The following is a 110,752-nucleotide window of genomic DNA, read 5'->3' as shown; positions in this document are numbered from 1 at the left end:
ATCCTTCTGAATTACCCTTTCCTCGTCGTAAAGGAACGGCCAGGGCGCGCCGGTCTGCTGGCGGTAGTTGTTGGTGATGTGCCAGTCGTCGGTGGTGATGGTGACCACCTGGGTATACCCGACCACCAGTTGCGGGTGAAAGCGCACCAGTTCGTGCATCTGGGCACGGTCCTTGGGGCAGAAGAAACCGCGGGTCAGGAAGATGACCATCAGCTGGTCGCCTTGCAGGTCCGACAGGCGACGCTGGGTCTTGGTGTGATCGGGCAGCACGAAGTCAGGAAACCGCGCGCCGGGGGTCAGGTCGTCTCGCATGGCAGGCCTCCGGTCAAAGGGACCAAACCGGAGGCTCGGCGAATTTGTTCCCCTACTTCTTCGCCCGCCAGGTGTTCAGCCAGGCCCCGATCCGCCCAAAGAACCCGCGCGCGCCCTTGCGGGCGGTCTCGGCGCGGGCCTCGACCGAATCCCAGGCCTCGCCCGCATCCGCCAGCGCAGGGTCGATCATCCGTTCGCGGAATTGCAGCCACATCTTGCGGATCAGCACGGCCAGGATCAGCAGGAAGCCGAAGAAGAAGATGTTGAACCAAGGGATGATGGTGACATCCGGCCCCTCGACAGAGCGGATCCCAACGGCGTTGGGGAAGCTTGAGATCAACTCGTTCCGCCAGCCGTAATGCGTGACCACGGCCCATTTGGGGGCCTCGGCGGTCGAGCGGAGGTCGTCCGCCTCGGTCTGCAGGCTGGCCGTGTCGAACTTGAAATAGGGCGGCCAGCTCCAGCCCGTGTCCTCGTTCCGGTAGACCATCACCCCGCCACTGGCCAGCACGGTCTGGATGAACTGCACGTCCCGGTTGGTCAGGGCCGTGGACTGGTCGTCCGGCGAGGACCAGAAGATCCGCGTCCAGTCGTTCAGGTCCTGGCGTTCCTGATAGGTGCCGACGACCCGCACCACGTCATGCTGCGGCAGCGTATAGTGCAGGAACAGCCCGATGATCAGGGCAAGCGTGCCCCAGAAAGCCCATTTCACGTATCGCATCGCGGCCTCATGCGTAATTGACCAGATATAGGAGCACCGCGATCGCGATGAAAGGCAGGACGAAGATAATGACCAGCAGCCGGTTTCGCAGGCTGCCCTCATATTCGGCCATGCCCTTGTCGATGAACGCCTCCCGCGCCACGGCATCGCCCTTGGGGGCGGCGTCCCATTCCCTCTCCAGCGCCTCGCGGCGCAGCGAGCGGGCATAGATCCGCAGCACGAAATAGGCCACGGCACCCACCACGGCCCAGATCACGATGGCGCGCAGAAATCCGATCATCGCCGCCCTCCAGTTGCGCCCCAGGGGCCGACCACCGTTCGGCGCGCCGGTTTGGGGCCTTCCGCCATCTGCGGCCGATGGAGTTCGTCCATCGACGGTTCCGGCCCGAACAGCGCTGTCCGCGCGCCCTCACGGTCCACCTGATACTCCCGCGCCAGGAAGTCCGCCACATAGGTTTTCTTGCGGTCGGACCACGTGGCGTACTGGGCGTAGAACAGCTCCTTGTGGGTGATGAACATCTGCCGCACGTCCATCGGAGAGAGTTCGGACAGAAGCATGTTCACCAGGTCGCGGTCCGGCCCCTTGCCGCGGAGCGTGTAGAAATAGGCCGGATGCTCCGAGGTGATCTTCGGCCAGGCCCCCCCGGCCTCGACCCAGCGGAGGAGGGCGGCTAGCCCCAGAAACTCCTCGGGCAACGAGGTGCCCAGCTTGTAGGCCACCTTCCGCAGTTCCGTCCGTCGCGCATCCCCGACCTCGATCCCCAGCCGGTCCGCCGCATCGACCAGGATGAAATCCATCTTCTGCCGCAGGATGGCCGAGGCATCCGTCCCCCGCGCCTGCACGATGGGTTCCACCAGCCCGTTCCGCTCCAGCCAGTCGGCGATCTGGTTGCGGTGGTCCAGGTCCATCACCTGCGCCACCGGCACCTCGCCCAGGCTTTTCCAGTCCAGCGTCGAGATCGCCGCCGGATAGCGCACGCCCTGAAAGATGTAGACCCCGCCGAAATGGCTGGTCCAGAAGTTCTGCTGCTGGAACGTCATCGCCGGAAGGCTGATCGGCACCCGCGTCACGTCGCCCGTCTTCTTGGCAAGGCCAATCATCTCCGCTACCAGCACATCATCGCGCCAGCCGTCCGGCTCAACCCGGAACCGCTCGATCAGCTTCGCCAGCTTCCCCGCATCCGCCACATGCCCGCCGATCGTATCCGCCTCGACCGTCACCTGCCGGATGTCGAACAGCTTGGCCGGCGTGTCGAACGCGTAGACCGAGTTCTGCAACTCCCCCGCCACCGCATCCCGCGCGGTCAGGGCAAACAACTGCGCCTCGTTCTTCTCGATGAACTGCGTCAGGATCCCCCGGCTGGTGGAGAACTTGATGTTCAGCAAAGGCGCATCCTTCTGCGCCGTTGTCAGCAAGATGAACTGCCGGTTCGCCCCGTTGGGGTTGAGGTAGAGGTCGTCGTTTAATTCGTCGCCAATCTCGGGCGAATAGCCGGACAGGTCGATGTGGAAATCGTCAAGCTTCGTGGTCTTGCTGGTAAGATGCTTGAGCGCCCGGTTGTAGCGCTCGACAAGGGCGGGAGAGGAAACCTCGATCAGGTTCCCGAACATGAGACCGCGTTGGATGAGGCGTTTCACTTACTTCTCACTGCGAAGTTCAATTCGGGTAGTCAGTGCCACAAACACGACAACACTCTTGAAAAGTGTCAAATCGGTTGGCGTATTTGCACCCATTAAAGAGAGATCTCCAAGATCGTAGAACGTAGTCTTGAGCATTCGTTGTCCAGGATTCAGATAGCTTCCTTCGATAAACTGAAAACAACGGGCGGTTTGAAGCGTTGGAACGCCAAATCCCGATTCTTCTTTCGATGGGCCGCCAAAAGAACAGAATACATTTCGGCTGTCATCAGAGTAAGACCATGTCTCCTTTACATCGAAGTTCCAATCAAGGAATTTAAGTGGAAGCATATCAGTTTGATCGCTCTCCACAGCGGTCCAAATTGCATCCATGGATACCTCTCCGAATATCTCTCCCAAATTCACTCCGTTTACTACGTTGTTTTCCAAGTGAATTTCTATGCCGCCGACTCGGCACCAAATTGGCAGCGCCGGTGCTTCCAAGCTAACCGCGGAACAGTTTATCAGCTCAGGAAGAGACACTCCGTCGTCCATGTAAACTAGCTCATGGAACTTCTCGGCCGACAAAGGTTCGGCCGTCGCCGCAAGATTGGTAAACAGAATTAAGAAACTGGTAAGCCAGAACTCTGTTGCGCTCTCGGTAAAATCTTTGTTTCGTTTAATCACCCCTTCCCCCCTTCACCATCCACCATCCGCATCCCCAACCGCCGGTTCAGCTCCTGCGCTTTCACCAGCCAGACGAACCCCAGCACCGGACCCCACAGCAGCGCAAACAACGCCGAACGGCCCAGGAAGAACCCCGCCCGCTCCAGCGGAGCCGCCAGAACCCCTGCCCAGACCCCCTCGTTGATCGCCGCATAAAGCCCCGCCGTCAGCACGGCCCCCACGCCCAGCGCCACCACCGCCGTCACCCCCACCGCCCGCGAAAGCCTCGCCTGCGACAGGTTCCCCCGCCCCGCGACCCACCCCGGCAGCCAGGCCACCAGCGCGCACAACCCCGCCAGGGGCAGGATCGAATTCCACAGGGTCAGTGGCTCGTTCATTCGCTCTTCCGTCTGGCGCGCCGCCGGATGACCATGGTGAGCAGCACAGAAATGAAAAGACCAGCAACCGACATATACCACAGGCTGGCGATCAGGTCGGACCACGCGCATTCCGGAGTTCCGCTTCGTGCCGAACGCGCGGCCAGCACCCCAAGCACCGCAAGGACGACAACACCGGAAGCGAGCCCCCACCCCAGCACCAGCGCCAAGACAAACCGCCAACCGCCAGACGCGGCAAGCTTGACCAACAGCCAGGGCCCCACGACGATTGCCAGACCGCTGCCCGCCAAGAGGCCGACATGCTGAAACAACGCCGAGGCGCAGGTCATCGAAGCCTTCCTTGAGCGGGCCTCACCCCTTCCCCTCCAGATATCGCCGCTTCGCCTCTTCCGTCCGGCCAAAGTCGCGCACCATCGCCTCGATGGCCACCTCGTCCGACTTGTCGGCATAGCGGAACTCGCTGTCGGCGTAGCGGTTGATTTCCTGGATCACCATCTCCACCGAGATCGGCGTCATCAGCCCCCGGATCATCGCCAGCTTCTCGTCATAGGGCTTGAAGAGGAAGAGGTCCGGCTGATCCATCCACTCATCCGGCAGTTCAAAGTCCATCGCCCGGACCTTCACCGCATCGGTGATGTTCTTGATCGCCCGGCCCGTGAACCGCTCATCCGCCTCTTGGATCGCTTTCAGGTAGGCCCCCATCTTGGCGAGGGTATCCAGCTTCCCAATCTTACCCGACACCCGGTCCCAGACCTTCAGCAACCCCTCCTCATGCGGCTTCGAATGCCCCTCAAAGGACGCGGCCACAGCCTTCTTGATCTCCTGCGCCGCGAACAGATCATGCTCCCCCACCGGGATCGCATGGTTCTTCCCCAAGAGAAGCGAGAGGATATCAATGTAATCCTCCTTCGACTGCGGCCCGTCGACCAGAAACCGCGCCCCGGCCCGCTGGCGCAGGGCGTCGTCCACGTTCTCCGGATAGTTCGAGAACATGCCAAACGTGCAGTTCCCCCGCACCACCGTCCCCGCCCCTGCAAAGGCCTGCATGAAGACCGCCGTCACCTCTTGCTGGCCAGCCGAGGACTGCCGGTCCCCCCGCTTCCCCGCCACCTGGTCGATATCGTCGATGGTCCCGAACCCGATGACCGAGGGGTCCAGTACCGCGTCGATGAACGCCTTCGCGTTCTGCCCCGACTTGCCCTGATAGCTGTCGATCTGGTCGATCGAGAAGTTCTGATACCGGAACGGATACCCCGCCACCTTGCAGTAATCGTTCAGCAACCCCGCCATCATCTGGATCAGCGTGGTCTTCCCCGTCCCCGGCTTCCCATCCCCCATAAAGGTGAAGATGAACCCGCCCAATTCCGCGAACGGGTTCAGGCGGCGTTCGAAGTCATAGGCCATCAGCATCTTCGACAGCCGCAGCGACTGGTACTTGGCGATGTGGTTCCCCACCACCTCATGCGGCTTCTTGAAGGCCATGGCGATCATGCCACCCTTCGCAGCCTTGGCCGGCTTGAACCCCGACAGCGTCAGCCCATCCGCCTCCACCTTCCAGCTTCCACCCGTAAAGACAGAAGTCCGCGCCCCATTCTCCGCCCGGATCTGCACCTTCTTCATCAGCGCCTCGGCAAAGGCCGACACCACTGCCACCAGCTTCACATCGTCGGTCGCCAGCGCCCCGATGTCCTGATCCAGCTCCCACAAGGCCCCCTGCAAGGCCAGCGGAGCATTGTCGGTCAGAACCTCCTCCACCTCGCCCAACTCGACCGTCGTGGTCCCCACATGCGGCGCGATCAGATAGGCCAGCGCATTGCCGAAGGTGAACAAGACCACCAGCGCCTCACCCGCCAGCAACTCCCCAAATTCGGCGCGCCGGGGTTCCGGCACCCGCCCCTCCAGGTTCGCCCGCTTTAACTCCGCCAGCCCCGATTGCGCCGAGAACGTCTCCCCCATCGCCAGCGCAATCGCCAAGGATCGCCGCAGCGCGTTCAGCACCGCCGCCTGTACCGGCGAGACCAGCCCATCCCCCAACCCCTCGACCCGCTCTGCCAGCCGCACCCCGCCGGGCCGCGCGGTCGTCCGCGTCGCCATCCCCGGCACCGTCGACCGGAACGTCGGCCGCGTCCCCACGCCGGGCGACCGCTCCGCCACTGCAGCCACCACCAAGGGCTTCGCCAACCGCGGCGCGTGATCGAAGCCAAAGACCATCCCCAAGGCCGCCTCATATTGCGCCCGGATCGTCTCTTCCTTCAGCTCCATCGTGTCGCGCGTGTTCATGAAACCCTCATTTTCTGTCTGAGAATATCCCGGGGGTCCGGGGGCTGGCCCCCGGCTACAACGTCGGAATAAGCCGCCCCCCGGCCCCCACGACGAACTTCCGCAGCCCCTGCAGCCCGCGCGGGTTCTGTTCGACCAACACCTGATAGGGCTTCTCCGGCAGGATGATCATCCGGTCCTGCCGCGTCGCCCCCAACTCAACACCCGCCACCGGGTCCAGCTTGTAGACCTGCCGCTGGACCGACGAGAACCAGCCGTCCTTCACCTCTTCCTCGCGGTCCGAGATCAGGTCCTCGACCGTCCAGACCAGCGCCCAATCCTGCCCTTCGGGTGCCTTCGCGCCCTCCAGCACCTTGGAAATCGGCCCCGACTGCAACGTGAAACTGGACGAATACATCGGCCCCAGGATCACCCGCCGCAGCCGTTTCGGATGCAGGTCCGCGAAATCCTTGTCGAACCCCGTCGCAATCGTCAGCAGCTTCAACCCACCCACCGACTGCGCCATCAGCGCAGCCTGAGCCTGCGGCCAGCGGTAGGCGTCGTTCAGGATCGGCCGTTTGCCACTGTCCTCCAGGTCCATCAGGTAGACCACCGGCAGGTTGACCTGCGTGTCCCAGACCGCCCAATGCACCAGGAAATGCCGCCGCGAACCCAGATCCTCGATCCACTGCGCATCCGGATCATTCCGCGCCCAGAACATGCCCCCCGCCGCCAGCGCCTCATAGTAATACCGCTGCGACAGCGCGAATTGCAGCGCGGTCGGGATCACCTGATCCCCCACGATCTGCCGCACCATCCGGTCCTTCAGTTCCGTCTCGGACGGCATCCCGGCCAGATGCTTCTCGGCCTGCTGGGCATCGACGGCCATCGTCATGAGTTCCTGAGCCACCGGAAACCCGCTCTCATGCCGGTCGATGGTCAGGCGCGGGGCCGTCTCCCCCCGCCCCGTCATCAGGTACTTGTGGTTCAACGCCCGGAACGTCGTCGCCACCGCCTTGAGGTAGACCCCGAGCAGCCGAGCCTCGGTCCGCGTCAGCTTTCCCTCATTCTCCATCTCCGCCGCCACCCGGCCCAGATGCCCGGTGATCCGGTCGAACTTGGCAAAGTAGCGCCTCGCGACGAGTGTGTCGTAAAGCTCGTGATGGTCCGAGGTAAGCTGGTCCTTGACGGTTCTGTCAGTCATCTACCGCCTGCCCATCGCAATCGACCCCATACCACCACCGCAAAACCGGATGGCGCAGCACTAAGCTGCGAAGCCGCCCGGCAGGCATCCCGCGCAAAAACATCCAATGCTGTCCCATCCGCGCCGCCCCGCCAAGCAAAGCCATCAGTGCCCCGCCCGAGATCAAGGCGACAGTCATGATCCCGCTAACCTGTTGCGCAATCCGGTGACCATACAGCTCGAAGATTACGGTCACAAAGGCAAGGCAAACTCCCAGCAATATCGCCGCGATCCCGCGCGTCAGGGCCCAGCGCACCTGACGCCTAAACCTCATTCCCCGTACGCGTTCTTGTCGTGCTTCTCGACAATCGAGGCAAAGCGCCGGGCAAAGCGTTCATCCGCCTTCGCCTTCTGCTCCAGGATCTGCCGCGCGAACACCATATGCCCCTCATGCGCTTCCAGCATGTCGGCCATCTTGTCGTTGGTCGCAGCGCCAATCGCCGCCATCGCGGTCTGGGCTTCCTGGTCGGTTTTGACACCGATCTCGTTGATCCGGTGCGCCACGTCCTGCTGCTGGGCGGTCTTGAGGCTGGAGGTCAGCGCATCATACAGCACCACCCGCTGCTTGGTGTCCGTCTGCAGCTTGTTGATCAGCACCAGCTGCGTCGCCGCCTGGTTCTGAAGGCTGTCGACCCAAGTCTTCCCCTTCTCGATATAGCGCTCCAGCGTCTGGGACTTCGCCAGTTTCACCTGCTCGTCCTGCACCAGCGCGTTGTATTGCGCGTTCAGGTTGGCAAGCTCCGTCTCCAGCTTGGTCCGCGCCGCCGCGTCCTGCTCGACGCTGATCTTGTTCTCCAGCTCGATGATCTTTGGATCTAGGCTGGCGACTTCCCGGCGCACCGCCTCCAGTGCCGCGACGGTCTCTTCCCGCTCGGTCAGGGTGCCGGCAAGGTTCCCTTCGACCCGCGTCTTTTGCGTGTTCAGAAGGTCGAGCTGCCCTTGCAGCAGCTTCACGATCACGTCCGATTTCGAGATCAGGTCCTGCAGCTTGTCATCGATCGTGGCCGCACGCATCCGCTCTTGCCGCATCGACTCGGCCTTCGCGGACGAGAAGATGCCGATGAAGGTCTCCATTCCCGTCTTTGACCGCATCTCGGCAAATTCGGTCGAGAAACCCGCGGTCACGTCGTCCAGGCCCATGATCAGCTCGGCGATGTTCGCGTTCATCAGGTCGGTGTGCTTCGACACATCATCCAGCGTGGCGTTTTCCACGTCCAGCTGCACGCCCTGGTCCAGCTTGGTCCGCGCGGCCTCGATCCGGCTAGTGATCGCGCTGATCTTCGCCTGCGCCTCGGCGACCTGAGCCTGGCTCTCCTTGATCTGCGTCTCGAAATCGGCCATCGCGCCCTCCTGTGACCATTTGTCCCTGCACATAGTAATGTGACGGGGAATTACATCATCTTGCCGCAGGATTTTTCGCCGGCAGCCAACGGCACAAGTCTTGCCGCAACTGCCCACGCTCGCCAAGCAGAGAATGCCCGACCCCACACCGACCGGCTGCGGCCCGCACGCGTGCGGCAAGCGCGGCCAAAAAGTGGAAAGAATGTGGCGGGCCGCGCCGGCGGGATGGCTGCCCCGTGCGACTGGCCGGTTGATTCGTGACAGATTGAAGCCTTAGATGGTGGGGAATGAATACCGCGCAACCGCTAATTGTGGGCCAATTCCCGGATTGGGTGCCGTTTGGACCAGATTTCGCGGAACGACCCCGGAATATGGCTAAAACAAGACCAATTGTGGCTTAACATTGACAAATTCGAGAAATGGTAAATGATTGTATAAGGTTGTCGGCCCCCCCTCGTGTCGCTGCTTGCAAGGTTTTTAAGGGGGCCATGATCGGACACGGCACCTCAACGGGCACTTGAAGGCCCGTCACAAGAAGGTGCGACGCGCAGGCAGTTTTGCCCGCGTGCAACGATTGAAGGGTGGGGTTTGAAATGCGCGACTTGGTGGATGAGCCAGGCCACGTCAGACGTGGACTGCCTGGACATAAGGTTGTTGTGGTGGCCGGCGGCGCCGGATTTCTGGGTTCGGCGCTGTGCGCCAGGCTGATCGCTTCGGGGCAGACCGTGATCTGCATCGACAACTTGCTTACCGGCTCTGCCGACAATATCGCCACGCTGCTGCGGCATCCCCGCTTCCGCTTCATCCAGCATGACATCATCACCCCCTTCACCATTCCCGGGCGGGTGGATGAGATCTACAATCTGGCTTGCCCGGCCTCGCCGCCGCGCTATCAGGCGGACCCGATCCACACGTTCCGCACCAGCATCGACGGCTCGCTGAATCTGCTGGCCCTGGCCGAGCGCAAGGAGGCCCGGGTTCTGCTGACCTCGACCTCCGAGGTCTATGGCGACCCCGAGATCCCGCTTCAGTCCGAAAGCTATCGCGGTTGCGTCAATACGGTTGGCCCCCGGGCCTGCTATGACGAAGGCAAGCGGGCGGCCGAGACGCTGTTCTGGGAGTATGGCGCGCATCGCGGCCTGGAAACCCGCATCGCCCGCATCTTCAACACCTACGGGCCGCAGATGGACCCCGCCGATGGGCGCGTGGTGTCGAACTTCATCGTGCAGGCGCTGTCGGGCAAGGCGCTGACCATTTACGGCGACGGCTCGCAGACCCGGAGCTTCTGCTATGTCAGCGATCTGGTGGACGGGCTGATCCGCCTGATGGCCAGCGACGAGAAGATGCCGGTCAACCTTGGCAATCCGGGCGAGTTCACCATGCTGGAACTGGCCGAAAAGGTGCAGGCGAAGCTTGGCCGCAGGTCTGCCATCGTGTTCCGCCCTTTGCCGCAGGATGATCCCCGCCAGCGGCGGCCCGACATCACGCGTGCCCGCCTGCTTCTGGGCTGGGCGCCGACCGTGCCGCTGGACCGCGGGCTGGAGTTGACCATCCCCTGGTTTGCCCAGCGTCTGGGCGTCGACCTGCAGCACGAGACGGCCCTGGTGTCATGACGACCGCGCCTGCCATACTGGTTACGGGCGGGGCTGGCTTCATCGGCTCGCACACCTGCAAGGCGCTGGCGCGCGCCGGCTTCCTGCCCGTGGCCTTTGACAACCTGTCCACCGGGCATCGTGACGCCGTGCGCTTTGGCCCGCTGGTTCCCGGCGATGTCCGCGACAGCGCCGCGGTGGAACGCGCGATCAAGGCGCATTCGGCCGAAGCGGTGATCCACTTCGCCGCCTCGGCCTATGTCGGGGAAAGCATGGCGAACCCCGGACTTTACTACGACAACAACCTGGGCGGGATGATCGGTCTGATTGCCGGGTGTCATTCGGCCGGGGTGGACCGGATCGTCTTTTCCTCCAGCTGCGCGACCTATGGCATCCCCGACCGGCTGCCGATTGCCGAGACGACTCCGCAGGCCCCGATCAATCCCTATGGCCGGACCAAGCTGATCTGCGAGGCGATGCTGGCCGACCACGCCGCGGCACATGGTCTGCGTTATGCCGCGCTGCGCTACTTCAACGCCGCCGGTGCCGACCCCGAGGGCGAGTTGTTCGAGCGGCATGAGCCGGAAACCCACCTGATCCCGCTGGCGCTGCGGGCGGCAACCGGGCAGGGGCCGGCGCTGCAGGTTTACGGCACCGATTATCCGACCCCCGATGGCACCTGCATCCGTGACTATATTCACGTCAGCGACCTTGCCCGCGCGCATGTCCTGGCGTTGCAACACCTGCTGCGGGGGGGCGAAACCCTGCGCCTGAACCTGGGCACAGGGCAGGGTCTGTCGGTCCGCCAGATCATCGCCGGGATTGAGGAGATGACCGGCCGGCAGATGCCGGTGATCTGGGGCCCCCGCCGGCCCGGAGACCCCCCGGCCCTGGTCGCCGACGCACGCGAGGCGCGGGTCAAGTTGGGCTTCGTGGCGGCAAGGTCGGCCTTGCCCACGCTGCTGGCGGACGCCGCCCTGGCCTATGGGGTGCGCGATGCAGCCTAAGCCACGGTCGCCCTATCTGACCCCTCTGCTATCCCCGGCCGAGTATTACTGGCAGCTCTTGCTCTCCGTCATCTGGGCCGCCGCTGCGCTGTGGTTCTGGATCTGGTGGCTGGACCCTGCCCATATCGACGTCGAGGCCGGCTGGGTTGGCTGGCTGAAGTTCGGCGTGGTCTCGGTGCTGATCGCCTGGATCACCTTCCTGCAGGCCTTCTTCCTGGTGTTCAGCCTGCGCGCCGTGCGCTCGGCCGCGCCGGACCCGGCGCGCCTGCGGCTGCGGGTGGCGATGATCGTCACCAAGACCCCGTCCGAACCCTTCGATGTCCTGCGCCGCACGTTGGAGGCGATGCTGGCCCAGGACCTGCCGCATGACACCTGGCTTGCGGACGAGGACCCCTCGCCCGAAACGCTGGCCTGGTGTCACGCTCATGGGGTGCATGTGTCGTCGCGCAAGGGGGTGGCAGAGTATCACCAGAAAACCTGGCCGCGCCGCACGCGCTGCAAGGAAGGGAACCTGGCCTATTTCTACGACCACTGGGGTTATGACCTCTACGATGTGGTTTGCCAGCTGGACGCCGACCACGTCCCCCAGCCCGGCTATCTGCGTGAGATGTTGCGCCCCTTCGCCGATCCCGAGGTCGGCTATGTCTCGGCCCCCTCGATCTGCTCGTCCAACGCGCCGCTGAACTGGGCCGCGCGCACCCGGCTGCACACCGAGGGCGGCTTCCACGGCATCCTGCAGGCGGGATATTCCAACGGGTTCGCCCCGATGTGCATCGGTTCGCACTACGCGGTGCGGACCCGCGCCCTGCGCGCGGTGGGCGGGCTGGGCCCGGAACTGGCCGAGGACCACTCGACCACGATGCTGCTGAACGCGGGTGGCTGGAAAGGTGTGCATGCGATCGACGCCATTGCCATCGGCGACGGGCCGACCACGGTGGCCGACATGGTCACCCAGGAGTTCCAGTGGTCGCGAAGTCTGGTCACGCTGCTTTTGCAGCACACGCCGCGCTATCTGCCGCAGCTTTCCCCGCGCCTCAGGGCGCAATTCCTGTTCTGCCAGACGCTGTATCCGCTGCTCGCGCTGACCTTCTGCGCCATGTATCTGCTGCCGGTCGTCGCGGTGCTGTTCGACGTGCGCTATTCGCTGGTGACCTATCCGGCCTATATCACCCACGTCCTGCCGATGATCCTGGTCATGCTGGCGATTGCCTGGTGCTTCCATGGCATGGGTCATTTCCGCCCGGTGGACGCCTCGGTCATCAGTTGGGAGCGGATCCTGTTCCTTGGCCTGCAATGGCCCTGGGTGCTGTGGGGCTGCGTCATGGCGGTGCGCGACACGCTGACCGGCAAGTTCGTAGACTTCCGCATCACCCCAAAGGGCGAGGCGTCCCGCGGCCGCCTGCCCGGTCGGGTGCTGCTGGTCTATACCGCCCTGGCGCTGGGCTGCTTCCTGCCCGTCCTCTTTGGCCCGACGCTGGCCGAGGCGAAGGGGTTCTACCTCTTGACCCTGCTGTCGGGCTCGCTTTACGCCGCCGTGGTGCTGGTGACGGTCTGGCATCACCTGTCGGAAAACGGGTGGTCCTACCTGGGCACCTGGCGCGATGCGACCGTGCAGCTTGGCTGTGTCGCGCTGCTTGTTGGACTAAGCTGGAACGCCTTTGCCACCCGCTCGGCCGAGGGGGCCTTCGGGATGACCCAGGGGCTGGACCGGGTCAAGCTTGTCCAGATGCAGACCCGCGTCGCCGGGGCGGGCTCGGGCCGCGCCGGTCTGACCGACTATCAGTTTACATTTGAGTGGGTCCGGCAGCCGTCGGACTTCAACTAAGGAGGGATTTGCGATGAATGGTATGTACAAGGCTGGCCTGGCTTCGGGCCTTTGTCTGCTGCTCGCGCTGCCCGGCGGGGCGGCCCCGCCCGGCGACCTGCCGTTCGGTGTCTATGACCCCGAAGCGCAGTTCCAGGCCGACGATCAGGTGGTGATCGAGCACGTCTTTCTCCCATGGGAGGACGTCAATCTGGAAACGCTGCTGGACGCCGACCAATACGCCCTGGCCCGCAACCGCGCCCTGATGATCACGGTCGAACCCTGGACCTGGACCCGAAGCGAGCGCAACACCGCCGAGTTCCTGCGTGAGGGCATCCGGGCCGGCTATTACGACGCCAACATGCAGGGCATCTGTTCGGTCATCGGCACGCTGCAAAGCCCGGTCTCGGTCCGCTGGGGCCACGAGATGGACTTTGACGAAGGCCATTTCATCTGGGCCGGCTGGGAACCCGACGACTATATCGAAGCCTACCGCCGCATGATCGACATCTGCCGGGACGCGGCACCGAACATCAACGTGGTCTGGTCACCGCTGGGACTGGAGAACGCGGCCGAGTTCTATCCGGGCGACGATTATGTCGACATTGTGGGCATGTCGATCTTCGGGTTCGAGCCGTGGGAGGCCGAAATCCTGGGCGGCGCGAAGGATTTCGAGGACTGGCTGACCGAACGCTATGCCCGGCTTCAGGGCTTTGGCAAGCCGGTCCTGGTGGCCGAGGTCGGATACTCGGGCAGCGAAGCCTATGTGAATCTTTGGGAAAATCAGGTGCGGCAGACCCGGCCCGACATGCCTTTGCTGGTCGGTTCGGTCTACTTCAACCAGCCCGAGGTCTATCCCTGGCCGGATAATTTCGGCCTGCCGGACTGGCGGATCAATAATCGGGTTTTGCCGGATAATTCTTGAAATCGCCCAGTTCGAGGCCGATTTGGGCCTGAAACACCGGGTCTAATCCCCTTTGGCGCATGGTCTTCGGCCATGCCGAAACGGGGATTGACCTATGGCAAGCAGTGTTTTCCGCACCCTTCGGGTGGCGGCCATGATGGTTTTGTGCGCGGTGCCGGCATTGGCGACCGACGACCGCGACCAGCGTCCCGCACAGACGGCAAGCGCCGGCTTCGACTGGTTCGCAAACGCCGCCAAACCCGTTTCCAAGGCGCAGGCCCTGGCCCGCACCAAGGCCGCCATCCAGAAGGCCAGCGGCCTGTCCAAAGGCGCAAGCTGGGTCTGCTCTCCGGCCGGGTCGGGCCAGAAAGCCTCCTGCTACAAGGGCTAGGCCCTAGACCGGGATATTGTCGATCAGGCGCACGCCGTCCAGCCAGGCGGCTGCCAGCATCCGGCGCGGGCGACGCGGATCGTCCGAAGGCATCAACGTCTCGGCATCGCGCAATTCGATGTATTCCACCCGCTCGAACCCGACCTCGCGCATCGCTTCGGCCGCCTCGCGGATCGCCATGCGGTCAGCGTGTCCGGCGCGGATATCCTCGGCCGCGCGACTGATCGCGGCGTAAAGGACCGGCGCTTTCGCGCGCCCCTCGGCCGTCAGCCGCACATTGCGCGAGGACATGGCCAACCCGTCGGCTTCGCGGATCGTCTCGCAGCCCACGACCTCGACCGGCACGTTCAGGTCGCGCACCAGCCGCAGAACGACCTGCAACTGCTGCCAGTCTTTCTGGCCGAAGTACCCCTTGTCAGCCAGGGTCATCCCGAACAGCTTGGTTACCACCGTGGCCACGCCGTCGAAATGGCCGGGGCGCATGTAACCTTCCAGCGGCTGCGCCACGCCCTGCATCGAAACCGTGGTGATAAAGCCGTCGGGGTAAACCTCCTCGACCGGCGGGGCAAAGATCGCGTCCACTGGGACTGTGGCCAGAAGCGCCGCGTCCGCCTCTTCGCTGCGGGGATATTTCTTCAGATCCTCGGGGTTGTTGAACTGCTTGGGGTTAACGAAGATCGTGGTGATCACCCGGTCGCATTCGGCCCGCGCTCGGTGCGCAAGCGACAGGTGGCCGTCATGCAGCGCGCCCATGGTCGGGACCACGCCCACGGTTTCGCCCCGTGCCTTCCACCCGCGCGCAAGGGCCCGCAGGTCCGCAACGGTCCGCACAATTGGGGTCATTTCTTCACCGGCACCGCATCGGGGAACGAATGCTCGGCCGCAGGGAAGCTTCGCGCGCGCACCTCGGCCGCATAGGCGGCAATCGCCTCGTCCGCCGTCTTGCCCAGCTCGGCATAGCGTTTCACGAACTTGGGCCGGAAGTCGGTGAACAGGCCCAGCATGTCATCCACCACCAGCACCTGCCCGTCGCAATCCACGCCCGCCCCGATGCCGATGGTCGGGATCGCCAGCGCAGCCGTGATCCTCCCGGCCAGCCCTTCCGGCACCTTCTCCAGCACGACCGAGAAGGCGCCCGCCGCCTCGACCGCCTTGGCGTCGGCCATCACCTTGTCCGCCTCTTCCGCGCGGCCCACCACTTTGTAGCCGCCCAGGGTGTTCACCGCCTGCGGCGTCAGGCCCACATGCGCCATGACCGGCACGCCGCGCGCAGTCAGGAAGGCAATCGTCTCGGCCATGTGCAGCCCACCCTCCAGCTTGACCGCAGGGGCGCCCGTCTCGGCCATCAACCGGCTTGCATTGCGGAACGCCTGCTGCGGGCTTTCCTCATAGCTGCCGAAGGGCATGTCGATCACCGGCATCGCCTTTTGCGACCCCCGGACCACGGCGCGGCCATGCAGGATCATCATCTCCAGCGTCACGCCCAGGGTCGAGGGCAGGCCGTGGATCACCATCCCCACGCTGTCGCCCACCAGCACGATATCGCAATGCGCATCGACCAGCCGGGCCACCGGGGTCGAATAGGCGGTCAGCACCACCAGGGGCGCACCGCCCTTGCGGGCCCGGATGTCGGGGGGAAGCACGGGCCGGACAGGGGACGTCGCACTCATGGGGGCCTCCGGTGCGGTTCGCATTCTGCTTGCCATATGGGCACAAGCGGAAAGCCACCGCAACAAATTTGCGCCGCAGCGCAGCACCGCCGACGTCGGGTCGCGGGGTTGACCGCCCCGACAATCCCGGCCCCAATGCCGCGAAAGGAGAGTTCCAATGACCCTGATCCAGCGCGTCACCCGCATCGGCTCGGTGCCCGAAACTGGCGGACCGGCCCCGGACCGGCTGATCTCGGGAAACCCGGTGCATACCACCTGGAACCTGGAAGAGACGGACGGCCTGTACTGCGGCCTGTGGCAGTCGACCCCCGGCAAATGGCGGGTCGTCTATGCCGAGTGGGAATATTTCCACATCATCAGCGGCTATTCGATCCTGACCAGCGCCGACGGGACGGTGACGCAGCTGCACGCGGGTGACAGCCTGATCATCCGTCCCGGTTTTGAGGGCACCTGGGAGGTGGTCGAGACCACTCTCAAGGATTACGTCATCAGAACCTGGTAGTGTCCGAGGTCCCCGCGACCACCACCGCATCGGCGGGGGCAGGGCGCGGGCAATCCGCCGGCTCGATCCCGCGGCGGGCGCAGGCAGCCAAACGCTTCTTGTCGGCCTTCTCGGCGGCGGCCTTGTCCTTCGCCTCTTGCTTGGCGATGGCGGCCATGTCCTTTTCCTTCTGCGCGATGTTCTCGGGCGTCTCGGGCACCAGACGACCGTAGGCGTCGCTCATCTGCGGGCCTTCCAGCGCCAGGCTTTCGCCTTCTGTCCGAACCTTCACGCGCGCCCCGTTCGGGACCTTGGTATACAGGTCGATGATATCCTGGTTGAACAGCCGGATGCAGCCCGCGCTGGTCGCATAGCCGATCGACGCCGAATCCGAGGTGCCGTGGATGCGGAACATCGTGTCGCGTCCGCCGCGATACAGATACAGCGCCCGCGCCCCCAGGGGGTTCGTCAGCCCGCCCGGCAGGCCGCCGGCATAGGCGGCGTACAGGTCGGGCCGGGTGCGAACCATGTTGGCGGTCGGCGTCCACGACGGCCATTCCGCCTTGCGGCCGATCACGCCGGTGCCGCGGAACGACAGCCCCTCGCGGCCGACGGCGATGGGATAGCGCGTCGCGGTTCCGCCTTCGCCCACCAGATACAGCTTGCGCGCATAGGTATCGACCACGATGGTCCCCGGCGCCTCGTCCCCGGTATAGGCCACCTCCACGCGGCGGTTGCCTTCGTACAGGTATTTCTCGGGAACCGGCTCGATGAAGAACTCGCCATCCTGGATGCCTTCATAACCCGGAACGACCGGAGGCTCCTTGGACGTGGGCGCGCCGGCGCAGGCGGCAAGCAAAGGCAGGGCAAGGATCGCGAAGATCCGGGCAAGGGCGTGGGACACGTTCAGACTCGATTTATGGCAGCTTTGGCCCACCTTGCGCCACGCGCGCGGTCCTACGTCAAGCCTGAATCTTAATATCTTTCCGAATCTTCCCCGCCAAAGCGGCCCGGACCCGGTAATCCCCGGATCCGGGCCAGTCCTTCAGCCCACGACGTTGAACGCCGGGCCATAGGGGTAATGCGTGATATCCTCGGCCCCGTCCTCGGTGACGACCAGGATGTCATGCTCGCGGTAGCCACCCGCGCCGGGCTGGCCGTCGGCGATGGTCAGCATCGGCTCCATGCTGATGACCATGCCGGGCTCCAGCACCGTGTCGATATCCTCGCGCAGCTCCAATCCGGCCTCGCGGCCATAGTAGTGCGACAGCACCCCGAAGCTGTGGCCATAGCCGAAGGTCCGGTATTGCAGCATGTCGCGTTCCGCGAGGAACTCGTTGATCTTGGCCGTGACACCCGAGCAGCTTGCCCCCGGCACCAGCAGGCTCATCCCGTACTCATGCGCGGCGATGTTCGCCTCCCAGATCTTCAGGCTGGCATCGTCCACCTCGCCCACGAACATGGTCCGCTCCAGCGCGGTGTAATAGCCGCTGATCATCGGGAAGCAGTTCAGGGACAGGATATCCCTGCGCTGCAACTTGCGGTTGGTCACCGGGTTGTGCGCGCCATCGGTGTTCAGGCCCGACTGGAACCAGACCCAGGTGTCGCGGTATTCCGCATCGGGGAAGCGCCTGGCAATCTCGCGCTCCATCGCGTCGCGGCCGGCCATCGTGACCTCCAGCTCGGTCGCGCCGACCTTGACCGCATCGCGGATCGCATAGCCGCCCACATCGGCCACGTTCGCCCCGTGCTTGATCAAGGCGATCTCGGCCGGCGACTTGCGCATCCGCTGCTCCATCGTCGCCGCCGCGATATCGACCCCGCGCGAGGGCTTGAGGAACGCGTTCAGCTTCTCGGCCCGCTCCATCGTCAGATGGTCCGCCTCGCAGCCGATCACCTTGCCCTCGCCGGTGATGCTGGCAACCACGCGCCAGAAATTGTCGCGCTTCCAGTCGGTATAGGTGATGTTGTCCCCGATCGACCGCCGCCATGGCTGGCCCGCGTCGATCCCGGCGCTGACCGTGACGCAATCGGTTTTGGTGACAACGCAGGCATAGGGCCGGCCAAAGCTGCAATACAGAAAGCCCGAGTAATAGGCGACGTTGTGCATGCTGGTCAGCACCACCGCGTCCAGCCCGTGCATGTCCATGATGTCATGCAGGCCGGCCAGGCGGTCGTGGTATTCGGCATCGGCGAAGGGCAGGGCGTCCTTCTTGCCGCCGTTGTGATAGCGATACTGCTCGGGACGGATAAGTTCCATGTCAGACCCCATTGATACGGGGCCGCTGGATGGGACCCCGAAAGGTCCCGGCGTACAGGACGGAAGCGGAGATATCCGCAAGCGTCGGGGCATCTGCCCCTGTGGCGACGCCATCGCCACGGCTCCCGCTCGTTTTGCGCTGTCCCGGCCCGCCGCGCAAGTGCGTTTCCGACCCTTGCGGGCGGCGATTGCGACCCCATGTAACTGCGTGACACATGGAAGAGGTGAAAGATGCGCTGCCCGGTTGACGGTGAAACCCTGGTGATGGCCGATCGTGGCGGGGTCGAGATCGACTATTGCCCGAAATGCCGTGGCGTCTGGCTGGACCGGGGCGAGTTGGACAAGATCATCGAGCGTTCGATGGGGGGGGCCGCCGTTGCCCCTGCGCCGGCCGCCGCGCCGATGGCTCCACCGCCGCCCACCCAGCAGCACGCCGCCCCCGTCTATCAGCCCGAACCGCGCGCGCCGCAGTACCGTGACGACGACCGTCGCCGGCACAAGGACTATGACGACGACGACGACCATCGCTACGGCTACAAGAAGAAGCGGAGGGAAAGCTTCCTCTCCGACCTGTTCGATTTCTGAGTCCGGGTGACAAAGCGGCCTGGCGGGCAGGTTAACTATCCCCTTCCCCCGCCACGCCGCTTGGTCTACCACTTCGCCATGACCTGGACGATCCCGAACACCCTGACGGTCCTCCGGCTGCTGGCCGCTCCCGGCGTGGCGCTCATGTTCCTGTATTTCCATCGCCCCTGGGCGGACTGGTTTGCGCTGGCGCTGTTCGTCAGCGCGGCGCTGACCGACTGGTTCGACGGCTACCTCGCCCGGCTGTGGAAGCAGGAGTCGAAGTTCGGCGCGATGATGGACCCGATTGCCGACAAGGCGATGGTGGTCATCGCGATCATGGTCATCACCGGCTACAACGGGATGAACCCCTGGCTGATCCTGCCCGCCACCATCATCCTGTTCCGCGAGGTTTTCGTCTCGGGCCTGCGTGAGTTTCTGGGGGCGAAGGCCGGGCTGCTGAAGGTTACCAAGCTGGCCAAGTGGAAAACCACCGCGCAGATGGTCGCCATTGCGGTCCTGTTCCTGGGCACCGGGCTGGATTATCTGAACGTCCTTGCTCTGGAAGGGATGACCCCCGAACAGCATGTCGCCGCCGTCGCCGCCGGCGAGGCCGAGGCGATCCGCACCTGCGGCACCCGCGACTGCGCCTCCTATGCGAACACGGTTGGCATCGGGCTACTGTGGATTGCGGCCCTTCTGACCGCGATTACGGGCGTGGAGTATTTCACCAAGTCGCTGCCCTACCTGCGGGACGGGAAATGATCGACGTCCTCTATTTTGCCTGGGTCCGGGAACGGATCGGGCTTCCCCGTGAGCAGGTCGAGACCCGGGCCGCCACCGTGGCGGGTCTGGTCGACGAACTCCGCGCCCGGGAAGAGCGGTATGCGGCGGCCTTTGCCGACACCTCGGCCCTGCGGGTCGCGCTGGACCAGGAACTTGCAGATTTCGACGCGCCCCTTGCCGGGGTGCGCGAGGTGGCCTTCTTCCCGCCGATGACGGGCGGCTGAGATGGGCGTCCGCGTCCAGGCCGCCCCGTTCGACCAGGGCGCCGAGATCGCGGCCTTCACCGCCGCCGCTGCCGGTGCCGGGGCGGTGGTCAGCTTCACCGGGATCGTCCGACCGGACCACGGACTGACCGGGATGGAGATCGAGCATTACCCGGGCATGACCGAAAAGGCGATTCGGTCGATCCTGGATCAGGCCGTCCGGCGGTGGTCGCTGGTGGACGGGCTGGTGGTCCACCGCTACGGGCTGCTGGCCCCGGGCGAGGCGATCATGATGGTCGCCACCGCAGCCCCGCACCGGGGCGACGCCTTCGCGGCGGCAGAGTTCCTGATGGACTACCTGAAATCCCGCGCGCCGTTCTGGAAGAAGGAAAGCCGGGACGGCGGGGCGACCTGGGTGGCGGCCAGGGAGGCCGACGAGGACGCGCTGAAACGCTGGTAGTGTCCACAGTGGACAGATTGGTGTTATTCAAGAATTACAAAGGCTTGTCCGTGGGTGTTCAGGGTTTCTTAACCTGTGGCCCAAAGCGGCTGCGCCATGCTGGTTGCAGGTCGCTGGGCATCGGTTCCGCCAGATACACCGCCCTTGCGATGGCGCGGGCCAGGCAGGTGGCGGCGGCGTGGCCCAGCTGGAACAGGTCCACCACCGGGTCAGCCAGCGACCGCGCGCCGGTGGCGGCGGCAAAGACCAGATCGCCGTCCAGCGGCGAATGCGAGGGCACCAGCGCCCGGGCCATCCCGTCATGCGCGGCCACCGCCATGCGCTGCGCCTGCGCCTTGGACAGGCGCGCATCGGTCGCGACGATCGCGATGGTCGTCGCCTCGCCCATCCGCTTGCGGGGCAAGGGCGCGTCGTGCGGGATCAGGGGCGCGGGGCCGAGGCTGCCGAACTCCCCCGCCTCCTCCCAGGGGGCGGCCCAGAAATGCGGGGTCTCGCCCACGGTGGCCTGCCCCAGCGCATTGACCGCCACCAGCGCGCCGACGGTCAGGCCCGAGGGCAGCACCAGAGAGGCCGAGCCGAGCCCGCCCTTCAGGTTGCCCGTCATCGCGCCATAGCCCGCCCCTGCGGTGCCAAGGCCAAAGTCGCGCCCCGCGGCGTCCAGCGCCGCGCGACCCAGGGCGGGATAGGGGCTGTCCCCCCAACCATTGTCGCCGCCGTTCAAAAGGTCGAACAGGATCGCCCCCGGCACGATCGGCACCCGGACCGGCCCGACCGGGAACCCCCGGCCGATGGCCCGCAGGCCCGCCATGATCCCGGTGCCGGCGTCCAGCCCGAAGGCCGACCCGCCGGACAGGAACAAGGCATCCACCTGTTCCACCAGCTTGTCCGGGGCCAGAAGATCCGTCTCGCGTGTGCCGGGCGCGCCGCCCATGACATGGACGGCGGCGGTGAAGGGGCGGTCGGCGGTCAGGACGGTGACGCCCGAGCGCAGGGTGGCGTCCTGCGCATTGCCGACGACAAGGCCGGGCACATCGGTGATCAGGTTCAGGGGGCCGGGACGCATGGGGTGAAGCCTAGCCCGGACGTCGGCGCGCGGGAAGTCCTGCGCCGCGCTGAGGGTAGGGTGGGGTTCAACCCCACCCTACGCCTTGGCCGAGAAGTAGTCTGCAATGGTCCGGGCCATCGCTTCCGAAATCCCGTCCACTGCCTGCAAATCCGCCACCCCGGCCCGCGCGACGGCCTTGGCAGACCCGAAGTGCTGCAGGAGGGCGCGTTTGCGGGTGGCCCCGACGCCGGGGATGTCGTCCAGCGGCGTCAGGCTGACGGCCTTGGCCCGCTTGGCGCGGTGGGCGCCGATGGCCCAGCGGTGGGCCTCGTCCCGCAGGCGCTGGATGAAATAGAGGACGGGGTCGTTCCTCTGCAGGGCGAAGGGGCGCTCACCCGGGCGGTGGAATTCCTCTTTCCCGGCGTCGCGGTCGATGCCCTTGGCGACGCCGACCATCGGGATATCCTCGACCCCAAGCTCGGACATGATCTCGGCCACGGCCGACACCTGCCCCGCGCCACCGTCGATCAGCAGGAGGTCGGGCCACATGTCGGTCTTGCGCTGGGGGTCTTCCTTCAGCAGACGCTCAAACCGGCGGGTCAGGACTTCCTTCATCATCCCGAAGTCGTCGGAGTTCGCCCCGGCTTCGGACTTGATGTTGAACTTGCGGTATTGCGATTTCAGGAAGCCCTCGGCCCCGGCGACGATCATCCCGCCCACGGCATTGGTGCCCTGGATGTGGGAGTTGTCGTAGACCTCGATCCGCTGCGGTGGGGCGTCAAGGTCGAAGGCTTCGGCCAGGCCCTGAAGCAGCCTGTTCTGGGTGGAGGACTCGGCCATCCGGCGGGCCAGGCTTTCGCGCGCGTTGCGGGCGGCGTTCTCCACCAGTTCCGCCTTTTCGCCGCGCTGGGGAACCGTCAGTTCGACCTTGCGGCCGGCGCGGGCGGACAGGGCCTCGGTCACCAGGTCGGAGTTGTCGACGGGGTGGGAGAGAAGGATCAGCCGGGGCGGGTCTTTGTCGTCGTAGAACTGGGTGAGAAAGGCCTCCATGATCTCGGGCGCTTCGGCCCCGGCGCCGGTCTTGGGGTAGAAGTCGCGGTTGCCCCAGGACTGGTTGGCGCGGATGAAGAACACCTGCACACAGGCCTGGCCGTGTTCGAGGTGGAGGGCGACGACGTCGGCCTCGGCCACGCCTTGCGGGTTGATGCCTTGCGTCTGCTGGACCTGGGTCAGCGCCTTGATCCGGTCACGCAGGGCGGCGGCGCGTTCGAACTCCATCGCCTCGGAGGCGGCGGCCATGTCGCGGGCCAAGTCGGCCTGGACCGAAGTGGTCTTGCCTTCCAGAAACCGCTTGGCATCGTCGACCAGGGTGGCATAGCCCTCGGCCGTGATCTTGCCGACGCAGGGCGCGCTGCAGCGCTTGATCTGGAATTGCAGGCAGGGGCGGGTGCGGCTGTCGAAGATCGAGTCCGAGCAGTTGCGCAGCAGGAACACCTTTTGCAGCTGGTTCAGTGTGCGATTGACGGCGCCTGCCGACGCGAAGGGGCCGAAGTAGGCACCCTTTTCCGACTTCTTGCCGCGATGCTTCTTGATCTGCGGGTAGGGGTGTTCGGAGGAGATCAGGATGTTCGGGAACGACTTGTCGTCGCGCAGCAGCACGTTGTAGCGCGGCTTCAGCTGTTTGATGAGGTTCTGTTCCAGCAGCAGAGCCTCAAGTTCTGTCCGGGTGGTCAGGAACATCATTGATGCCGTTTCGTGGATCATCCTAGCGATGCGGCCGGAATGTCCCGAGGGTCGCGCATAGTTCGACACCCGGGCCTTCAGGTTGCGCGCCTTGCCGACATACAGCACCTCGGATGCGGCGTTCAGCATCCGGTACACCCCCGGCGAGCCGTCGAGTGTTTTGAGGTAATCCTGGATCACCTCGTGTCCGCTGCGGGGTTTCTGGTCCATGGCTTACAGTCTGTCGATTCTACGGTTGGGCTGCCACCTCTGCGGGGTGCTGGCAAGGGTAAAGCTGTCCACGGAATCTGGGGATAACTCTGCGGAGAAGTTTTCGTGAGCGCGGAATTTCCGTGGTTTTCAGGCGGTTTCGTGAGGTTGCCTATTTTTTGGGCGTTTTTGCAAGTCTTTGGAATCTAACGAAAGATTTTTAGGAGCGCGCCAAATCCCTGAAATTCAACGCGAATTATGACGAATGCGTGAAGGCCGGGGCGAAAGTGGACAACTTCCGGGGGAGGGCGCTATTCGACGCCCAGCACATCGGGGGTTTGCCAGGCGAGATGCTGCCCGCCGTCGATGGCAAGGAACTGGCCGGTGACGGCCGGACTGTCCAGAAAGAAGCCCAGTGCGGCGGTGATGTCGGCGGGATTCGCGCCCCGGCCCAGCACCGTCGCGGCGCGCTGGCGGGCAAAGTGCTGGGCGGATTGCCGGGCGCCCTGCAGGGTGGGGCCGGGGCCGATGGCGTTCACGCGGACATGCGGCGCAAGGCCCTGGGCGGCGGTGCGGGTCAGGGCCCAGAGACCCATCTTGGCGATGGTATAGGTGCTGAACTCGGGCGTCAGTTTCAGGATGCGCTGGTCGATCATGTTGACGACCAGGCCCAGGGCGAGGGGTTCGCCAGCCTCATCCGGGGTGGCCGGGGGGCATTGCCGGGCGAAAGCTTGCGTCAGCACATAGGGCGCACGCAGGTTTGATTCGATGTGGCGGTCCCAGCTTTGGCGGGTCGAGGTTTCGATCCGGTCGTATTCGAAGATCGACGCGTTGTTGACCAGCACGGTCAGCGGCCCCAGCGCGGCGGTCACGGCGGGGATCAGCGCCTGGGTCGCATCCTCGGACAAAAGGTCGGCCTGGAAGGCCTGCGCCTTACGGCCAAGCGCGCGGATCTCGGCCACCACGGCCTCGGCCTCGTCAGCCGAACTGGCGTAATGCACTGCCACGTCATGCCCGCGCCGTGCCAGATACAGCGCCATCGCGCGGCCAAGCCGCTTGCCCGCCCCGGTCACCAATGCCGTCATTTCCCGCCCCCTTTGCAGTCGCATGTCGTGCGGCCGATCAGATAGCGCCCGCAGTCCGCGCAGCGAGGGGCCCCCTTGCGTTTTCGCAGCACGCGGGGAAGGGCCGAGGGGAACAGCACCCTGCCGACCAGGGCGACAAGGACCATCAGAAGCAGAAAGACGAAGATGATCTTGAACAGCATCTACAGGCCATACCGCGCCCAAAGCGCCCGGTCCTCGACCGCGCCCAGGGTCTCGTCGACCAGGGAAAGGCCGAACCGTTGGAACAGGCTGCGCTTGCGGCCAAGGGGGACCAGCCGGACCTTGTCGCCGTAAAGCGCCTTCAGCTTCGGCACCAGATGCGCAACCCCATCGGCCAGACCCAGGTCCACCGCATGCTGGCCTGCCCAGATATCGGCGTTGAACAGGTCCGCCGTGTCGCTTAGCCGTTTCCCGCGTGAGGCGCGAACATGGTCGATGAAGGCCTGGTGGATCGGGCCTTGCAGGGCTTTCAACCGCTCCACATCCTCGGGCTTCTGCGGCAGGAACGGGTCGGCAAAGCTTTTCGACCGGCCGGCCGTGACCACCCGACGCTCTACCCCCTGACGCGCCATCAGTTCCGGGAAGCCGAAGCTGGCGAAGATCACGCCGATGGAACCGACAAGGCTGCTGGGATCGACCCAGATGTCATCCGCCGCGCAGGCCAGCCAATAGCCGCCCGAGGCCGCCACATCCTCGACAAAGGCGTGGACGGGAACCTTCTTCTCCTCGGCCAGCCGCCGGATGCGCGCCGCGATCAGGCTGGACTGCACCGCCGACCCGCCGGGCGAGTTGACCTGCAAGGCCACCGCGACCGGCTTCATCTTGAAGGCCTTTTCGATCAGCGGGGCCAGCGCCTCGTCATTCAGGGCGCGCGAGCCGGTGCCGATGGTGCCGCCAAGGCGTATCACCGGGACAAGGCTGGGTTTCGGCAGGAAGGGGAGGAAGCGTCTCATGGGCCAGAGGTAAGCCCCCGACCTGCAACCGGCAAGGGGTCATGCGGGGAGGGGGGCTTGCGGGCTGCGGCGGGGCGCGGCAGGGTCTGGGGATGATCGACAAGCTGGAAATGTTCATCGCGCTGGCGAAAGAGCGGCACTTTGGCCGCGCGGCCGAGGTTTGCGGGGTCACGCAGCCGTCGCTGTCGTCCGCGATCCGGCAGCTGGAGGATCAACTGGGCGTGCAGCTTGTGTTCCGCGGCAGCCGGTTCCAGGGCCTGACGCCCGAGGGTCAGCGCGTTTTGGACCGGGCGCTAGGCATCGTCGGCGACGTGCGCGCGCTGAAGGACGAGATGCGGGTGGTCCGCACCGGCCTGTCCGGCAACCTGCGGATTGGGGTCATTCCGACCGCGCTGCCGATGGTGGCCGACCTGACGGGGCCGTTCACGCAAAAGCACCCCAATGTCCGCGTGTCGATCCTGTCGCGCACCAGCATCGAGATCCTGACCGGGATCGAGGCTTTGGACCTGGAAGCCGGGATCACCTATCTGGACAACGAACCCCTGGGCCGGGTCAGCCAGGTGCCTTTGTATACCGAGTTCTACCGGCTGCTGATTGCGCCGGGGTCGGAAATGGCCGGGCGGCGGCAGGTGACGTGGAACGAGCTTTCGTCGGTGCCGTTGTGTCTGCTGACGTCGGACATGCAGAACCGGCGGATCGTGAACCAGCATCTGGGCGAGGCTGGGGTGGATGCGGTGCCGATGATTGAATCGAACTCGACGATGGCTTTGGTCGCGCATGTGCTGACCGGGCGCTGGGCGAGCGTGGTGCCGAAGAAGCTGGCGGATATGTTCGTGGCGGATGGACGGTTGCATTCGATCCCCATCGTCGAGCCGGAGGCGGAGCATACGGTCGGCCTGATCGCGGCGCGGCGTGACCCGCAAACTCCGGTCCTGCAGGCGCTGGTGGATGAGGCGGTGCGGCTGTTTCGATAGGGTTTGTCTATCGTTCGACGGTATATCGGCATTGATATGCCTATCAATCGGCGTATACCTCTGCATGCCAGCCAGAGGTTTGCCCGCATGCTCGATTCCCACGCCCAAACAGACCGGATCGCCGAGATCCTTGACGCCCATCGCGGGCTGGAGGGTCCGCTGTTGCCGATCCTTCACGCGATCCAGGAAGCCTTCGGCTATGTCCCCGACAGTGCCGTGCCGCAGATCGCCAAAGCGCTGATGCTGTCCAAGGCGGAGGTGCATGGGGTGATCAGTTTCTACCACGATTTCCGCGCGGCCCCGGCTGGTCGGCATGTGCTGAAGTTGTGCCGGGCCGAGGCGTGCCAGACCGTTGGCGCGGATGCGGTTGCGGACCGGATCAAGGCGGCGCTGGGGATCGACTGGCACGAGACCACGCCCGATGGCCGCGTGACGCTGGAGCCGGTGTTCTGCCTGGGCCTTTGCGCCTGCGGACCGGCGGCGATGGTCGATGGGAGGCTGGTGGGTCGCTGTGATGAGGGCGTTCTGGCAGAGGTGGCGAAATGAAGCTTTACGTTCCTCTGGACAGTGTTGCGGTTGCCCTGGGCGCGGATGCTCTGGTTGCCGCCATTGAAGCTGAAGCCGCGCGTCGTGGGGTTACGGTTCAGGTCGTCCGCAATGGCAGTCGCGGGATGGTGTGGCTGGAGCCGCTGGTTGAGGTGGTGACGGATGCGGGCCGTGTGGGCTTTGGCCCGCTGACGGTCGCTGACGTGCCGGGGCTGTTCGGCGATCTGGCCGCGCATCCGAAGGCGCTGGGCTTGGTCGATGAGCTGCCCTGGATGAAGGGTCAGACCCGGCTGACCTTTGCTCGGGTGGGCGTGATCGATCCCCTGTCGCTGGAGGATTACGTCGCGCATGGCGGGCTGGTGGGGCTGGAGCGTGCCGTTGCGATGACCAGGACCCAGATCGTGGCCGAGGTGACCGAAAGCGGTCTGCGCGGTCGCGGTGGTGCCGGTTTCCCGACGGGGATCAAGTGGAAGACGGTGTCTGAGGCGCCGGGCGACCAGAAATACATCGTCTGCAACGCGGATGAGGGCGACAGCGCCACTTTCGCCGACCGGATGCTGATGGAGGGCGACCCCTTCACGCTGATCGAGGGCATGGCGATTGCCGGGTTGGCCTGCGGGGCGACCAAGGGCTACGTCTATATCCGCAGCGAATATCCGGTGGCGATCCGGGTGATGGACGCCGCGGTGAAGATCGCGCGTGAGGCCGGGGTGCTTGGTCCGCGTTTCGACATGGAAATCCGTGTGGGCGCGGGGGCCTATGTCTGCGGCGAGGAAACCTCGCTTCTGAACAGCCTGGAGGGCAAGCGCGGCGTGGTGCGTGCCAAGCCGCCTTTGCCGGCGCTGCAAGGGTTCATGGGGCGGCCCACGGTGGTGAACAACGTGATCTCGCTGGCCTCGGTTCCGGTGATCATGGCCAAGGGTGCGGCGTTCTACAAGGACTTCGGTCTGGGCCGCAGCCGGGGCACGATCCCGCTGCAGATCGCCGGGAACGTCAAGTTCGGCGGGCTTTACGAAGTGGCGTTCGGCCTTACGCTGGGCCAGATCGTCAACGAGATCGGCGGCGGCACGGCCAGTGGTCGCCCGGTCAAGGCGGTGCAGGTCGGTGGCCCCCTGGGCGCCTGGTTCCCGCCGTCGCTGTTCGACACGCCCTTCGGGTACGAGGAGTTTGGCGCCAAGGACGGGCTGATCGGCCATGCCGGCCTGACCATTGCCGACGACTCGACCGACATGCTGGCCATGGCCCGCTTCGCGATGGAGTTCTGCGCCATCGAATCCTGCGGCAAATGCACCCCCTGCCGCATCGGTGCGGTGCGGGGCGTGGAAACGCTGGACCGTCTGGCCGCGGGCGATGCCAGTGCGATCCCGCTGATCACCGACCTGTGCAACACGATGAAATCCGGCTCGCTTTGCGCCCTTGGGGGGTTCACCCCCTATCCGGTGATGAGCGCGCTGACCCATTTCCCCGATGACTTCGCCCGCGCGAAAGAGGCTGCAGAATGAAAGACTTCATCATCCCCGACCGCGACTTCGGCACCCCTGCCTCGAAGTCCAAGACGATGGTCACGCTTAACATCGACGGCTTTGACGTGACCGTGCCCGAGGGCACCAGCATCATGCGCGCGGCGGCAGAGATCGGGATTTCCGTCCCCAAGCTGTGCGCCAGCGACAACATGGAGGCGTTCGGGTCCTGCCGTCTGTGCCTGGTCGAGATCGAGGGCCGCAATGGTACTCCGGCGTCCTGCACCACTCCGGTGGCGCCGGGGCTGAAGGTCCACACCCAGAACTCCAAGCTGAAGCAGCTGCGGCGCGGGGTGATGGAGCTTTACATCTCGGACCACCCGCTGGACTGCCTGACCTGTGCGGCGAATGGCGACTGCGAGTTGCAGGACATGGCGGGCGCGGTGGGCCTGCGCGACGTGCGGTACGAACCTGCGCCGACGGGCGAATTCGCGAACCACTTCACGGTGAAGAACACCAGCGGCGAGGCGAACCCGCAGTGGCTGCCGAAGGACAACTCCAATCCCTATTTCGCCTATGACCCGGCGAAATGCATCGTCTGCTCGCGCTGCGTCCGGGCTTGTGAGGAAGTGCAGGGCACTTTCGCGCTGACCATCGAGGGCCGGGGCTTCGACAGCCGTGTGTCGTTCGGCGCCAAGACCGATGACGCCTTGACCTCGGACTGCGTGTCCTGCGGCGCTTGCGTGCAGGCCTGCCCGACGGCGACGCTGACCGAAAAGTCGGTGATCGACATCGGCACCCCGGACCGCAGCATCATCACCACCTGCGCCTATTGCGGTGTGGGTTGTTCGTTCAAGGCCGAGATGCGGGGCGACGAGCTGGTCCGCATGACCCCCTACAAGCACGGCAAGGCCAACCGGGGCCATTCCTGCGTCAAGGGCCGCTTCGCCTATGGCTACGCCACGCACCAGGACCGCATCCTGAAGCCGATGATCCGCGACAGCATCGACCAGCCCTGGCAGGAAGTGTCCTGGGCCGAGGCGATGGAGTTTGCCGCTGCCAAGATGAAGGGCATCCAGGCCAAGTACGGGCGGAATTCCGTCGGCGTGATCACCTCCAGCCGCTGTACGAACGAGGAAACCTACCTCGTCCAGAAGCTGACCCGCGCGGTGTTCATGAACAACAACACCGATACCTGCGCCCGGGTGTGCCACTCGCCCACGGGCTATGGCCTGGGTCAGACCTTCGGCACCAGCGCCGGCACGCAGGACTTTGACAGCGTCGAAGAGTCCGACGTGATCATGGTGATCGGCGCGAACCCCTCGGCCGCGCACCCGGTCTTTGCATCGCGCATGAAGAAGCGGCTGCGGCAGGGCGCGAAGCTGATCGTCGTCGACCCGCGCCGCACGGAAACGGTGGAAGGCCCGCACTACAAGGCCGCGCATCACCTGGCGCTGACGCCGGGGACGAACGTGGCTGTCGTATCGGCGCTGGCCCACGTGATCGTCACCGAGAAGCTGTACAACGAGACCTTCATCCGTGAGCGTTGCGACTGGGATGAGTTCCAGGATTATGCCGAGTTCATCGGCGCCCCCAACCACTCCCCCGAAGCGGTGGAACTGGTCACGGGCGTCCCGGCCGAGGAAATCCGCAAGGCCGCGCGTCTGTACGCGACCGGCGGCAATGGGGCGATCTACTACGGGCTGGGCGTGACAGAACACTCGCAGGGGTCGACCACCGTCATCGGGATCGCCAACCTTGCGATGCTGACCGGCAACATCGGTCGCAAGGGCGTGGGCGTGAACCCGTTGCGCGGGCAGAACAACGTGCAGGGTTCCTGCGACATGGGCTCGTTCCCGCATGAACTGCCGGGCTACCGCCATGTGAAAAACCCCGAGGTCCGCGCGATCTATGAGAAAGCGTGGGGCGTGACCATCGACCCGGAACCCGGCCTGCGCATCCCGAACATGCTGGATGCGGCGGTCGAGGGCACGTTCAAGGGCCTGTACTGCCAGGGCGAGGACATCCTGCAATCCGACCCCGACACCCACCACGTCGCGGCGGGTCTTGCGGCGATGGAATGCGTGATCGTCCACGACCTGTTCCTGAACGAAACCGCGAACTACGCGCATGTGTTCTTCCCCGGCTCGTCCTTCCTGGAAAAGGACGGCACCTTCACCAACGCCGAGCGGCGGATCAACATGGTCCGCAAGGTGATGGCCCCGAAGCAGGGCTATGCCGACTGGGAAGTGACCCAGATGTTTGCCAACGCGATGGGGGCGAACTGGGGCTACACCCACCCGTCGCAGATCATGGACGAAATCGCCATGACCACGCCGTCCTTTGCCGGTGTGAACTATGAGAAGATCGAGACCATGGGCAGCGTCCAGTGGCCCTGCAACGACAAGGCGCCGGAAGGCACGCCCTTGATGCACATCGACGGGTTTGTCCGCGGCAAGGGCAAGTTCATCCGCACCGAATACGTGGCGACGGACGAAAAGACCGGCCCGCGCTTCCCGCTGTTGCTGACGACGGGGCGTATCCTGTCGCAGTACAACGTGGGCGCGCAGACCCGGCGGACGGCCAACGTGGTGTGGCATGACGAGGATCTCTTGGAGATCCACCCGCATGACGCCGAAAACCGGGGTATCCGGGAAGGCGACTTCGTCCGGCTGGCCTCACGCTCGGGGGAAACCACGCTGAAGGCGACGATCACCGACAAGGTCTCACCCGGTGTGGTCTACACGACCTTCCACCACCCGGACACGCAGGCGAACGTCATCACCACCGACTTCAGTGACTGGGCGACGAACTGCCCGGAATACAAGGTGACGGCGGTGCAGGTCAGCCCGTCCAACGGCCCGTCCGAATGGCAAGAGGAATACGCGGCGCAGGCGGCCCTGTCGCGGCGGATTCTGGCGGCGGAATGAAGGGCGCGCGGGCCACCCCTCGGTTGGTGTTCGGTTCGTCGGTTGCGGCCGGCGAGCGGGTGCTGCCCGAAGAGGTGGCCGTCGCTCTGTCGTTCAACGGGACGACGCAGGCGGTGATGATGGCGACCCCGGCGGACCTGGAGGATTTCGGGTTCGGGTTTGCGCTGACCGAAGGCATCGCCCGGCCGGAGGAGATCCTGTCGGTCGAGGTCGAGCCGGTGCCGCGTGGTCTGGACGTCCAGGTCTGGCTGCACCCCGAGGCCGAGGCGCGGCTGGCGGCCCGGCGTCGCACGATGTCCGGCCCGGTAGGCTGCGGGCTGTGCGGGATCGACTCGATCGACCAGGCGCTGCGCGAGGTGCCGGTGGTGCCGCCATCGGCCTTCAGCATGACGCCCGCCCAGGTGCAGGCGGCGGTGGCGGCGCTGCCGGGGGAACAGCGGCTGCATGACGCGACGCGAGCGGTGCATGGCGCGGCGTTCTGGAACGGCCGGGTCCTGCTTGCGCGGGAGGATGTGGGCCGGCACAACGCGCTGGACAAGCTGGTCGGGGCGATGGTGCGTGCCAGCACGCAGCCTATGGGGGCGGTCGTGCTGACCTCTCGCGTCTCGACCGATATGGTCCAGAAGGTCGCCATGCTGGGCGCGCCGATGATCATTGCCGTCTCGGCCCCCACGGTCGCGGCGGTGGAACTGGCCGAGCGGGTGGGGATCACCCTGGTCGCGCTGGCAAAGGGGGACCGGTTCGAGGTCTTCTCGCACACGGATCGATTGAGGATGGAGAGCGCCCATGTCGGCTGAAAAGATCACGCGGATGGCGAACCAGATCGCGCAGTTCATGGAATCGAAGCCCCATGCCGAGGGGGTGGCGCTGCTGGCCTCTCATATCAACGACTTCTGGGACCCCCGGATGCGGCGGCAGTTGTTCGAGCTGCTGGACGCGGGCGGGGCGGGGTTCCGGCCCCTGGTCCTGGACGCGGCCGGGGCGATCCGGCGGCCTGCGGTCGAGGCGGCGTAAGCCTGTCCACGGTGGACAAAGCGGCATTCCTGTTACATTCCAGGCACTTGGCTGTGGGCGTTCAGGGTTTCTTAACGGGTCTCTGACCTGCCCTTTGCGCCCCCTCGTCCTGACCCTCTCTCAGGTGGAGAGGGGACGCGTGGGAAAGCGGAAGCCGGACATCTCGGCTGTGGCGCGGGCGGTTACTCTTTCAGCACCCCGGCCAGATGCGCGCCATAGCTGGACTTGCCGAACACCTGGGCCTGCTTCTCCATCCCGTCGCGGGAAATCCAGCCCTGCCGGAAGGCGATCTCGTCCGGCGAGCCGACCTGCATCCCCTGCCGGTCCTGCAAGGTGCGCACGAAGTTGCCGGCGTCCAGCAGGCTGCCCGGCGTGCCGGTGTCCAGCCAGGCAAAGCCGCGGCCCATGCGTTCGACCTGTAGCGAGCCTTCGGCGCGGTAATGTTCCAGGACGTCGACGATCTCCAGCTCACCGCGTGAAGAGGGCTGGATCTGCGCCGCGATCTCGGGCGCGCGGCCGTCCAGGAAATAAAGCCCGGTGATCGCAAAGCTGGAGGGCGGATTGCTGGGCTTTTCCACGATGCTGGTGACGCGGCCCGAGGCATCGAAGGCCGCGACGCCATACCGTTCAGGGTCCGAGACGTGATAGCCGAACACCGTCCCGCCCGTCGGTTGCGCATGCGCGCGGTGCAGGATTTCGGGCAAGCCGTGGCCGAAAAAGATGTTGTCGCCCAGCACCATGGCCGAGGGCGCGCCGGCCAGGAAATCGCGGGTCAGGAGGTAGGCCTGCGCCAGCCCCTCGGGCCGTTCCTGGATGATCCAGGTGAAGGCCAGACCCCACTGGCTGCCATCGCCGAGCAGGCGCTGGAACTGGGGCTGATCCTCGGGCGTGGTGATGATGGCAATCTCGCGGATGCCGGACAGCATCAGGACCGAGATCGGGTAGTAGATCATCGGCTTGTCATAGATCGGCAGCAGTTGCTTCGACGTGCCCAGCGTGATCGGCCAGAGACGCGAGCCGGTTCCCCCGGCGAGGAGAATGCCTTTGCGGGTCATTGCGTCAGCTCTTTCATTATGGCGGCCAGACCCTGCCGCCAGTCGGGGCGGGCGATGCCGAAGGTCGTTGCAAGCGAGGTGCAGTCGAGGCGCGAGTTGAGCGGACGCTGCGCCGGGGTCGGGTAGGCCGAGGAAGGAATATCCTCGACCGCCGTTGACCGGCCGGCCTGACGGAAGATTTCGCGTGCGAAATCGGCCCAGCTGGTGTCGGGTGCGCCAGACAAATGGTAGGTGCCGGATTTTGCCGGGTCGGCCGCCAGGTGACGGGCCATGTCAAGAAGGGCGGCGGCGATGGCGGCGGCGGGGGTGGGGCCGCCGATCTGGTCGGCGACGACGGTCAGCCGGTCGCGGGTTTCCGAAAGCCGCAGCATTGTCTTGACGAAATTCGCGCCATGGGCCGAGACAACCCACGAGGTGCGCAGGATCGCGTGCGGGCCACCTGCCGCGCGGACACCGATTTCACCCGCAAGCTTGGACCGGCCATAGGCGCCCAGCGGGCCGGTCGGGTGATCGGGGGTGAAGGGCCGGTCGCCGGTGCCGTCGAAAACGTAATCGGTAGAGATGTGCAGGAAGGGCAGGCCCCTGGCGGCAGCAGCCTGTGCCATTGCCGTGGGGGCGTCGCCGTTCACGATGGTGGCGGCGGGTTCCTCGGCCTCGGCCTTGTCGACGGCGGTCCAGGCGGCGGCGTTGATGATCGCGTCGGCGTCGGTCGCGGCGACGGCGGCGGAGCAGGCGGCGGGGTCCATAAGGTCGGCTGCGTCGCGGCCAAGACAGGTGGCGTCGGGGGCGAGGCGTTGGAGTTCGCGGGCGACCTGCCCGGTTTGGCCGAAAACAAGCAGCTTCATTTGCCGGTGATCCGATAAGCCAAGGTGCCAAGGAATTCCTTCAGGGCGAGATTGACGCCAAGAAGGTTTCGGTCAAGCCGCCAGATGCCACGCAGGGCGGCCAAGTCCCCGGACCGGAAGTCGACGGGCCACGCAATGATCCCCTGCCAGCCATTGCGAACAAAGGTCTCATGGGCACGGGGCATATGAAAGGCAGAGGTCACGAGGACCCAGGTCTCGCCGGGCTGCGGCTGGACGAGGTCATGGGTCAGGCGGGCGTTTTCCGCAGTGTTGCGCGAGGTTTGTTCAAGTGTGATCCGATCTGGCGCAATGCCAAGGGCGATCCAGGTGGCGCGAACCATTTCGGACGGGTCGGTGGTGTCCTCGTCGCGCCCGACGGTGGCAGAGCCGCCGGTGAACACCAGGCGCGCGGCGGGGAAGCGGTGGGCCAGCATGGCGCTTTCGATCAGGCGTTCACCAGCCTCATTTAGCTGCGGTCCGCCCCAGAGGCGGTGGGCTCCGGTTGTTTCGGCCCCGCCAAGCACGATGATCCCATCCACTTGCGGAAGGGCAATGCGGGCGGGGAAGCTGCGCTCCAGCGGATCAAGCAGGAGGTCGCCGAGCGGCAGGAGCGTCAGCGCGAGAGTGCCTGTGAATACGGTCCCCAGCGTCCAGCCGGCCAGTCGGAGCCGGCCGCGCCAAAGGCCCCAGAGGGCCAGAGCCATGAGGAAGAGCGCCCAGCTTTCCACCCGCGCGACCATGCCGACGGTCTTGGAGGCGATGAAGAACAGCGTCTCCATCAGGCTTTGCCCAGCCTTTCGCCGACACCCTGCCGGTTCAGCAGCGGCTGCCACCACGCCTGGTTGTCCAGATACCAGCGCACGGTGCGGCGCAGGCCTTCCTCCACCGTGACGGATGGCCGCCAGCCCAGTTCCTCGCGGATGCGGCTGGGGTCGATGGCATAGCGGGCGTCGTGGCCGGGGCGGTCGGTGACGAAGGTGATCTGGTCGCTGTATGGGGTGGCTTTTGGGGCCATTTCGTCCAGCAGCGCGCAGATGGTGCGGACAAGGTCGATATTCCGCCGCTCATTCTCGCCGCCGATGTTGTAGCTGCGGCCGACCTGGCCCTTCTGGACAACCAGCAGCAGGGCATCGGCGTGATCTTCGACATAGAGCCAGTCGCGGACATTCTCGCCCTTGCCGTAAACCGGGATCGGCCGCCCGTGCAGGGCGTTCAGGATCACGACCGGGATCAGCTTTTCGGGGAAGTGGTAGGGGCCGTAGTTGTTCGAGCAGTTGGTCAGGACGGTGGGCAGGCCGTAGGTCTCGGCCCAGGCGCGGACCAGGTGGTCGGAGGCGGCCTTGGACGCGGAATAGGGGCTGCGCGGGTCGTAGGGCGTGGTTTCGGTGAACTGGCCAATGGGACCGAGCGAGCCGAACACCTCATCGGTGGAGATGTGGTGGAAGCGGAAGCTGTCCGGCTTGCCAGCCCGCGTCCAGTGGGTGCGGGCGGCCTCCAGCAGGTTGAAGGTGCCGGTGATGTTCGTCTCGATAAAGTCGGCGGGGCCGTCGATTGAGCGGTCGACATGGCTTTCGGCGGCAAGGTGCATCACCGCGTCGGGGGCGTGGGTGGCAAAGATGCGGTCCAGCGCGGCGCGGTCGCGGATGTCGGCCTGTTCAAAGCTGTAGAGGTTGGACTGGGCGACCGGGGCGACGTTCGCCAGGTTCGCAGCATAGGTCATGGCGTCAAGGTTGACGACTTCATGGCCCCGCGACACCGCCAGCCGCACGACGGCCGAGCCGATGAACCCGGCACCGCCGGTGACGAGGAGTTTCATGCGGCCTCCCAGCGGAACGGGGTTCCGATCTGCGACAAAAGCGGTGCGCGGGCGTCCTTGTCGGACAGGATCGGCGCGGTGGTGCCCCAGTCGATGCCAAGCGCCGGGTCGTCCCAGCGCACGGCGCCGTCATGCTGGGGCGCATAAAGGTCGGTGCATTTGTACTGCACCTCGGTGTCGTCCATCAGCGTGACGAAGCCGTGCAGAAAGCCCTTGGGGACCAGAAGCTGCCGGCCGTTTTCGGGCGTCAGTTCCACGGCGACGTGCTGGCCATAGGTCGGCGAGCCGGCGCGGATATCGACCGCCACATCCAGGATCGCCCCGCGCGAGCAGCGGACGAGCTTGTGCTGCGCCCGTGGTGGCGACTGGAAATGCAGGCCGCGCAGCGTGCCCTTGGCGGCCGAGAACGAGTGGTTGTCCTGGACCCAGGGCAGGTCCAGCCCGGCCTCGGCCATGCGGGCGGCGTTCCAGGTCTCGGTGAACCAGCCGCGGCCGTCGCCGAAGCGGCGGGGGGTCAGGATCAGGACATCGGGGAGGGCGGTCGGTTCGATCTGCATCCGGGCACCATTTGACACGCGGGCAGAGAAACCAGATTGGGCCGGCTTTTGCAAACCATGCGTCGCGGGCGGGTCTGTTCGCCGCCGACGGTTCTGCTATCAACCGGACAAAGTGCGGAGGGACGTGACCGATGACCCATCTGTGGGTGCGGGCCGAACAGCGGCCGAACGAAGAGCGTGTAGGCGTGACGCCCGAAGGCGCGGCGGCGCTGGTCAAGGCGGGCATCCGGGTGACGGTGGAACGGTCCTCGGTCCGGGCGATCCCGCTGGACGGCTATGTCGCGGCCGGCTGCGAGATCGCGGACGAGAACCTGTGGCCCCAGGCCCCCGCCGCCGCCATCATCTTCGGCCTGAAGGAGCTGCCCGAGGACGGGACACCCCTGACGCACCGCCACATCATGTTTGGCCATGCCTACAAGGGCCAGCCTGCGGGGCGGGTGCTGCTGCAACGGTTCAAGGCCGGCGGCGGGACGCTGTATGATCTGGAGTATCTGGTGAACGAGGACGGCCGCCGCGTCGCGGCCTTCGGCTATTGGGCCGGCTATGCCGGGGCGGCGGTGTCCTTGAAATGCTGGGCGGCGCAGCAGCGCGGCGGGATAGCCGGGCCGGTGCGCAAGGTCCCGTCGAAGGACGCGCTTCTGGCGCAGCTGGCCGACGAACTGGCTGGGCTGGGGCGGCCGCGGGCGATCATCATCGGGGCGCTGGGCCGGGTCGGCACCGGCGCGGCCGACCTGTGCGAGGCGATGGGCGTTGCGGTGACCAAATGGGATATCGCGGAAACCGCCAGCGGCGGGCCGTTCCCGGAGGTGCTGCAGCACGAGATCTTCCTGAACTGCATCCTAGCCCGGCCGGGATGCCCGGTCTTTGTGCCGGCCTCGGCCAAGACCGATCCGCGCAAGCTGACGGTGATCGGGGATATCGCCTGCGATCCGACCAGTGATTTCTCGCCGATCAAGGTCTATGACCGGGCGACGGACTGGGACGCGCCGGCGCTGCGGGTGCATGACGCGCCGCCGCTGGACGTGACGGCCATCGACAACCTGCCAAGCCTGATGCCGGTGGAATCCTCGCAGGACTATGCGGCGCAGTTGTTGCCGTCGTTGCTGACGCTGACGGACCTGGGGTCGGGCGTCTGGGGGCGGGCGAAGGTGGAATTCGACAAGCACGTCGCGGGCGTGTGAGAGGTCGCAAATCTTTTCGAAAAGATTTGCAAGAGTTTTCGAAAACTCTTGCCGCCAGAAGGCAAGCGTAGGGAGTGAGAGCATGACGATCCATTGGTGCGGCACGGGGCTGTCGTCGATTCCGGGGCTGCGGCGGCTGATCGAGGCGGGCCATGCGGTCACCGTCTGGAACCGCACGGTCGAAAAGGCGCGGGCCGAGGTTGGCGACCTGACGCAGGATATCCGCCCCTTCAGCCTGGAGGCATTGGCCGCCGCGTTGCAGCCCGGCGATATCGCGGTGTCGATGCTGCCCGCCGACCAGCATGTCGGGATTGCCCAGTTGTGCCTGGAGAAGGGCGCGAACTTCTGCTCCTCGTCCTACATCGCGCCCGAGATGCGCGCGTTGGATCAGGCGTTCCGGGAAAAGGGGCTGGTGTCGGTCAACGAGGTGGGCCTTGACCCCGGCATCGACCATCTCATGGCGCATGACCTGGTGGCGCGCTATCGGGCCTCGAAGGCCTATCACAACGACAATGTGCTGTCGTTCACCAGCTATTGCGGCGGGGTGCCGAAAGAGCCGAACGCCTTCCGCTACAAGTTCTCCTGGGCCCCGGCGGGGGTGTTGAAGGCCCTGCGGTCGCCCTCGCGCAGCTTGCGGCATTTCACCGAACTGCGGGTGGCACGGCCCTGGGATGCGATCACCCGCTATGACGCGCCCTTGCCGGTACCCGAAAGCTTTGAGGTCTATCCGAACCGTGACAGTTATCCCTTCATGGAGGAATACCGGTTCGAGCCGCACTGGAAGGTCAAGGATTTCGTGCGCGGGACGATCCGGCTGAACGGCTGGGCCGATGCCTGGGCACCGATCTTTGCCGAGATCGAGGGGCTGGAAGGCAAACCCGTCGCCGAAATCAACGCGGCGCTGGAGGCGCGGGCGGCGGCGCTTTTGAAGGACAATTCCTATGCCGAGGGCGAGCCGGACCGGGTGGTCCTGTTTGTGGCGCTGAAGGTGGAACGCGACGGGGTGCCGGTGTTCCACCAGACCTGGGCGATGGATGCCTGGGGTGACGTGCGCGGGACGGCGATGGGGCGGCTGGTCTCGGTGCCCGTCTCGCTGGCGATCGAGGCGGTGCTGGCGCGGGAAATCCCGGCCGGGGTGCATGGCGCGCCGCATGACCCAAGGCTTCTGGACCGCTGGCTGGACCAGGTCAGCCATCTGGCGCAGGTGATGCAGCGGATCGACCATCTGGGGTGACGGCTCCTTGGGCGACTTCGTCTGCTCGTCGCGGGGCGTGACGACGTCATCGACGAGCCTTTCTGGTGACAGGGCGCGCCGGCTGACCTATGATTCGCCGCGACGACCCGGGCGAACCGGGCAGAGCAGCGGGGCCGGGGCTTGGGTGCCAAGGGAACGACCGGCGGGGTGACCCCGATGATGCGGCTGGATCAGCTGGCGGACCGGCTGGCGGCGCTGTCCGCACGGCTGGCGCGGCCGGCGGGTGGGTTGGTCTCGCAACCCGAGCCGCGGTCGATCGGGGTCTTTGCGCGCGGGCAGCAACTTGTCACCGGCAATGTCGTGCTGGCCGGGCAGCTTATGGAGCTGTCGCCGGGCCAGTCGCTTTGGGCGGTCGAGGCCCCCGATGCCGATTTCGCGGCCGAGGCGCAGGGGTTCGGCTGGCTGGACGACCTGGCGGCGCTGGGCACCAAGGCGGCGCGGCGGCAGGCGCAGGACTGGACCTGGGACTGGATCGCGCGGCATGGCGCGGGCAAGGGGCCGGGCTGGACGCCCGACCTGACCGGGCGGCGGATCATCCGCTGGATTCATCATGCGACGATGCTGCTGGCGGCGCGCGACCGGGCGCAGTCGGACGCCTTTTATCGCTCGCTTTCGCGACAGTCGGCCTATCTGGCGCGGCGCTGGAAGGCGGCGGCGCCGGGCCTGCCGCGGTTCGAGGCGTTGGCGGGACTGGTCTATGCCGGGATCTCGCTGATCGGGATGGGGCGGCTGATCGGGCCGGCGACGGCGGCGCTGGCGGCGGCCTGCGCGGCGGATATCGATGCCGAGGGCGGCATCCCCTCGCGCAATCCGGAAGAGTTGTTGGAGGTGCTGACGCTGCTGACCTGGTCGGCCAGCGCCCTGACGGAAAGCGCGCATCCGGTGCCGGCGCCCTTGTCGGCGGCGATCCTGCGCATCGCGCCGGCGTTGCGGACGCTGCGCCATGCCGATGGCGAGTTGGCGCGGTTCCATGGCGGCGGCAAGGGGGCCGAGGGGCGGCTGGATCAGGCGCTGGCCTCGGCCGGGGTGCGGCCGGGCCTGCCTTCGCCCATCGCGATGGGCTTTGCGCGGCTGACTGGTCGGCGGACGACGGTGATCGTGGACGCGTCCTCGCCCCCCGGCGGACCGGCGGTGCGGACGGCCCATGCCTCGACCGCGGCGTTCGAACTGACCTCGGGGCGGCGGCCCCTGGTTGTCAGTTGCGGGTCGGGCGTCGGGTTCGGGACGGCCTGGCGGCAGGCGGCGCGGGCGACGCAATCGCATTCGGCGCTGGCGATGGAGGGGGCGTCCTCCTCGCGCTTGTCGGGGGCGGGCGAGGCGCTGGGCGACCGGGCCGTGGTGACCGCCTGCCGGATCACGCCGGGGACCGAGGGGATGGACCTGTTCCTGGCGCATGACGGCTGGCTGGCGACGCACGGGCTGTCGGCCAGCCGCAGCCTGACGCTAAGCCACGATGGGCGCCGGTTGTCGGGGGTGGACAGCCTGACGGCGCTGACCTCGGACGCGCGGCGGCGGTTCGAGGATCTGATGACGGCGACCGCAATGACCGGCGCGGGTTTTGCCATCCGCTTCCACCTGCACCCCGAGGTGGATGCACAGCTGGACATGGCCGATACCGCCGTCTCGATGCAGTTGCGCAGCGGCGAGGTGTGGATCTTCCGCTTCAGCGGCCACGCCGCGCTGGGGCTGGAGCCCTCGGCCTATCTGGAAAAAGGCCGCTTGAAGCCCCGGCCCTGCACACAGATTGTGCTGCGCGGCCACGCGCGGGGCTTCGAGACGCGGATAGGCTGGACCTTGGCGAAGGCAAAGGATACTCCGCTGGCCATTCGGGACCTGGACGGCGCCGACGCTGGTGTCTGAGGGACCCCTGGCTGTTCGAGAGGTTTCGTGATGCCCAACCTGGTTCCCATCGGCCGCGCGCTGATTTCCGTCTCGGACAAGACCGGCCTTCTGGACCTGGCCCGCGCGCTGGCGGGATACGGGGTCGAGCTGATCTCGACCGGGGGCACCTCGGGCATGCTGCGGGCGGCGGGGCTGGCGGTGCGCGATGTGTCGGAGGTGACCGGGTTCCCCGAGATGATGGACGGCCGGGTCAAGACCTTGCATCCGAATGTCCACGGCGGCCTCTTGGCGCTGCGCGATGATGACGAGCATCTGGTGGCGATGGCCGCCCACGGGATCGAGCCGATCGACCTTCTGATCGTCAACCTGTACCCGTTCGAGCAGACCGTCGCCAACGGCGCGGACCATGCGACCTGCATCGAGAACATCGACATCGGCGGCCCGGCGATGATCCGGGCGGCATCGAAGAATCACCGCTTTGTCACGGTCATCACCGACCCGATGGATTATGACACGCTGCTTGGCCAGCTGAAGGCCAATGACGGCGCAACCACGATGGCCTTCCGGCAGAAAATGGCGCTGACCGCCTATTCCCGCACCGCCGCATATGACACCGCCGTCAGCACCTGGCTGGCTGGCGAGATCAAGGAGTCGACGCCCCGCTATCGCAGCTTTGCCGGCAAGCTGGCGCAACCCCTGCGCTATGGCGAGAATCCGCACCAGTCGGCCGCCTTCTACACCGACGGCAGCCGCCGGCCGGGCGTGGCGACCGCGCGGCAGTGGCAGGGCAAGGAACTGTCCTACAACAACATCAACGACACCGACGCGGCCTTTGAACTGGTGGCGGAATTCGCTGGCGGTGCCCCGGCCTGCGGGATCATCAAGCACGCCAATCCCTGCGGCGTGGCCACCGCCGCCACCCTGACCGAGGCGTACCAGCGCGCCTATCACTGCGACCAGACCAGCGCCTTTGGCGGGATCGTCGCGCTGAATCAGGTGCTGGACGGGGCGACGGCCGAAGAAATCGTGAAGATCTTTACCGAGGTCGTCATCGCCCCCGACGCGACGGACGAGGCGAAGGCGGTCTTTGCCGGCAAGAAGAACCTGCGCCTTCTTACCACCGGCGCGCTGCCGGACCCCAAGGCCAAGGGCCTGGCCTTCAAGCAGGTGGCGGGCGGTTTCCTGGTGCAAGACCGCGACGCGGGCGCGCTGGCGGCCAGCGATCTGAAGGTGGTGACAAAGCGCGCGCCTTCGGACGCCGAGATGCGGGACCTGATGTTTGCCTGGACCGTGGCCAAGCATGTGAAGTCGAACGCGATCATCTATGTGAAGGAAGGCGCAACCGTGGGCGTCGGCGCGGGACAGATGAGCCGCGTGGACAGCACCCGAATCGCTGCCCGCAAGGCGCAGGACATGGCCGAGGCGTTGGGGCTGCCGGGACCGCTGACCAAAGGCTCGGTCGTGGCGTCGGATGCGTTCTTTCCTTTCGCCGATGGCCTGATCACCGCGGCCGAGGCAGGGGCGACGGCGATCATCCAGCCCGGCGGCTCGATGCGCGACGACGAGGTGATCGCAGCGGCGGATGAGCGTGGCCTGGCCATGGTCTTTACCGGCATGCGGCATTTCCGGCACTGACGATGCGGCGCTTCTGGATCACGGCGGCGGCGGTTTTCGGGCTGGACCAGATCACCAAGCTGGTGGTCGTGTTCTGGCTGGACCTGATCAACCGGGTCGAGATCGACGTGTTTCCGCCGTTTCTGGTCTTTCGCATGGCCTGGAATCGCGGGATCAACTTCGGCCTTCTGTCGCATGGGTCGGATATCGCGCGCTGGGGGCTGATCGCCGTGGCGCTGGCGATTTCCGCCTGGGTGATCTGGTGGATGCGGCGCGAGCGCGGAAATTCGCTGGCGCAACTGTCGGGCGGGCTTCTGGTCGGCGGGGCGCTGGGCAATGTGGTGGACCGTGTCGCCTATGGCGCGGTGGCCGATTTCCTGAACATGTCCTGCTGCGGGATCGAGAATCCCTATGCCTTCAACGTGGCCGACATTGCCATCTTCATTGGCGCGGTGGGACTGGTGTTCTTTGCCGACGGAAACCCGAAGGACGGGAAACCCGCCCGCAAAGGCAAGTAATCCCCCCGTGACGACCGGATCGCTTTAGGCTAAGACGGGGCAAAGACGGGTTCGGAGGCAGGCATGCAGGCGGCGGCAAGGGGCAAGGCGTTCATCGCGATTGCGACGGTGCTTGTCCTGTCGGCATGCGGCAATGGCACGCCGCAGCTGATGAACCTGCGCACCGGCGAAGGGCCGGACGAATTCGGCATCGTGCCGCCGAAGCCTCTGGAAATGCCGGAAAGCCTGGCCGAACTGCCCGAGCCGACGGTGGGCGGATCGAACCGCACCGACCGCCGCCCCGAGGATGAGGCGGCAATCGCGCTGGGCGGGCGTCCCGGTGCGGCAGGGGGCATCCCGGCGGGCGACGGCGCGCTTTATTCCCACGCGGCGCGGTTCGGGGTGGAAGGCGGCATCCGCTCGACCCTCGCGTCCGAGGATCTGGAATGGCGGCGCGACAACAACGGCCGCATCCTGGAACGGCTGTTCAACGTGAACGTCTATTACAAGGCCTACCGCGACCAAAGCCTTGACCAGCAGGCAGAGCTTGCCCGCTGGCGCAAGCTGGGCCTGCGCACGCCGTCCGCGCCTCCGCGCAATCCCGACGAGCAGTAACAAGCGCGTTTGCCTGCCTTGAATAGGGCGGCGGACCCTGCACTTATGCCCTGACGCCAAAGGGAGACCCTGATGCATCGTGATCTTGTCCGGGGCATGGCCCTGTCGCTGGCATTCGTGCTGCCGGTGGCGGCCGAGCCGGTAACCACCTTCACCCTGGACAACGGGCTTGAGGTGGTGGTGATCGAGGATCACCGCGCCCCGGTCGTGGTGCAGATGATCTGGTACCGCGTCGGCGCTGCGGATGAACCGGCGGGCCATTCCGGCATCGCGCATTTCCTGGAACATCTGATGTTCAAGGGCACCGACAAGGTCGCCCCGAACGCGTTTTCCGGGATCGTCGAGGCGCAGGGTGGCGACGACAACGCGTTCACCAGTTGGGACTATACCGCCTATTTCCAGCGCATCGCCGCCGACCGGCTGGACCTGGTGATGGAGATGGAAGCCGACAGGATGCGCAACCTGCGCCTGACGGAAGAGGACGTGCTGACCGAACGCCAGGTGATCCTGGAAGAACGCGCGCAGCGGACCGACAGCTCCCCTGGTGCGCTGTTGTCGGAACAGATGCGGGCGGCACAGTTCCAGAACCATCCCTACGCCATCCCGATCATCGGCTGGCGGCACGAGATGGAACAGCTTAGCCGCGAGGATGCGCTGGAGTACTACCAGCGCTTCTATGCCCCGAACAACGCGACCCTGGTGATCGCCGGGGATGTGGAACCCGAGGCGGTGCGCGCCCTGGCTGAACAGCACTACGGCCCGTTGGAGCCTTCCGAGGGCATTGTCCCCCGCGAGCGCCCGCAAGAACCGCCGCAACTGGCCGAGCGGCGGCTTTCCCTGGCGGACGAGCGGGTGTCGGAACCCTATGTCCTGCGCACCTACCTTGCGCCGGAACGTGATCCGGGCAACCAGAAGGACGCCGCCGCGCTGACCGTCCTGGCCGAGCTGCTGGGCGGGAACGGCCAGACCTCGGTCCTGGCGCGGGCCTTGCAGTTCGACACGCAGACGGCGGTCTATGCCAGCGCGTTCTATGACGGCACCTCGATCGACGATGCCACGTTCGGGCTGATCGTGGTCCCCGCGCCCGGCGTCACGCTGGAGGCCGCAGAGGCTGCGATGGACCAGGTGGTGGCCGATTTCCTGGAGACCGGCCCCGACCCTGCGGCGCTGGAGCGGATCCGGATGCAGGTCCGCGCCTCGGACATCTATGCCCGCGACAACGTCAACGCCCTGGCTCGCCGCTATGGCGAGGCGCTGTCGGTCGGCCTGACGGTGGCCGATGTGGAAAGCTGGGACGAGGCCCTTTCGGCGGTGACCGAGGCTGACGTGATCGCGGCGGCCCAGAAGGTGTTCGACCGCCGCAACGCCGTGACGGGCTGGCTGACGCGGCCGGAACCGGCGGCCGAACCCGCTGCCGCAGAAGCCGCAGGAGAGACCGAATGATCCGCGCCCTTGTCCTTCTGTTCGCCCTTGCCCTGCCCGCCCAGGCCGAAATCGAGGTCAAGGAGGTCGTCTCGCCCGGTGGCATCACCGCCTGGCTGGTCGAGGATCACAACATCCCCTTCACCGCGCTGGAAATCCAGTTCCGCGGCGGCACCTCGCTGGATGCGCCGGAAAAGCGCGGCGCGGTCAACCTGATGACCGCCACGCTGGAGGAAGGCGCGGGCGATCTGGACAGCCGTGGCTTTGCCGAAGCGCGCGACGCGCTGGCGGCCGAGTTCAGCTTTGACTCCGGCGCCGATTCGGTTGGCGTCTCGGCCCGCTTCCTGACGGAAAACCGCGATCAGGCGGTGGACCTGCTGCGCGAGGCGCTGGTGAACCCGCGCTTTGACCAGGACGCGGTGGACCGGGTGCGCGAACAGGTGCTGTCGATCCTGCGGTCGAACGAGAAAGACCCCGACACCATCGCCAGCGACACCTTCGACGCGCTGGCGTTCGGCGACCATCCCTATGGCACCCCCGGCGATGGCACGCTGGAAACCGTCGCGGCGCTGACGCGGGACGATATCGTCGCTGCCTACAAGGGCGCGCTGGCCCGGGACCGGATCTATGTCGCCGTCGCGGGCGACATCACCGCCGAGGAGCTTGGGCCGCTCTTGGACCGCCTTCTGGGTGATCTGCCGGCCACCGGCGCGCCCCTGCCAGGGCCGGCCGAATTCCTGCTGAAGCCGGGTGTGACGGTGAAGGACTTTCCGACGCCGCAATCCACGGTGATGTTCGGCCACCAGGGCATCAAGCGTGAGGACCCGGATTTCTTCGCCGCCTTCATCCTGAACGAGGCGCTGGGCGGCGGCCGTTTCACCGCTCGCCTGATGAGCGAGGTGCGCGAAAAGCGCGGGCTGACCTATGGGATCGGCAGCTATCTGGTCGGGCTGGACCAGGCCGAACTGTATCTGGGCCAGTTCTCGGCCTCGAACGACAAGGTGGCCGAGGCGATTGCGGTCGTCCGCGCCGAATGGGCCCGCATCGCGACCGATGGCCTGACTGAACAGGAACTGGCCGACACCAAGACCTATCTGACCGGCTCTTACCCTTTGCGCTTTGATGGCAACGGGCCGATTGCCAGCATCCTGGTCGGAATGCAGATCGAGGGCATGCCCATCGACTATGCCGCGACCCGGAACGCAAAGATCGAGGCGGTGACGATGGACGACATCAAGCGCGTGGCGGCGCGGCTGTATCAGCCGGATGCGCTGCACTTTGTCGTGGTGGGCCAGCCGACCGGCCTTTAAGGCTTCGGCGTTCCTCCTCGAGCACTTCGTGCACTCGTCGGATGTCGCGTCGCGAGGAGTGCACGACGTGCTCGACGAGCAGTCCGGGACAAGGCCGTCGCTTCCGTCAGAACACCGCGTGCGCGCCGCGGTCGTCGCCCGCCTCGCCGCGCAGCATGGCGGCGTAATGGTCCTCCAGCCGGTCGGTGCCGAATTCGGGCGTGGCCTCGGCATCATAGCGGCTGCCGTCCCAGACCAGCATCGATTCGGTCGCGTAATAGCGCCCGATCCGCGCCAGTTGCGCCTTGGCGGCCAGCTTCGGGACCAGCCGGCCCGCGACGCTTAACCCGCCGATGATCGCATCGATCACGCCCACCGGCACATGCCGGACACGGATGGGGCGGGCCAACAGACGCTCCAGCATCCGGGCCTGATCCAGGTTGGTCAGCGCCGGCCCCGGCCCGCCAATGGGCAGGACGCGGTTCCGTTTCTGCGGATCGGTCAGGCACAGGGCAAGATAGCGCCCCAGGTCGCGGTCCGAGATCGGCTTGCAGGCGGTGATCCGGCCATCGCCGAACACCAGATAGGGCCGCCCCGCCTGCACCCGCGCCACCTGGCCGGACAGCGATTTGAAATAGGCCGTGGGCCGCACGATGGACCAGTCCAGCGGTGCGGTCCGCAACTCGGCCTCGAAGGCCAGTTTCGCCCGCTGGAACTCCAGCGCCGGCTTTTGCACGCAGATTGCCGAAAGCAGGACAAAGTGCTGGACGCCCCCGGCCACGGCGGCGCGCAGGGCGGCGGAATGGGCGGCGTGGTCGACGGCCCAGGCCTCCGCCGGGGCACCCGTGCGGCTGGCAAGGGTCGAGACGACCGCCTGCGGCTGCGCCTCGGTCATGGCGCGGGCAAGGTCGGCCGGGTCGGTGGCCTGCCCCTCGATCCGGTCGCAACCGGGCAGGAGTGTCGCATCGGACCCCGGCCGGACCAGTGCGGTGACGCTTTGCCCTGCCTCGCGCAGCGCCTGCGCCGTGGCGCGGCCGATGGTCCCGGTTCCGCCCAGAAGCAGCACCCGACGCCCCGTCCCCTGCATATCGCCTCTCCCGACAGATCGCTTTCAGTCTAGCAGGACAGGACCACCGCGCCAGCCCGTGTCAGGCGTCACGGGGGCGGGGTGCAGGTTGCGTCCGTGAGGGTGACCAGCAGTAGCCCCGACAGAGTCTCGCCCTCGCCGCCCGGCTGGGCCAGCGTGGCCCGCGCCTGATCGTCCAGTCCGCCGTAGACCAGATAGACCGGATACCCGCCCTTTGGAGGTTTGATGCCAAGGACCAGGCCGTCCGTATCTTCGGCCTTTTCCAGAAGGGCGCAGCGGTCCAGCCCGGCCAAATCAGTCTCGGGCAGCGCCTTGACGGCAGCCAGCAGGCGATCGGCGCTGGCTTGGTCGGGCAGAGCCGGGTCCGGGCCGTCCTGGGCGGTGCCCTTGACCACCGTCAAGCTGACATTCGCCCCGCCCGGCGACGGCAGGTGCAGGAAGGAAAGGCCAGTCGCAGGATCAGTGCAAAGCTGTAGGCCCGGCATCTGGGTTTCACAGGTGTAGTCCGTGACATCCAACGCTCCGCCCGCGTCCAGCCGGTTGATCGCGCCAGCCAGGAACCAGCCCAGACGGTCGAAGCCATCGGCCCGCAGCGGTGCGGGGGCCAGTGCGGCAAGCAGCATCCCGGCCAGAGCGCAAGATCTGGTGAATGCCTGGTAAACGGCCATGGGCAACCTATTGATTATGAAAGGGCCGCTTTTCTGACCAGCGTGGACAGGTCAGAACCGTTCGGCCCGCAGAACCTCTGCATCCGTGACGCCGATCACGCCGATATGCCGGTCCACCACCGCGAAGGCCGCTTCCAGCAGCGTGTCCAGCTTCTCGGGCCGGACCAGACAGACGACCGAGACCATGCCGCTGCGGCCGACCTGCCCCTCACGCGTCCAGCGGCCCGACCGGCCCGACCCGCCCAGCACCGGCAGCACGGTAAAGCCGGTTACCCCCGCCTTCTCCAGCGCGGTCGTCAGCCGGCCCTCCATCGGGGCCTCGATGATGATCTCCACCCGCTTCGCCTTGTGAGTCTGCATTGTCAGCCCCCTACCGCCTGCGCCACGGCCACCCAGGCCGGGATACCGATGACCAGATTGAACGGAAACGTCACGCCAAGGGAAAGCGTGAGGTAGATCGACGGGTTCGCATCCGGCAGCGCCACCCGCATCGCGGCGGGCACGGCGATATAGCTGGCCGAGCCCGCCAGAACCATTATCAGCGCGACGCCTCCGGTCGACAGGCCCAGCAGAAGCCCCGCCGCCAGCCCGAAGCCCGCGCCGACCACCGGCATGACCAGGCCAAAGGCCAGCACCCCGGCAGTCAGCACCCCCTTGGCGTTCCGCATCCCCCGGCCCGCGACCAGCCCCATGTCGAGAAGGAACAGGCACAGCACCCCCTGGAAGGGCGCGACGATGAACGCCTCGATCCGGGCCATGCCGGGCTGGCCGGTGATCAGGCCGATCAGGAAGGACCCGACCAAGAGGACGATGGAGCCGTTCAGCAGGATCTCGCGCCAGAGGTCGGCGTCCATCTTCTCGGCCCGGCCACCGGCCCGGGTGGCAAGGTAAAGGGCCGAGATGATGGCGGGCGCTTCCATCGCGGCGGCGACGGCGACCATATAGCCCTCGGCCGCGATGCCGGCGGCTTGCAGAACGGAGGAGCCGGTGACGAAGGTCACGATCGAGATCGAGCCGTAATGCGCGGCGACGGCGGCGGCGTCGGTGGGCGAGAGACGCGTCATCCCCTTCAGCAGCGCGAAGGCCGCGAAGGGCAGGATGAAGGACAGCACGACCCCGGCCACCAGCGCCGCGATCAGCCGGGCGTCCAGCCCGTGGTCGGCGACCGAGACGCCACCTTTGAACCCGATGGAGAACAGAAGGTAGATCGACATGCCCTTGGCCACCGCCTCGGGGATGGTCAATTCGCTGCGCGCCAGGGCGGCAAAAAGGCCCAGGGCAAAGCACAGGATCATCGGCGTCAGAAGATTGGCACCCGCCAGCGCCAGCATGTCCTGCATTCTGTCCCCCGTTTTTTCGTCGATATGACACCGGGCCGCGAAAGCGCAAGTCCCGGCAGGACAAATCCGGTTTCGTTCTTCCCCGACTCGGGGCTGCCTGCTACAGATGGGGGCATGACGCTTCACACCCCCAAGATAACGGGCGCCCAGGGCCGTCCGGTGATCCGCCAACTGGACGAGGCCGCGATCAACCGCATCGCGGCGGGCGAGGTTGTGGAGCGTCCCGCCTCGGCGGTGAAGGAGTTGGTCGAGAACGCGCTGGATGCCGGGGCGGGGCGTATCCAGGTCGATATCGCCGATGGTGGCAAGACGCTGATCCGGGTCACGGATGACGGCTGCGGGATGACGGCGGATGACTTGCCGCTGGCCCTGTCACGCCATGCAACGTCCAAGATCGACGGGTCGGACCTGCTGGATATCCGCAGCTTCGGCTTTCGCGGCGAGGCGCTGCCCTCGCTGGGCGCGGTGGGGCGGCTGACGATCACCAGCCGGGCCGAGGGCGAGGCGGCGCAGATTTCCTGTGAGGGCAGTCGGCTGTCCCCCGTGCGCCCGGCGGCGCTGACGCGGGGCACGGTTGTCGAACTGCGCGATCTGTTCTTTGCCACGCCCGCGCGGCTGAAGTTCCTGCGCTCGGACCGGGCCGAGATGCAGGCGGTGACCGAGGTGATCCGCCGTCTGGCGATGGCGGAACCGCTGGTCGGCTTTACCCTGCGCGACGTGACCGGGGGCGAGGCGCGGACCCTGTTCCGCGCTGATCCGGCCAGTGGCGATCTGTTCGATGCCCTGCAATCCCGCCTGGCCGGCGTGATCGGCCGCGACTTTACCGACAACGCGCTGCGGATCGATGCCGAGCGTGAGGGGCTGCGCCTGCAGGGCTATGCCGCGCTGCCGACCTATTCGCGGGGATCGTCGGCGCAGCAGTACTTGTTCGTCAACGGTCGCCCGGTGCTGGACCGGATGCTGTATGGGGCGCTGCGGGCGGCCTATTTCGACGTCCTGTCCCGCGACCGCCACCCGGCAGCGGTGCTGAACCTGATCGCCGACCCGCAGCGTGTTGACGTGAACGTGCATCCGGCCAAGGCCGAGGTCCGCTTCCGCGAACCTGACGCCGCACGGTCGCTGATCATCACGGCGCTGAAATCGGCGCTGACCGGGGCGGGGCACCGCGCCTCATCCACCGTGGGCGCGGCGACGCTGGACGCCTTCCGCCCGGAGCCCGCGCGAGTTTATCAGATGGACCGTCCAAGTCCCGCCAGTTTCGCCCGTGCCTTCGCTTTCCAGGCCCCCGGCTTTGCCGAGGCCCCCCAGGCCGCCGCCTTCGCCCCCCCCCGCGAGGAGGAGGCGAAGCCGAACGAGGAGCATCCCTTGGGAGCCGCCCGCGCGCAGTTGCACGAAAACTATATCGTCGCCCAGACCGCCGCGGGCATCGTGATCGTGGACCAGCACGCCGCGCATGAACGCCTGGTCTATGAACGTCTGAAACGCCAGATGGCCGAGACCGGCATCCGCGCCCAGGCCCTGCTGATCCCGGAGATCGTGGAACTGTCGCCGACCGACGCCGCCCGCCTGCTGGACGCCGCCCCCGCGCTGGCCGAGGTCGGGTTGGGGGTCGAACCCTTCGGCGGCAGCGCCGTGGCCATTCGTGAGACGCCCGCCATCCTTGGCCCGGTCAACGGCGCGGCGTTGATCCGCGACATCCTGGACGAACTGGCCGACTCTGGCGATAGCCAGTTGGTCCGCGCCAAGATCGACGCGATCCTGTCGCGCATGGCCTGCCACGGCTCGGTCCGCTCTGGCCGCCAGATGCGCCCCGAGGAGATGAACGCCCTTCTGCGCGAGATGGAGGCGACGCCCCTGTCCGGCCAGTGCAACCACGGGCGGCCGACCTATGTGGAACTCAGCCTCCACGACATTGAACGCCTGTTCGGTCGCCGATGATCACGCTGTTTGGTCAGACCTATCAGTGGAACGACCCCGAGGTGCTGCTTCTGGGGGCGGTGGCGCTGGTGCTGCTGGCGCTTCTCCTTCTGATCCTGCGCAGCGTCAGTCGGTCGGCCACGGCGGCGGAGCCCTTGCTGCGGGAAATCGGCTGGCTGTCCAGCCGCTTGCAGCAGTTGGGCGACGGGCAAGAGCGGTTGGCGGGGGGCCTGCACCACGTTTCCGAGGCGCAGGCGGTCAGTCAGACGGCGATGCTGCAGGTGATGGAACAGCGCCTTGCCGAGGTGCAGCGCCAGATGACCGAGGCGTTGCACGGCACCTCCACCCGCACCGCGCGGTCGTTGGGGGACCTGCAGCAAAGGCTGGAGACGATCGACAAGGCGCAGGCGAATATCGAGAAGCTGTCGGGGAATGTGTTGTCCTTGCAGGACATCCTGTCGAACAAGCAGACCCGCGGCGCGTTCGGGGAAATCCAGCTGCATGACATCGTGCAGAAGGCATTGCCCAAGGACGCCTACACGATGCAGGCGACGCTTAGTAACGGCAAGCGCGCGGACTGCCTGATCCACTTGCCGAACCCGCCCGGCCCCATCGTCATCGACGCCAAGTTCCCGCTGGAGGCCTATGAGGCGCTGCGGCGGGCGGATTCTCCGCGTCTGCTGCAAGAGGCGGCGCAGATGATGCGGACGGCGGTGCGGGCGCATATCCGGGCGATCAGCGAGAAGTATATCCTGGAGGGCGAGACGGCGGATGGCGCGCTGATGTTCCTGCCCTCGGAGGCGGTCTACGCGGAACTGCACGCCAATTTCCCCGACCTGGTGCGCGAGGGGTTCGCGGTCAAGGTCTGGATCGTCTCGCCCACCACCTGCATGGCCACGCTGAACACGATGCGGGCGGTGCTGAAGGACGCGCGGATGCGGGAACAGGCCGGGGCGATCCGCAAGGAATTGTCGCTGCTTTTCGCGGATGTGGAACGGCTGGGAACGCGGGTGGAGAATCTGGACCGCCATTTCGGCCAGGCGGCGAAGGATATCGAAGAGATCAAGATATCGTCGGACAAGGCCACCAAACGCGCCCGCAGGCTGGACAATTTCGACTTCGAGGAGTTGGCACCGGACACCCCCGCAAAGGTGATCGGGGCGGCAGAATGATCCTTCTGACGCCCGCCAACTATAACCGCCAGCTTTGGAAGAACGGGCGCGGCACGACGACCGAGCTGTGGCGGTTCGATCAGGACGATCAGCTTCTGGTGCGCCTGTCGCGGGCTTCGGTGGTCGAGGATGGACCATTCTCGCTGTTTCCGGGGATCGAGCGGAACCTTACGGTGCTGTCGGGGCCGGGCTTCCGGCTGACGGGGCCGGGGATCGACCTGCACTGCGCGCCTCTGCAACCCGTGACCTTCCCCGGCGACATTCCGGTGACGGCAACCGAAACCAATGGCGAACCGTCCGAGGATTTCAACGTAATGACCGCCCGGGGCCTGCCGCAACCCGAGGTCGCGGTAGTGCAGCACACGGACCTGCCAGCCGGCGGAGCCTTGGCGCTTTACACGCTGGGCCCGTGTCTGGTGAACGGCGAGGCCGTGAACCGCGACGATCTGATCCTGACCGAAGGCCCCGCACGGGTGCGGGGCGAGGGGTCGGTGATCGCGGTGCGCCTGTTCGGTCTTTAGATCCGCAGCAGCGGCTGCGCCAGGCGCGGCAGCAGGCCCCGGAACCGCAGGGGCGCATCGGTGGCGGCAAGGCAGATGCAATCCTGGCCAGCCAGGGCGACCGGGGTATGCTCCATCTCTTCGTCGGCGATTTCGATGTCGCCGCGGTTGAAGCGGTCGTTCTCGTCGGCAAAGGCGCCTTGCAGGACCAGCGTCAACTCCATCCCGCGGTGGCCGTGGTCGGGGACGGCCGTGCCGGCGGGGATGTAGAGGAGGCGGGCCGAGGCATCGCGGCCGGTGGGCAGGATCGCCTGACGCACACCGCCGCCGACCTTGCGCCAGCGCACCGCCGAAAGGTCGCCGCCGATATAGTCGGCCAGCGGGGCCGGGAAGATCCCGGCAGGCTTCAGCGGTTCCGACCGGGTGGCTTGGGGCAGCCCCTCGATCCGGGCCAGCGTCCGGGCCAGCGCATCCTCGCCCATCGCGATTTCGTCCGCCTGCTCCAGCAGCGTGCCGCCGACCGCGTCGAACGCGGCAAGTCGGGCCCGACATTCGTCGCAGAGCGAGACATGGGTTGCGACGACCAGGTTGAACGCCTCGGGCAGCTGGCCGGCTGCGTAGCCCATCAAGAGCTGGTCCGAGAGATGGTGGCGTATCGTCATGTCCCTACTTCGTCCTTCAACCCATCTGGTGGCGCAGCTTGTCCAGCGCCAGCCGAATCCGCGATTTGATCGTCCCCAGGGGAAGCCCGGTTTCGGCTGCGATCTCGCTGTGCGAGAGGTCGCCGTAGAAGGCGCGTTCGATCAGTGTCCTTTGTGGCCCAGGCAGCGCGGCAAGCGCGCGTCCCAACCGTTCCGTCTCTTGCTGGGCTTCCAGCACCTCGGCCTGATCAGGCTCTGGCTCGGGGCCCCAATCCAATTCCTCCGGCTCGGCCCGGCGCGCCTTGCGCAGGGCGTCGATTCGCCGGTTGCGGGCGATCGTGTAGACCCAGGTCGACACGCTGGCCCGGGCAGGATCGAACAGGTGCGCCTTTTGCCAAAGCGTCGCCATCACGTCCTGCGCACATTCCTCGGCCAGGGCAGCGCCGGCGCCCGACTTCATCAGAAAGGCCTTTACCCTTGGGGCAAAGTGCCGGAACAGCGCCGCAAAGGCCGCCCTGTCCTGATGGTCGCGCACCTTCAGCAGAAGGCCCGCCCAGTCCGTCTCTTCCGTCTCCTTCGCCACCAGTCCGTCCTTCTTCCGGTGCAAACCATTCCTTACGACCGCATCCCGAAGGTGCGGTTGACCGGCTTGCCCCGTCATAGCGGCTCTGCTGGCATCAAGCATCATGACATTTGATACGCAGGCAGGATCGCGTCGGATCACCTGGATGGCGATCTGGAGTGGCTTATCGGGCGGTCAAGGGCGGGCTGTCAGTTTTTCCTTACAACACATCCGCGGAATCTTGGACAGTGGCGGGCTTTGCAGTCGCGGTGCGCCGAGCGCCATGCAAGGATGCGGATGGGTGATCCGACTGGGTGCGTCCTGCGTAACCATTGCAAATCTTCAAAGGAACCTGCCGTAAATGCCGTTTGAACATCTGGGCCAGCCTCTCCGCCGCGTTGCAGTCATCGGGGGGGGGATTTCCGGAATGGCCGCGGCGCATTTGCTGGCAGACCGTGCTTCAGTCGTCCTGTTCGAAGCCGAGCCGCGGCTGGGTGGCCACGCCCGCACGGTGATCGCTGGCAAGCGCAAGGACCAGCCGGTGGACACCGGGTTTATCGTGTTCAACCGGGTAAACTATCCGCATCTGGTGCGGCTCTTTGAAAAGCTGGCCGTGCCGGTGGTGGAAAGCAGCATGTCCTTTGGCGCGTCGATCCGGGGCGGGGCGCTGGAATACGGCCTGGCCTCGATGGACACGGTCTTTGCGCAGCGGAAGAACGCGTTCGACCCGCGCTTCCTGCGGATGCTGACCGACATCATGCATTTCAACCGCAACGCTGAAGCGGTGGCGAATGATCCCGCCATGACGATCCGCGCGTTGCTGGAGAAGTTGGGCACCGGCCCTTGGTTCCGCGATCATTACATCACGCCGTTCTCGGGCGCGATCTGGTCCACGCCGACGAAAGGCATCCTGGACTTCCCGGCGCAGGCGCTGGTTCGGTTCTTCCGCAACCATGCGCTGATGGACTACGAGGGGCAGCACCAGTGGTACACCGTCAAGGGTGGCTCGGTCGAATATGTCCGGCGGCTGGAGGCGGCGATGGTCGCGCAGGGCGTGCATATCCGCACCGCCACCCCGGTTGCGGGCGTGCGACGCGAGGCGGGCTCGGTCCTGGTGCGGGCCGAGGGTGGCGAGTGGGAGTTGTTCGACGATGTGGTCTTTGCCACCCATTCGGACATCACGCTGAAGATGCTGGCCGATCCGACCCCGGCCGAGGCGGGGGCGCTGGCCGATATCCGCTATCAGCCGAACGAGGCCGTGCTGCATTCCGACGCCAGCCTGATGCCGAAGTCGCGCAAGGTCTGGTCGTCCTGGTCCTATGTCGAACCGAAGTCGGGGCCGGGAGAGCGGATCGACCTGACCTACTGGATGAACAGCCTGCAACCGATCCCGCAGGACGATCCGCTGTTCGTCACGCTGAACACCACCCGGCCGATCCGGGACGAGCTGATCCATGACGTGAACACCTTCCATCATCCGGTGTTCGATGTGGCGGCCCTTGCTGCGCAGGACCGGATCCGCGCGATGAACGGTGGCCAAAACACCTGGTTCTGTGGCGCCTGGATGCGCAACGGCTTTCACGAGGACGGCTTTGCCTCGGCCGTCGATGTGGTCGAAGCGATGGAGGAGCGGCAACGCTTCCGGTTGGTGGCATGACAGGCGTCCAGCGGGTCCGGGCAGAGACGTTCCACGGCCGCAAGGGCCCGGTGAAGAATGCCTTCCGCTATTCGGTGGATTATGTGCTGCTGGACCCCGAGCGGTCGCAGGGTCCTCGCCTGTTCGGGCGCAACCGGGGCAACCTGATGTCGCTGCACGACCTGGACCATGGCGGCGCGCCGGGCCAGGGACGGGGCCTGCCTTGGGCCCGCGAGGTGCTGGCGGCGCATGGGCTGGCGGCGGACCGGGTGCTGCTGCTGGCGCAGCCCCGTCTGCTGGGGCATGTGTTCAACCCGGTCAGCTTCTGGCTGGCCTATGACCATCTGGGCCATCTGCGCGCGGTGATCAGCGAGGTGACGAACACCTATGGCGACCGCCACTCCTATCTGTGCCACCGCCCCGACCGCGCGCCCATCACGCGCGAGGATACGCTGACCGCGACCAAGATCTTCCACGTCTCGCCGTTCCAGCCGGTCGAGGGGCGCTATGACTTCCGCTTTGACATCCGGCCGGACCGGATCGGGATCTGGATCGACTACACCACGCCGGGCGGGGGGTTGTTCACCAACCTGATCGGCCCGCGCCTGCCGCTGACCAATGCGGGCATACTCGCCTCGGCCCTGCGGCGGCCCTTCGGCTCGCGCCGGGTGTTGGCGCTGATCCACTGGCAGGCGCTGAAGCTGTGGTGGAAACGGGTCAGGTTCCATCACCGCCCGACCCCGCCGGCCGAGGACGTGTCGCAGTGACGCCGACCACCCGGTTGCCGGCCTGGTCGCTGTTCGCGGCCCTGATCGCCATGGCCGGGCTGCCGATCTATATCCACGCGCCAAAGTTCTTCGTCGATGAATATGGCGTGTCGCTGGCGGCGCTGGGGTTCGTGCTGGCCGGGTTGCGGTTGATCGACGTGGTGCAGGACCCGTTGCTGGGCTGGCTGGCCGAGGCGACGCGGCCCCGCCGCAGGCTGGGCGTGGCGCTGGCGGTCGCCGTGATGGTCGTCTCGCTGGGCGGGCTTTTCGCGGTGGCGCCGCCAATCCCGGCGCTGGGCTGGTTCGCCTTGTGCCTGACCGGGCTGTTCAGCGCGTTTTCCTTCCTGACGATCTGCTTTTATGCCGAGGGTGTGACCAAGGCCGGAACGCTTGGCCCGCAAGGGCACCTGCGCCTGGCCGGCTGGCGCGAGGGCGGGTCACTGCTGGGCGTCTGCCTGGCGGCCGTGGCCCCGGTGGCGCTGGCGGCGGCGACCGACCGGCCTTTCACCGCCTTCGCCGGCCTTTTCGCGCTGGTGGCGGTGCTTGCGGTCCTTGCCATGCGGCGTGAGTGGCGGGGCGGCGTGATCGAACCCGTCGCCCATCCGTGGGAGTTGTTCCGCCCCGCCCTGGCCGATCCGCTGGCCCGGCGCCTGCTGCTGATCGCGCTTCTGAATGCCGCGCCGGTGGCCGTAACCTCGACCCTGTTCCTGTTCTTTGTCGAAAGCCGGCTGGCCCTGCCGGGTTGGGAGGGGCCGCTTCTGCTGCTGTTCTTCCTGGCGGCGGCGCTCTCCACCCCGGTCTGGAGCCATCTGGCCCGTCGCCACGGCCCGCGCCCGGTCTTGCTGGCGGCGATGGTTCTGGCCATTGCGGCCTTCCTTTGGACACTGGCGCTGGGGTCGGGGGACGGGCTGGCCTTTGCGGTGATCTGCGCGGCCTCGGGCGCGGCGCTGGGGGCGGACCTGACGCTGCTTCCGGCGATCTTTGCGCAACGGTTGGCGCAGCAGGGCACGCCCGAGGCGGCGGCCTTCGGGCTGTGGTCCTTCGTCTCGAAGCTGTCGCTGGCGCTGGCCGCGCTGACGATCCTGCCGGCGTTGCAGTCGGTGGGTTTTCGTCCGGGCCTGGAAAACACGGAAAACGCCCTTTCCACACTGACTTTGATCTATGCGGGCCTGCCTTGCGTATTGAAACTGACAGCCATCGCGATGCTGGCCGTCACGCGACTGCCTGACCCCAATGGAGCCACACCGTGACCTCGATCCTCTCGGCCCTGTTCGGCGCGCTGATCGTCATCATGTTGATGGCGCTGCGCAGCCGGCTGTTGTCTTTCCAGTCCCAGGCCCCGGCCGAATACCAGGGCAAGGGCCCCGCCTTCGACCTGCGCCGGCACCTCTCGGGGCCGATCCAGTGCGAGGGTGTGATCTTTGGCCCGACCGGCCGCGTCAGCTCGCGCTTTGTCGCTCAGATGGAGGGGCGCTGGGACGGCGATACCGGCACCCTGGCGGAGGTGTTCCGCTATGACAGCGGCACGGTGCAGCACCGCGCCTGGACGCTGGCGCTGGGCCAGGGCGGCGCGATCGTGGCGACAGCGCCGGATGTGGTTGGCGAGGGCCGGGGCGAGGTGGCCGGGCCGGGGGTGATGCTGCGCTATCGCATCCGCCTGACGCCCGAGGCCGGGGGCCACGTGCTGGACGTGGTGGACTGGATGTACCTGATGGAGAACGGCACGATCATCAACCGCAGCCAGTTCCGCAAGTTCGGGATCAAGGTGGCCGAGCTGGTGGCAACGATGCGCCCGGCCGGGGCGCAGGCGCTGGAACGCCCTGTCGACATGGCCGCGGAATGAGAAGCTTTGCAGGCAAACGCTACTGGCTGGTCGGCGCCTCCGAGGGGTTGGGCCTGGCCCTGGCGCGCCTGATGTCCGAAGCCGGGGCCGAACTGATCCTGTCGGCCCGCAGCGCCGATGCGTTGGAGGCGGCGGTGGCCAGCCTGCCCGGCAAGGCCACGGCCCTGCCGGTGGATGTGGGGTCAAGCGACAGCGTGGCGCAGGCGGCCGCGACCTTGGGCGAGGTGGACGGGATCGTGTTCCTGGCCGGTGTCTACTGGCCGATGCGGGCGCAGGACTGGGACGCCCAAGCCGCCGAGGCGATGGCCAATGTCAATTTCACCGGCTGTATCCGCGCCGTGGGGGCGGTGCTGCCCGGCATGGTGGCGCGCGGGCGGGGGCATGTGGTGGTCACCGGCTCGCTTTCGGGGTTCCGGGGCCTGCCGGGGGCGATCGGCTATGCCGCGTCCAAGGCGGGGACCATGGTGCTGGCCGAGTCGCTTTATGCCGACTTGCGGCAATCCGGGATTGCGGTGCAACTGGCAAACCCGGGGTTCATCCGCACAAGGCTGACGGCGAAGAACGATTTTTCCATGCCGTTCATCATGGAGCCCGAAGCGGCCGCGCGGATCATGTTCCGCCACATGCAGTCGGGCCGGTTCAAGGTCAGCTTCCCGACGGCGTTTTCCTGGCTGTTCCGGGGCAGCCAGGTGCTGCCGGACTGGCTGTATTACCGGATGTTCCCGCCACGCGGGGCGTAGGGTGGGCGATTCGCCCACCTAACCTTGGCGCAAACGGGCAAGGAAGAAGCCGTCCATCCCGCCCCTCTCGGCCCAGTAGTCCGGGCGCAGGCGCAGGCCGCCGGCGGGGGTCCACCAGTCGGGTTGGATACCGGGAAGCTCGGTCCGCTCCACCGTCAGGGTCGGGTGGCGCTCCAGCGCAGCGGCAAGTTGGGTCTCACCCTCCTCGGGCAGCAGTGAGCAGGTGGCAAAGACCAGTCGCCCGTCGGGTTTCAGCCAACCAAGCGCCCGGTCCAGAAGCTGGGCCTGCAGCGCGACCAGGGCGGGCAGATCGCTGCCATCCTTGACGAAGGGCAGGTCGGGGTGGCGGCGGATCGTGCCGGTGGCAGAACAGGGCGCGTCCAGCAGGATCGCATCGAACGGGGCTTCGGGTTGCCAGTGCAGCGCGTCGGCGACGACGGTCCGGGCGGTCAGGCCCGTGCGCCGCAGGTTGGCCTCGACCCGCGCCATGCGGGGGCCAGAGATATCCAGCGCGGTCACCTCGGCCCCGGCGGCCGCCAGTTGCAGCGTCTTGCCCCCCGGCGCGGCGCAAAGGTCCAGCACCCGTTCGCCGGGCTGGGGGTCCAGCAGGCGTGCGGGCAGCGCGGCGGCGGCATCCTGCACCCACCAGGCGCCCTGGTCATAGCCCGGCAGGGTCGAAACCTGTGACGGTCCGTGCAGGCGCAGGCTGCCGGTGGGCAGCGCCTCGCCCTCGGGCGCGGGCAGGCCGGGGCGCAGGGTCAGGTCCAGCGGCGGCTCACGCGTCTGGACGGTCTCGATCGCGGTCACGGCGTCGCGGCCGTAGATGTGAACAAGGGGCTGGCGCAGCCAGCGTGGCAGGCGCTGGGGGGGCAGGCCGACGAAAAGCCCCTCGGCCGGCAGGGCGCGCAGGACCGCGTTCACCAAGCCGGCGAAATGAGCGGTGCGCTTGCCTTGGCGCATGATCTCGACCGCGGCGTTGACGACGCCATGCGCGGGCGCGCCTTCGGCCAGTTCGACGACCGCCAGCCGCAGCACGTTGCGCACCGACAGGGGCGGCGCCTTGCGCAGGTGGCGGTCCAGCACGCGGTCGGCCTGCTCCAGATGCCGCAGCACCGTCGCGGCCAGGCGCATGGCGCGGGCGCGGTCGGCGGGCGAGAGGTCGCCACCCGACACTTCGTCCAGCATGCGGCCTTGGCCCAGCACGCCGTCCAGGATCATCGCTGCTACGGCGCGCGCCGTGACGCCTTCGGCCATCGGCCTACCCCTTGTTGTCGCTTGCATCGGGCGTATATCAGCCGAAACCGGCGCACAAGGAAGCGGAGACCCGCGATGACATCCCAAGACAAGCCCGCAACCGATTTGCCCCCCGCCGCGCAGCGCGCGCTGGCTGAAGCCGAAGCGCGTCGCAAGGCCGCCGAGGCCAAAGCCCCGATGCCGACCGAGCTTGGCGGTCGGGACGGCCCGGAACCCGTGCGCTATGGCGACTGGGAGAAGAAGGGCCTGGCGGTCGATTTCTGAAATGAAAACGGGGGCCGCAGCGGGCCCCCGTCAGATCCGTCCTGAACCAGCCGGTCAGGGGTTGGCGGCCAGATAGGCGATGACGTTCGCCCGCTCTTCCGGCTTGGGCAGGCCGGCAAAGGCCATCTTGGTGCCGGGCATCGCCTTCTTCGGGTTTTCCAGGAAAGCGAACAGTGCCTCGGGCGTCCAGGGTTCAGCGGACAGGGCAGCCATCGCTTCGGAATACGCAAAGCCCGAGACGGCTGCGTGGTTGCGGCCGACGACACCGTTCAGGTGCGGGCCGACGCCATCCGAGCCGTCCATCTTGTGGCAGGACTGGCACTTCTTGAACACGTTTTCACCGGCAGCCACGTCGGCCGAAGCCATCAGCGCCGCCACATCGACGGGCGCCGCTTCCTCGGCCGGGGCCTCTTCGGCGCCGGTGTCGATCGAATAGGCCTGGGTGATCTCACCCTCGGCCCCTTCGCCGTGGCCGCCGCCGCCCACGGTGTACAGCCCGTCGGCGGCCCAGCCCGCCAGCATGAAGACAAGGAGCGAGCCGCAAACTGCGCCCACAGCCTTGGTCATCGTCATCGTGTCGAACATGGTTCACCTATCCGGGGTCTTGGTTTGCGCGGTATGTATCCGCTTCCACCTGTCGAATTCAAGGTGTAGACGCGCGACGAAACGCCCCGCCGGGCGGTTTTCTTGCGCAAGGAGGACGGCAAAGGATGGCCGGACGCATCGCATTCCAAGGCGAACTTGGCGCCTACTCGCACCAGGCCTGCCAGCAATCGCGTCCCCAGATGGAGGCTGTGCCCAGCACGACCTTCGAGGAAGTGGTGGACAAGGTCGCCCGGGGCGAGGTCGATCTGGGTATGCTGGCGGTCGAAAACTCGACCTACGGCCGGGTGGCGGACGTCCATTCGCTGCTGCCGAAGTCGGGCCTGCATATCGTGGACGAGGCATTCGTCCGGGTCCACGTCAACCTTCTGGGCGTGCCGGGTGCCAGGGTCGAGGATGTGCGCGAGGCGCATGGCCATGTGGTGATCCTGCCGCAATGTGCCGGCTTTCTGAAAGCACATGGCATCAAGGGCCGCGTCAGCAGCGACAATGCCCGCGCTGCGCGCGAGGTGGCCGAGGCCGGGGACAAGTCCCGCGCCGCGCTGGCCAGCGAACTTGCGGCCGAGATCTACGGGCTGGACGTGCTGGCCCGTCATATCGAGGATCAGGCCAACAACACCACGCGGTTTCTGGTCATGTCGCGCGCGCCGGACCTGACCCGGCGCGGGGCGGGAAAGATGATCACGACCTTCACCTTTCGGGTCCGCAACATCCCGGCGGCGCTGTACAAGGCGCTGGGCGGGTTCGCGACCAACGGGGTGAACATGACCAAGCTGGAAAGCTACATGGTCGGCGGCACCTTCACCGCGACCGAATTCTATGCCGACATCGAAGGTCACCCCGACGACCCCAACGTCGCCCTGGCGTTGGAGGAGTTGGGCTATTTCACCACGGAAATGCGTATTCTGGGCGTCTATCCGGCCGACCGCGAACGCGGCTGAGCCGGGGCCCTACGCCTTGGCCAGGCTGCGCTGGTAGGCTTCGGCGATGCGTTGCGCCAGTTGCGCGGTGCGTTTGTCGAACCGCGCCTCGACCCGGCGGCGGGTCAGGCGCAGGGTGTTCAGGAACAGCCGTGCGGCCAGCGTCTTGGGGCGCACGTCCAGCATCACGCGCAGCCGCGTGCGGCGGGGCGACAGGGCCAGCACTTCGAACTGGGCGTTGCCTTCGACCGAGGGGCTGTCCAGGCTGTAGGCCATCATCTCGTTGATCGCGACCTGGGTCAGGCGCAGCAGAACCTTGCGTTCCTTGCCGCGAAAGCGGCCGCGCACCCGCCAGGACGCGCCGACACCGCTGCCAGGCGAGCCGGCTGGGCGTTCGACCTGCGCGCCGCGGCGGACGGCCTCACGCTCCCACGCGGGGTGGTCGGCGAGGGTGGCATAGACGAAGGAGACCGGGACTTCGAGGTCGGTCTTCGAGGTCAGCTTCATGTCGAATCCTTCGTTCGGAGCGGCAGCAGGATCAGGTCAATCCAGCCGGTCGGCAAGCCAGTTCCGCAAGATAAAATGCGCAATTGCACCGTTTCGCGCGGCCTTGATCTGCGGATGAAGGCCGGCGAAGGCGCGGACCAGCTCTTCCCGGGTGACCCAGCGGGCCTGTTCCAGTTCCTCGGGATCGATAGTGATGGCATCCGAAAGCGCCTCGGTCCGGGCGCCGATCATCAGCGAGGCGGGAAAGGGCCAGGGCTGGCTGGCCAGATAGCTGACCGGACCGCACAGGATGCCGGTTTCCTCCTGCACCTCGCGGCGGACGGCGGCCTCCAGCGTCTCGCCGGGTTCGACGAAACCGGCCAGAAGCGAGAACATCCCCTCGGGCCAGGTGGCGTTGCGGCCAAGCAGGACCGAGTTGCCGCGCGTGACCAGCATGATGACCACGGGATCGGTGCGGGGGAAGTGATGCGCGCCGCAAGCCGGGCAGGTGCGTTGCCAGCCGGCCATGGCGGGAAGCGAGGCCGCGCCGCAGGTGGCGCAGAAGCGGTGGCTGCGGTGCCAGTGCAACAGCGCCTTGGCGGTGGCGACCAGTTCGGCCGCGCGCGGGGTCAGCGTGGTCATCACGCCGCGCAGTTCGACAAAGCCCCAATCCGGGCCAAGCGCGGGATGATGCTGGACCGAGGGATCGAAGAACCCGGCCGTTACCGCCTCGGCCCCGGCCTCGGGCGACCAGTCGGACAGGTCGGCAGCAAAGCGCGGCGTGCCATCGTCAAGGCCAAGGAACAGCGGCGGCTCGGCCCGCGCCAGCACCGGGTGATCGGCGGCAAGCCAGCCGGGCGCATCGCCCCGCATCAGCGGTTTGCCACGCCAGACCGGCAACACCGTGCCGCTTTCCAGGGCGCGGGACAGCAGGTCGGGGTCCCGGCGCAGCACCGCCGCGCGGTCCAGCCCCGACCCGCCGAAGGTCACCGTTTCGGCAATTCGCATATTCCCGGCCCCCTGGTCGCCATTGTGCAGGATGTGTAGTTGGCCCTTGGCCAATTCCCGGTCCTAGTTGCGGAATGTGCGGCCAGAAAGCAACCATGGCCTGAATTCCTTCAATTCGGCTTAACCTTGACACAACTTGTGGATAACCTTGATCGCGTAAAGATTGCAGTAGAACGAGTTTCCTTTTCGTCACCGTGTGCTGCCGTTTGTCGCAGTTTGTCCCCGGAAGGCCCGTAACAAGTGCCGAACGCGTCAGTCCTCTCAGATGATCTGCTACGCCGCCAGGGCGTGTGCCATGATCTGGAAGCCAGCGCCTGCACTGACCGAAATCCTGCCGTCCAACTTGACCTGCGCCTGATCGCCACCAGCGATCTCCACGCCACTCTTCTGCCCTATGACTATTGCGCCAATCGCGCCGTGCCCGGCCGGGGCCTGAGCGAGATAGCCCGACAGATCGCCGTCGAGCGCGCGCAGGTTCCCAATACGCTGCTGTTCGACAATGGCGATTTCCTGCAAGGCAATTCACTGGCCGATTACGTTGCAAGCGCGCAGCGCCGTCGCCGCGCGCATCCCGTGATCACGGCGTTCAATACGCTTGGCTATGATGCGGTGACCCTGGGGAACCACGAATTCAACTACGGCCTGCCGTTCCTGTCGGCGGCACTGGCGCAAGCGCGGTTTCCGGTTGTTTCGGCCAATATCGCAACCAGCCTGGGTCGCAGCCCGCTGCGCGACCGGACCTTCGTGCCGCCCTTCGCCATCCTGAAACGGACGGTCGTGGACCGCGAGGGCCGGCCGCACAAGCTGCGGATCGGGGTGATCGGCTTTGCGCCTCCGCAGATCGAGGTCTGGGACAGTGACCAGCTTGCAGGCCGGATCCGCATGCGGGACATCCTGGACTCGGCCCGGGCCTGGCTGCCCCGGCTGCGGGCGCGGGGGGCCGATGTGATCGTGGCTTTGGCCCATACCGGCATTGGCCCGGTCGAGCCCGAGGACGGGATGGAGAACGCTGCGACCGCCCTCGCTGCCCTGCCCGAGGTCGACGCGGTGATCGCCGGGCATTGCCATCTGGCCTTTCCGGGCACGGCCGTCCCCGCCCGGCCAGGAGTGGACCCCGAACGCGGTCTGCTGATGGGCAAGCCGGCGGTGATGCCGGGACATTCCGGCAGCCATCTTGGGGTGATCGACCTTGTCCTGACGCGGCAATCCGCGGGGCCGCGGCGCTGGGCGGTGCAGGACGGGCGCGCCCGGCTGACACCTGTCGGCGCCGGCACGGGCAGCGCGCCTGCCCCTCTGCGCCAGGCCATTGGGCCGGACCATCGCGCCGCGCTGGCCTGGTCGCGGCAGCTTCTGGGTCAGACCCGCGTGCCGCTGCACACCCATTTCGCCACCGTCGCCCCCAGCGCCGCGCTGGACCTGGTGGCCGAGGCGAAGGTGGCGCATGTCCGCGCGGTCCTTGCCGGATCTGCCTTTGAAGGGCTGCCGGTGGTGGCTGCGGTCTCGCCCTATCGGTCGGGTGGGCGTGGCGGCGCTGACAATTTTACCGAGATTCCGGCCGGGCCATTCCGCATGCGCAATGTGTCTGAGCTGTATCTTTACCCCAATTCCCTGACGGCGCTGGTCCTGACCGGGGCCGAGGTGGCGGACTGGCTGGAACAGTCGGTCTCGATCTTCCGGCATGTGCTGCCCGGGTCTGTGGATGCCCCCTTGCATGACCCTGACCGACCGACGTTCAGCTTCGAAGCGATCCCGGGCTTGTCCTATGCGATCGACCTAAGCCAGCCTGCGCGCTGCGATCCGCAGGGACGCGTCGTGCGCCCCGAGGCCCGGCGCATCGTCGGGCTAAGCCGTGACGGCCGGTCGCTGGACCCGGCCGAGCGCCTGGTTCTGGTGACCAACAGCCACCGCGCCAACAGCGCGCGGGTCGAAACGGGGCAACGCCGGGTGGTCATCGCCACCGGACAGCGTGTGCAGGCGGTGCTGGCGGACCACGTCCGCAGTCTGGGCACGGTCGGTGCGGCCCCGACGCGAAGCTGGCGCTTCCTGCCGATGCCTGGCACCTCGGTCGTCATTGCGGCCGGAGTGGGATCAGAGCGTCACATGGGCGATCTGGCCAGCTATCGCCCGGTGTCATTGGGCCAGGACGGGCAGGGCTTCACCCACTACCGGCTGCACCTCTGATCGGCTATAGGCCGGCCATCGCGACAGGGGGCCGGGATGTACGACGCCGTATTCTTCGATCTGGACGGCACGCTGATCGACACCGAAAGCATCGCCATGCTCACCGGCAAGGCGGCTTTTGCGGCGCATGGCCATGCAGTCGACGACGCTTTCATGCACGCCTTGGTTGGCAAGGATGAGCCGACCTCGGCCCGGCTGATCCGCGCGGCGCTGCCCCATGCGGACCTTGAAGCGGTGAACCGCCACTGGCGCGCCGGATTTGCCGCCGGGGTGGACGCGGGCCTGGCGCTGAAGCCGGGGGCCGAGGAGTTGTTGGCACAGGCAGGGCGGCCTCTGGCGCTGGTCACCTCGACCGGGCGGGTCGGGGCGCATCGCAAGCTGGCGATTGCCGGGATCGCCGAAGCCTTCAGCCATGTCGTCACCCTGGATGACGTGCGCGCCCCGAAGCCCGCGCCCGACCCTTACCTGCTGGCGGCCGAGTTGTTCGGCTTTGACCCCGCCCGCTGCCTGGTGTTCGAGGACAGCGAAACGGGGGCCGAAGCCGCCCACCGCGCGGGTTGCGTGGTGGTGCAGGTGCCGGACGTGGTGCCAAGCGAGGGGCGCTGGGCGCATCACCTGGCACCCGACCTATTGACCGGCGCGCGGATGGCAGGGCTGCTGCGGGCCTAGCCGGCTGCGGGACCGTGCAGATAAAGCTGCACCTCCTCGGCCGTCGCAAAGCCCAGCTTCACGGCGGTATCGGCCACCCCCGCCCCATCGGCAAGCGCGGTCTTGGCCACGGTCGCCGCCTTGGCATAGCCGATGTGCGGCACCAGCATCGTGGCCAGGACCAGGCTGTTTTCCAGGGCACCCTCGCATTGGGCCACGTTCGCCTCGATGCCCGCGATGCAGCGGTCGGCCAGCACCTCCATCGCCTGGCGCAGGATGCGCATGGATTGCAGGACGTTCAGCACGATGATCGGCTCGAACGCGTTCAGCTGAAGCTGCCCCGCCTCGGCCGCCATGGTCACGGTCAGGTCGTTGCCGATGACCTGGAAGGCGACCTGGTTCACCATCTCGGGGATCACCGGGTTGACCTTGCCCGGCATGATCGAGGACCCGGCCTGAACCGGAGGCAGGCGAATCTCGTTGAACCCCGACCGGGGACCCGAGGACAGCAGCCGCAGGTCGTTGCAGATCTTGGACAGCTTGACCGCGATGCGCTTCAGCACGCTTGAGAAGGTGACATAGGCCCCGCAATCGCTGCTGGCCTCGATCAGGTCCCCCGCCAGCTTGACCGGCAGGCCCGAAACGCGGGCAAGTTCGGCCACCGCCGCCTCGGCATAGCCGTCGGGGGTGTTGACCCGCGTGCCGATGGCGGTGCCGCCCAGGTTCACCTCCAGCAAGAGGGCCTTTAGCCGGCCGATGATCTGCACATCCTCGGCAATGGTGGTGGCGAAGCTGGCGAATTCCTGGCCCAGCGTCATCGGCAGGGCGTCCTGCAACTGGGTGCGACCGATCTTCTGGACGCGGGCAAAGGCGGCGGCGCGGTCCTGCAGCGTGGCGATCAGCCGGGTCTGCGCCTCGGCCAGCCCGTCGCATTGCGCCACCATCGCCAGCCGCATGGCGGTGGGGTAGACGTCGTTGGTGGATTGCGAGCGGTTGACGTGGTCGTTCGGGTGCAGATGGGCATAGTCGCCCGGGTTGTAGCCCATTTTCAGCAGGCCCAGATTCGCGATCACCTCGTTCGCGTTCATGTTGGTCGAGGTTCCGGCCCCGCCCTGGATCATGTCCACCCGGAAGGCATCGTGCCAGCGCCCTGCGATGATCTCGTCGCAGACTTCTTCAATGACGCGGGCCATTTCCGGCGACAGCACGTCCAGCTCGCGATTGGCGCGGGCGGCGGCCTTCTTCACCCAGGCCAGCGAGCGGATGAATTCCGGGAAATGATGCAGGGGGATGCCCGAGATCGGGAAGTTGTCCATCGCGCGCTGGGTATGGACGCCCCACAGGCAAGTGCGGGGCAGGGTAAGGGTGCCGAGGCTGTCTTCCTCGCGGCGGAAATCCTGGATCATCGGGCGCTCCATGCTGATGCGGCAGGGGTGCGCCTTTTGCGGGCCGGGGTCCAATGCAGATCCTGCATGGCCCATGCGGGGCGCGTTCAGCCGGCCAGCGCCTGCCACAGCGCCTCGACCACCGGGCCCGAGGCGCGGCGGGGGCGATAGGCGCGGATTTCCACCGGCAGGGCCCAGTCGTCGCCGCCAAGCGGTTCGATCCCCGAGGCGTCATCCACGGCGCTGGCCGGCAACCAGCCGACGCCATGACCGGCGGCGATCACGTCCTTCAGCACGTCGGACATGTCGCATTGCACGACCACGCGGTACGCCAAAGGCGCCGGGTTCCGTTCGGCGACATGTTCGAACAGCCGCGCGAAATAGGCGCGCTGGGCATAGGCGACCAGCGGAAACGGCGCCTTGGGGCTGCCCGGCAGGTCGAACTGCCGCGCCCGGGCGGCGAAGGGCAGGAAGCGGTCGGTCCGCAGCACCAGCCGGTCATGGCCAGCCAATGCCTCATGCACCGGGACGGTGGGGCAGTCGTGGACCAGAAGGATATCGGCATCCCCCGCCAGATAGCGCCCCGTCACGTCCGACGTCGTGCCGGTCAGGACCGAGAACGACGCCCGCGCCTTGGGGCCGATAGCCGAAAGCACCCGCTTCAGGTCACTGCGCGCCAGTACCGTCGGCATGGCCAGGCGCAGCTGGCTCATCACGTCGAACTGGCTGCCCCGGATCTCGGCCCGCGCCTCCAGCAGGCGTTCGACCGAGACGCGGGCGCTGTCGCGGAATTGCTCGCCCGCCTCGGTCAGCCGGACGGGCTGTGAGCCCTTGACGACCAGCGGCGTGCCCACCCAATGCTCCAGCGCCTGAATCCGGCGCGAGAAGGCGGCTTGCGACAGGGCGCGAAACTCGGCCGCGCGGGTAAAGTTGCGCAGATCGCCCAGGGCCAGGAAATCCTGCAGCCAGCGCACGTCCATCGCGGTCCCCCGTCCCTTGCCCTGCGCGTGCATAGCCTGCCGGGCGTTCAGCGCAAAGCCTGTTGGCCTTGCGCCGGGCGCGACCTTGGCCTATATCCACCGGCGAGAGGTTGGCGCGGGCAGGCGCCTCGCCAACCCGGTCAGGTCCGGAAGGAAGCAGCCGTAACGAGCCCCGCTTGGGTCGTTGTCCAGCCTCTCACCCTTTTCCCCGCTCAAGGTCCGCCGTGACCCAGGTCGATCCCGTCCGCGTCTTTGTCAAACTGGCGATGGCCAACCGGCTGGCGAACGCCCGGTTGCACCTTGCCTGTGGCAAGCTTCCCCAGTCCGAACTGGACGCGCCGCGCGCTGCCTTCTTCGGCACGATCCAGGCAACGCTGAACCATATCCTGCTGGTCGACCGGTTCTACCTGAACGCGCTTGAAGGGGGAGGACTAGACCGGCCGGCGCTGGACGAGGCGCGGGCTTGCCCGGACTTGCCCCGCCTGAAGGCACTGCAGGCCGCGCAGGATGACCGGCTGATCGCCCATGTGCAGGGTCTTGCCCCGGCCGCGCTGGACGAGGTGGTTGCCGTCGACCGGGGCGAGCGTGTGCAGCACGACCGACGCGACGATCTGCTGTCGCATCTTTTCCAGCACCAGACCCATCACCGGGGGCAGGTGCATGGGATGCTTTCCGCCACCACCGTGCAGCCACCGCAACTGGACGAGTTCATCGTCGGGGACGATGCCCCGTCCCGGACCGCAGATTTGGCGGCCCTTGGCTGGGACGAGGCGCAGTTGATGCGTGGGTCATTGCCGCCGACCGGAGCTGGCTGAAACTGCGGGCCAAGCTTCAGTCCTGGATGGCGGGGCCGTCGCGGTTGGGCAGGCCCAATTCTCTGTCGTCGGGGGTCAACCAGTCCTCTGCCTCGATCCAGCGGCAGAAGCTGGCGATGGTCTTGACGCGGCGATGCGCCTTCGGGACGACAAGGTAGAAGCCCGGCACCTGCGCCTGCGGCATCTGGTGCATCACCTGCTGGCCGAAGGGGGCGACCAGCTTGCCCAGCTTCAGATCCTCGGCCGCATCGATCATCGAGATCAGCCCGATCCCCAACCCCGCCAGCGTCGCCCGGCGCATGGTGGCGGCATCCTGAAGCTGGATATCGTTCTTGCCCGAGCGGTCGTCCACGCCAAGGTGGCGCAGCACGTTGCGCCACAGGTCCATCGACAGCACCGGATGCAGCAGCGGCATGGTCCGCAGATCCTCGGGCCCCGACAGGCGCCGGGCAAGGTCCGGCGTGCAGCAGATGACCTTGTGGTCGTGGATCAGCAAGGTCGCCTCGTGGCCCTTCCAGGTGCCAAAGCCCCACTGGATCGCCACATCGACGTCATCGGCAACAAAGTCCGGCAGATCGACCATCGTCGTCAGCCGCAGGTCGGCATCGGGTGCGATCTCGCGAAAGCGGTTGATGCGGTCCAGAAGATAGCGCGTGGCGAAATAGGGGCTGGCATTGACGTTGATCCGGTTGCGCAACTGGGACTGCGCCACCCGGCGCACGCCTTCCTCCAGCTCGTCGAAACCCGCCTGCACGAAATGCGCCAGCAGGATCGCGTTTTCATTCGGCTCGATGGCGCGGCCCCGACGCTCGAACAACTCGGTGCCAAGGGTGTCCTCCAGCAGCTTGATCTGCTGGCTGACGGCCTGCGGGCTGACGCCAAGGTCGTCCGCCGCGCTGCGGAACGACCGATGCCGGACGACCGTGTGGAACACGCGCAGCGCGTTCAGTGGCGGCAGGCGGGCGTGCGTTTGGGTCATGGCCCTTGTCCCCCATGGGTCCGGTTCAGATCACGGCCTTTTCCAGGAACGGCCGGCCCGCGACAATGCGCTCGTACCCCACTTCCGACAGGTCCAGGCTGCGGAAGCCGCCGTAGACGATCAGTTCGGCCACACCGCGCCCGGCTGCCGGACCCTGTTGCAGGCCGTGACCCGAGAAGCCGTTGGCGTAGATGAAATTCGTCACCTCGGGGTGCGGGCCCACGATCAGGTTGTGGTCCAGCGTGTTGAAATCATAGTGCCCGGCCCATTGGTTCACGACCTTGATCGCCTCGAACCCTGCCGAGCGTTCGGCCAGCGCGGGCCAGATGATCTCCTCGAATTCCTCGTAGCGCGGTTCGAAGTCATCCCAGTCCACGGCGGGGTCCTTGACCGGGGGCGCCCCGGTCAGGAAGAAGCGCCCCTCGGGCCGGCAGAACACGCCCGAGGGGTCGATCATCAGCGGCAGGCGGCCCTGGTTCACGGTGGCGCTGCCTTCGGGTGTCCGGGCGCAGTCGAAAACGAACAGCGTCCGCTTGCGCGGCTCGACCGGCACATCAAGGCCCGCCATCCGCGCGGTCAGCGCGGCCCTCGGCCCCGAGGCGTTGACCACCGTCCCCGCCTGCACCACGGCACCCGATTGCAGCGTGACCGAGGTGATGCGACCCCCGTCGCGACCGATGGCGACGACCGTGTCCGTCACGTAGTCCGCCCCCTGCGCCCGTGCCTTGGCCTTGAAGCCGTTCATCAGGCCGGTGTTGGAGAACCAGCCCTCGCCCGATTGGCCATAGCTGGCCAGCCGCAGGTCATCGACGCGCAGATGCGGGAAGGCGCGGGCCAGGTCCTGCGGTCCCCAAAGCACCACATCGGCCCCGCAGGCGCGCTGCACAGCATGGTTTTCGCGCAGGGTCTGTTCCTGGTCGGCGGTGTTGGCCAGGAACAGATAGCCGCCGGGATGAAAGTTCAGATCGGGCGCCGGCTCGCCGGGCAGGCGCATGGTCCGCGCGAAATCCTGGATGAAGGCGCTGCCGAACTGGCTGATCTTCACGTTGATCGCGTTCGAGAACTGCATCCTGATCGACGCGGCCGACAGCGAGGTCGCGGCCCGGGCATAGGTGGGATCGCGCTCTACCACCAGGACCGAGCCGGAGAAATCCGGGTTCGCGGTCAGGAAATAGGCGACGGCCGACCCGATGACCGCCCCGCCGACGATCACCACATCATAGCTGGACTTCATGTGACCGGCTCGTCGTCGGGGTGGCCCAGGTCGATGAACCAGCCGCCCAGATGCTTGACGGCAGTGGCGTGGGGATCGGGCGGGGGCAGCCGCGCCTCGACCTCGGCCCGGAAGGCCTCGGTGCTGTCCTGCGGCACAAAGCCGATATGGGCGCCCAGGCGGTTGTCCACCATCCGGTGCCGGTTCGCCGAAGTGCCGAACAGGATCGAGAACGCCGCGCGCGGGGCGGTCAGGCTGGCCTCGACCAGGCGGATGCAATCGTCGAAGGTCAGCATCGACCACAGCATCCGCCGGTCGGTGAACTCGGGGAAGCTGGAGAAGATCCGCAGGGCGACCGTCTCGATCCCGAACTTGTCCCAGTACAGTCGGCCCAGGTCTTCGACAAAGCACTTGGACAGACCATACAGACTGTCCGGCCGGTGCGGCGCGCTGGCGTCAATCTGGTCCTCGACCGCGTGATAGCCGATGGCATGGACCGAGCTGGCATAGACCACCCGGCCGACCCCATGTTTCCGCGCGCCCTCGTAGATGTGGTAGCTGCCACGGATATTGCCGTTCAGGACGCTGTCCCACGACCCTTCCAGCGCCACGCCCCCGAAATGGACGATGGCGTCCACACCTTCGCAGGCGGCGATGGTTGCCTCCATGTCGGCAAGGTCGAACTGGCACGCCTCCTCGCCCGGCTGCAGGTCGCTGATCGCGACGCGGTCGGCAAGGCGCAGGTTGGTGCATAGCGGCCGCAGGCCCCGGCGCAGATGGGTGCCAAGCCGCCCGGCGGCCCCGGTCAGAAGAATGCGGTTGAAACGGGGTTGGGTCATCATGCGGCCTTTGCAGGAGAGAGGGCGGCCACCGCGCGGGCGATGCGGGCGATGGCCTCGGTCAGGATCGCGTCCGAAGTCGCGGTCGAGATGCGGAAGAACGGCGACAGGCCATAGGCCGCGCCGGGCACCGCAGCGACATGGGCGCTGGTCAGAAGGTAGTCGGTCACGTCCGCATCGGTGCCAAGCCTCCGGCCTTGGGGCGTGGTCCGCCCGATCAGCCCGGCGCAGCCGATATAGGCGTAGAAGGCCCCCTCGGGCGGCGACAGGGTCAGGCCAGGGATCTTCGCGACCCCGGCCACCACCAGATCGCGCCGGCGCTGGAACGCCTGGCGGAACGTGGCGATGCAGTCCTGCGGCCCGGTCAGCGCAGCCAGCGCCGCCGCCTGCATCGGTCCCGCGACCGAGGTGACCGACTGGCTTTGCACCGTGGTCATCGCCTTCAGCAGCGCCGCGGGACCGGCGGCATAGCCGACGCGCCAGCCGGTCATGGCATAGGCCTTGGCCACGCCGTTCACGATCAGCATACGATCGCGCAACTCGGGGCAGGCCTTGCCGAAGCTGACGAATTCGCGCCCGTCGAACAGGATATGCTCATAGATCTCGTCCGACAGGACCAGCACCTGCGGATGCCGTGCCAGCACCTCGCCCAGGGCGCGCAGTTCGGCCGTCGAGTACACCGCGCCCGAAGGGTTGCCCGGCATGTTCAGGAACAGCCATTTCGTGCGCGGCGTGATCGCGGGCTCCAGCACGTCGGGCGTCAGGCGGAATCCGGTGTTGGCCACGCAGACCGGCGTGACCGGCACGCCGCCCAAAAGCTTCACCATCTCGGGGTAGCTGACGAAATACGGGGCGGGCAGGATCGCCTCGTCGCCGTCGTTCAGCGTGGCCATCAGCGCGTTGAAGATGATCTGCTTGGCGCCATTGGCGACCACGATGTCGTCCGGGCCATAGTCCAGCCCGTTCTCGCGCCGGAACTTCTCGGCCACGGCCTGACGCAGGGCGGGTGTGCCGGCGGCAGGGGTATACAGCGTCTCGCCCGCCAGCGCCGCCCGATGCGCGGCTTCGGCGATATGCGGGGGCGTCGGAAAATCCGGCTCGCCGAGGCCAAGGTCGATCACATCGACGCCGGTTGCCCGCAGCGCCTTGGCCGCCATGCTGGCCGCCATCGAGGCCGATGGCCGGACCGCAGCCAGCCGGGTCGCAAGATAGCTCATGGCTTTGCCCCTGTAACATAGCCCCGGACCTGATCGGTGGCCCGCGCCTTGGGATCACGCAGCGCCGGGTCGCCGAAGCCGCCGCCGCCCGGCAGATGCAGCACCAGCCGCCGCCCGGCGGGCACATGCTGCCAGCCCTTCGGTTTCAGCACCGTGCCATCGTCCAGCGCCGCCCCGCCCGCTGCCCCCGGCGCGCCGCCGTCGCGGCCTTTTGCGGGGTGGTTGATCCGGTCGAACATGGCCGAGAAATCGAACTCGTGCCCCGGCAGCGGCTCGATCTCGATCACCTGCCCCAGACCGCCGCGATACTGGCCGTCGCCGCCGGAATCCGGCCGCAACTCCTTGCGCCAGACGACAACCGGGCCGGTCTGCTCGGTCGCCTCGATCGGCATGGTCATCACGCCCGAGGGGAAGGCCGTGGCCGACAGCCCGTCCAGCCCCGGTCGCGCGCCCATCCCGCCCGAGTTGAACATCAGGATCTCTGCCTTGCGACCCGCCGCCCCCGCGACCGGCCGCACCGACATGTGGATGTTCCACAGCGCCGCTGCACCCTCGGCCAGCACCTGCCCCGGCAGCGCCTGCGCCAAGGCGCCCAGCACCAGGTCGGGCACCAGATGGCCGATCACATGCCGCACCGAGACCGGGGCCGGGCGTTCGGCATTCAGGATGTTGACCGGCGAGGTCAGCGTGAACGCCTCCAGCGAGGCCCAGTTGTTCGGAATATCCGGCGCGATCACGCATTTCAGCGCGTATGAGGCATAGGCCTTGGTATAGATGATCGGCACGTTGATGCCGTGCCGGCTGACCCCGTCCGTGCCCGAGAAATCCACGTTCACCACGCCCTCGCCGATGCTGACCCGACAGGCCAGCTTGACCGGACTGTCGTAGCCGTCGGTCAGAAGTTCATTGGCCCAGCTGCCCTTGGGCAGGGCGGCGATCCGGTCCAGCGTCGCGGCGCGGGTGCGGCTGAAGATGAAGTCCCCCAGCGCGTCCAGGCTGTCCAGCCCGATCTCCTCCATCATCGCGATCAGGCGCTGGTGACCCACGTCGTTGCAGGCCGCCAGCGAGTAGAAGTCGCCCACCACCTGGTTCGCCTCGCGCACGTTGGCGCGCAGGATGCGGATCAGGTCGGCATTGACCCGGCCGCGTTCGGCGAACTTCATGATCGGGATCTGGATGCCTTCCTCGTAAACCGACTTGCCATCCGCCCCGAAACCACGCCCACCCACGTCGACGACATGCGCCGTGCAGGCGAAGAAGCCGACCAGCCGGTCGCCCTTGAAGCTGGGCGAGACCATCGTGATGTCATGCAGGTGGCCGGTGCCCTTCCAGGGGTCGTTGGTGACATATGTGTCGCCGGGAAACATGTTCTCGCGGCCGATTTCGGCGGCGAAATGCAGGACGGCTTCGGCCATCGTGTTCACATGGCCGGGCGTGCCGGTGACCGCCTGCGCCAGCATCCGGCCCTGGGGGTCGAAGACGCCGGCCGAAAGATCCCCCGCCTCGCGCACGCTGGTTGAAAAGGCGGTGCGCAGCAGGGTCATCGCCTGCTCTTCCACAACCGAGATCAGCCGGTTCCACATGACCTGCATGCGGATTTCGAACGTTGCATCACTCATGCCCGAACCCCTTTGCGGATCAGAAGAAGGCTGCCGTCATCCTGCATCACCACGTCGAAGGGCGAGGTGACGACGGTCGCGGTCTCGCGCTCGACCACCACCGCAGGCCCGGAGAGCCGCGCGCCGCGGGCGAGGTCGGACCGCTCGACGATGGTGCTGGGCAGGGCCTCACCCCGGGCCGGATCGAAAACGGGACGTGAGAGCGAGGCGCCCGCCTCGGTCCGGCCCAGGGTAAGCTCGACACGGTCCGGCAGCGGACGATGGTCCTGCGCCTTGACCGAAAAGGTGACGATCTCGATTTCCAGCCCGTCCAGCCCGTCGATGGCCCGACCGAAGAACCGCGCATAGTTCGCGCGAAAGCTTTCGCGCAGGGCGGCACCATCGGCGCTGGCAAAGGGCCGGTCTGGCAGCGATACTGGTATTTCCCAGCCCTGGCCGACATAGCGCATGTAGGCGGTGATCTCGCGCTGGACCGCGCCGCCGGTGCCGGCCTGGACAAATCCCTCGGCGGTGGCTTTCAACTCGGCAAGCAGCGCGTTGATCTCGCCCGGCACAAAGGCCGACAGCCGCGTGACCCGCGAGGCCAGCGCCTCGTATCCGAAGGGGGCCTTCAGAAAGCCGATCGCCGACCCAACGCCGGCCCCGGCCGGGATCAAGCAGCGGTCGATGCCAAGCTTTTCGCACAGCCGCGCGGCATGCAGAGGGGCCGCCCCCCCGAAAGCCACCATCAGGTTGTCCGAGATGTTCTTGCCGTTCTCCACCGCATGGACACGAGCGGCATTCGCCATGTTCTCGTCCACCACCTCGCAGATCCCGAAAGCGGCAGCGGTCGCGTCCAGGCCCAGCCGGTCGCCAACACCGCGCAGGATGGCGGTTTCGGCGGCGGCAGGGGACAGCCGGATCGCGCCGCCGGCAAAGTTGTCGGGGTCGATCTTGCCCAAGACCAGGTCGGCATCTGTGATCGCCGGCCGTTCCCCGCCGCGCTGATAGCAGGCTGGACCCGGCTCGGACGCCGCTGACTCTGGTCCGGTCTGGATGCGTCCCATCGCATCGACCCAGGCGATGGACCCACCGCCCGCGCCAATCTCGATCATCTCGATCACCGGGATCGAGATCGGCATGCCCGAGCCCTTGGCAAAACGGGTGCTGCGCGCGACTTCGAACGTGCGGGCGGTCTTGGGGGCGAAATCCTCGATCAGGCAGATCTTGGCCGTGGTGCCACCCATGTCATAGCTGACGACCTTCGCCAGCCCGAAGCGCCGTGCGACATCTGCGGCAAAGATCGCTCCGCCGGCCGGGCCGCTTTCGATCAGGCGCACCGGAAACTCGGCGGCGGTTTCGACGGTGATCAGCCCGCCGCCGGAATGGATCATGTAGACCGGACAGCCCGCGCCCTTTTCCTTCAGCCGCACCTGCAGGCGGCCCAGGTAATCGGCCATCTGCGGGCGGACATAGGCATTGGCGCAGACCGTGTTGAACCGCTCGAACTCGCGCATCTGCGGCGAGACTTCGGACGAGATCGAGATCGGCACCGCCACCTTCGCCGCCAGGATTTCGCGGGCACGCCGTTCATGCGCGGGGTTCATGTAGGAATGGATGAAGCCGATGGCCACCGCGCCAAACCCGCCGGCGGCGATCCGGTCGGCAAGCAGATGCAGCGCCGCCTCGTCCAGTGGGGCCAACTCTTGCCCCTGCGCGCCGATCCGGCCCGCGACGGTAAAGCGATCCTCGCGCGGGACCAGCGGCGGGGGCAGTTGCATGTTCAGGTCGTATTGGTCGAACCGGCTTTCCGTGCGCATCTCGATCACGTCACGGAAGCCTTCGGTCGTCACGAAGGCTGTCCGCGCCCCGCGCCGCTCGATCAACGCGTTGGTGGCCAGCGTCGTGCCGTGGATCAAGATCTCCAGGTCGCCATAGGCCAGCCCGGTCTCGGCCAGAACGACGTCGATCCCGTCCAGGATCGCCTGCTCGGGCGCGGCATAGCTGGTCAGGACCTTGGTCGAATACAGCCCCTGGGGTGTTTCCAGGGCGATGTCGGTGAACGTCCCACCGATATCCGCCCCCAGTCGGATCTGCGCGGTCATGTCCGGTCCTTTGCCGCCAGCGCCGCGTCGCGCATCTGCGACAGTGTCTGGCGCGGGGTCAGCGCCTCGGGCGAGATGTCCAGGTCCAGCACCGCGCCGGTCCGCGACGCCAAAGCGCGGGCGAAGGCGGCCGGGAAATCCTCGGTCCGCTCCACCCTTTCGGCATGACAACCGTAGGACTGCGCCAGCTTGACGAAATCCGGGTTCTGCAAGGTGGTCCCCGAGACGCGGGCCGGATAGTTGCGTTCCTGATGCGCGCGGATCGTGCCATAGATGCCGTTGTTCAGGATCAGCACTATGGGCTGCGCCCCGGCCTGCATCGCGGTCCCCAACTCCTGGCAGGTCATCTGGAAATCACCGTCTCCGGCAAAGCAGATCACGGTGCGGTCAGGAAAGGCGACCTTGGCTGCGACGGCAGCCGGAAGGCCATAGCCCATCGCCCCCGACTGCGGCGCCAGCAGCCGCGCCTTGGGGCCGAACTTGAAGAACTTGTTCGGCCAGACCGTGAAGTTGCCTGCCCCGTTGGTCAGGATGGCATCCGCTGGCAGGACGTCGCGCAGATGGGCCGTGACCAGACCCATGTCGACCGGCGAGGGCTGCGGCGGCAGGTCAAAGCTTGCCTCCCACTCGGCCCGCGCCTGGGCCCGCCAGGCGGCCCAGCCGCCATGCACCGGCGTCAGGGCGGCGGCAAAGGCGTTCGGCCCCGCCTGGATGCCAAGCGCCGGCTGATAGATCTTGCCGATCTCGCGGTCCGAGGCATGGACATGGATCAGCTTTTGCACAGGTACCGGCACCGACAGCAGCGTGTAGCCGTCGGTCGTCATCTCGCCAAAGCGGATGTTGATTGCCAGGATCACGTCCGCCTCGCGGATCAGTCGCTTCACGTTGGCAGGCATCCCGACCCCCGCCTCGCCGGCATAGACAGGCGAGTGGTTGTCGAACTGATCCTGATAGCGGAAGGCCGCGACGACCGGGATGTCCGACGTCTCGGCGAAACCTTGCAGCGCCGTCTTGCCCGCAGCGGTCCAGTTGCAGCCGCCGACCAGGATCAGCGGGCGCGCCGCGCCGACCAGCATCGCCCGCGCGGCCTCCAAGGCCTCAGGCTCGGCCGCAGGTTCCCCGATGCGGGCGGGGCCGGTCAGGGGCACGGCATCCGTAAGGCTGGTCAGCATATCCTCGGGCAGGGCGATGACCACCGGGCCGGGCCGACCCGTCGTGGCCGTCACCCAGGCCCGGCCCAGGATCTCGGGAATGCGGTTGACGTCGTCAATTTCCACCGCCCATTTCGCCATCGAGCCAAAGACCGCGCGATAGTCGATCTCCTGGAACGCTTCGCGCCCCCGCATGTCGGTGCCGACCTGCCCGACAAAGCAAAGCATCGGCGCAGAATCCTGCATCGCGGTATGAATGCCGATCGAGGCATTGGTGACCCCCGGCCCTCGGGTGACGAAGCACAGGCCCGGCTGGCCCATCAGCTTGCCCCAGGCCGCCGCCATGAAGGCCGCGCCGCCCTCGTTGCGGCACAGGACGAAATCAAACTGGCCCTGCGTGTCGTGCAGCGCGTCCAGCACCGCCAGATAGCTTTCCCCCGGCACCCCGAATCCCTTGGTTGCCCCCAGGGCCACCAGACTTTCCACCAGAAGCTGCCCGCCGTTCCGCATCCCGTTCGCCCCTTGTTGTGCGCGGGCATCCTGACGGCTTCCGGAGCGGACCGAAATCAAGAATTACGGGCAATCGACAAGTTTTTCTTGCCGATACCCCTGGCGCGGGCCGCCGTGCCCCGCGCGCTTACCGCCAGGCTCCGCGTTCCGCCTTCCCCTGACGCCCGGCCCCGGCTAAGGTGTGCGCATGACCGAGCCAGCCCCCGCCTATCAGGTCCTTGCCCGCAAGTACCGCCCGCAGACCTTTGCCGACCTGATCGGGCAAGAGGCGATGGTGCGCACCTTGAAGAACGCCTTCGCGGCGGACCGGATCGCCCATGCCTTCGTGATGACCGGGGTGCGCGGGGTGGGCAAGACCACCACCGCCCGGATCATCGCCAAGGGCCTGAACTGTGTCGGACCCGACGGCACCGGCGGCCCGACCACGGAACCCTGTGGCCAGTGCGAACCCTGCCGCGCCATCGCCGAAGGCCGCCATGTCGATGTGATGGAGATGGACGCCGCCTCACGCACCGGGGTCGGCGATATCCGTGAGATCATCGACAGCGTGCATTACCGGGCCGCTTCGGCGCGGTTCAAGGTCTACATCATTGACGAAGTCCACATGCTGTCCACGGCGGCCTTCAACGCGCTGCTCAAGACACTTGAAGAACCGCCCGCCCACGTCAAATTCATCTTCGCCACCACCGAGATCCGCAAGGTTCCCGTCACCGTCCTGTCGCGCTGCCAGCGGTTCGACCTGAAACGGATCGAGCCCGAGGTGATGATGGCCCACCTTTCCAAGGTGGCCGATCTGGAAGGGGCAAAATTGGCGCAGGACGCCTTCGCCCTGATCACTCGCGCCGCCGAAGGCAGCGTCCGCGACGCGATGAGCCTGATGGACCAGGCCATCGCTCATGGCGCTGGCGAAACCACCGGCGATCAGGTCCGCGCCATGCTGGGCCTTGCCGACCGGGGCCGGACGCTGGACCTGTTTGACCAGATCATGCGGGGCGATGCCGCGACCGCGCTGTCGGAACTTTCCTCTCAATACGCCGACGGTGCCGATCCCATGGCTGTCCTGCGCGACCTGGCCGAGATCACGCACTGGATTTCGGTCATCAAGATCAACCCCTCGGCCGCCGAAGACCCCACCACGCCGCCCGACGAACAATCGCGCGGCCAGGACATGGCCAGCCGTCTGCCGATGCGGGCGCTGACGCGGATGTGGCAGATGCTGCTGAAGGCGATCGAAGAGGTTGCCCTTGCCCCGAACGCGATGATGGCCGCCGAAATGGCGGTGATCCGCCTGACCCATGTCGCCGATTTGCCCGACCCCGAGACGTTGGTGAAAAAGCTGTCCGATCAACCCCGCCCCCCCTCGGGCGGGGGCAGCGGTCTGCAAGGTGGAGCGCCCGCAGGCGGTGCCACCATACATTCGCCCCGCATGGCCCCGGTCCATTCCGCTCCGACCCGCGGCCCGACGATGACCGCCGCCGCCCCAGCCTTGGCGGAGGGCCAGCTTCAGGTCTATGCGACCTTCGACCAGGTGATCGACCTGATCCGCCAGAAGCGCGACATGCTGCTGTTGAACGAGGTTGAGACCGGCCTGCGCCTGGCCCGCTATGCCCCCGGCCGGATCGAGTTCGAACCCGCCCCCGGTGCGAAGCCGGACCTTGCGGCGCGGCTGGGACAGCGCCTGCAAGGCTGGACCGGGGCGCGCTGGGGAGTCTCGGTCGTCTCTTCCGGCGGGGCCCCGACCATCGCGGAAACCCGTGACAGCACCCTTGCGCAGGTTCGCGCCGAGGCGGCCGGCAACCCGCTGGTCCAGGCCATCCTGACCGCCTTCCCCGGCGCCAAAATCGCCGAGGTTCGCGCCCCCGAGGCCATCGCCGCCCAGGCCGCTGACGCCGCCCTTCCCCTGGCCGAGCCCGAGGTGGACGAAGACTGGGACCCGTTCGAAGCATGACGCCCCGCCGCGCCGGCCCCCAGGATGCGGCGGTGCTGGCCCGACTGAATGCGCATGTGCAGGGCTGGCACGCGGCGCATTACCCCGAAAGCTTTTACCCGGCCCCCGACCCAGCCGCGCTGACCGCGCATTTTGCGGACCGGCTGGCAGATCCCGCCGTGACCGCCTTTCTGGTCGGCGACCCGGCTGTCGGCTATGCCCTGTGCAGCCTGCAAGCCCGCGAACAGTCGCTGTTCTCGCCCGCCGTGCGCCGGCTGATGATCGAGCATGTCGCCGTCGCCCCCGAGGCGCGGCGGCAGGGCCTTGGCCGTGCCCTGCTGCGCGCGGCGCGCGGGCTGGCCCGGGACCTGCACGTGGACGAAATCCTGCTGGACACCTGGGAGGCGAACCACGCCGCGCATGACTTTTTCCGCGCCGAGGGCTTTTCCCCGCGCCGAATGCTGTTCCGCGCCACGCCCTGACCTTGCGCGAGGGCCGTCGCGCCCGTATCTCAGTCGAAACGGACGGAGAACGAGATGCTGAAGGGTTTGGGCGGGCTGGCGGGCCTGGGCGACATGGCCAAGATGATGAAGGCCGCCACCGAAATGCAATCCAAGATCACCGAGATGCAGGACGAGCTGTCCCGCATCGTGGTGCTGGGCGAGGCGGGGGCCGGGCTGGTCAAGGCCCGCGCGACGGCAAAGGGTGAGGTGACGGGCCTGGATATCGACCCGTCGATCCTGGTCGCTTCGGAGAAAGAGGTTGTGGAGGACCTGATCCTGGCCGCGATCCACGATGCCCAGGCCAAGGCCAAGGCGCGCAGCGAACAAGAGATGGCCAGGCTGGCCGAATCGATGGGCGTTCCGCCGGGCATGAAGCTGCCGATCTGACATGGCCGACGACACCGGCATCGACGCGCTGATCGAACTGATGGCCCGCCTGCCGGGCCTTGGCCCCCGATCCGCGCGGCGGGCGGTGTTGGTCCTGTTGAAGAAGCGCGCCCAGCTGATGGCTCCGCTGGCGCAGGCCTTGGCCCAGGTCGCCCTGACGGCCAAGGAATGCCGGGTTTGCGGCAATATCTCGACGTCGGACCTCTGCGGGATCTGCGCCGATCCCGCCCGCGCCATGGGCGAGATCTGCGTGGTCGAGGATGTGGCCGACCTTTGGGCGATGGAGCGCGGACAGGTCTTTCGCGGCCGCTATCACGTTCTGGGCGGAACGCTGTCCGCCCTGGACGGCGTTGGCCCGGAAGAGTTGGGGATACCCCGCCTGACCGCCCGTGTCGCCGACGAGGCGATCCGCGAGGTCATCCTGGCCCTGAACGCCACGGTCGACGGCCAGACCACCGCGCATTACATCGCCGACGCCTTGGCTGGGACCGACGCCCAGATCACCACGCTGGCGCAGGGCGTCCCGATCGGCGGCGAACTGGACTATCTGGACGACGGCACGATCGGCGCGGCGCTGCGGGCGCGGCGGCGGCTGTAAGCTTCCGGCCAAATCCGCCCGGCCCGCCCTGTCGGATTGCATTTCGCCCCCCGTGGGCATATCTGGAACACCTGACGCAAGGGGCAGGACAGGGCCGCATGAACTGGATCACCAACTACGTCCGACCGAAGATCAACTCGCTCTTCTCGCGCCGCGAGGTGCCCGAGAACCTGTGGACGAAGTGCCCCGAATGCGGGACCATGCTGTTCCACCGCGAGTTGTCGGGGAACCTGTTCGTCTGCTCCAGTTGCGATCACCACATGGCGATCACCCCGCGCGACCGCTTTGGCGCGCTGTTTGACGGCGGGATCTTCACCGAGGTGAAGGTGCCCGAACCCGTGGCCGACCCGCTGCATTTCCGCGACCAGAAGAAATATCCAGACCGGGTGAAGGCCGCGCAAAAGGCCAGCGGCGAGAAGGATGCGATGCTGGTCGCCGAGGGCGAGGTTCTGCGCACCCCCATCGTCGCCGCCGCGCAGGACTTCAGCTTCATGGCCGGGTCGATGGGCATGTATGTCGGCAACGCCATCATCGCGGCGGCCGAGCGGGCGGTGAAACTGAAGCGCCCGCTGGTGCTGTTCAGCGCCTCGGGCGGGGCGCGGATGCAGGAAGGCATGCTCTCGCTGATGCAGATGCCGCGCACCACAGTTGCGGTGCAGATGCTTAAAGAGGCGGGCCTGCCCTATATCGTGGTCCTGACCCATCCGACGACCGGCGGGGTCACGGCCAGCTATGCCATGCTGGGCGATGTGCAGATCGCCGAACCCAACGCCCAGATCGGTTTCGCCGGTGCCCGGGTGATCGAACAGACGATCCGCGAAAAGCTGCCCGAAGGGTTCCAGCGCGCCGAGTATCTGCTGGATCACGGGATGCTGGACCGGGTGGTCCACCGCAAGGCCATGAAGGACGAGCTTGTGGGCCTGATCCGCATGCTGACCGGCCAGCCCCCGGCGATCAAGGGCGACCTGCCCGCCCCGGCCGAGGCCAAGACCGAAGCGGGCGCCTGATCCATGACCCAAGGCTCGGACGTCATCCTGGAACGGATGATGACGCTGCATCCCAAGGTCATCGACCTGACCCTGGGCCGCGTCGAACGCCTGCTGGCGGCGCTTGGCAATCCCGAACGGCGGATTCCTCCGGTGATCCACATCGCCGGGACCAATGGCAAGGGCAGCACCCAGGCGATGATCCGCGCGGGGCTGGAGGCGGGGGGCGCACGCGTCCACGCCTATACCTCGCCCCATCTGGCACGGTTCCACGAACGCATCCGCCTGGCCGGAGAGCTGGTTTCCGAGGACCTGCTGACGCAGCTTCTGGACGAATGTGTCACCGCGAACGGTGGGGACGAGATCACGTTTTTCGAGATCACCACCTGCGCGGCCTTCCTGGCCTTTGCCCGCGTCCCGGCGGACTGGACGTTGCTGGAGGTGGGTCTTGGCGGCCGGCTGGATGCGACCAACATGGTCGACAAACCCCGGTTGACGATCATCACGCCGGTCAGCCTGGACCACGAGGCGTTTCTGGGCGACACGGTCGCCAAGATTGCTGGCGAAAAGGCCGGGATCATCAAGCGCGGCGTGCCCTGCATCGTCGGTCCGCAACACCCCGACGGGCTGGCGGTGATCGAAGCGAAGGCCAACGCACTGGGCGCCCCGCTTTGGGTCTATGGCCAGCACTGGAACGTCTGGGAAGAACGCGGCCGGCTGGTCTATCAGGACGAGAACGGGCTTTTGGACCTGCCCCTGCCGAACCTGCCCGGCCCGCATCAGGTGCAGAACGCCGGTGCCGCCATCGCCGCGTTGCGGCTTCTGGGCAAGGACGAGGCGGCCTGCGAGGCGGCGGTGTCCCGCGCCTATTGGCCCGCCCGGATGCAGCGCCTGCGCCAGGGTCCGCTGGTCGATCTGGCCCCGCAGGTGGAACTCTGGCTTGACGGCGGCCACAACCCCGCCGGGGGCGAGGCGGTTGCGGCGACTCTGGCCCGGATGCCCGCGCGCGAGACGCATCTGATCTGCGGGATGCTGAACACCAAGGACGTGACCGGCTACATGCGCCCCTTGGCGCCGCACGTCACCCGGCTGCATGCGGTGTCGATCCCGGGCGAGAAGAACACCCTGCCCGCCGAAGCCACCGCCGACGCCGCCCGCAGCGCGGGGCTGGATGCGGTGACCGCTGCCAGTGTCGCCGAGGCGCTTGCCACCATCGCGGCCACCACCCCCGAGGCGCGCGTTCTGATCTGCGGATCGCTTTACCTTGCCGGAACCGTCCTGCGCGAAAACGGCTGATCGCCATTCAACCGCCGCATTTCATTGGATGATCGTCGTCGTTATCTCCGGTGATCCTGCAATGCATCCTGCCCCCACATTTACCGCCCCGACCCGTCCCCGCGTTGCCATCCTGATCGACGGGGACAATTTCCCCCGGGCCGAGGTGGCCAAGGTCGAGGCTGAGGCCCGCCTCCGGGGCGAGGTGACGATCCGCCGTGTCTTTGGCGACATGGCGCTGCACAAGGACTGGGCGCAGGACATCGCCTACACGGCCACTCACAGCCCGACCTCGGCCGGGAAGAACCGGGCGGACATGATGCTTGTCGTCGCGGCGATGGACCTGGCGCATCGCGGCCTGGCGACGGCTTTCATCATCGTCTCGGATGACCGGGACTTTGCACCCCTTGTGAACCACCTGCGCGAGCAGGGGTTCTGGGTCGATTGGCTGGGAAAGCCGAAAGCCGCGACGCCGAAGCCAAATGTGGTTCCTAAACCCAAGCAACAGCGCGTGGACCCGATGGTCGATCAGGTGAAGACGATCGTTGCCGCAGCAGGGGCGGCGGGTTTTCCGATCCACTCGCTTGGGCCCGCCGGGCAGAAAACGGGTATCAAGATTTCCGAGACGCTACAGAAGACCTGGCGCGCCTGGCTTCTGGCGCATCCCGACCTCTTCGCTTGCGATCCGAAGGGCCCCCAGGCCCGGGTGCGGTTGGCGACTCAGCCCGTCACCCCATAACGCGCCATGAACATGTCCACCGCGCCATGGACGCTGCGGTGCAGGTCCTCGGGGCGAATCGTTTCGGCCATGCCGAAGATCAGCTTCTCATGGATCGCGGCCTTGCACAGCTGGGCGAACTGGTCCGCCGCAAGGTCCAGGTCGTCGATCCGCAGCGTTCCACCTTCGACATAGCAGCGCAGGTGATGCACCAGCCGGTCATGGATCAGCCCCGGCCCAAAGTCATAGAACTGTCGGCCCAGGCCGGGGAAACGTTCGCCCTCACCCACGACGATGCGGTACATCCGCTGGCCGAAATCCGACATCAGGAACTGCACGATCCGCTCTGCCGCGATCGTCAGTGCGACGCGCACCGGAACATCCCCCTCGACCGAGGCTTCGGCCTCTTCGGTCTGGCGGTGGCATTCGCAGCGCGCGACCTCAAGGAACAGCAACTGCTTGTCGGGGAAATAGGCATAGATCGTCGCCTTCGACACGCCCGCCTCGCGCGCGATGTCGTCGACCGAGGCGCGCTCGAACCCGTCGCGCAAGAAGATCTTGCGCGCCCCGTCCAGCACCTGCTCGAACTTCCGTCCGCGCCGGACCCCGTGATCTGCGATGGCGTTCATCGGCCCCCCTTCAGGGGACCATAGATCATCGGGACCGGGTGCAGCAAGCAAGGCGAAGGGCAGGGTCATTCCTGCAGCTGGCAGACCTTGTCCGTTTCCACGGCGCAGCCCTTGGTCGACGGATCAACAACGGTATCGGGGAAGCTGATCAGCGGCAGCAGCGTGGACAGCGACTGCGCGGCCACGGGGGCGGACAGGGACAGGGCGGCGGCAAGGGCCAGGATCAGGCGGGGCATCGGGATCTCCATATCTGAACTCACAAGTTCAGAAACAGTTCTGAACCGAGCAGTTCAGTTTGGCAAGTGGAAAAATGAACTGACGGGTTCAGAAAATCCCGGCTTGCACATGGCTGGCCCCGGGTTACATTAGAACCATTCCAAAGAAGGGGGCCATCGTGCTGTCTGCCCTGACATTCCGTCGCCGTTTCGCCGACCTGTCCGAACAAGAAATCCTCGCCCTGGCCATCTCCTCCGAAGAGGACGACGCCCGGATCTACCGCAGCTATGCCGAACGGCTGCGCGCAGACTATCCGGCCTCGGCCGCGGTCTATGACGGCATGGCGGTGGAAGAGGACCAGCACCGCCAGCGCCTGATCGACCTGCACCGCACCCGGTTCGGCGAGGTGATACCCCTGATCCGCCGCGAGCATGTGGCCGGCTTTTACGCCCGCCGCCCGGTCTGGCTGGCCGAAACCCTGTCGCTTGACGCGATCCGGGCCGAGGCCAAGGCGATGGAGAAGGCCGCCCAGGATTTCTACCACCGTGCCGCTGCCCGCACCCAGGATGCCGCGACCCGCAAGCTGCTGGGCGACCTCGCCGCCGCCGAAGCCGGGCACGAGGCCCACGCCCGCGACCTGGAATCCCGCCACCTGCCAGAGGACGCCCGCGCGGACGAAGACGCCAGCGCCAAGCGTCAGTTCATCCTGACCTGGGTCCAGCCGGGGCTGGCCGGGCTGATGGATGGCTCGGTCTCGACCCTGGCGCCGATCTTTGCCACCGCCTTTGCCACCCAGGATACCTGGACCACCTTCCTGGTGGGCACGGCAGCCTCGGTCGGGGCTGGCATCTCGATGGGGTTCACCGAAGCCGCACATGACGACGGGGTCCTGTCGGGGCGGGGATCGCCGTTGAAACGCGGCATTGCCTCGGGCGTGATGACCACGCTGGGCGGGATGGGCCACGCGCTCCCGTATCTGATCCCGGACTTCTGGACCGCCACCACCCTGGCCATCGCCGTGGTGTTCATCGAACTCTGGGCCATCGCCTGGATTCAGAACCGTTACATGGAGACCCCCTTCCTGCGCGCGGCCTTGCAGGTTGTGCTTGGCGGTGCTCTGGTCTTTGCCGCAGGGGTCTTGATCGGAGGCGGGTGATGTATCGCAAGGGTGAGGTCAGCTATCAGCCGCTACCGCTGCCCGACCGGGTGCAACTGGACGAGGGCGCATCGCAGGCGGCGGCCGAAAGCTTCCTTTCCTATATGAAAAAGCGCCATTCAGTGCGCGACTATTCCACCCGTCCGGTGCCCGAGGCGGTCATCGCCGCCTGCATCGCTGCGGCGGGGACCGCGCCCTCGGGGGCGAACCACCAGCCGTGGCATTTCGTGGCGATTGCCGACCCGGCGATGAAGGCCCGCATCCGCGAAGGGGCCGAGGAGGAAGAGCGCGCCTTCTATCAGGGCGGTGCCAGCGACGAATGGCTGGCGGCGCTGGAGCCGATCGGAACCGGCGTTGCCAAGCCGCATCTGACCGACGCGCCCTGGCTGATCGTGGTCTTTGCGCAGCGCTATGGGGTGACCCAGGACGGGTCGCGCTACAAGAACTATTACGTCCCGGAAAGCGTGGGGATCGCCACCGGCCTTCTGATCGCGGCTATCCACCACGCTGGCCTTGTCTGCCTGGAACACACACCGAACCCGATGAAGTTCCTCGGCCCGCTTTGCGGTCGGCCTGAGCATGAAAAGCCGGTGATGATCCTGCCGGTCGGCTATCCGGCCGAAAGCGCCACCGTGCCGGCAGTCGCCAAGCGGAAGAAACCGCTTGGCGAGATCATGTCGGTCTTTCGCCCCTAGCGCAGGGTGGCCACCCGGCGCGGGGTGACGGTCGGCTGGTCATCTACCGCAACGGCATCGACAACAGGCTCGGCCTCTGGGTCCTCCTCCGCATCCGCCTCGCGGGCCGGAGCGGCCAGCACTTCACGGGCGACTTCCGACTCCGGGTTCAGCTTCAGGGGAAGCAGCATCGGCTCTGACGCGACGGTTGTCAGCCGCTTTGGCCGTGTGACGGCCATGGAGGGGCGGGGGGTTCGGTTTTCCTTGGGGCGGGTGCTGGCGTCGTTCACCTTGATGATGGTGAAGCTGATGTTGTCCTGGTCGGGGTCGGCCAGGCGGTTCAGCTCTTCCAGCAGGCGTTCGGCGATCTCGGTCGAGCGGCTTTTGCGGTACTTGTGCAGCACCCGCTCGATCTGCGCATTGGTCAGGAACTGCAGCCCGTCCGACGAGCAGACCACGATATCCCCGGCCTTCAGCTCATAGGGTTTGGCCGGGCAGTCGATCTTGGGGATCCGCGTGCCCATCAGCACCGAGATCAGGCAGTTGCGGTCCGGGTGGTTCGCGCCGACCTCGGCCTCCATCAGGCCCGACTTCACCATGAAGTCGATCTGCGGCGCCATCGAGTGGTCCTCGTTCAGCTGCACCAGCTTGCCGCCCCGGTACAGGAACAGGGGCGAATCGCCGACCGAGATCCACCACAGCCGGTTCTCGACCAGCGCCGGCACCACCAGCGTCGCGCCCATGCCCTGCGTCTCGGGGTGGGTGCGGGTGTGCTGGCGCAGGGTCTCGTTCGCAAGGTCGGCCACGCCGCGCAGGATCTCGGGTGCGCGGGTCTCGAAGGCGTCGACATCGGCGAAGTGGAACTTCAGCTCGCTGTAGACCTCGGTCAGGACGATCTTCGACGCGACATCGCCGGCCGCATGACCGCCCATGCCGTCGGCCAGCACGACAAAGCCGGCCTCGGCGCCCACCGGGAAATCGCTGGTGATCGCGTCTTCCTGATAGTCGCGTGCGCCCTGGGAAATGCCCGAGGCGACATCATAGCGCGGCTCACGCGATCGCCACATCATGCCCGTCTCCTCCGGCCTCGTTGGCCACCCAGTTGAAGTCAGGCGTGCAGAGCACTTTCAGCAAGAGCGTCGTCTCGCCGATCTGGATCACGTCGCCGTCGCCCACCGCTTCGGTCGACAGCAGCGGCTTGCCGTTCAGCCGCACCAGGTTCGACTTGCCGCCATGGCCGATGTGAAAGCGGTGGCTGGCCGGGTCATAGGCGATCGCCGCATGGTTCTGCCGCGAGATCGCCATGTCGCCAAAGTCCAGCGCAACCGTCTGGTCAACACCGCGACCGATCTGGCTGACGCCTTGGGTCAAGGCAAAGGCCGCCCCTTTGCCGGGGCCCTCTTTCACGACCAGCCAGCCCGTCGGGAACATCACATGCCCCTGGCCCGGAGCAGCCTCGGCCACCGGCATCGACGGTTTCTCGGGCTCTTCGAACAGCGGCACGACCGAGGTCGGCTGCACGTCGAAGCCCAGGATGCGAGTCTTGGTGCGGGTCGGGCGCCGCCGTTCGGTCTCGGCCGCAGGCGGCGGGGTGGGCGCCGGCTTCTGGGCCTTCAGGTCGCTCTCTTCCAGATCCCAGATGTTGACCGAAGGGCTGGCGCCATCGGGCAGCGAGACCTTCTGCTTGACCACGCGGCTGGGGCGGGCGGCCGGAAGATCGGCCTCAGCCGAAGGGGCCGGTGCCGAAGCCGCGGGCGTCGGAGCAACTTGGGCAAGCTGTTCGCGCAGGCGTTTGACTTCCAGTTCGGCCAGCGCGGCCATCACCGGGTCGGGGCCGGGTTCGGCCACTGGCGCGGGTTTGGCAGGTTCTGCCCCCTTGCCGAAGAGTGAGCGAAGGAACTTCAAGGTGTTCTCCCCTGATTCTGCAAACCGACTGCGTGTGGCGTCATGCGCCCTCCGTCAGGCGGAAAGTTGTGTCCAGCGTGCTGCCCTTACGCTGGACGGTGAAGCCGAAAGTTGCAACACCACCAGACAGCTCTCGTTCAAGTATAGCACTCAATGCACCAGTCGTCCCGATGGTCTCGCCCGTGGGGCGGTAGACCAGCAGCACGTCCCCGACCTGAAGGTCGGTCTCTGCCCCCGTTGGCACGGCCGCGACGACCGTGCGCGTGCCGGTCGGCGTCTCGACCATGTTGAAGGCCAGCCCGTTGGCCAACTGCAATTCGACGACGACCGCCAGGGCCTCCATCTTGCGGACGATATCGGCGCCGGGCGCCGCCTCATAGCCGATGATCGCCTTCAGCTCGGTCACCGTCGCCAGGTCCACGCCCTGCGCCAGCATCGCCGGCAGCGAGGCACCGTCCTGCACCGGCTGGCCGTTCACCTCGACGATCCGCTGGCCGGGCTGCATCCACAGGGGCGAACTGGGCAACACATCCGTCACCAGCGTCGGATCGGCCGGATCGGCCAGGAACGGCAGGCGCACGGCGCGGTACAGCGTAAAGGGCGCGTCGGCGGCCACGGTGGGCAGGGCCGCCACTTCGATCGCCTGGGGCTGCGACGCGGTGGGCTGGCGGGACAGGTCCATCGGCATCGACATGACGCCGGCCAGCAGCAGCATGGCCGCCGCCGAAAGCATCAGGATATCGCGCGGCGGACGACCAAAGCGGCGTGCGGCGGGGGCTGGCGCGACGGGGGCCGAAACGCCGCGCGGCGCGGGCTGGGCCGAGATCACGCGATCGACCGGGCGGGCCGCGACTTCAGGGAAGGGATCAGCAGTCGGCACCGGCACCGGGTCGACGACACGAAGCCCGGCCATGGCGTCAGCCGGAAGCACGGGCTGCGGCGTCCGCAGCGCCACGGCGGCCGTGGGTTCACGCAGCATCGCCTGCCATTCCGCGGCGCTTTGCAGCCGGTCGCGCGGGAAGATCGCCATTGCCTTGTCGATAGCCGCCAGAAAGGCCGGCGGATAGCCCTTGATCCGGCCGGCCAGCGGGCGATGCGGATCAGCCTCGCGGTTGGCGATGGCCGACAGCCGTTCCTGCGACGAACAGGGCGTTTCCGCAGTGATCAGGTGGTAAAAGCTGGCCGCGAGTGCGTAAAGGTCGCTGCAGGGCGCCTGCTTGCTGCCCGCGATATAGAATTCCTGTGGCGAGTAACCGTCCTTCACCACCCGCAGCCCCGACAGCGCCCGGCTTTTCCGGGTCATTTCCTTGCGCGAGGCGCCAAAGTCGATCAGCACCGGATTGCCGGTCGCACGGTCCAAGAGGATGTTGTCGGGCGAGATGTCGCGGTGCAAAAGCCCCTGCTCGTGGACATAGCCCACCGCGTCCAGCACCTTGCCCAGAATGCCGACGATTTCCTGCGGTTCCAGCCGGGCAATCTTGCCTTCGACCGTCTCCAGCAGATCGGGGCCCTGGATATAGTCCATCGCCATATAGGCGGTCTCGTTATCCTCAAAAACCTGGTGAACCTTGACGATATGGGGATGGTCCAGCCGTGCAAGGTTCTGCGCCTCTTGCAGGAACAGGTTCACGATCGACCGGTATTCCTCCTGGCGCTGGCGGCTGCGCGGGCCGACGGCATTGTCGATCCGGCGGCAGAAGCTGGCAGGAAAACATTCCTTCACCACGACCCGGCGAGAGAGCGAATCCTTTGCCACATAGGTGATGCCGAAACCGCCGCTGTTCAGGAAGGACTCGATCGTGAACTGACCGTAAAGGAGCTTTGTCCCCGGTTTCAGTTCGTCGGCGAAACGTTCCTCGCCGGTATCGTCGATCCTTGCAGCAGCCGATGTCATCATTTCACCTGGTAATACTTGCCCCACCAACCTTGGCCGGCATCCTCTCGTGATACCGGCGGAGTTGGGCCAAATCGTGATGCCAATTCGTTCCTTTTCCGCCACATTCCGCCGGACGGGCCGCGATCCTGCTGGGCGAACTTAGGTCGTGGCAGCTTGGATTTTCGCTGCATCGCCGGGGCCGGGCCGCGGTTCGCATCTTTGTTGCCGCCCGCTGAACAGTCCTGCGTGCCGCATCTGCCCAGCTTTTGCCACAAGGGCCGGTCAGGTCCGCCGTGGGGCGCGGGGCTGGTATCGGGGCCGATTCCCGGCCCGCCCGCTTGCCCTTTCCGCCCGCGCATGAGACGACGCTGCCATGGTCGAGATCTTCCTGAAAATCCTGCCGTTCTTCGCCGTGATCGGTCTGGGCTATGCGGCCGTCCGCACCCGGTTCTTCAGTGAAGAGGCGACGGTCTATCTCACCCGCTTCGTGTTTTACTTCGCGCTGTCGGCCATGCTGTTCGGCTTTGCCGCCAATCTTGACGTGGCCGCCATCCTGTCCTGGCCCTTGGTGCTGGCCTATCTTCTGGGCACGTCGGTCGTCTGGCTGCTGGTCGCGGCCGTCGCACTCTGGCGTGGAACCAACCGCGAAGAAGCGGTGTTCGAGGCGCATACCGGCGTTATCGGCAACGTGGGCTTTCTGGGCATCCCGATGCTGGCGCTGCTGCTGGGGCCGGATGCAGTGGGGCCGGTGCTTCTGGTGCTGGCGGTGGATCTGATCGTGTTCTCCTCGATCCTGACCATGTCGGTCACCGGCCTTCGCGCAGGGCGGGTCAGCGCGCAGACCTTCCGCATCCTGGCCGTGGGGTTGGCCAAGAACCCGATGATCGTCTCGACCGTCCTTGGCATTGCCTGGGGGACGACTGGCCTCGCGCTGCCCGGCCCGGTGAACGAGTTCATGTCCCTTCTTGGCGCGGCGGCAACGCCCTGCGCCCTGTTTGCCATCGGCGCCTCGCTGGCCGGTCGTTCGGCTGAACGGATGCAGGTCGCGGCCTGGCTTTCGACGGCGAAGCTGGTTCTGCACCCGGCGGCGGTGGCGGCGGCCTGCTGGGCCTTCGGGATCGGCGGCTATGCCGCAGGGGTCACGATTGCGGCAGCCGCCTTGCCTGTCGCCGGCAACGTCTTCATTCTGGCGCAGCACTACCGCGTTGCGCCGCAACGGGTTTCCACAGCGATCCTGCTGTCCACCGCGGCTTCGGTCCTGACGGTGACGGCGGTCATCGCCCTGATCGGCCAAGGGGGTTCACCATGAAAACCGTATCGGAAAATCGCGCCTTTGGTGGCGTCCAGGGGGTCTACACCCATCCCGCGCAGACGACTGGCTGCGACATGACCTTCGGCCTCTACCTGCCCGCGCAGGCCGAGGATGGGCCGGTCCCGCTTCTGTGGTTCCTGTCGGGGCTGACCTGCACGCATGAGAATGCGATGGTCAAGGCCGGCGCGCAGCGTTGGGCGGCCGAGGCCGGGATCGCGCTGGTGTTCCCCGACACCTCGCCGCGGGGCGAGGGCGTGGCGAACGACCCGGACTTTGCCATGGGCCAGGGCGCGGGCTTCTACGTCAATGCCACCCAGAAACCTTGGGCGCCGCATTTCCGCATGTGGGACTATGTGACGGACGAACTGCCGCGCCTTCTGTTCAACGCCTTCCCGCTGGCCGAAGAGGCGCAGGCGATCACCGGCCATTCGATGGGCGGTCATGGCGCGCTGACCATCGCGATGAGCTTTCCAGGTCGCTTCGCCAGCGTCTCGGCCTTCGCCCCGATCTGCAACCCGACGGCCAGCGACTGGGGCCGTCCGCAGCTTTCGGCCTATCTCGGCCCTGACGAGTCGTCCTGGGCGGCGCATGATGCCAGCCTGCTGATGCGGCGACGGGGATTTGACGGGCCGATGCTGGTGGATCAGGGAACGTCGGACCAGTTCCTCGACAAGTTGAAGCCCGAGACCCTGGCCGAGGCGATGACCGCCGCGCGGCAGGGGGGCACCTTCCGGATGCAGAAGGGCTATGATCACAGCTATTTCTTCGTTTCGACCTTCATGGAAGATCATGTCCAGTTTCATGCTTCGGCTCTGCTGGGCTAAGGCCCTTCTTCTTGCGCTGGTGCTGGCCCTGCCGGCACCAGGTGCGGCCGACACCGCGCAGACGGTGCTGGCCGGGGTGAACGCCGCGCGGGCCAAGGCGGGCTGCGCGCCGTTGCGGATCAACCCCAAGCTGACCGCCGCCGCAAAGGCCCATGCCCGCGCCATGGCCGAGCAGAACTTCTTCGGGCACACCGGCAAGGACGGCAGCAAGTTCTCGAACCGGATCAAGCGGCAGGGCTACAGCTATCGTGCCGCGGCCGAAAATATCGCGGCGGGGCAGAAGTCGGCCTCGCAGGTGCTGGGCAGCTGGCTGAAAAGCGCGGGCCACCGCAAGAACATCCTGAACTGCCGCCTGAAAGAGACGGGGATCGCCGTGATCTACCAACCCGACGACGCGCCGATCCGGGGGCAAAGCCAGCCGTTCCGCTATTACTGGGTCCAGGTCTTCGCGGCCCCGAAATGACGGTCTTCATCGATGCCGATGCCTGCCCGGTGAAGGCCGAGGCCGAGGCGGTCGCCACCCGGCACCGGGTGCGGATGGTGCTGGTCTCGAACGGGGGCATCCGGCCCTCGCAGAACCCGCTGGTCGAGAGTGTCTTTGTCTCGGCCGGGCCCGACGAGGCGGACAAATGGATCGCCGAGGCTTGCGGGCCGGGGGATGTGGTCGTCACATCGGACATCCCGCTGGCGGCCCGCTGTGTCGCGGCCGGGGCGCGGGTGGTGAAGCCGAACGGAGAGGAGCTGACCGCGGCCAACGTGGGGATGGCCCTGGCGACGCGGGACCTGATGGCCGACCTGCGGGCGGCCGATCCGTTCCGGCAGGGCGGGGGCCGGCCGTTCGGGAAGGCCGACCGCAGCCGGTTCCGTGACGTCCTTGACCGGGTGCTGCGGCAGGTGTCCACAGTGGACAAGTCGCGCTAACCTTTGAATATCAGGCACTTGGCGAAATCCGTTCAGGATTTCTTAACATTTGCCCGCAACCACACATGCAAATCTGTTGTCTGCGGCCCAGCCATGTGGTGTCTTGGCCCGCGCCCCCGATCTGGAGCCTTCCCGATGAAAAACCTGATGCTTGCGATCCTGGCGGTGTCCACCGCTTCCTTGGGTTTCTACGCCTACCAGGCCAGCCAGCAGGTCAACGGATTGCAGGCCGAACTGTCCGCCCGCGAAACCGCGCTGACCACGCTGGAAGGCGAGAAGGCCGCGCTTGAGGCCGAGCGCGTCGCCGTGGAAGACCGGGCGGATGCGCTGCAGGCCAAGGTTGACCAGCTGACGGCGGAGATCGAGACCCTTGCGGCCGAAGCGGCGCTTGCCGCCACCGACCCCACCACGCCAGCGACCGAACCGGCGCCCGTGGACCCTGCACCGGAGGCCGAGGAGGCCCCGACGGACGCGGCCCCCGCCGACCCTACCGCCGCCGACCCGACCGCCGCCGTCCCCGCCCCGACCGAGGCAACGCCGACCCCGGCGCCCTGACCGAACGCCCCCTGACCAACCCCACGGGCCGACTGCCTGCCCGCGACCCGTCCTGTCGCGGGCGGAACAGACAGGTCCAGCCGGCCCGGATCATCTGCCCCAATGGCACGTAATCAAGCCCTCGCCGGGGTGCTGTTCGCAGCAGGCGGCACGCTGATCTTTTCCGTCAACGACATGGCGATCAAGTTCCTGTCGGGCGGCTATGCGCTGCACCAGGTGATCCTGATCCGCGCCCTTGTCGCGATGACCTTCATCCTGTTCGTGGTCCATATGTCCGAGCGCGGCTGGTCGCAGATCGCCACCAGCCGGCCGGGCACGCATCTGTTGCGCGTGCTGATCGTCATGGTCTCGAACGTCACGTTCTTTGTCGGGCTGGCGGCGATGCCCTTGGCCGACGCGGTGGCGGTGGCCTATGTCAGCCCGATCGTCGTCACGCTGCTGTCCATCGTCGTCCTGGGCGAGAAGGTGGGGCCACGGCGCTGGGCGGCGATTGGTGTGGGGATGCTGGGCGTCGTCGTCATGCTGCGCCCCGGCGCGGGGGTGATCCAGCCGGCGGCGGTGCTGGTCCTGATCTCGGCCGTGCTTTACGCCAGCGGCAACCTGCTGGCACGGCACATGGGCGGGACGGAAAGCGCCATGACCCTGTCGTTCTATGTGCAGGCCGGGTTCATCGTGGTCAGCGTGGTCATGGGCCTGTGGGTCGGCGACGGGCATCTCGCGACCGATGACAAGCTGTGGGCCTTCCTGTTCCGCCCCTGGATCTGGCCGCCGCTGCACGACTGGCCGGTGTTCCTGGCCACGGGCCTGTCGGTGGGGATTGGCGGGCTTATGGTCACGCAGGCCTATCGCACCGCCGAAGCGGGCCTGATTGCGCCGTTCGAATATGTGGGGATGCCGATGGCGATCCTGTGGGGCGTGCTGGTCTTTGGCACCTTCCCGGATGCGACCGCCTGGGTCGGGATTGCGCTGATCTGCGGCGCGGGCCTTTATGTGATCTGGCGCGAAACGATGCGGAGGCAGGCGGATGCAGCCTGAGGCGGTGGTCTTTGACATCGGCAACGTGCTGGTGGGCTGGCATCCCGAGGCGTTCTATGACACCGAGATCGGCGAGGATCGCCGTCGTGCGCTGTTCGCTGCCGTTGACCTGCACGGGATGAACGAAAGCCTGGATGCGGGCGCCCTGTTTCGCGAAACGGTCTATGACTGGGCCGACCGGCACCCGGACTGGGCGGCCGAGGTGCGGATGTGGCACGACCGCTGGGCCGATCTGGCCAGCCCGCGGATCGAAGGCTCCATCGCCCTGCTGCGGGCCTTGCGGCGGAAGGGGGTGCCGGTCTTTGCGCTGACGAATTTCGGGCGCTATTCCTATGAGGCCGCGAAGGGCTGGCTGGAGTTTCTGGGCGAGTTCGACCGGGAATATGTCTCGGGCCGGCTGGGGGTGATGAAGCCAGACCCGGCGATCTATGCGCTGGTCGAGGCGGACAGCGGGATTGCGCCGGAGCGGTTGTTGTTCACCGACGACCGGGCGGACAACATCACTGCGGCGGCGCGGCGGGGCTGGCGCACGCATCAGTTCGAAAGCTGGCAAGGCTGGGCCCGGCGGCTGGTGGCCGAGGGGCTGTTGACGGAAGGGGAGGCTGGGCTGTGACCGAGATCGTAACGCGCGAGGCCGAGGCGCATCTGGATTGGCCGGGGCTCTTGGCCGCGCTGGAGGCCGGGCACCGGCTGCCCCGCGCCGGGATCAAGGACCTGTTCCTGCACCGGGGGGACGATACCCTTCTGGACCGGGCGGCCTGGATCGACGGGCTGGGGTCGCTGGTCAAGGTGGCATTGGTGCATCCCGGCAATGCCGCGCGTGGGTTGCCCACGGTCAACGGCGCGGTGACGCTGTTCGACGATGCGACGGGGGTTCTCTCGGCGATCGTGGATTTCCACCTGGTGACCAAGTGGAAAACGGCGGGGGATTCGCTTCTGTCGGCCAGCCGCCTGGCCCGGAAGGACAGCCGCAACATCCTGCTGGTGGGGGCGGGGACGGTGGCGCGGTCCATGGTCGAGGCCTATTCCAGCCTGTTCCCCGAGGCGCGTTTCACCGTCTGGAGCCGCAGCCGCGAAACGGCGGTGGCGATGGGCCTGCCGGTGGCCGAGGATCTGGAAGCGGCGGTCAAGGGCGCGGACATCATCTGCACCGCGACGATGGCGACCGCGCCGGTGGTCAGGGGCGAATGGTTGCAGCCGGGCCAGCATCTGGACCTGATCGGCGCGTTCAAGCCGGGGATGCGCGAGGTGGACGACCTTGCCCTGCAACGCGCGCGGCTGTTCGTGGACAGCCGGGCGACCACGATCCACCACATCGGCGAGATCATGGACCCCCTGGCCAGCGGCGCAATCACCGAGGCCGATATCCTGGCGGATTTCTACGACGACCCCGCGCTTTACGCGCGCGGGTCGCGGGACGAGATCACCATCGCCAAGAACGGCGGCGGGGCGCATCTGGACCTGATGACCGCCCGCTTCATTGCCGACCGCTGGAGCCGCCGCTAGAAGCGATGCTCCAGCGACAGGCTAAGCGCGGTGTCCTTGCGCGGGCCGACGCGGGTCACGTCCAGATCGGCGCCATAGCGGACCAGGCCGTCGTCGGACTGGTGCTGGACGCCCAGGCCAAAGGCGAGGCCGCAGTCCGACCAGTCCTCGACGCCTGAGACGCTTTCGCAGGTCAGGCCCGGGGCGATGCTTAACAGGGACGAAGCATCAGCCACCGGGCGGCCGTCCAGCGGCAGGATGAATTCGGGCTGGAAGGTCAGGGTGGCCAGCGTCACCTCGCCCGCGTCCAGCTGGAATGCGCCGCTGGTGCCATAGGCCGAGCCGGTCAGGTCCAGCGTGCCCAGCCACGTGCGGCCGACGGCAAGGCTTAGCTCGGGACGCAATTCCCAGCCGTCCATCGGCAGGACACCGGCAAGGGTCGCCCCGGCCTGCAGGCTGCGGGTCCGGTAGTCGGATTGCAGCGACAGGATGCCGTTCGACAGTTCAAGATCGTTCTGCCCGGCCGTGACACTGGCAAAGCCGCGCAGATACAGGTTCTCGTCCAGACGCTGCACGCCATAGGCGCCAAGCGACAGGCCCAGGGTCTGCAAGGGGCCGGTGAAGTCGCGGTCGATGTCGGCGCTTCCGACCTCCAGCCCCAGGAACCAGGCGGCCAGCGCGTCGTCCGAAAGGCGGCGCTCCCACGCCAGGGTGGTGTCGAGGCGGGCCGAGGTTGTGCCCTCGGCATCGCGGTTCAGGCTGAACTCGCCCCACAGAATGCGACGGGTGCCGTTGGCAAGGCCCGTCTCGGCCCCGAAACTGCCCATCGAGGACAGGGTGACGCCATCGGCCTGCAGGCTGCCCTGGAACGAGAGCGCACGGTCCACGCCGGGCACGCCAAGGGCCAGCCGGTCCTGCGCGGCCTTGACCGCTTTCCCGGTCGCGGCGATCCGGGCGCGGAGGTCACGGGCGGCCTGGTCGGTAATGATCTCGCGCACCAGATCGGCATTCGCCTCGAACTCGGTCACGGCCGACGCGGTGGTAACGACCAGCGGGGCCGAGGCGGCGTTGGCGTTGCCGAAACTATCGGTGGCGACACCGGCGGCCAGTGACAGCGTGACATCGCCGCCGGTTGGGGTGATCTGGGCCTGGTAGACCGTCGGCCCCCCGGTCAGCGCGCCGACCGTCGCGTTCTGCACGGTCACGTCGCCCGCGACAAACGCGGTGACGGGTTCGGAGAAGGTGATGGTCAACGGGAAAGTGCCGGTCTGCAGGCCCGTCGGGGCCGAAAGCGCGACCGTCGGCCCGACCGCGTCGATCAGGATGCCGGCGGTGGACGGGACATTGCGCAGCGTCAGGTCGATCGGGTTGCCGTCAATGTCAAGCGAGGGCCCGATGCCCAAATCAACAAGCGACACGATAGTGATGCCGTCCAGATCCTGCTCTCCCGACTGCACGGTATAAGAGTAGGCGAACGTTGTCGTGTCGCCGTTGAACTCGCCACTGAGAAAGGTTGGACGTATGGTGGTGTCCCCGATCAGAACCTCGGGACGGATATCGTCCCGATCAAGTACATCGCCGTCGAAGATAACCGTGAACTGCAGGTTCATGCCGGCGGTATAGTTGCCGTCCGCTGGAACCGCGACAGAGACGACTGCGGCGCCGACAGTATCCACCAGAATCCCGGCGGTGGATGGCACCCCGTTCAGCGCCAGGGTTGCAGCGTTGCCCACGGCGTCCTGGATGGTTGCCCCGTTCAACTCCAGCGCGGTCACCTGAATCCCGTCGGCGTCGTTGGCCCCGCTTTGGACGGTGTGCCGGAAGAAAAGCGCCGAGCTTCCCGAACCAGAGACATAGTCCGCGAATACGGTCTGGGTGCCGATGACCAGGGCCAGGCGCGGAGAACCGTTGACCACCGTCGCCTCGTTGAAGTTCACGGTGAAGTTCAGGTTCTGGCCAGCGGTATAGGTGCCGGTTGGTGGCACCGAGACAGAGACCACTGCCGGGGCGATGGTGTCTATCCAGAAGTCGACACCGGCCGAGAAGGCTGAGACGTTTGTGGCCTGGTCGATTGCACGGGCGCGCACCGAACCCCCAGCGACCGAAGAGGTGGGGGTCAAGCTCCATGAGCCATCTGCAGCCGCAGTGGTGAACCCGACGCTTGCATATCCGGACCCGGAATCGACCTGCGCCTGGACGGTCGCAAAAGGCTCGGTGGTCCCGGCGAAAGTGGGCGTGGCGGTGTTGAAGCTCTGACCGTTGAAGGGCGTGGTGATCGCAGGGGCTGGCGGGGCGGTAAGATCGATGTTGAAGGTAAAGCTGTTCGACGGCGGAGACTGGTTGCCAGCCGCATCCGCTGCAACGGCCGAGACCGTGTGCAGCCCCTCGGTCAGGGTGGTTGAAAAGGACCAGTTCCCGGCCAGATCGGCAGGTGTCGTGCCTGCCGTGCCGCCGTCGATCCGAACCGAGACAAGCGCCCCCGGTTCAGCCGTGCCGCCGGCCGTCACGAAGGCCAGACTGGTATAGATCGCAGTGGGTTGGGTCAGAACCGGGGCCGCCGGCGCGACGCGGTCGACCGGAGCGGCGGCGCTGGTGAAACCGCTGCCCAAGGCGTTTTCCGCATCATCGGCGATGCCGGTGCCCGATGCGTTCAAGGCCAGCCTTAGCGATCCTTCGCCGCTGATGGACGAGATGGTGACAACATACCGGTCGGCGGCTTCGGCCAGCACTGTGTCAACGGCGCCTGTAGCAGTGCCCGAGCCAATGATGGCGAAGTCATCCAGTGTGACGCCAGTCACCCCTTCGCCGAACGTCACCCGAAAGCTTTTCGTTGCGCTGGTCGGATTGGTTGGCTGCATCAGGTCGATCGAGGAAACCACAGGTGCCAGGCCGTCCACGACATAAGCGGCATTGGCGCTAAGCGATCCCGGCGCGCCGGGCGATGGCAGGGTCAGAAATGCCGGGTTGCCGAAGGGATCGTTGATCGTCCCGCCATTCAGGACCAGAGAGTTGCTGGACGCATAGCTGAGGTCGCTGGCAAGATCGCCGGACCGCGTGTCATAGACAAAGGTGATCGAACGCGGGCCGCTTGCGGCAAAAAGCGCCGGAAAGCCGGTTTGCATGATGACCTGCGGCGCGCCCGTCACGAAGATTTCGCTGTCGAATTCGACCGTGAAGGCCACGAAATCTCCCAACCCATAGGTGCCATCCGGCGTCACAGGGTTGACCGAGGTGACGAATTGCGCGTTTGCACTGGGCGCGAGGCCAAAGAGGGCAAGGCCGAAGACCAGGCCGCGAAGGGCCAGCCGGGCTGATTTGAGCCCGCGTTGCATTGCCATCGAAAACGTCATCAGCGCACCCCTTTAAATCCCGGCGAACCTTATCGATCCGGTCGATGGCAAGAACCGAAAAACCCGAAGTGGCCAATAAAGATTGGAATATGTGGCAAATTGATCGGGGCTGTGCCGGAAGGGCCGGCCCAAGGCGTGCCGCCCCCTGTCGCAGCCCTGTGATCTTGCCGTCGCGGGGCTGTCATTCGGCCATGCTAGCGCCGGTTCAGCCGAAACCTGAACAGGACGCCCCTTCCATGAAGCACCTTTTCGTCACTGGCCTTCTGGCCGCCGGTCTTGCTGCCACGCCGCTGGCTGCCCAGGATACCATCCGTTTCGCCGTCACCGACATCGACGGGATGGAAGCGATGCAGCGCGAGATGGGGCCGTTCAAGACGGCGTTCGAGGCCGCCTCGGGCCTGAAGGTGGAGTTCTTCCCGGTCTCCGGCCGCACCGTCGCGGTCGAGGCGATGGCCGCCGATCAGGTGGATTTCGTGCTGACCGGCCCCGCGGAATATGTGGTGTTCAACGCCCGGCTTGACGCCCAGCCGGTGGTGACCTGGGTGCGGCCGGACTATTACTCGACCGTCGTCGTGCTGGACGAAGGTCCGATCAAGGCGCCGGCTGACCTGAAGGGGCAGATGGTCTCGTTCGGCGAGATCGGCTCGACCTCGCAGCATCTGGGGCCGGTGGATTTGCTGGCGATGGCGGGCCTGTCCTATGCGGTGGACTATCAGCCGGTGTTCCTGAACCGCAATGTCGCGGTCGAGGCGCTGATCGCAGGCGAAATCGCCGGGATCGGCCTGAACCGTACGCATATCGACAGCATCACCGAGAAATTCCCGGACCAGAAGTTCCGCGTGCTGGTGAAGGGCGAGCAACTGCCGGATGACATCCTGCTGGCGTCGTCCAAGGTCGCGCCCGAGGTGGTCGAGACTGTTCGCCAGACCTTTGCCGACCATGGCGCCGACATCCTGGCCGCGCTGACCAGCACCGAGGAAAACGCCAAGTACATCGGCGGCCGGTTCAATCCGACCGTGACCGATGCCGACTATGACGTGGTGCGCACGATGTTCCGCAACATCGGCATCACCGAGTTCACCACCTTCGTCGGCGAGTGAGCGGATGAACGCGCCGCTTCCCTTGCAGGCGCTGGCCGGTTCTGCCCTGGCAGAGCCGGTCCTTGCCGTGGCGGGGCTGTGCAAGGCATTCTCGGGCCGCCCCGTGTTGCAGGGTCTGGACTTTGCGCTGGCGCCCGGTCAGGCCACGGCGCTGATCGGGGCGAACGGGTCGGGCAAGTCCACCCTGCTGCGCTGCCTGGTGCGGCTGATCGAACCCAGCGCCGGCGCGGTGCGCCTGCTGGGCCGCGACATGCGCGCCCTGTCCCCCCGCGCCCTGCGCCAGGTTCGGGCCGAAGTCGGGATCGTCTGGCAGCGCCACAACCTGGTGCCCCGCCTGTCGGCGCTGTCGAACGTGGTGCATGGGGTGCAGGCCCGGATGTCCGGCCCCCGGGCCTGGGCGCAGTCGCTGGCCCCGGGCCTGGTCCGGGACGAGGCGATGGCTTGCCTGGCCCGTGTCGGGCTGGCGGACCGGGCGCTGGTGCGGGTGGACAGCCTGTCGGGTGGCCAGCAGCAGCGCGTCGCCATCGCCCGGATGCTGATGCAGCGCCCGGCCTTCATCCTGGCCGACGAGCCTGACGCCAGCCTTGATCCCCAGACCGGGGAAGAGGTGATGTCGCTGCTTCTGGGCCTTGTGCGCGAAGAGGGGCTGTCGCTGCTGGTGATCTCGCACCGGCTGGAACACACCCTGCGCTATTCGGACCGCATCCTGGGGCTGGCCAATGGCCGGATCACGCTGGACCAGCCCACCGCGCGCGCCAATGCCGCCAGCCTGCGCCAGTTCTTTGACCACGCCGAGGCCGCATGACAACGCTTGCCCCTTCCCGCTTTCAGCACCGTAGCCTTCTGGAATACGCCGCCCTTCTGGCCGTGCTGGCGCTGGTCGCGACCTCGCTGGCCGCGACGGCCCCGGCGCCTGACCGGCTGGGCAGCGGCATCGCACGGCTTTTCGCGCCCTCGGGCCTGTTCACGCAGATGATCCCGCCCGACTTTACCCGGATCGAGCCCATCGCCTGGAAACTGCTGGAGACCCTCCAGATGGCCGTCGCCGGCTGTTTCCTGGGCCTGATCCTGGCGCTGCCCTTTGCCATCCTGGCGACCGACCGCCTGTCGCCGCACCCGCTGGTCCGTCACGCCGCCCGCGCGGTGATCGCGCTGTTCCGCACCGTGCCGGACCTGGTCTGGGCGATCATCTTCATCATCATCGTCGGCCTTGGCCCGGCAGCCGGGGTCATGGCGATCATGGTGGACAAGATCGGCTTTGCCGGCCGCTTCTTCGCCGAGGCGATGGAGGAAACCGACCCCGGCCCGCAGGACGCCCTGCGCGCGATCGGGGCCAGCCGGCTGGGCATCATCGGGTCCGCCGTGATCCCGGCCTGCCTGCCGTCGTTCACCGCCACCTCGCTGTTCGCGCTGGAGAAATCCGTGCGCGGTTCCGCCGCCCTGGGGCTGGTGGGCGCAGGCGGCATCGGGGTCGACCTCAAGGTCGCCTTCGACCTTTTCAACTATGACGAGGCGCTGGCCATCATCCTGATGATGCTGGTCCTGGTCATCGCCGTCGAGCAGGGCTCGGGCTGGATCAGAAGGAAGCTGATATGAACCACATGCTCACCGACACCGCGCATCTGTACTGGAACGCCGAGTGGAAGAAGGCCGATGCCGCGTCGCCCTGGGCCATGCCCGAGCCCTGGGCCATCGACCATGTCAGCACCCTGCGCCCCGGCTCTCGCATCCTGGATCTGGGCGCGGGGATCGGCCGGCACGCGCTGGCCTTTGCCGAGGACGGCCACCAGGTCACCGCGCTTGATGCCTCCGAGGCCGCGACCGCCGCCGTTGCCGCCGCCGCCTTCGCCAAGGGGCTGACCATCGACACGGTGCAGGCGCCGATGACCGACCTGCCCTTCGCCGCCGCCAGCTTCGACCATGTCCTGGCCTGGAACGTCATCTATCACGGCGACGAAACCGTCGTCCGCCGCACGCTGTCCGAGGTGGCCCGCGTCCTGCGCCCGGGTGGCACCTTCATGGCCACCATGCTGTCCGCCCGCCGCCTGCCGGTCGAACGGGCCGCCGCCCCGGGCCGCGAGATCAGCCGCAACACCTGGGTGTTCGAGGGCGAGGGCGACAAGATCCACCCGCATTACTTCTGCACCGCGCCCGACCTGCTGTCGCTGATGTGGGGGTTCGAGGTCTTTACCCTGTTCGACCGCCCGCATGGCAAGCCCGGCTCCTGGCACTGGCACCTGCTGGCCGAGCGTCTGGCATGAGGGCCGAGCTGATCGAAGGCGCCCGCGTCGTCCTGGAGGACCGGGTCGAGATCGCCTCGGTCCGCATCGAGGCGGGGCGCATCACCGGCATCGACGTGGCCCGCGACGGGGCGGCGGTGATCCCGGCGCGGGGTCGGCTGCTTGCCCCGGCCTTCGTCGATGCGCATGGCGACGCGTTCGAGCGTCAGGTGATGCCCCGCCCCGGCGTCATGGTCCCGGTGGAGACCGCGCTGCTGGAGACTGACCGCCAACTGGCCGCGAATGGCATCGCCACCGCATATCACGCCCTGACCCTGTCCTGGGAGCCGGGCCTGCGCAGCGTGGACACCGGCTGGCAGATCCTGCGCGCGCTGGAGCGCCTGCGTCCCCGCCTGACCGTGGACAACCGCCTGCAACTGCGCTGGGAGACCTTCTGCCACGAGGCCGAGCCGCTGATTTCCCAGGCCCTGACCAGTGCCGACCGCCCGGCGCTGGCCTTCAACGACCATACGACCTCGATGCTGCTGCACCCGGATGTGGCGGTGCAGGATCGGCCCTTTGACCAGGTGGCCGGCTATCCGGTCACGCCCTTTGACGCGCCGCGCTTCCAGAAGAAGATGGCCGACCACGCCCGCCGTGCCCATGTCTCGCCCGAGGAGTATGTGGCCCTTCTGACCGGCGTCTGGGCGCGGCGGGCCGAGGTGCCGGCCCATGTCGCCCGGATGGCGGCGCTGGCCCGCAGCGCCAATGCCCCGATGCTGTCGCATGACGACAGCCAGGTCGAGACCCGGGCCTATTACCGCAATCTTGGCGCCACGGTGGCCGAGTTTCCGATGCACGAGCGCGTCTTTCTGGCCGCGCGTGCGGCGGGCGACCCGATCATCCTGGGCGCGCCGAACGCGATGCGCGGCGGCAGCCATCTGGGCAGCCCCGGCGCGGCCGCGATGATCGCGCGCGGGCTGTGCGATATCCTGGCGTCGGATTACTTCTACCCCGCCATGCTGGGCGCGATGGTTCGGTTGCAGGCCGACCGCGTGGCGCCGCTGCCGGTGCTGTGGAACCTGGTCTCGCTGAACCCGGCCCGGGCAATGGGGTTGACCGACCGCGGGCGCATCGCCCCCGGCCTGCGCGCGGACCTTCTGCTCCTTGATTGGCCCGAGGGCCAGCCCCCCGCCCCCCTGCGCACCTGGGTTGCGGGCCGGGGGGGCTATTCCGCCTTGCCGCTGCTCCCTCTTCCCGAAGCCGCCCTGCCCGAAGCCGCCCTTTAGGAGGCCCCGATGTTCGACGCGCTTGCCAGCTTCGACAGCCTTCCCGCCCCGCCGCAAGCCGACTTTACCTACTCCCACCCCGGCCAGTCGCGCTTTCGCCGCAGCCTGATCCGCGCGGTCGAGATGCTGACTGGCCAGCCCCGGCTGCGGCGGCTGTACCTTGACTGGGCCTGGAGCGACCGCGCCCCCGGCGTTCCGGTCTTTGCGGCCGCCCTGCGCCAGTTGCAGATCGAGCCGCGTCTGGCCGGCGCAGCGCATCTGGACGCGCTGCCGTCCAAGGGCGGGCTTCTGCTGGTGGCGAACCATCCTTTTGGCGTGGTGGACGGGCTGGCGCTGGGTCATCTGGCGATGCAGCTGCGCGGCAATGTGCGCATCCTGACCAACAGCCTGCTTTGCCGGGTGCCCGAGGTTGATCCCCATCTGTTGCCGGTCGATTTCTCTGGCACGGCCGAGGCGCGGCGGCTGACGGCCGAGACGCGGCGGCAGGCGGCGGCGCTGCTTCAGGCGGGCAAGGTCGTGGCGCTGTTTCCGGCGGGCGGGGTGGCGACGGCAAACCGCCCGCTGGGTGGCCGGGCGGTGGATGCGCCCTGGCATCCTTTTGTCGGCCGCCTGGCAACGATCCCCGGCGTGACCACGCTGCCGGTGCATTTCGCCGGCCAGAACTCGCGCCTCTTTCAGATCGCCAGCCACACCTCTTACCCGCTGCGCGTGGCGCTGATCTTCCACGAAACCCGCCGCCGCATCGGCCGCCCGGTGGACCTGCGCCTGGGCGCGCCCATCCCGGCGGTTGAGCTTGCCGCGCTGGACCGTGACCAGGTGGCGGTAACGCTGCGCCAGCGCTGCATGGCGCTTGCCACCCCCGCGCTGCCGAACCCTGACGAGACCTATGTCTGGCCGAGCCACATCAAGTGGTAGCCCGCGTCACACAAGCTTCACCCAGGGTTCGGCGCGCTGTCACATCCGGTCGGTAGACGGTCGCCAGTCGCAAGGATGAGGGGCTGGCAATGCTGGATGTGCAGGGCGTGACGCGGATGTTCGGCCAGAAGGCCGCCGTCGACAACATCAGCTTTTCCATCGACCGGCCGGCCTTTGTCGGCATCATCGGCCGTTCCGGTGCGGGCAAATCCACCTTCCTGCGGATGATGAACCGGCTTCTGGATGCGACCTCCGGCGAGATCCGCGTGGATGGCCGCAACGTGCTGGCCCTGAAGGGTGCCGAGGCGCGGGCCTGGCAGTCGCATTGCGCGATGATCTTCCAGCAGTTCAATCTTGTGCCGCGGATGGACGTGGCGTCGAACGTGTTGCACGGCATCCTGAACCGCCGGTCCACGCTGCAAACGATGTTCAACCTCTGGCCCCGCGCCGACATCCTGCGCGCGCTGGAGATCCTGGACCGCCTTGGCATCAGCGAGCAGGCCCCGAAACGCGCCGAGGCGCTGTCCGGCGGCCAGCAACAGCGCGTCGCCATCGCCCGCGCCCTTATGCAGGATCCGAAGATCATCCTGGCGGATGAACCCATCGCCTCCCTCGACCCGATGAACGCGCAGGTGGTGATGGACACCCTGAAGCGGATCAACGTCGAGGATGGTCGCATGGTCATCGCCAACCTGCACACCCTTGATACCGCCCGGCGCTATTGCGACCGCGTGATCGGGATGCGCGACGGCCGCATCGTCTTTGACGGCACGCCCGAGCAGCTGTCCACCGGCGTCGCCCGCGACATCTACGGCGCCGACGAAAGCTTCAACGAGGCCGCCACCTCGACCTCGATCCCCACCGACACTGCGGCAGACCGGTCCTATGCGGACCTGATGCTGTCGTGACCCCAGACGACCAACCCACGGAGAAACCATGCAAAAGCTGCTGACTGCAACCGCCCTTGTGTCGCTGATCGCCACTGCGGCGACCGCGCAGGAGATCACCGAATTCAACATCGGCATTCTTGGCGGCGAGAACGCCCAGGACCGCATGACCAACCTGGAATGCTTCCGCGCCAAGGTCGAAGCCGAGCTTGGCGTCCCGACCAAGCTGTTCACACCCGCCGATTATGACGGCGTGATCCAGGGCCTGCTTGGCGGCTCGCTCGACTTTGCCTGGCTGGGCGCTTCGGCCTATGCCAAGACCCATCTGACCAACCCCGAGGCCGTGGACGTGATGCTGACCAAGCAGAACCTTGATGGCACCACCGGCTACTATGCCATCGGCTTTGCCAAGGTCGACAGCGGCATCGCCTCGATGGATGACGCAAAGGGCAAGACCTTCGCCTTCGCCGACCCGAACTCGACGTCCGGCTACCTTGTCCCCGGCGCTGAACTGCAGGAAACCTATGGCAAGCTGGAAGACTACTTCGCCGAAGTGAAGATGTCGGGCGGCCACGAACAGTCCATCGTCGGCGTGGCCAACGGTGACTTCGACGCTGCCGTGGCCTGGGCCGACGGCCTTGGCAACTGGGAGGATGGCTTCAACTCGGGCGCGTTCCGCAAGGCTGCCGACTCGGGCCTGGTCGACATGACGACGATCCAGGAAATCTGGCGCTCGAAGCTGATCCCGGAAGGCCCGATTGTCGCGCGCAAGACCCTGCCGCAGGACATCAAGGACAAGATGTACGCGATGCTCGACACGATGTGGGAAACCGACCCCGAGTGTGCCTATGCCGTCGCCGCCGGTGAGGCCAAGGACTTCGTCCCGGTGAAGCATGAGGACTATCTGGGCATCATCGCCGCCCGCAAGCTTCAGGAAGGCATGTAATCCAGCCTCCCGGCCGGACCCCGCGCTCCCCGGGGTCCGGCCCCTTTTTCTGGAAGAACCAATGGTCGATATCGCCTTCGGACCTGAACGGGGCCGCCGCCCCGATCTCGCGGACAATCGCGAGGCCTATCTTGAGATGGTCCGCCGCAAGCGGATGTATGGCGGCATCCTCATGGTCGTTTTCCTGGCCCTCATGGCCTCGGGCTGGATGCTTGCCGACGATCGCAACGCCGGCGGCTTCTGGGACGGGCTGCACCAGGTCTTTGATTTCCCGGCCGAGGTTCTTGCCGAAGCCTGGGAAAAGCGCGCCCTGCTGCCCGGTCTGTTCTGGGACCACGTCCCCGCCCTGATCGAGACCTTGAACATCGCCGCCGTCGCCACCCTGCTTGGCGCGCTGGCCGCGATGTCGCTGTCGCTTCTGGCCACCCGCAGCCTTGCCCGCTGGCCGCGTCTGGTCCCGCTCTTTCGCCGCACGATGGACGCTTTGCGCGCCGTGCCCGAGATCGTCGTCGCGCTGGTGCTGATCTATATCCTGGGCGGTGGCCCGGTCCCGGCCGTCATCGCCATCGCGCTGCACACCGGCGGTGCCCTGGGCAAGCTGTTCTCGGAGGTCGCCGAGAACGCCGACCTGAAACCGGTCGAGGGCCTGCAATCGGTCGGCGCCACCTGGTCGCAGCGCATGTGGTTGGGGGTGATCCCGCAGGTCGCGCCGAACTGGCTGAGCTATGCGCTGCTGCGGTTCGAGATCAACGTCCGCGCCAGCGCCATCCTGGGCTTTGTCGGCGAAGGCGGGATTGGCCACGACCTGAAGCTGGCGATGCAATGGGGCCAGGGCCGCTATGACCAGGTGGTCGCGATCTTCCTGCTGCTGTTCCTGGCCATCGTGGTCATCGACCGCATCTCCGACCACTACCGCCACAAGCTGGTGAAGGGGCACTGAACCATGACTGCGATGCCACTTTCCCCTGCGCTGGCCGACACGATCACCCAACGGTTCATCCGCAAACGCCGCCTGGCTTTTGCCGTTCCCGCAGCGATCCTGGCCTACCTGATCTACGCCGCGATCAGCTTTGACATCGCCGGCCTGGCGCAGCGTGCGCGCTTCGACAATGCCGCGATCCTGCTGTCCGACTTCTGGTCGCACAAGACCCATGTCAGCCGCGACAACCGCTCGGGCAAGGTGGTCATCGCCATCGAGGGCGAAGGCAAGGGCACCTACCCGGAAGGGATGCTGCCCGACTGGGTGACCATGGCGGGCAGCGTCACCACCATCGACCTTGGGACTGGCCATGTCGTCACCTATGACGACGCCGGCGCACGCATGACCGTGCCGGGTTACGGCACCATCGACATCCGTTCCGTGGACGGTCGCCCCGCGCTGACCGCGCCCCAGCCGATCCCGGACTGG

At 66.8% G+C, this 110,752-nt stretch carries 113 protein-coding genes, 1 other RNA gene and 1 pseudogene (2 of these 115 only partly in view); 65 read left to right on the top strand and 50 right to left on the bottom strand.

The window, feature by feature from the left end:
- The 11 genes in view from CXR42_RS09210 to CXR42_RS09165 are tightly spaced (at most 55 nt apart) and all read right to left on the bottom strand, a layout consistent with a single transcriptional unit that may run on beyond the window.
- Positions 1-312, bottom strand: the 5' end (the start) of a protein-coding gene (locus CXR42_RS09210) for a peroxiredoxin-like family protein (RefSeq protein WP_103257254.1). 333 nt of this gene lie to the left of the window's left edge; 312 of the gene's 645 nt are visible here — the first part of the coding sequence; it begins with the start codon at positions 310-312; its stop codon lies beyond the left edge, outside the window.
- Between the two features lie 52 nt (positions 313-364).
- The gene (locus CXR42_RS09205) at positions 365-1,033 is read right to left on the bottom strand and encodes a DUF1523 family protein (RefSeq protein WP_103257253.1); all 669 of its coding nucleotides are present in this window, start codon (positions 1,031-1,033) and stop codon (positions 365-367) included.
- A gap of 7 nt (positions 1,034-1,040) precedes the next feature.
- Positions 1,041-1,313: a hypothetical protein gene (locus CXR42_RS09200; protein WP_245875399.1), complete on the bottom strand. Its 273-nt coding sequence runs from the start codon at positions 1,311-1,313 to the stop codon at positions 1,041-1,043.
- A complete protein-coding gene (locus CXR42_RS09195) occupies positions 1,310-2,671 on the bottom strand; it encodes a DUF6638 family protein (protein ID WP_103257252.1) in 1,362 nt (453 codons plus the stop codon). Before CXR42_RS09195 ends, CXR42_RS09200 begins: the two co-directional genes overlap by 4 nt.
- On the bottom strand, positions 2,672-3,337 hold the full coding sequence (locus tag CXR42_RS19320) for a hypothetical protein (protein WP_146038035.1): 666 nt from the start codon (positions 3,335-3,337) through the stop codon (positions 2,672-2,674).
- A complete protein-coding gene (locus tag CXR42_RS09190) occupies positions 3,334-3,714 on the bottom strand; it encodes a hypothetical protein (RefSeq protein ID WP_146038034.1) in 381 nt (126 codons plus the stop codon). The genes CXR42_RS19320 and CXR42_RS09190 overlap by 4 nt, the downstream gene beginning before the upstream one ends.
- Positions 3,711-4,043 carry a hypothetical protein gene (locus tag CXR42_RS09185; protein WP_103257250.1) on the bottom strand — a complete coding sequence of 111 codons (333 nt, stop codon included), beginning with the start codon at positions 4,041-4,043 and terminating at the stop codon, positions 3,711-3,713. The genes CXR42_RS09190 and CXR42_RS09185 overlap by 4 nt, the downstream gene beginning before the upstream one ends.
- Positions 4,044-4,065: 22 nt before the next feature.
- Entirely contained in the window at positions 4,066-5,994 is a 1,929-nt protein-coding gene (locus tag CXR42_RS09180) for an AAA family ATPase (RefSeq protein ID WP_103257249.1), read from the bottom strand.
- 55 nt (positions 5,995-6,049) lie between these two features.
- Positions 6,050-7,177, bottom strand: a complete 1,128-nt coding sequence (locus CXR42_RS09175; RefSeq protein ID WP_103257248.1) for a hypothetical protein — start codon at positions 7,175-7,177, stop codon at positions 6,050-6,052.
- A complete protein-coding gene (locus CXR42_RS09170; RefSeq protein WP_146038033.1) occupies positions 7,170-7,472 on the bottom strand; it encodes a hypothetical protein in 303 nt (100 codons plus the stop codon). Before CXR42_RS09170 ends, CXR42_RS09175 begins: the two co-directional genes overlap by 8 nt.
- 14 nt (positions 7,473-7,486) lie before the next feature.
- Positions 7,487-8,557, bottom strand: a complete 1,071-nt coding sequence (locus CXR42_RS09165; protein ID WP_103257246.1) for a coiled-coil domain-containing protein — start codon at positions 8,555-8,557, stop codon at positions 7,487-7,489.
- 659 nt (positions 8,558-9,216) lie between these two features.
- Between CXR42_RS09165 and CXR42_RS09160 the strand changes: the two genes are divergently transcribed.
- The 5 genes from CXR42_RS09160 (at position 9,217) to CXR42_RS09140 (ending at position 14,255) form a co-directional block, all read left to right on the top strand.
- On the top strand, positions 9,217-10,170 hold the full coding sequence (locus CXR42_RS09160) for a UDP-glucuronic acid decarboxylase family protein (protein WP_425444854.1): 954 nt from the start codon (positions 9,217-9,219) through the stop codon (positions 10,168-10,170).
- A complete protein-coding gene (galE, locus tag CXR42_RS09155) occupies positions 10,167-11,156 on the top strand; it encodes a UDP-glucose 4-epimerase GalE (protein ID WP_103257244.1) in 990 nt (329 codons plus the stop codon). The genes CXR42_RS09160 and galE overlap by 4 nt, the downstream gene beginning before the upstream one ends.
- Positions 11,146-12,981 carry a glycosyltransferase family 2 protein gene (locus CXR42_RS09150; RefSeq protein ID WP_103257726.1) on the top strand — a complete coding sequence of 612 codons (1,836 nt, stop codon included), beginning with the start codon at positions 11,146-11,148 and terminating at the stop codon, positions 12,979-12,981. The genes galE and CXR42_RS09150 overlap by 11 nt, the downstream gene beginning before the upstream one ends.
- A 13-nt stretch (positions 12,982-12,994) precedes the next feature.
- Positions 12,995-13,885: a glycoside hydrolase family 26 protein gene (locus CXR42_RS09145; protein ID WP_103257243.1), complete on the top strand. Its 891-nt coding sequence runs from the start codon at positions 12,995-12,997 to the stop codon at positions 13,883-13,885.
- Between the two features lie 94 nt (positions 13,886-13,979).
- Positions 13,980-14,255: a hypothetical protein gene (locus tag CXR42_RS09140; RefSeq protein ID WP_103257242.1), complete on the top strand. Its 276-nt coding sequence runs from the start codon at positions 13,980-13,982 to the stop codon at positions 14,253-14,255.
- A gap of 3 nt (positions 14,256-14,258) precedes the next feature.
- Here the strand turns inward: CXR42_RS09140 and panC are convergent, their stop codons facing one another.
- Together panC and panB are read right to left on the bottom strand one after the other, a co-directional pair.
- Positions 14,259-15,098, bottom strand: coding sequence for a pantoate--beta-alanine ligase (panC, locus tag CXR42_RS09135; protein ID WP_103257241.1), 840 nt, complete (start codon positions 15,096-15,098; stop codon positions 14,259-14,261).
- Entirely contained in the window at positions 15,095-15,925 is an 831-nt protein-coding gene (panB, locus tag CXR42_RS09130; protein ID WP_103257240.1) for a 3-methyl-2-oxobutanoate hydroxymethyltransferase, read from the bottom strand. The genes panC and panB overlap by 4 nt, the downstream gene beginning before the upstream one ends.
- Positions 15,926-16,082: 157 nt before the next feature.
- Here panB and CXR42_RS09125 point away from each other — a divergent pair, with 157 nt between their 5' ends.
- Positions 16,083-16,427: a cupin domain-containing protein gene (locus tag CXR42_RS09125; RefSeq protein ID WP_103257239.1), complete on the top strand. Its 345-nt coding sequence runs from the start codon at positions 16,083-16,085 to the stop codon at positions 16,425-16,427.
- Positions 16,428-16,587: 160 nt separating this feature from the next.
- On the opposite strand, the pseudogene CXR42_RS09120 reads toward CXR42_RS09125, so the two are convergent.
- Positions 16,588-17,310 (bottom strand): annotated as a pseudogene (locus tag CXR42_RS09120) (L,D-transpeptidase); the annotation flags it as partial.
- Between the two features lie 141 nt (positions 17,311-17,451).
- Positions 17,452-18,666, bottom strand: coding sequence for an aminopeptidase P family protein (locus tag CXR42_RS09115; protein ID WP_425444853.1), 1,215 nt, complete (start codon positions 18,664-18,666; stop codon positions 17,452-17,454).
- 231 nt (positions 18,667-18,897) lie between these two features.
- On the opposite strand from CXR42_RS09115, the gene CXR42_RS09110 reads away from it, so the two are divergent.
- From CXR42_RS09110 to CXR42_RS09095, 4 genes are all read left to right on the top strand, one after another.
- Positions 18,898-19,251, top strand: coding sequence for a TFIIB-type zinc ribbon-containing protein (locus CXR42_RS09110; protein WP_103257237.1), 354 nt, complete (start codon positions 18,898-18,900; stop codon positions 19,249-19,251).
- 78 nt (positions 19,252-19,329) lie between these two features.
- Positions 19,330-19,995, top strand: coding sequence for a CDP-diacylglycerol--glycerol-3-phosphate 3-phosphatidyltransferase (gene pgsA / locus CXR42_RS09105; protein WP_103257236.1), 666 nt, complete (start codon positions 19,330-19,332; stop codon positions 19,993-19,995).
- Positions 19,992-20,240: a molybdopterin converting factor subunit 1 gene (gene moaD / locus CXR42_RS09100; RefSeq protein WP_103257235.1), complete on the top strand. Its 249-nt coding sequence runs from the start codon at positions 19,992-19,994 to the stop codon at positions 20,238-20,240. Before pgsA ends, moaD begins: the two co-directional genes overlap by 4 nt.
- A gap of 1 nt (position 20,241) precedes the next feature.
- A complete protein-coding gene (locus CXR42_RS09095; RefSeq protein WP_103257234.1) occupies positions 20,242-20,679 on the top strand; it encodes a molybdenum cofactor biosynthesis protein MoaE in 438 nt (145 codons plus the stop codon).
- 58 nt (positions 20,680-20,737) lie between these two features.
- Here the strand turns inward: CXR42_RS09095 and CXR42_RS09090 are convergent, their stop codons facing one another.
- The 5 genes from CXR42_RS09090 to CXR42_RS09070 all read right to left on the bottom strand — a co-directional run bounded on the left by CXR42_RS09090 (position 20,738) and on the right by CXR42_RS09070 (position 25,715).
- The gene (locus tag CXR42_RS09090; protein WP_103257233.1) at positions 20,738-21,742 is read right to left on the bottom strand and encodes a P1 family peptidase; all 1,005 of its coding nucleotides are present in this window, start codon (positions 21,740-21,742) and stop codon (positions 20,738-20,740) included.
- A 78-nt stretch (positions 21,743-21,820) separates the two neighbouring features.
- Positions 21,821-23,677: an excinuclease ABC subunit UvrC gene (gene uvrC / locus CXR42_RS09085; protein WP_103257232.1), complete on the bottom strand. Its 1,857-nt coding sequence runs from the start codon at positions 23,675-23,677 to the stop codon at positions 21,821-21,823.
- Between the two features lie 290 nt (positions 23,678-23,967).
- On the bottom strand, positions 23,968-24,741 hold the full coding sequence (locus CXR42_RS09080; protein WP_103257231.1) for an SDR family oxidoreductase: 774 nt from the start codon (positions 24,739-24,741) through the stop codon (positions 23,968-23,970).
- Complete coding sequence (locus tag CXR42_RS09075; RefSeq protein WP_103257230.1) at positions 24,738-24,923, bottom strand: hypothetical protein; 186 nt, start codon at positions 24,921-24,923, stop codon at positions 24,738-24,740. The genes CXR42_RS09080 and CXR42_RS09075 overlap by 4 nt, the downstream gene beginning before the upstream one ends.
- Positions 24,924-25,715: a S49 family peptidase gene (locus CXR42_RS09070; protein WP_103257229.1), complete on the bottom strand. Its 792-nt coding sequence runs from the start codon at positions 25,713-25,715 to the stop codon at positions 24,924-24,926.
- A gap of 92 nt (positions 25,716-25,807) precedes the next feature.
- Here CXR42_RS09070 and CXR42_RS09065 point away from each other — a divergent pair, with 92 nt between their 5' ends.
- The 6 genes from CXR42_RS09065 (at position 25,808) to CXR42_RS09040 (ending at position 32,639) form a co-directional block, all read left to right on the top strand.
- Positions 25,808-26,689 (top strand): LysR family transcriptional regulator, encoded by an 882-nt coding sequence (locus CXR42_RS09065; RefSeq protein WP_103257228.1) that lies wholly within the window; start codon positions 25,808-25,810, stop codon positions 26,687-26,689.
- Between the two features lie 87 nt (positions 26,690-26,776).
- Positions 26,777-27,235 (top strand): formate dehydrogenase subunit gamma, encoded by a 459-nt coding sequence (locus CXR42_RS09060; protein WP_103257227.1) that lies wholly within the window; start codon positions 26,777-26,779, stop codon positions 27,233-27,235.
- Positions 27,232-28,737, top strand: coding sequence for a formate dehydrogenase beta subunit (locus tag CXR42_RS09055; protein WP_103257226.1), 1,506 nt, complete (start codon positions 27,232-27,234; stop codon positions 28,735-28,737). The genes CXR42_RS09060 and CXR42_RS09055 overlap by 4 nt, the downstream gene beginning before the upstream one ends.
- The gene (gene fdhF / locus CXR42_RS09050) at positions 28,734-31,625 is read left to right on the top strand and encodes a formate dehydrogenase subunit alpha (RefSeq protein WP_103257225.1); all 2,892 of its coding nucleotides are present in this window, start codon (positions 28,734-28,736) and stop codon (positions 31,623-31,625) included. Before CXR42_RS09055 ends, fdhF begins: the two co-directional genes overlap by 4 nt.
- Positions 31,622-32,422, top strand: coding sequence for a formate dehydrogenase accessory sulfurtransferase FdhD (gene fdhD / locus CXR42_RS09045; RefSeq protein ID WP_103257224.1), 801 nt, complete (start codon positions 31,622-31,624; stop codon positions 32,420-32,422). The genes fdhF and fdhD overlap by 4 nt, the downstream gene beginning before the upstream one ends.
- Complete coding sequence (locus CXR42_RS09040) at positions 32,412-32,639, top strand: formate dehydrogenase subunit delta (RefSeq protein ID WP_103257223.1); 228 nt, start codon at positions 32,412-32,414, stop codon at positions 32,637-32,639. Before fdhD ends, CXR42_RS09040 begins: the two co-directional genes overlap by 11 nt.
- 182 nt (positions 32,640-32,821) lie before the next feature.
- Here CXR42_RS09040 and rfbA read toward each other — a convergent pair whose 3' ends face one another.
- The 5 genes from rfbA to rfbC are packed head-to-tail and all read right to left on the bottom strand — an operon-like array spanning position 32,822 to position 36,912.
- A complete protein-coding gene (gene rfbA, locus CXR42_RS09035) occupies positions 32,822-33,694 on the bottom strand; it encodes a glucose-1-phosphate thymidylyltransferase RfbA (RefSeq protein ID WP_103257222.1) in 873 nt (290 codons plus the stop codon).
- A complete protein-coding gene (gene rfbD / locus CXR42_RS09030; RefSeq protein ID WP_103257221.1) occupies positions 33,691-34,539 on the bottom strand; it encodes a dTDP-4-dehydrorhamnose reductase in 849 nt (282 codons plus the stop codon). The genes rfbA and rfbD overlap by 4 nt, the downstream gene beginning before the upstream one ends.
- The gene (locus tag CXR42_RS09025) at positions 34,536-35,318 is read right to left on the bottom strand and encodes a YdcF family protein (protein WP_103257220.1); all 783 of its coding nucleotides are present in this window, start codon (positions 35,316-35,318) and stop codon (positions 34,536-34,538) included. The genes rfbD and CXR42_RS09025 overlap by 4 nt, the downstream gene beginning before the upstream one ends.
- A complete protein-coding gene (gene rfbB, locus CXR42_RS09020; RefSeq protein ID WP_103257219.1) occupies positions 35,318-36,355 on the bottom strand; it encodes a dTDP-glucose 4,6-dehydratase in 1,038 nt (345 codons plus the stop codon). Before rfbB ends, CXR42_RS09025 begins: the two co-directional genes overlap by 1 nt.
- On the bottom strand, positions 36,352-36,912 hold the full coding sequence (gene rfbC / locus CXR42_RS09015; RefSeq protein ID WP_103257218.1) for a dTDP-4-dehydrorhamnose 3,5-epimerase: 561 nt from the start codon (positions 36,910-36,912) through the stop codon (positions 36,352-36,354). Before rfbC ends, rfbB begins: the two co-directional genes overlap by 4 nt.
- 131 nt (positions 36,913-37,043) lie before the next feature.
- On the opposite strand from rfbC, the gene CXR42_RS09010 reads away from it, so the two are divergent.
- The 8 genes from CXR42_RS09010 to CXR42_RS08975 all read left to right on the top strand — a co-directional run bounded on the left by CXR42_RS09010 (position 37,044) and on the right by CXR42_RS08975 (position 46,648).
- On the top strand, positions 37,044-38,093 hold the full coding sequence (locus tag CXR42_RS09010) for a saccharopine dehydrogenase (RefSeq protein WP_103257217.1): 1,050 nt from the start codon (positions 37,044-37,046) through the stop codon (positions 38,091-38,093).
- Positions 38,094-38,175: 82 nt separating this feature from the next.
- Complete coding sequence (locus CXR42_RS09005) at positions 38,176-39,327, top strand: saccharopine dehydrogenase family protein (protein WP_103257216.1); 1,152 nt, start codon at positions 38,176-38,178, stop codon at positions 39,325-39,327.
- A gap of 177 nt (positions 39,328-39,504) precedes the next feature.
- Entirely contained in the window at positions 39,505-41,208 is a 1,704-nt protein-coding gene (locus CXR42_RS19895) for a heparinase II/III family protein (RefSeq protein ID WP_103257215.1), read from the top strand.
- 30 nt (positions 41,209-41,238) lie between these two features.
- On the top strand, positions 41,239-42,825 hold the full coding sequence (gene purH, locus CXR42_RS08995; protein WP_103257214.1) for a bifunctional phosphoribosylaminoimidazolecarboxamide formyltransferase/IMP cyclohydrolase: 1,587 nt from the start codon (positions 41,239-41,241) through the stop codon (positions 42,823-42,825).
- A 2-nt stretch (positions 42,826-42,827) separates the two neighbouring features.
- Positions 42,828-43,322 carry a signal peptidase II gene (gene lspA, locus CXR42_RS08990; protein WP_103257213.1) on the top strand — a complete coding sequence of 165 codons (495 nt, stop codon included), beginning with the start codon at positions 42,828-42,830 and terminating at the stop codon, positions 43,320-43,322.
- Positions 43,323-43,385: 63 nt separating this feature from the next.
- Positions 43,386-43,916 carry a DUF3035 domain-containing protein gene (locus CXR42_RS08985; protein ID WP_103257212.1) on the top strand — a complete coding sequence of 177 codons (531 nt, stop codon included), beginning with the start codon at positions 43,386-43,388 and terminating at the stop codon, positions 43,914-43,916.
- 69 nt (positions 43,917-43,985) lie between these two features.
- Positions 43,986-45,359, top strand: a complete 1,374-nt coding sequence (locus CXR42_RS08980; protein WP_425444857.1) for a M16 family metallopeptidase — start codon at positions 43,986-43,988, stop codon at positions 45,357-45,359.
- Positions 45,356-46,648 carry a M16 family metallopeptidase gene (locus CXR42_RS08975; RefSeq protein ID WP_103257210.1) on the top strand — a complete coding sequence of 431 codons (1,293 nt, stop codon included), beginning with the start codon at positions 45,356-45,358 and terminating at the stop codon, positions 46,646-46,648. Before CXR42_RS08980 ends, CXR42_RS08975 begins: the two co-directional genes overlap by 4 nt.
- A gap of 106 nt (positions 46,649-46,754) precedes the next feature.
- On the opposite strand, the gene CXR42_RS08970 is transcribed toward CXR42_RS08975, so the two are convergent.
- From CXR42_RS08970 to CXR42_RS08955, 4 genes are all read right to left on the bottom strand, one after another.
- On the bottom strand, positions 46,755-47,714 hold the full coding sequence (locus tag CXR42_RS08970; RefSeq protein WP_103257209.1) for an NAD(P)H-binding protein: 960 nt from the start codon (positions 47,712-47,714) through the stop codon (positions 46,755-46,757).
- A gap of 68 nt (positions 47,715-47,782) precedes the next feature.
- Entirely contained in the window at positions 47,783-48,382 is a 600-nt protein-coding gene (locus tag CXR42_RS08965; RefSeq protein ID WP_146038032.1) for a hypothetical protein, read from the bottom strand.
- Between the two features lie 51 nt (positions 48,383-48,433).
- Positions 48,434-48,742: a P-II family nitrogen regulator gene (locus CXR42_RS08960; RefSeq protein ID WP_103257207.1), complete on the bottom strand. Its 309-nt coding sequence runs from the start codon at positions 48,740-48,742 to the stop codon at positions 48,434-48,436.
- 2 nt (positions 48,743-48,744) lie between these two features.
- On the bottom strand, positions 48,745-49,722 hold the full coding sequence (locus CXR42_RS08955) for a sodium-dependent bicarbonate transport family permease (RefSeq protein ID WP_103257206.1): 978 nt from the start codon (positions 49,720-49,722) through the stop codon (positions 48,745-48,747).
- Between the two features lie 114 nt (positions 49,723-49,836).
- On the opposite strand from CXR42_RS08955, the gene mutL reads away from it, so the two are divergent.
- The 3 genes from mutL to CXR42_RS08940 are packed head-to-tail and all read left to right on the top strand — an operon-like array spanning position 49,837 to position 53,332.
- Positions 49,837-51,660: a DNA mismatch repair endonuclease MutL gene (gene mutL, locus CXR42_RS08950; RefSeq protein ID WP_103257205.1), complete on the top strand. Its 1,824-nt coding sequence runs from the start codon at positions 49,837-49,839 to the stop codon at positions 51,658-51,660.
- A complete protein-coding gene (locus CXR42_RS08945) occupies positions 51,657-52,811 on the top strand; it encodes a DNA recombination protein RmuC (RefSeq protein WP_103257204.1) in 1,155 nt (384 codons plus the stop codon). The genes mutL and CXR42_RS08945 overlap by 4 nt, the downstream gene beginning before the upstream one ends.
- Positions 52,808-53,332: a HutD/Ves family protein gene (locus CXR42_RS08940; protein ID WP_103257203.1), complete on the top strand. Its 525-nt coding sequence runs from the start codon at positions 52,808-52,810 to the stop codon at positions 53,330-53,332. The genes CXR42_RS08945 and CXR42_RS08940 overlap by 4 nt, the downstream gene beginning before the upstream one ends.
- Here CXR42_RS08940 and CXR42_RS08935 read toward each other — a convergent pair.
- The gene (locus CXR42_RS08935; protein WP_103257202.1) at positions 53,329-53,973 is read right to left on the bottom strand and encodes a ChrR family anti-sigma-E factor; all 645 of its coding nucleotides are present in this window, start codon (positions 53,971-53,973) and stop codon (positions 53,329-53,331) included. The two genes, CXR42_RS08940 and CXR42_RS08935, sit on opposite strands and share 4 nt — an antisense overlap.
- 16 nt (positions 53,974-53,989) lie before the next feature.
- Positions 53,990-54,535 carry a sigma-70 family RNA polymerase sigma factor gene (locus tag CXR42_RS08930; RefSeq protein WP_219727942.1) on the bottom strand — a complete coding sequence of 182 codons (546 nt, stop codon included), beginning with the start codon at positions 54,533-54,535 and terminating at the stop codon, positions 53,990-53,992.
- A gap of 340 nt (positions 54,536-54,875) precedes the next feature.
- Here CXR42_RS08930 and CXR42_RS08925 point away from each other — a divergent pair, with 340 nt between their 5' ends.
- From CXR42_RS08925 to CXR42_RS08905, 5 genes are read left to right on the top strand one after another with little or no spacing between them, the layout of a single operon-like run.
- Positions 54,876-56,171 (top strand): NAD(P)/FAD-dependent oxidoreductase, encoded by a 1,296-nt coding sequence (locus CXR42_RS08925; RefSeq protein WP_103257200.1) that lies wholly within the window; start codon positions 54,876-54,878, stop codon positions 56,169-56,171.
- Entirely contained in the window at positions 56,168-56,917 is a 750-nt protein-coding gene (locus CXR42_RS08920; RefSeq protein WP_103257199.1) for a DUF1365 domain-containing protein, read from the top strand. The genes CXR42_RS08925 and CXR42_RS08920 overlap by 4 nt, the downstream gene beginning before the upstream one ends.
- Positions 56,914-58,167 (top strand): MFS transporter, encoded by a 1,254-nt coding sequence (locus CXR42_RS08915; protein WP_103257198.1) that lies wholly within the window; start codon positions 56,914-56,916, stop codon positions 58,165-58,167. The genes CXR42_RS08920 and CXR42_RS08915 overlap by 4 nt, the downstream gene beginning before the upstream one ends.
- Positions 58,164-58,760: a DUF3833 domain-containing protein gene (locus CXR42_RS08910; RefSeq protein ID WP_425444852.1), complete on the top strand. Its 597-nt coding sequence runs from the start codon at positions 58,164-58,166 to the stop codon at positions 58,758-58,760. The genes CXR42_RS08915 and CXR42_RS08910 overlap by 4 nt, the downstream gene beginning before the upstream one ends.
- The gene (locus tag CXR42_RS08905) at positions 58,757-59,500 is read left to right on the top strand and encodes an SDR family NAD(P)-dependent oxidoreductase (protein ID WP_103257197.1); all 744 of its coding nucleotides are present in this window, start codon (positions 58,757-58,759) and stop codon (positions 59,498-59,500) included. The genes CXR42_RS08910 and CXR42_RS08905 overlap by 4 nt, the downstream gene beginning before the upstream one ends.
- Positions 59,501-59,518: 18 nt before the next feature.
- Here the strand turns inward: CXR42_RS08905 and CXR42_RS08900 are convergent, their stop codons facing one another.
- The gene (locus tag CXR42_RS08900; RefSeq protein WP_103257196.1) at positions 59,519-60,754 is read right to left on the bottom strand and encodes an RsmB/NOP family class I SAM-dependent RNA methyltransferase; all 1,236 of its coding nucleotides are present in this window, start codon (positions 60,752-60,754) and stop codon (positions 59,519-59,521) included.
- Positions 60,755-60,829: 75 nt separating this feature from the next.
- Here CXR42_RS08900 and CXR42_RS08895 point away from each other — a divergent pair, with 75 nt between their 5' ends.
- The gene (locus CXR42_RS08895) at positions 60,830-61,018 is read left to right on the top strand and encodes a DUF1674 domain-containing protein (RefSeq protein WP_103257195.1); all 189 of its coding nucleotides are present in this window, start codon (positions 60,830-60,832) and stop codon (positions 61,016-61,018) included.
- A 54-nt stretch (positions 61,019-61,072) separates the two neighbouring features.
- On the opposite strand, the gene CXR42_RS08890 is transcribed toward CXR42_RS08895, so the two are convergent.
- Positions 61,073-61,603: a c-type cytochrome gene (locus tag CXR42_RS08890; RefSeq protein ID WP_103257194.1), complete on the bottom strand. Its 531-nt coding sequence runs from the start codon at positions 61,601-61,603 to the stop codon at positions 61,073-61,075.
- A gap of 125 nt (positions 61,604-61,728) precedes the next feature.
- Here CXR42_RS08890 and CXR42_RS08885 point away from each other — a divergent pair, with 125 nt between their 5' ends.
- Positions 61,729-62,562 (top strand): prephenate dehydratase, encoded by an 834-nt coding sequence (locus CXR42_RS08885; protein WP_103257193.1) that lies wholly within the window; start codon positions 61,729-61,731, stop codon positions 62,560-62,562.
- 9 nt (positions 62,563-62,571) lie between these two features.
- Here CXR42_RS08885 and CXR42_RS08880 read toward each other — a convergent pair whose 3' ends face one another.
- Positions 62,572-63,048 (bottom strand): SRPBCC family protein, encoded by a 477-nt coding sequence (locus CXR42_RS08880; RefSeq protein WP_103257192.1) that lies wholly within the window; start codon positions 63,046-63,048, stop codon positions 62,572-62,574.
- A gap of 36 nt (positions 63,049-63,084) precedes the next feature.
- Positions 63,085-64,035: an NAD(+) diphosphatase gene (gene nudC, locus CXR42_RS08875; protein ID WP_103257723.1), complete on the bottom strand. Its 951-nt coding sequence runs from the start codon at positions 64,033-64,035 to the stop codon at positions 63,085-63,087.
- A gap of 288 nt (positions 64,036-64,323) precedes the next feature.
- Between nudC and CXR42_RS08870 the strand changes: the two genes are divergently transcribed.
- Both CXR42_RS08870 and CXR42_RS08865 read left to right on the top strand, forming a co-directional pair.
- Entirely contained in the window at positions 64,324-66,216 is a 1,893-nt protein-coding gene (locus CXR42_RS08870) for a bifunctional 2',3'-cyclic-nucleotide 2'-phosphodiesterase/3'-nucleotidase (protein WP_180996012.1), read from the top strand.
- Between the two features lie 36 nt (positions 66,217-66,252).
- Positions 66,253-66,885, top strand: coding sequence for an HAD family hydrolase (locus CXR42_RS08865; RefSeq protein WP_103257190.1), 633 nt, complete (start codon positions 66,253-66,255; stop codon positions 66,883-66,885).
- Here the strand turns inward: CXR42_RS08865 and CXR42_RS08860 are convergent.
- Positions 66,882-68,270, bottom strand: coding sequence for an aspartate ammonia-lyase (locus tag CXR42_RS08860; protein WP_103257722.1), 1,389 nt, complete (start codon positions 68,268-68,270; stop codon positions 66,882-66,884). The genes CXR42_RS08865 and CXR42_RS08860 overlap by 4 nt on opposite strands.
- An 86-nt stretch (positions 68,271-68,356) precedes the next feature.
- A complete protein-coding gene (locus CXR42_RS08855; RefSeq protein ID WP_180996011.1) occupies positions 68,357-69,229 on the bottom strand; it encodes a LysR family transcriptional regulator in 873 nt (290 codons plus the stop codon).
- Between the two features lie 104 nt (positions 69,230-69,333).
- Here CXR42_RS08855 and ffs point away from each other — a divergent pair.
- An RNA gene (gene ffs / locus CXR42_RS08850) (signal recognition particle sRNA small type) lies at positions 69,334-69,430 on the top strand.
- Between the two features lie 23 nt (positions 69,431-69,453).
- Complete coding sequence (locus tag CXR42_RS08845; protein WP_245875397.1) at positions 69,454-70,044, top strand: DinB family protein; 591 nt, start codon at positions 69,454-69,456, stop codon at positions 70,042-70,044.
- A 16-nt stretch (positions 70,045-70,060) separates the two neighbouring features.
- On the opposite strand, the gene CXR42_RS08840 is transcribed toward CXR42_RS08845, so the two are convergent.
- The 7 genes from CXR42_RS08840 to CXR42_RS08810 are packed head-to-tail and all read right to left on the bottom strand — an operon-like array spanning position 70,061 to position 79,656.
- Entirely contained in the window at positions 70,061-71,023 is a 963-nt protein-coding gene (locus tag CXR42_RS08840; protein WP_103257188.1) for a LysR substrate-binding domain-containing protein, read from the bottom strand.
- Between the two features lie 25 nt (positions 71,024-71,048).
- The gene (locus tag CXR42_RS08835) at positions 71,049-72,257 is read right to left on the bottom strand and encodes an NAD(P)/FAD-dependent oxidoreductase (RefSeq protein ID WP_103257187.1); all 1,209 of its coding nucleotides are present in this window, start codon (positions 72,255-72,257) and stop codon (positions 71,049-71,051) included.
- On the bottom strand, positions 72,254-73,075 hold the full coding sequence (locus CXR42_RS08830) for an NAD-dependent epimerase/dehydratase family protein (RefSeq protein ID WP_103257720.1): 822 nt from the start codon (positions 73,073-73,075) through the stop codon (positions 72,254-72,256). The genes CXR42_RS08835 and CXR42_RS08830 overlap by 4 nt, the downstream gene beginning before the upstream one ends.
- Positions 73,075-74,292 carry a pyridoxal phosphate-dependent aminotransferase gene (locus CXR42_RS08825; protein ID WP_103257186.1) on the bottom strand — a complete coding sequence of 406 codons (1,218 nt, stop codon included), beginning with the start codon at positions 74,290-74,292 and terminating at the stop codon, positions 73,075-73,077. The genes CXR42_RS08830 and CXR42_RS08825 overlap by 1 nt, the downstream gene beginning before the upstream one ends.
- Positions 74,289-75,911, bottom strand: a complete 1,623-nt coding sequence (locus tag CXR42_RS08820; RefSeq protein WP_103257185.1) for a hydantoinase B/oxoprolinase family protein — start codon at positions 75,909-75,911, stop codon at positions 74,289-74,291. Before CXR42_RS08820 ends, CXR42_RS08825 begins: the two co-directional genes overlap by 4 nt.
- Entirely contained in the window at positions 75,908-77,995 is a 2,088-nt protein-coding gene (locus CXR42_RS08815; RefSeq protein WP_103257184.1) for a hydantoinase/oxoprolinase family protein, read from the bottom strand. Before CXR42_RS08815 ends, CXR42_RS08820 begins: the two co-directional genes overlap by 4 nt.
- Positions 77,992-79,656 (bottom strand): thiamine pyrophosphate-dependent enzyme, encoded by a 1,665-nt coding sequence (locus tag CXR42_RS08810; protein WP_103257183.1) that lies wholly within the window; start codon positions 79,654-79,656, stop codon positions 77,992-77,994. Before CXR42_RS08810 ends, CXR42_RS08815 begins: the two co-directional genes overlap by 4 nt.
- Before the next feature lie 187 nt (positions 79,657-79,843).
- Between CXR42_RS08810 and CXR42_RS08805 the strand changes: the two genes are divergently transcribed.
- The 7 genes from CXR42_RS08805 to CXR42_RS08775 all read left to right on the top strand — a co-directional run bounded on the left by CXR42_RS08805 (position 79,844) and on the right by CXR42_RS08775 (position 86,071).
- On the top strand, positions 79,844-81,604 hold the full coding sequence (locus CXR42_RS08805; protein WP_103257182.1) for a DNA polymerase III subunit gamma/tau: 1,761 nt from the start codon (positions 79,844-79,846) through the stop codon (positions 81,602-81,604).
- A complete protein-coding gene (locus tag CXR42_RS08800) occupies positions 81,601-82,065 on the top strand; it encodes a GNAT family N-acetyltransferase (RefSeq protein ID WP_103257181.1) in 465 nt (154 codons plus the stop codon). Before CXR42_RS08805 ends, CXR42_RS08800 begins: the two co-directional genes overlap by 4 nt.
- Positions 82,066-82,119: 54 nt before the next feature.
- Positions 82,120-82,473, top strand: coding sequence for a YbaB/EbfC family nucleoid-associated protein (locus CXR42_RS08795; protein WP_103257180.1), 354 nt, complete (start codon positions 82,120-82,122; stop codon positions 82,471-82,473).
- 1 nt (position 82,474) lies between these two features.
- Positions 82,475-83,071, top strand: coding sequence for a recombination mediator RecR (gene recR / locus CXR42_RS08790; protein ID WP_103257179.1), 597 nt, complete (start codon positions 82,475-82,477; stop codon positions 83,069-83,071).
- Between the two features lie 98 nt (positions 83,072-83,169).
- The gene (gene accD, locus CXR42_RS08785) at positions 83,170-84,078 is read left to right on the top strand and encodes an acetyl-CoA carboxylase, carboxyltransferase subunit beta (protein ID WP_103257178.1); all 909 of its coding nucleotides are present in this window, start codon (positions 83,170-83,172) and stop codon (positions 84,076-84,078) included.
- Positions 84,079-84,081: 3 nt separating this feature from the next.
- Positions 84,082-85,353 (top strand): bifunctional folylpolyglutamate synthase/dihydrofolate synthase, encoded by a 1,272-nt coding sequence (locus CXR42_RS08780; RefSeq protein WP_103257177.1) that lies wholly within the window; start codon positions 84,082-84,084, stop codon positions 85,351-85,353.
- Positions 85,354-85,381: 28 nt separating this feature from the next.
- A complete protein-coding gene (locus tag CXR42_RS08775; RefSeq protein ID WP_103257176.1) occupies positions 85,382-86,071 on the top strand; it encodes an NYN domain-containing protein in 690 nt (229 codons plus the stop codon).
- Here the strand turns inward: CXR42_RS08775 and CXR42_RS08770 are convergent.
- Positions 86,053-86,679, bottom strand: coding sequence for a TetR/AcrR family transcriptional regulator (locus CXR42_RS08770; protein ID WP_103257175.1), 627 nt, complete (start codon positions 86,677-86,679; stop codon positions 86,053-86,055). The genes CXR42_RS08775 and CXR42_RS08770 overlap by 19 nt on opposite strands.
- Positions 86,680-86,744: 65 nt before the next feature.
- A complete protein-coding gene (locus tag CXR42_RS19495; RefSeq protein WP_180996010.1) occupies positions 86,745-86,915 on the bottom strand; it encodes a hypothetical protein in 171 nt (56 codons plus the stop codon).
- 158 nt (positions 86,916-87,073) lie between these two features.
- Between CXR42_RS19495 and mbfA the strand changes: the two genes are divergently transcribed.
- Both mbfA and CXR42_RS08755 read left to right on the top strand, forming a co-directional pair.
- Positions 87,074-88,051: an iron exporter MbfA gene (mbfA, locus tag CXR42_RS08760; RefSeq protein ID WP_103257173.1), complete on the top strand. Its 978-nt coding sequence runs from the start codon at positions 87,074-87,076 to the stop codon at positions 88,049-88,051.
- Positions 88,051-88,746, top strand: coding sequence for a nitroreductase family protein (locus tag CXR42_RS08755; protein WP_103257172.1), 696 nt, complete (start codon positions 88,051-88,053; stop codon positions 88,744-88,746). The genes mbfA and CXR42_RS08755 overlap by 1 nt, the downstream gene beginning before the upstream one ends.
- Here the strand turns inward: CXR42_RS08755 and CXR42_RS08750 are convergent.
- From CXR42_RS08750 to CXR42_RS08740, 3 genes are read right to left on the bottom strand one after another with little or no spacing between them, the layout of a single operon-like run.
- On the bottom strand, positions 88,743-89,795 hold the full coding sequence (locus tag CXR42_RS08750) for a PP2C family protein-serine/threonine phosphatase (RefSeq protein ID WP_245875396.1): 1,053 nt from the start codon (positions 89,793-89,795) through the stop codon (positions 88,743-88,745). The two genes, CXR42_RS08755 and CXR42_RS08750, sit on opposite strands and share 4 nt — an antisense overlap.
- Positions 89,776-90,630: an FHA domain-containing protein gene (locus CXR42_RS08745; RefSeq protein WP_245875395.1), complete on the bottom strand. Its 855-nt coding sequence runs from the start codon at positions 90,628-90,630 to the stop codon at positions 89,776-89,778. Before CXR42_RS08745 ends, CXR42_RS08750 begins: the two co-directional genes overlap by 20 nt.
- A gap of 40 nt (positions 90,631-90,670) precedes the next feature.
- Positions 90,671-92,524: a protein kinase domain-containing protein gene (locus CXR42_RS08740; RefSeq protein WP_180996009.1), complete on the bottom strand. Its 1,854-nt coding sequence runs from the start codon at positions 92,522-92,524 to the stop codon at positions 90,671-90,673.
- Between the two features lie 355 nt (positions 92,525-92,879).
- On the opposite strand from CXR42_RS08740, the gene CXR42_RS08735 reads away from it, so the two are divergent.
- The 8 genes from CXR42_RS08735 to CXR42_RS08700 all read left to right on the top strand — a co-directional run bounded on the left by CXR42_RS08735 (position 92,880) and on the right by CXR42_RS08700 (position 98,659).
- On the top strand, positions 92,880-93,815 hold the full coding sequence (locus CXR42_RS08735; RefSeq protein ID WP_103257170.1) for an AEC family transporter: 936 nt from the start codon (positions 92,880-92,882) through the stop codon (positions 93,813-93,815).
- Complete coding sequence (fghA, locus tag CXR42_RS08730) at positions 93,812-94,642, top strand: S-formylglutathione hydrolase (RefSeq protein ID WP_103257169.1); 831 nt, start codon at positions 93,812-93,814, stop codon at positions 94,640-94,642. The genes CXR42_RS08735 and fghA overlap by 4 nt, the downstream gene beginning before the upstream one ends.
- Positions 94,608-95,105, top strand: coding sequence for a CAP domain-containing protein (locus tag CXR42_RS08725; RefSeq protein ID WP_219727941.1), 498 nt, complete (start codon positions 94,608-94,610; stop codon positions 95,103-95,105). Before fghA ends, CXR42_RS08725 begins: the two co-directional genes overlap by 35 nt.
- A complete protein-coding gene (locus tag CXR42_RS08720; RefSeq protein ID WP_103257167.1) occupies positions 95,102-95,563 on the top strand; it encodes a YaiI/YqxD family protein in 462 nt (153 codons plus the stop codon). The genes CXR42_RS08725 and CXR42_RS08720 overlap by 4 nt, the downstream gene beginning before the upstream one ends.
- Positions 95,564-95,698: 135 nt before the next feature.
- Positions 95,699-96,118 (top strand): hypothetical protein, encoded by a 420-nt coding sequence (locus tag CXR42_RS08715; RefSeq protein ID WP_103257166.1) that lies wholly within the window; start codon positions 95,699-95,701, stop codon positions 96,116-96,118.
- A gap of 102 nt (positions 96,119-96,220) precedes the next feature.
- Positions 96,221-97,153: a DMT family transporter gene (locus tag CXR42_RS08710; RefSeq protein WP_103257165.1), complete on the top strand. Its 933-nt coding sequence runs from the start codon at positions 96,221-96,223 to the stop codon at positions 97,151-97,153.
- Positions 97,143-97,766, top strand: a complete 624-nt coding sequence (locus CXR42_RS08705) for an HAD family hydrolase (RefSeq protein ID WP_103257164.1) — start codon at positions 97,143-97,145, stop codon at positions 97,764-97,766. Before CXR42_RS08710 ends, CXR42_RS08705 begins: the two co-directional genes overlap by 11 nt.
- On the top strand, positions 97,763-98,659 hold the full coding sequence (locus CXR42_RS08700; RefSeq protein WP_103257163.1) for an ornithine cyclodeaminase family protein: 897 nt from the start codon (positions 97,763-97,765) through the stop codon (positions 98,657-98,659). The genes CXR42_RS08705 and CXR42_RS08700 overlap by 4 nt, the downstream gene beginning before the upstream one ends.
- Here CXR42_RS08700 and CXR42_RS08695 read toward each other — a convergent pair.
- Complete coding sequence (locus CXR42_RS08695; RefSeq protein ID WP_103257162.1) at positions 98,656-101,988, bottom strand: Ig-like domain-containing protein; 3,333 nt, start codon at positions 101,986-101,988, stop codon at positions 98,656-98,658. The genes CXR42_RS08700 and CXR42_RS08695 overlap by 4 nt on opposite strands.
- A gap of 236 nt (positions 101,989-102,224) precedes the next feature.
- On the opposite strand from CXR42_RS08695, the gene CXR42_RS08690 reads away from it, so the two are divergent.
- The 10 genes from CXR42_RS08690 to phnE (CXR42_RS08645) form a co-directional block, all read left to right on the top strand.
- Positions 102,225-103,088: a PhnD/SsuA/transferrin family substrate-binding protein gene (locus CXR42_RS08690; protein WP_180996008.1), complete on the top strand. Its 864-nt coding sequence runs from the start codon at positions 102,225-102,227 to the stop codon at positions 103,086-103,088.
- A 4-nt stretch (positions 103,089-103,092) separates the two neighbouring features.
- A complete protein-coding gene (locus CXR42_RS08685; RefSeq protein ID WP_103257160.1) occupies positions 103,093-103,893 on the top strand; it encodes a phosphonate ABC transporter ATP-binding protein in 801 nt (266 codons plus the stop codon).
- The gene (phnE, locus tag CXR42_RS08680) at positions 103,890-104,684 is read left to right on the top strand and encodes a phosphonate ABC transporter, permease protein PhnE (RefSeq protein WP_103257159.1); all 795 of its coding nucleotides are present in this window, start codon (positions 103,890-103,892) and stop codon (positions 104,682-104,684) included. Before CXR42_RS08685 ends, phnE (CXR42_RS08680) begins: the two co-directional genes overlap by 4 nt.
- Positions 104,681-105,349, top strand: coding sequence for a class I SAM-dependent methyltransferase (locus CXR42_RS08675; RefSeq protein WP_245875394.1), 669 nt, complete (start codon positions 104,681-104,683; stop codon positions 105,347-105,349). Before phnE (CXR42_RS08680) ends, CXR42_RS08675 begins: the two co-directional genes overlap by 4 nt.
- Positions 105,346-106,596 carry an alpha-D-ribose 1-methylphosphonate 5-triphosphate diphosphatase gene (locus tag CXR42_RS08670; protein WP_103257158.1) on the top strand — a complete coding sequence of 417 codons (1,251 nt, stop codon included), beginning with the start codon at positions 105,346-105,348 and terminating at the stop codon, positions 106,594-106,596. The genes CXR42_RS08675 and CXR42_RS08670 overlap by 4 nt, the downstream gene beginning before the upstream one ends.
- 9 nt (positions 106,597-106,605) lie before the next feature.
- Entirely contained in the window at positions 106,606-107,511 is a 906-nt protein-coding gene (locus tag CXR42_RS08665) for a lysophospholipid acyltransferase family protein (RefSeq protein ID WP_103257157.1), read from the top strand.
- A gap of 89 nt (positions 107,512-107,600) precedes the next feature.
- Positions 107,601-108,419: a phosphonate ABC transporter ATP-binding protein gene (gene phnC, locus CXR42_RS08660; RefSeq protein WP_103257156.1), complete on the top strand. Its 819-nt coding sequence runs from the start codon at positions 107,601-107,603 to the stop codon at positions 108,417-108,419.
- Between the two features lie 28 nt (positions 108,420-108,447).
- Positions 108,448-109,344: a phosphonate ABC transporter substrate-binding protein gene (gene phnD / locus CXR42_RS08655; RefSeq protein WP_103257155.1), complete on the top strand. Its 897-nt coding sequence runs from the start codon at positions 108,448-108,450 to the stop codon at positions 109,342-109,344.
- A gap of 61 nt (positions 109,345-109,405) precedes the next feature.
- Positions 109,406-110,284: a phosphonate ABC transporter, permease protein PhnE gene (phnE, locus tag CXR42_RS08650; RefSeq protein ID WP_103257154.1), complete on the top strand. Its 879-nt coding sequence runs from the start codon at positions 109,406-109,408 to the stop codon at positions 110,282-110,284.
- Positions 110,285-110,287: 3 nt separating this feature from the next.
- On the top strand, positions 110,288-110,752 hold the 5' portion of the coding sequence (gene phnE, locus CXR42_RS08645; RefSeq protein WP_103257153.1) for a phosphonate ABC transporter, permease protein PhnE. It continues 867 nt past the right edge of the window; the window shows 465 of its 1,332 coding nt (coding positions 1-465); it begins with the start codon at positions 110,288-110,290; the stop codon falls past the right edge of the window.

The organism is Tabrizicola aquatica, from assembly GCF_002900975.1.
Lineage (GTDB): Bacteria > Pseudomonadota > Alphaproteobacteria > Rhodobacterales > Rhodobacteraceae > Tabrizicola > Tabrizicola aquatica.
Note: the sequence above shows the minus strand (reverse complement) of the source record. Positions and strands in the feature narration are given on the sequence as shown.

Bases quoted from the DNA above. Each gene is read 5' to 3' on its own strand.
- CXR42_RS09205 (WP_103257253.1), bottom strand. From the start codon at position 1,033: ATGCGATACGTGAAATGGGCTTTCTGGGGCACGCTTGCCCTGATCATC.
- CXR42_RS09200 (WP_245875399.1), bottom strand. From the start codon at position 1,313: ATGATCGGATTTCTGCGCGCCATCGTGATCTGGGCCGTGGTGGGTGCC.
- CXR42_RS09190 (WP_146038034.1), bottom strand. From the start codon at position 3,714: ATGAACGAGCCACTGACCCTGTGGAATTCGATCCTGCCCCTGGCGGGG.
- CXR42_RS09185 (WP_103257250.1), bottom strand. From the start codon at position 4,043: ATGACCTGCGCCTCGGCGTTGTTTCAGCATGTCGGCCTCTTGGCGGGC.
- CXR42_RS09180 (WP_103257249.1), bottom strand. From the start codon at position 5,994: ATGAACACGCGCGACACGATGGAGCTGAAGGAAGAGACGATCCGGGCG.
- CXR42_RS09175 (WP_103257248.1), bottom strand. From the start codon at position 7,177: ATGACTGACAGAACCGTCAAGGACCAGCTTACCTCGGACCATCACGAG.
- CXR42_RS09165 (WP_103257246.1), bottom strand. From the start codon at position 8,557: ATGGCCGATTTCGAGACGCAGATCAAGGAGAGCCAGGCTCAGGTCGCC.
- galE (WP_103257244.1), top strand. From the start codon at position 10,167: ATGACGACCGCGCCTGCCATACTGGTTACGGGCGGGGCTGGCTTCATC.
- CXR42_RS09150 (WP_103257726.1), top strand. From the start codon at position 11,146: ATGCAGCCTAAGCCACGGTCGCCCTATCTGACCCCTCTGCTATCCCCG.
- CXR42_RS09145 (WP_103257243.1), top strand. From the start codon at position 12,995: ATGAATGGTATGTACAAGGCTGGCCTGGCTTCGGGCCTTTGTCTGCTG.
- CXR42_RS09140 (WP_103257242.1), top strand. From the start codon at position 13,980: ATGGCAAGCAGTGTTTTCCGCACCCTTCGGGTGGCGGCCATGATGGTT.
- panC (WP_103257241.1), bottom strand. From the start codon at position 15,098: ATGACCCCAATTGTGCGGACCGTTGCGGACCTGCGGGCCCTTGCGCGC.
- panB (WP_103257240.1), bottom strand. From the start codon at position 15,925: ATGAGTGCGACGTCCCCTGTCCGGCCCGTGCTTCCCCCCGACATCCGG.
- CXR42_RS09125 (WP_103257239.1), top strand. From the start codon at position 16,083: ATGACCCTGATCCAGCGCGTCACCCGCATCGGCTCGGTGCCCGAAACT.
- CXR42_RS09115 (WP_425444853.1), bottom strand. From the start codon at position 18,666: ATGGAACTTATCCGTCCCGAGCAGTATCGCTATCACAACGGCGGCAAG.
- CXR42_RS09110 (WP_103257237.1), top strand. From the start codon at position 18,898: ATGCGCTGCCCGGTTGACGGTGAAACCCTGGTGATGGCCGATCGTGGC.
- pgsA (WP_103257236.1), top strand. From the start codon at position 19,330: ATGACCTGGACGATCCCGAACACCCTGACGGTCCTCCGGCTGCTGGCC.
- moaD (WP_103257235.1), top strand. From the start codon at position 19,992: ATGATCGACGTCCTCTATTTTGCCTGGGTCCGGGAACGGATCGGGCTT.
- CXR42_RS09095 (WP_103257234.1), top strand. From the start codon at position 20,242: ATGGGCGTCCGCGTCCAGGCCGCCCCGTTCGACCAGGGCGCCGAGATC.
- CXR42_RS09090 (WP_103257233.1), bottom strand. From the start codon at position 21,742: ATGCGTCCCGGCCCCCTGAACCTGATCACCGATGTGCCCGGCCTTGTC.
- uvrC (WP_103257232.1), bottom strand. From the start codon at position 23,677: ATGGACCAGAAACCCCGCAGCGGACACGAGGTGATCCAGGATTACCTC.
- CXR42_RS09080 (WP_103257231.1), bottom strand. From the start codon at position 24,741: ATGACGGCATTGGTGACCGGGGCGGGCAAGCGGCTTGGCCGCGCGATG.
- CXR42_RS09075 (WP_103257230.1), bottom strand. From the start codon at position 24,923: ATGCTGTTCAAGATCATCTTCGTCTTTCTGCTTCTGATGGTCCTTGTC.
- CXR42_RS09070 (WP_103257229.1), bottom strand. From the start codon at position 25,715: ATGAGACGCTTCCTCCCCTTCCTGCCGAAACCCAGCCTTGTCCCGGTG.
- CXR42_RS09065 (WP_103257228.1), top strand. From the start codon at position 25,808: ATGATCGACAAGCTGGAAATGTTCATCGCGCTGGCGAAAGAGCGGCAC.
- CXR42_RS09060 (WP_103257227.1), top strand. From the start codon at position 26,777: ATGCTCGATTCCCACGCCCAAACAGACCGGATCGCCGAGATCCTTGAC.
- CXR42_RS09055 (WP_103257226.1), top strand. From the start codon at position 27,232: ATGAAGCTTTACGTTCCTCTGGACAGTGTTGCGGTTGCCCTGGGCGCG.
- fdhF (WP_103257225.1), top strand. From the start codon at position 28,734: ATGAAAGACTTCATCATCCCCGACCGCGACTTCGGCACCCCTGCCTCG.
- fdhD (WP_103257224.1), top strand. From the start codon at position 31,622: ATGAAGGGCGCGCGGGCCACCCCTCGGTTGGTGTTCGGTTCGTCGGTT.
- CXR42_RS09040 (WP_103257223.1), top strand. From the start codon at position 32,412: ATGTCGGCTGAAAAGATCACGCGGATGGCGAACCAGATCGCGCAGTTC.
- rfbA (WP_103257222.1), bottom strand. From the start codon at position 33,694: ATGACCCGCAAAGGCATTCTCCTCGCCGGGGGAACCGGCTCGCGTCTC.
- rfbD (WP_103257221.1), bottom strand. From the start codon at position 34,539: ATGAAGCTGCTTGTTTTCGGCCAAACCGGGCAGGTCGCCCGCGAACTC.
- CXR42_RS09025 (WP_103257220.1), bottom strand. From the start codon at position 35,318: ATGGAGACGCTGTTCTTCATCGCCTCCAAGACCGTCGGCATGGTCGCG.
- rfbB (WP_103257219.1), bottom strand. From the start codon at position 36,355: ATGAAACTCCTCGTCACCGGCGGTGCCGGGTTCATCGGCTCGGCCGTC.
- rfbC (WP_103257218.1), bottom strand. From the start codon at position 36,912: ATGCAGATCGAACCGACCGCCCTCCCCGATGTCCTGATCCTGACCCCC.
- CXR42_RS09010 (WP_103257217.1), top strand. From the start codon at position 37,044: ATGACCCATCTGTGGGTGCGGGCCGAACAGCGGCCGAACGAAGAGCGT.
- CXR42_RS09005 (WP_103257216.1), top strand. From the start codon at position 38,176: ATGACGATCCATTGGTGCGGCACGGGGCTGTCGTCGATTCCGGGGCTG.
- CXR42_RS19895 (WP_103257215.1), top strand. From the start codon at position 39,505: ATGATGCGGCTGGATCAGCTGGCGGACCGGCTGGCGGCGCTGTCCGCA.
- purH (WP_103257214.1), top strand. From the start codon at position 41,239: ATGCCCAACCTGGTTCCCATCGGCCGCGCGCTGATTTCCGTCTCGGAC.
- lspA (WP_103257213.1), top strand. From the start codon at position 42,828: ATGCGGCGCTTCTGGATCACGGCGGCGGCGGTTTTCGGGCTGGACCAG.
- CXR42_RS08985 (WP_103257212.1), top strand. From the start codon at position 43,386: ATGCAGGCGGCGGCAAGGGGCAAGGCGTTCATCGCGATTGCGACGGTG.
- CXR42_RS08975 (WP_103257210.1), top strand. From the start codon at position 45,356: ATGATCCGCGCCCTTGTCCTTCTGTTCGCCCTTGCCCTGCCCGCCCAG.
- CXR42_RS08970 (WP_103257209.1), bottom strand. From the start codon at position 47,714: ATGCAGGGGACGGGGCGTCGGGTGCTGCTTCTGGGCGGAACCGGGACC.
- CXR42_RS08965 (WP_146038032.1), bottom strand. From the start codon at position 48,382: ATGGCCGTTTACCAGGCATTCACCAGATCTTGCGCTCTGGCCGGGATG.
- CXR42_RS08960 (WP_103257207.1), bottom strand. From the start codon at position 48,742: ATGCAGACTCACAAGGCGAAGCGGGTGGAGATCATCATCGAGGCCCCG.
- CXR42_RS08955 (WP_103257206.1), bottom strand. From the start codon at position 49,722: ATGCAGGACATGCTGGCGCTGGCGGGTGCCAATCTTCTGACGCCGATG.
- mutL (WP_103257205.1), top strand. From the start codon at position 49,837: ATGACGCTTCACACCCCCAAGATAACGGGCGCCCAGGGCCGTCCGGTG.
- CXR42_RS08945 (WP_103257204.1), top strand. From the start codon at position 51,657: ATGATCACGCTGTTTGGTCAGACCTATCAGTGGAACGACCCCGAGGTG.
- CXR42_RS08940 (WP_103257203.1), top strand. From the start codon at position 52,808: ATGATCCTTCTGACGCCCGCCAACTATAACCGCCAGCTTTGGAAGAAC.
- CXR42_RS08935 (WP_103257202.1), bottom strand. From the start codon at position 53,973: ATGACGATACGCCACCATCTCTCGGACCAGCTCTTGATGGGCTACGCA.
- CXR42_RS08925 (WP_103257200.1), top strand. From the start codon at position 54,876: ATGCCGTTTGAACATCTGGGCCAGCCTCTCCGCCGCGTTGCAGTCATC.
- CXR42_RS08920 (WP_103257199.1), top strand. From the start codon at position 56,168: ATGACAGGCGTCCAGCGGGTCCGGGCAGAGACGTTCCACGGCCGCAAG.
- CXR42_RS08905 (WP_103257197.1), top strand. From the start codon at position 58,757: ATGAGAAGCTTTGCAGGCAAACGCTACTGGCTGGTCGGCGCCTCCGAG.
- CXR42_RS08900 (WP_103257196.1), bottom strand. From the start codon at position 60,754: ATGGCCGAAGGCGTCACGGCGCGCGCCGTAGCAGCGATGATCCTGGAC.
- CXR42_RS08895 (WP_103257195.1), top strand. From the start codon at position 60,830: ATGACATCCCAAGACAAGCCCGCAACCGATTTGCCCCCCGCCGCGCAG.
- CXR42_RS08890 (WP_103257194.1), bottom strand. From the start codon at position 61,603: ATGTTCGACACGATGACGATGACCAAGGCTGTGGGCGCAGTTTGCGGC.
- CXR42_RS08885 (WP_103257193.1), top strand. From the start codon at position 61,729: ATGGCCGGACGCATCGCATTCCAAGGCGAACTTGGCGCCTACTCGCAC.
- CXR42_RS08880 (WP_103257192.1), bottom strand. From the start codon at position 63,048: ATGAAGCTGACCTCGAAGACCGACCTCGAAGTCCCGGTCTCCTTCGTC.
- nudC (WP_103257723.1), bottom strand. From the start codon at position 64,035: ATGCGAATTGCCGAAACGGTGACCTTCGGCGGGTCGGGGCTGGACCGC.
- CXR42_RS08865 (WP_103257190.1), top strand. From the start codon at position 66,253: ATGTACGACGCCGTATTCTTCGATCTGGACGGCACGCTGATCGACACC.
- CXR42_RS08860 (WP_103257722.1), bottom strand. From the start codon at position 68,270: ATGATCCAGGATTTCCGCCGCGAGGAAGACAGCCTCGGCACCCTTACC.
- CXR42_RS08855 (WP_180996011.1), bottom strand. From the start codon at position 69,229: ATGGACGTGCGCTGGCTGCAGGATTTCCTGGCCCTGGGCGATCTGCGC.
- CXR42_RS08840 (WP_103257188.1), bottom strand. From the start codon at position 71,023: ATGACCCAAACGCACGCCCGCCTGCCGCCACTGAACGCGCTGCGCGTG.
- CXR42_RS08835 (WP_103257187.1), bottom strand. From the start codon at position 72,257: ATGAAGTCCAGCTATGATGTGGTGATCGTCGGCGGGGCGGTCATCGGG.
- CXR42_RS08830 (WP_103257720.1), bottom strand. From the start codon at position 73,075: ATGACCCAACCCCGTTTCAACCGCATTCTTCTGACCGGGGCCGCCGGG.
- CXR42_RS08825 (WP_103257186.1), bottom strand. From the start codon at position 74,292: ATGAGCTATCTTGCGACCCGGCTGGCTGCGGTCCGGCCATCGGCCTCG.
- CXR42_RS08820 (WP_103257185.1), bottom strand. From the start codon at position 75,911: ATGAGTGATGCAACGTTCGAAATCCGCATGCAGGTCATGTGGAACCGG.
- CXR42_RS08815 (WP_103257184.1), bottom strand. From the start codon at position 77,995: ATGACCGCGCAGATCCGACTGGGGGCGGATATCGGTGGGACGTTCACC.
- CXR42_RS08810 (WP_103257183.1), bottom strand. From the start codon at position 79,656: ATGCGGAACGGCGGGCAGCTTCTGGTGGAAAGTCTGGTGGCCCTGGGG.
- CXR42_RS08805 (WP_103257182.1), top strand. From the start codon at position 79,844: ATGACCGAGCCAGCCCCCGCCTATCAGGTCCTTGCCCGCAAGTACCGC.
- CXR42_RS08800 (WP_103257181.1), top strand. From the start codon at position 81,601: ATGACGCCCCGCCGCGCCGGCCCCCAGGATGCGGCGGTGCTGGCCCGA.
- CXR42_RS08795 (WP_103257180.1), top strand. From the start codon at position 82,120: ATGCTGAAGGGTTTGGGCGGGCTGGCGGGCCTGGGCGACATGGCCAAG.
- recR (WP_103257179.1), top strand. From the start codon at position 82,475: ATGGCCGACGACACCGGCATCGACGCGCTGATCGAACTGATGGCCCGC.
- accD (WP_103257178.1), top strand. From the start codon at position 83,170: ATGAACTGGATCACCAACTACGTCCGACCGAAGATCAACTCGCTCTTC.
- CXR42_RS08780 (WP_103257177.1), top strand. From the start codon at position 84,082: ATGACCCAAGGCTCGGACGTCATCCTGGAACGGATGATGACGCTGCAT.
- CXR42_RS08775 (WP_103257176.1), top strand. From the start codon at position 85,382: ATGATCGTCGTCGTTATCTCCGGTGATCCTGCAATGCATCCTGCCCCC.
- CXR42_RS08770 (WP_103257175.1), bottom strand. From the start codon at position 86,679: ATGAACGCCATCGCAGATCACGGGGTCCGGCGCGGACGGAAGTTCGAG.
- CXR42_RS19495 (WP_180996010.1), bottom strand. From the start codon at position 86,915: ATGCCCCGCCTGATCCTGGCCCTTGCCGCCGCCCTGTCCCTGTCCGCC.
- CXR42_RS08755 (WP_103257172.1), top strand. From the start codon at position 88,051: ATGTATCGCAAGGGTGAGGTCAGCTATCAGCCGCTACCGCTGCCCGAC.
- CXR42_RS08750 (WP_245875396.1), bottom strand. From the start codon at position 89,795: ATGATGTGGCGATCGCGTGAGCCGCGCTATGATGTCGCCTCGGGCATT.
- CXR42_RS08740 (WP_180996009.1), bottom strand. From the start codon at position 92,524: ATGACATCGGCTGCTGCAAGGATCGACGATACCGGCGAGGAACGTTTC.
- CXR42_RS08735 (WP_103257170.1), top strand. From the start codon at position 92,880: ATGGTCGAGATCTTCCTGAAAATCCTGCCGTTCTTCGCCGTGATCGGT.
- fghA (WP_103257169.1), top strand. From the start codon at position 93,812: ATGAAAACCGTATCGGAAAATCGCGCCTTTGGTGGCGTCCAGGGGGTC.
- CXR42_RS08725 (WP_219727941.1), top strand. From the start codon at position 94,608: ATGTCCAGTTTCATGCTTCGGCTCTGCTGGGCTAAGGCCCTTCTTCTT.
- CXR42_RS08720 (WP_103257167.1), top strand. From the start codon at position 95,102: ATGACGGTCTTCATCGATGCCGATGCCTGCCCGGTGAAGGCCGAGGCC.
- CXR42_RS08715 (WP_103257166.1), top strand. From the start codon at position 95,699: ATGAAAAACCTGATGCTTGCGATCCTGGCGGTGTCCACCGCTTCCTTG.
- CXR42_RS08710 (WP_103257165.1), top strand. From the start codon at position 96,221: ATGGCACGTAATCAAGCCCTCGCCGGGGTGCTGTTCGCAGCAGGCGGC.
- CXR42_RS08705 (WP_103257164.1), top strand. From the start codon at position 97,143: ATGCAGCCTGAGGCGGTGGTCTTTGACATCGGCAACGTGCTGGTGGGC.
- CXR42_RS08695 (WP_103257162.1), bottom strand. From the start codon at position 101,988: ATGACGTTTTCGATGGCAATGCAACGCGGGCTCAAATCAGCCCGGCTG.
- CXR42_RS08690 (WP_180996008.1), top strand. From the start codon at position 102,225: ATGAAGCACCTTTTCGTCACTGGCCTTCTGGCCGCCGGTCTTGCTGCC.
- CXR42_RS08685 (WP_103257160.1), top strand. From the start codon at position 103,093: ATGAACGCGCCGCTTCCCTTGCAGGCGCTGGCCGGTTCTGCCCTGGCA.
- phnE (WP_103257159.1), top strand. From the start codon at position 103,890: ATGACAACGCTTGCCCCTTCCCGCTTTCAGCACCGTAGCCTTCTGGAA.
- CXR42_RS08675 (WP_245875394.1), top strand. From the start codon at position 104,681: ATGAACCACATGCTCACCGACACCGCGCATCTGTACTGGAACGCCGAG.
- CXR42_RS08670 (WP_103257158.1), top strand. From the start codon at position 105,346: ATGAGGGCCGAGCTGATCGAAGGCGCCCGCGTCGTCCTGGAGGACCGG.
- CXR42_RS08665 (WP_103257157.1), top strand. From the start codon at position 106,606: ATGTTCGACGCGCTTGCCAGCTTCGACAGCCTTCCCGCCCCGCCGCAA.
- phnC (WP_103257156.1), top strand. From the start codon at position 107,601: ATGCTGGATGTGCAGGGCGTGACGCGGATGTTCGGCCAGAAGGCCGCC.
- phnD (WP_103257155.1), top strand. From the start codon at position 108,448: ATGCAAAAGCTGCTGACTGCAACCGCCCTTGTGTCGCTGATCGCCACT.
- phnE (WP_103257154.1), top strand. From the start codon at position 109,406: ATGGTCGATATCGCCTTCGGACCTGAACGGGGCCGCCGCCCCGATCTC.